This window comes from Rhodococcus sp. IEGM 1341, from assembly GCF_030056895.1.
Taxonomy (GTDB): domain Bacteria; phylum Actinomycetota; class Actinomycetes; order Mycobacteriales; family Mycobacteriaceae; genus Rhodococcoides.
In genome coordinates this window covers 346,029-461,371 of the sequence record NZ_JASHKV010000001.1, presented here as the reverse complement: position 1 = coordinate 461,371, position 115,343 = coordinate 346,029, and the positions used below count along the sequence as shown (strand labels likewise).

General features: G+C 65.9%; 105 protein-coding genes and 4 tRNA genes (2 of these 109 cut by a window edge). 77 read left to right on the top strand and 32 right to left on the bottom strand.

All coding sequences use genetic code 11. The features are described 5' to 3' along the window. Both QM615_RS01905 and QM615_RS01900 read left to right on the top strand, forming a co-directional pair. Window positions 1-63 carry the 3' portion of a sigma-70 family RNA polymerase sigma factor gene (locus tag QM615_RS01905; RefSeq protein WP_149405888.1) on the top strand. The gene continues 693 nt to the left of window position 1, outside the view, so 63 of the gene's 756 nt are visible here — the last part of the coding sequence; its start codon lies off the left edge, out of view; the stop codon is at window positions 61-63. Further along, a complete protein-coding gene (locus QM615_RS01900; protein WP_149405887.1) occupies window positions 60-818 on the top strand; it encodes an anti-sigma factor in 759 nt (252 codons plus the stop codon). Before QM615_RS01905 ends, QM615_RS01900 begins: the two co-directional genes overlap by 4 nt. Window positions 819-860: 42 nt before the next feature. Here QM615_RS01900 and glsA read toward each other — a convergent pair whose 3' ends face one another. After that, entirely contained in the window at window positions 861-2,687 is a 1,827-nt protein-coding gene (gene glsA, locus QM615_RS01895) for a glutaminase A (RefSeq protein ID WP_149405886.1), read from the bottom strand. Window positions 2,688-2,866: 179 nt separating this feature from the next. Here glsA and dxs point away from each other — a divergent pair, with 179 nt between their 5' ends. Beyond that, entirely contained in the window at window positions 2,867-4,747 is a 1,881-nt protein-coding gene (dxs, locus tag QM615_RS01890) for a 1-deoxy-D-xylulose-5-phosphate synthase (RefSeq protein WP_149405885.1), read from the top strand. Window positions 4,748-4,955: 208 nt separating this feature from the next. Further along, window positions 4,956-6,323 (top strand): glycosyltransferase 87 family protein, encoded by a 1,368-nt coding sequence (locus QM615_RS01885; RefSeq protein ID WP_149405884.1) that lies wholly within the window; start codon window positions 4,956-4,958, stop codon window positions 6,321-6,323. Here the strand turns inward: QM615_RS01885 and QM615_RS01880 are convergent. The 8 genes from QM615_RS01880 to QM615_RS01845 form a co-directional block, all read right to left on the bottom strand. Next, on the bottom strand, window positions 6,293-6,562 hold the full coding sequence (locus QM615_RS01880; RefSeq protein ID WP_149405883.1) for a YciI family protein: 270 nt from the start codon (window positions 6,560-6,562) through the stop codon (window positions 6,293-6,295). The two genes, QM615_RS01885 and QM615_RS01880, sit on opposite strands and share 31 nt — an antisense overlap. Window position 6,563: 1 nt before the next feature. After that, on the bottom strand, window positions 6,564-7,961 hold the full coding sequence (locus QM615_RS01875) for a sugar porter family MFS transporter (protein ID WP_149405882.1): 1,398 nt from the start codon (window positions 7,959-7,961) through the stop codon (window positions 6,564-6,566). A gap of 222 nt (window positions 7,962-8,183) precedes the next feature. Beyond that, window positions 8,184-8,930, bottom strand: a complete 747-nt coding sequence (locus QM615_RS01870; protein ID WP_149405881.1) for an SDR family oxidoreductase — start codon at window positions 8,928-8,930, stop codon at window positions 8,184-8,186. Window positions 8,931-9,023: 93 nt separating this feature from the next. Then, complete coding sequence (gene sigJ / locus QM615_RS01865) at window positions 9,024-9,884, bottom strand: RNA polymerase sigma factor SigJ (protein WP_149405880.1); 861 nt, start codon at window positions 9,882-9,884, stop codon at window positions 9,024-9,026. Between the two features lie 97 nt (window positions 9,885-9,981). Beyond that, entirely contained in the window at window positions 9,982-12,087 is a 2,106-nt protein-coding gene (locus QM615_RS01860) for a 3-hydroxyacyl-CoA dehydrogenase NAD-binding domain-containing protein (RefSeq protein WP_149405879.1), read from the bottom strand. Then, on the bottom strand, window positions 12,084-13,310 hold the full coding sequence (locus tag QM615_RS01855; protein ID WP_068050622.1) for a thiolase family protein: 1,227 nt from the start codon (window positions 13,308-13,310) through the stop codon (window positions 12,084-12,086). The genes QM615_RS01860 and QM615_RS01855 overlap by 4 nt, the downstream gene beginning before the upstream one ends. A 72-nt stretch (window positions 13,311-13,382) precedes the next feature. Beyond that, the gene (locus QM615_RS01850) at window positions 13,383-14,663 is read right to left on the bottom strand and encodes an HRDC domain-containing protein (RefSeq protein WP_094688727.1); all 1,281 of its coding nucleotides are present in this window, start codon (window positions 14,661-14,663) and stop codon (window positions 13,383-13,385) included. 40 nt (window positions 14,664-14,703) lie between these two features. Then, window positions 14,704-15,303: a DUF3000 domain-containing protein gene (locus QM615_RS01845; RefSeq protein ID WP_149405878.1), complete on the bottom strand. Its 600-nt coding sequence runs from the start codon at window positions 15,301-15,303 to the stop codon at window positions 14,704-14,706. Between the two features lie 125 nt (window positions 15,304-15,428). On the opposite strand from QM615_RS01845, the gene hemE reads away from it, so the two are divergent. Genes hemE through QM615_RS01820 form a run of 5 tightly spaced genes read left to right on the top strand, consistent with a single transcriptional unit; the run spans window position 15,429 to window position 21,607 of the window. Further along, window positions 15,429-16,502 carry a uroporphyrinogen decarboxylase gene (hemE, locus tag QM615_RS01840; RefSeq protein ID WP_149406040.1) on the top strand — a complete coding sequence of 358 codons (1,074 nt, stop codon included), beginning with the start codon at window positions 15,429-15,431 and terminating at the stop codon, window positions 16,500-16,502. Then, window positions 16,499-17,854 (top strand): protoporphyrinogen oxidase, encoded by a 1,356-nt coding sequence (locus QM615_RS01835; protein ID WP_149405877.1) that lies wholly within the window; start codon window positions 16,499-16,501, stop codon window positions 17,852-17,854. Before hemE ends, QM615_RS01835 begins: the two co-directional genes overlap by 4 nt. Before the next feature lie 4 nt (window positions 17,855-17,858). Beyond that, a complete protein-coding gene (gene hemQ, locus QM615_RS01830) occupies window positions 17,859-18,554 on the top strand; it encodes a hydrogen peroxide-dependent heme synthase (protein WP_068050615.1) in 696 nt (231 codons plus the stop codon). After that, on the top strand, window positions 18,551-19,255 hold the full coding sequence (locus tag QM615_RS01825; protein WP_188078624.1) for an HAD family hydrolase: 705 nt from the start codon (window positions 18,551-18,553) through the stop codon (window positions 19,253-19,255). The genes hemQ and QM615_RS01825 overlap by 4 nt, the downstream gene beginning before the upstream one ends. A gap of 30 nt (window positions 19,256-19,285) precedes the next feature. Continuing rightward, window positions 19,286-21,607, top strand: a complete 2,322-nt coding sequence (locus QM615_RS01820) for a molybdopterin-dependent oxidoreductase (RefSeq protein ID WP_188078623.1) — start codon at window positions 19,286-19,288, stop codon at window positions 21,605-21,607. On the opposite strand, the gene QM615_RS01815 is transcribed toward QM615_RS01820, so the two are convergent. From QM615_RS01815 to QM615_RS01790, 6 genes are all read right to left on the bottom strand, one after another. Further along, window positions 21,585-22,043 (bottom strand): MaoC family dehydratase, encoded by a 459-nt coding sequence (locus tag QM615_RS01815; RefSeq protein ID WP_045195371.1) that lies wholly within the window; start codon window positions 22,041-22,043, stop codon window positions 21,585-21,587. The genes QM615_RS01820 and QM615_RS01815 overlap by 23 nt on opposite strands. Window positions 22,044-22,130: 87 nt before the next feature. Further along, a complete protein-coding gene (locus QM615_RS01810) occupies window positions 22,131-22,943 on the bottom strand; it encodes a polysaccharide pyruvyl transferase family protein (RefSeq protein WP_149405876.1) in 813 nt (270 codons plus the stop codon). A gap of 120 nt (window positions 22,944-23,063) precedes the next feature. Beyond that, a complete protein-coding gene (msrB, locus tag QM615_RS01805; protein WP_149405875.1) occupies window positions 23,064-23,492 on the bottom strand; it encodes a peptide-methionine (R)-S-oxide reductase MsrB in 429 nt (142 codons plus the stop codon). A 27-nt stretch (window positions 23,493-23,519) separates the two neighbouring features. After that, entirely contained in the window at window positions 23,520-24,758 is a 1,239-nt protein-coding gene (locus QM615_RS01800) for a glycosyltransferase family 87 protein (protein WP_068050607.1), read from the bottom strand. Window positions 24,759-24,821: 63 nt separating this feature from the next. Beyond that, the gene (locus QM615_RS01795) at window positions 24,822-26,384 is read right to left on the bottom strand and encodes an alpha/beta hydrolase (protein ID WP_149405874.1); all 1,563 of its coding nucleotides are present in this window, start codon (window positions 26,382-26,384) and stop codon (window positions 24,822-24,824) included. 46 nt (window positions 26,385-26,430) lie between these two features. Then, a complete protein-coding gene (locus tag QM615_RS01790; protein ID WP_149405873.1) occupies window positions 26,431-27,219 on the bottom strand; it encodes a pyrimidine reductase family protein in 789 nt (262 codons plus the stop codon). A 34-nt stretch (window positions 27,220-27,253) separates the two neighbouring features. On the opposite strand from QM615_RS01790, the gene zapE reads away from it, so the two are divergent. After that, window positions 27,254-28,267 carry a cell division protein ZapE gene (gene zapE / locus QM615_RS01785; protein ID WP_094641984.1) on the top strand — a complete coding sequence of 338 codons (1,014 nt, stop codon included), beginning with the start codon at window positions 27,254-27,256 and terminating at the stop codon, window positions 28,265-28,267. Window positions 28,268-28,274: 7 nt separating this feature from the next. Here the strand turns inward: zapE and QM615_RS01780 are convergent, their stop codons facing one another. The 7 genes from QM615_RS01780 to QM615_RS01750 form a co-directional block, all read right to left on the bottom strand. Then, a complete protein-coding gene (locus tag QM615_RS01780) occupies window positions 28,275-28,802 on the bottom strand; it encodes a GNAT family N-acetyltransferase (RefSeq protein WP_283346944.1) in 528 nt (175 codons plus the stop codon). Beyond that, entirely contained in the window at window positions 28,799-29,251 is a 453-nt protein-coding gene (locus tag QM615_RS01775; protein WP_269594202.1) for a hypothetical protein, read from the bottom strand. The genes QM615_RS01780 and QM615_RS01775 overlap by 4 nt, the downstream gene beginning before the upstream one ends. A gap of 16 nt (window positions 29,252-29,267) precedes the next feature. Next, window positions 29,268-29,975, bottom strand: a complete 708-nt coding sequence (locus QM615_RS01770; protein ID WP_269594201.1) for an alpha/beta hydrolase family protein — start codon at window positions 29,973-29,975, stop codon at window positions 29,268-29,270. Beyond that, window positions 29,968-30,261, bottom strand: coding sequence for a hypothetical protein (locus tag QM615_RS01765; RefSeq protein ID WP_269594199.1), 294 nt, complete (start codon window positions 30,259-30,261; stop codon window positions 29,968-29,970). Before QM615_RS01765 ends, QM615_RS01770 begins: the two co-directional genes overlap by 8 nt. A 126-nt stretch (window positions 30,262-30,387) precedes the next feature. After that, window positions 30,388-30,462 (bottom strand) — tRNA-Val (locus QM615_RS01760). A 37-nt stretch (window positions 30,463-30,499) separates the two neighbouring features. Further along, window positions 30,500-30,570 (bottom strand) — tRNA-Cys (locus tag QM615_RS01755). Window positions 30,571-30,587: 17 nt separating this feature from the next. After that, window positions 30,588-30,659: transfer RNA gene (locus QM615_RS01750), tRNA-Gly, on the bottom strand. 242 nt (window positions 30,660-30,901) lie between these two features. Here QM615_RS01750 and QM615_RS01745 point away from each other — a divergent pair. From QM615_RS01745 to pdxS, 9 genes are all read left to right on the top strand, one after another. After that, window positions 30,902-30,973 (top strand) — tRNA-Val (locus QM615_RS01745). Window positions 30,974-31,089: 116 nt separating this feature from the next. Continuing rightward, a complete protein-coding gene (locus QM615_RS01740; RefSeq protein ID WP_269594246.1) occupies window positions 31,090-31,491 on the top strand; it encodes a TIGR02611 family protein in 402 nt (133 codons plus the stop codon). Between the two features lie 102 nt (window positions 31,492-31,593). Then, window positions 31,594-33,654 carry a threonine--tRNA ligase gene (gene thrS / locus QM615_RS01735; protein ID WP_149406036.1) on the top strand — a complete coding sequence of 687 codons (2,061 nt, stop codon included), beginning with the start codon at window positions 31,594-31,596 and terminating at the stop codon, window positions 33,652-33,654. A 2-nt stretch (window positions 33,655-33,656) separates the two neighbouring features. Further along, complete coding sequence (locus tag QM615_RS01730) at window positions 33,657-34,199, top strand: ATP adenylyltransferase (RefSeq protein WP_032397953.1); 543 nt, start codon at window positions 33,657-33,659, stop codon at window positions 34,197-34,199. A 25-nt stretch (window positions 34,200-34,224) separates the two neighbouring features. Next, window positions 34,225-34,908 (top strand): phosphatidylinositol phosphate synthase, encoded by a 684-nt coding sequence (pgsA, locus tag QM615_RS01725; protein ID WP_068050599.1) that lies wholly within the window; start codon window positions 34,225-34,227, stop codon window positions 34,906-34,908. Next, entirely contained in the window at window positions 34,905-35,810 is a 906-nt protein-coding gene (locus QM615_RS01720; RefSeq protein WP_068050598.1) for a phosphatidylinositol mannoside acyltransferase, read from the top strand. The genes pgsA and QM615_RS01720 overlap by 4 nt, the downstream gene beginning before the upstream one ends. Continuing rightward, window positions 35,807-36,931 carry a glycosyltransferase family 4 protein gene (locus tag QM615_RS01715; protein WP_269594198.1) on the top strand — a complete coding sequence of 375 codons (1,125 nt, stop codon included), beginning with the start codon at window positions 35,807-35,809 and terminating at the stop codon, window positions 36,929-36,931. The genes QM615_RS01720 and QM615_RS01715 overlap by 4 nt, the downstream gene beginning before the upstream one ends. Then, window positions 36,931-37,956 (top strand): NUDIX hydrolase, encoded by a 1,026-nt coding sequence (locus tag QM615_RS01710; protein WP_269594197.1) that lies wholly within the window; start codon window positions 36,931-36,933, stop codon window positions 37,954-37,956. Before QM615_RS01715 ends, QM615_RS01710 begins: the two co-directional genes overlap by 1 nt. Before the next feature lie 178 nt (window positions 37,957-38,134). Further along, window positions 38,135-39,076 carry a pyridoxal 5'-phosphate synthase lyase subunit PdxS gene (gene pdxS / locus QM615_RS01705; protein ID WP_082899040.1) on the top strand — a complete coding sequence of 314 codons (942 nt, stop codon included), beginning with the start codon at window positions 38,135-38,137 and terminating at the stop codon, window positions 39,074-39,076. Between the two features lie 10 nt (window positions 39,077-39,086). Here the strand turns inward: pdxS and QM615_RS01700 are convergent, their stop codons facing one another. After that, on the bottom strand, window positions 39,087-39,737 hold the full coding sequence (locus QM615_RS01700) for a nucleoside/nucleotide kinase family protein (RefSeq protein WP_283346943.1): 651 nt from the start codon (window positions 39,735-39,737) through the stop codon (window positions 39,087-39,089). A gap of 41 nt (window positions 39,738-39,778) precedes the next feature. Between QM615_RS01700 and QM615_RS01695 the strand changes: the two genes are divergently transcribed. From QM615_RS01695 to QM615_RS01640, 12 genes are all read left to right on the top strand, one after another. Continuing rightward, window positions 39,779-40,630: an acyl-CoA thioesterase gene (locus tag QM615_RS01695; protein ID WP_094669040.1), complete on the top strand. Its 852-nt coding sequence runs from the start codon at window positions 39,779-39,781 to the stop codon at window positions 40,628-40,630. After that, window positions 40,627-41,229, top strand: a complete 603-nt coding sequence (pdxT, locus tag QM615_RS01690; RefSeq protein WP_094641946.1) for a pyridoxal 5'-phosphate synthase glutaminase subunit PdxT — start codon at window positions 40,627-40,629, stop codon at window positions 41,227-41,229. The genes QM615_RS01695 and pdxT overlap by 4 nt, the downstream gene beginning before the upstream one ends. An 87-nt stretch (window positions 41,230-41,316) precedes the next feature. Beyond that, window positions 41,317-42,075: a YebC/PmpR family DNA-binding transcriptional regulator gene (locus QM615_RS01685; RefSeq protein ID WP_094641944.1), complete on the top strand. Its 759-nt coding sequence runs from the start codon at window positions 41,317-41,319 to the stop codon at window positions 42,073-42,075. A 107-nt stretch (window positions 42,076-42,182) separates the two neighbouring features. Continuing rightward, window positions 42,183-42,800, top strand: coding sequence for a crossover junction endodeoxyribonuclease RuvC (ruvC, locus tag QM615_RS01680; RefSeq protein WP_037189428.1), 618 nt, complete (start codon window positions 42,183-42,185; stop codon window positions 42,798-42,800). Continuing rightward, the gene (gene ruvA / locus QM615_RS01675; protein WP_068050592.1) at window positions 42,797-43,402 is read left to right on the top strand and encodes a Holliday junction branch migration protein RuvA; all 606 of its coding nucleotides are present in this window, start codon (window positions 42,797-42,799) and stop codon (window positions 43,400-43,402) included. Before ruvC ends, ruvA begins: the two co-directional genes overlap by 4 nt. A 54-nt stretch (window positions 43,403-43,456) precedes the next feature. Further along, window positions 43,457-44,485: a Holliday junction branch migration DNA helicase RuvB gene (gene ruvB, locus QM615_RS01670; RefSeq protein ID WP_052047563.1), complete on the top strand. Its 1,029-nt coding sequence runs from the start codon at window positions 43,457-43,459 to the stop codon at window positions 44,483-44,485. A gap of 138 nt (window positions 44,486-44,623) precedes the next feature. Continuing rightward, the gene (gene yajC, locus QM615_RS01665; RefSeq protein WP_269594195.1) at window positions 44,624-45,034 is read left to right on the top strand and encodes a preprotein translocase subunit YajC; all 411 of its coding nucleotides are present in this window, start codon (window positions 44,624-44,626) and stop codon (window positions 45,032-45,034) included. 163 nt (window positions 45,035-45,197) lie between these two features. After that, window positions 45,198-46,985, top strand: coding sequence for a protein translocase subunit SecD (secD, locus tag QM615_RS01660; protein ID WP_269594194.1), 1,788 nt, complete (start codon window positions 45,198-45,200; stop codon window positions 46,983-46,985). Between the two features lies 1 nt (window position 46,986). Continuing rightward, window positions 46,987-48,168 carry a protein translocase subunit SecF gene (secF, locus tag QM615_RS01655; protein WP_269594193.1) on the top strand — a complete coding sequence of 394 codons (1,182 nt, stop codon included), beginning with the start codon at window positions 46,987-46,989 and terminating at the stop codon, window positions 48,166-48,168. Window positions 48,169-48,191: 23 nt separating this feature from the next. Beyond that, window positions 48,192-49,895, top strand: coding sequence for an ABC transporter substrate-binding protein (locus tag QM615_RS01650; protein WP_283346942.1), 1,704 nt, complete (start codon window positions 48,192-48,194; stop codon window positions 49,893-49,895). After that, window positions 49,892-50,431, top strand: coding sequence for an adenine phosphoribosyltransferase (locus tag QM615_RS01645; RefSeq protein WP_149405864.1), 540 nt, complete (start codon window positions 49,892-49,894; stop codon window positions 50,429-50,431). The genes QM615_RS01650 and QM615_RS01645 overlap by 4 nt, the downstream gene beginning before the upstream one ends. 249 nt (window positions 50,432-50,680) lie before the next feature. Further along, the gene (locus QM615_RS01640; RefSeq protein WP_269594245.1) at window positions 50,681-52,984 is read left to right on the top strand and encodes a RelA/SpoT family protein; all 2,304 of its coding nucleotides are present in this window, start codon (window positions 50,681-50,683) and stop codon (window positions 52,982-52,984) included. A gap of 70 nt (window positions 52,985-53,054) precedes the next feature. Here the strand turns inward: QM615_RS01640 and QM615_RS01635 are convergent, their stop codons facing one another. Together QM615_RS01635 and QM615_RS01630 are read right to left on the bottom strand one after the other, a co-directional pair. Beyond that, complete coding sequence (locus tag QM615_RS01635) at window positions 53,055-53,849, bottom strand: peptidylprolyl isomerase (protein ID WP_269594191.1); 795 nt, start codon at window positions 53,847-53,849, stop codon at window positions 53,055-53,057. Beyond that, window positions 53,846-54,709, bottom strand: coding sequence for a peptidylprolyl isomerase (locus QM615_RS01630; RefSeq protein ID WP_094670240.1), 864 nt, complete (start codon window positions 54,707-54,709; stop codon window positions 53,846-53,848). Before QM615_RS01630 ends, QM615_RS01635 begins: the two co-directional genes overlap by 4 nt. Before the next feature lie 191 nt (window positions 54,710-54,900). On the opposite strand from QM615_RS01630, the gene QM615_RS01625 reads away from it, so the two are divergent. Genes QM615_RS01625 through QM615_RS01615 form a run of 3 tightly spaced genes read left to right on the top strand, consistent with a single transcriptional unit; the run spans window position 54,901 to window position 57,510 of the window. Continuing rightward, on the top strand, window positions 54,901-55,593 hold the full coding sequence (locus QM615_RS01625) for an MBL fold metallo-hydrolase (RefSeq protein ID WP_094641933.1): 693 nt from the start codon (window positions 54,901-54,903) through the stop codon (window positions 55,591-55,593). 2 nt (window positions 55,594-55,595) lie between these two features. Continuing rightward, window positions 55,596-56,867 (top strand): histidine--tRNA ligase, encoded by a 1,272-nt coding sequence (gene hisS, locus QM615_RS01620; protein WP_269594190.1) that lies wholly within the window; start codon window positions 55,596-55,598, stop codon window positions 56,865-56,867. After that, entirely contained in the window at window positions 56,857-57,510 is a 654-nt protein-coding gene (locus tag QM615_RS01615; protein WP_269594189.1) for a hypothetical protein, read from the top strand. The genes hisS and QM615_RS01615 overlap by 11 nt, the downstream gene beginning before the upstream one ends. Window positions 57,511-57,517: 7 nt before the next feature. Here the strand turns inward: QM615_RS01615 and QM615_RS01610 are convergent, their stop codons facing one another. Next, window positions 57,518-57,988, bottom strand: coding sequence for a DUF3237 domain-containing protein (locus QM615_RS01610; RefSeq protein ID WP_269594188.1), 471 nt, complete (start codon window positions 57,986-57,988; stop codon window positions 57,518-57,520). A gap of 124 nt (window positions 57,989-58,112) precedes the next feature. Between QM615_RS01610 and QM615_RS01605 the strand changes: the two genes are divergently transcribed. Then, the gene (locus tag QM615_RS01605; protein WP_269594187.1) at window positions 58,113-59,141 is read left to right on the top strand and encodes an Rv2578c family radical SAM protein; all 1,029 of its coding nucleotides are present in this window, start codon (window positions 58,113-58,115) and stop codon (window positions 59,139-59,141) included. A gap of 25 nt (window positions 59,142-59,166) precedes the next feature. On the opposite strand, the gene ypfJ is transcribed toward QM615_RS01605, so the two are convergent. Beyond that, entirely contained in the window at window positions 59,167-60,090 is a 924-nt protein-coding gene (gene ypfJ, locus QM615_RS01600; RefSeq protein WP_269594185.1) for a KPN_02809 family neutral zinc metallopeptidase, read from the bottom strand. A gap of 170 nt (window positions 60,091-60,260) precedes the next feature. On the opposite strand from ypfJ, the gene aspS reads away from it, so the two are divergent. Beyond that, on the top strand, window positions 60,261-62,045 hold the full coding sequence (aspS, locus tag QM615_RS01595) for an aspartate--tRNA ligase (RefSeq protein WP_283347156.1): 1,785 nt from the start codon (window positions 60,261-60,263) through the stop codon (window positions 62,043-62,045). 82 nt (window positions 62,046-62,127) lie between these two features. Here the strand turns inward: aspS and QM615_RS01590 are convergent, their stop codons facing one another. Beyond that, window positions 62,128-63,162 (bottom strand): DUF2189 domain-containing protein, encoded by a 1,035-nt coding sequence (locus QM615_RS01590; RefSeq protein WP_283346941.1) that lies wholly within the window; start codon window positions 63,160-63,162, stop codon window positions 62,128-62,130. 127 nt (window positions 63,163-63,289) lie between these two features. Further along, entirely contained in the window at window positions 63,290-63,910 is a 621-nt protein-coding gene (locus tag QM615_RS01585) for an RDD family protein (RefSeq protein ID WP_283346940.1), read from the bottom strand. 206 nt (window positions 63,911-64,116) lie between these two features. On the opposite strand from QM615_RS01585, the gene QM615_RS01580 reads away from it, so the two are divergent. The 13 genes from QM615_RS01580 to aroB all read left to right on the top strand — a co-directional run bounded on the left by QM615_RS01580 (window position 64,117) and on the right by aroB (window position 83,063). Beyond that, window positions 64,117-67,506, top strand: coding sequence for a transglutaminase family protein (locus QM615_RS01580; protein ID WP_269594243.1), 3,390 nt, complete (start codon window positions 64,117-64,119; stop codon window positions 67,504-67,506). A 128-nt stretch (window positions 67,507-67,634) separates the two neighbouring features. After that, window positions 67,635-70,328 (top strand): circularly permuted type 2 ATP-grasp protein, encoded by a 2,694-nt coding sequence (locus QM615_RS01575; protein WP_502941857.1) that lies wholly within the window; start codon window positions 67,635-67,637, stop codon window positions 70,326-70,328. Then, window positions 70,328-71,227, top strand: coding sequence for a transglutaminase family protein (locus QM615_RS01570; RefSeq protein ID WP_149405854.1), 900 nt, complete (start codon window positions 70,328-70,330; stop codon window positions 71,225-71,227). Before QM615_RS01575 ends, QM615_RS01570 begins: the two co-directional genes overlap by 1 nt. Before the next feature lie 155 nt (window positions 71,228-71,382). Further along, window positions 71,383-72,552 carry a protein kinase family protein gene (locus QM615_RS01565; protein ID WP_269594180.1) on the top strand — a complete coding sequence of 390 codons (1,170 nt, stop codon included), beginning with the start codon at window positions 71,383-71,385 and terminating at the stop codon, window positions 72,550-72,552. A 49-nt stretch (window positions 72,553-72,601) separates the two neighbouring features. Then, window positions 72,602-74,011 carry a replication-associated recombination protein A gene (locus QM615_RS01560; RefSeq protein ID WP_502941856.1) on the top strand — a complete coding sequence of 470 codons (1,410 nt, stop codon included), beginning with the start codon at window positions 72,602-72,604 and terminating at the stop codon, window positions 74,009-74,011. 43 nt (window positions 74,012-74,054) lie between these two features. Next, a complete protein-coding gene (gene alaS / locus QM615_RS01555; protein ID WP_269594179.1) occupies window positions 74,055-76,724 on the top strand; it encodes an alanine--tRNA ligase in 2,670 nt (889 codons plus the stop codon). A gap of 5 nt (window positions 76,725-76,729) precedes the next feature. Then, window positions 76,730-77,260, top strand: a complete 531-nt coding sequence (gene ruvX / locus QM615_RS01550; protein ID WP_269594178.1) for a Holliday junction resolvase RuvX — start codon at window positions 76,730-76,732, stop codon at window positions 77,258-77,260. Continuing rightward, complete coding sequence (locus QM615_RS01545; protein WP_149405851.1) at window positions 77,257-78,663, top strand: endolytic transglycosylase MltG; 1,407 nt, start codon at window positions 77,257-77,259, stop codon at window positions 78,661-78,663. Before ruvX ends, QM615_RS01545 begins: the two co-directional genes overlap by 4 nt. Then, window positions 78,638-79,477 (top strand): shikimate dehydrogenase, encoded by an 840-nt coding sequence (locus QM615_RS01540; RefSeq protein ID WP_410482230.1) that lies wholly within the window; start codon window positions 78,638-78,640, stop codon window positions 79,475-79,477. The genes QM615_RS01545 and QM615_RS01540 overlap by 26 nt, the downstream gene beginning before the upstream one ends. Before the next feature lie 138 nt (window positions 79,478-79,615). Continuing rightward, window positions 79,616-80,188 (top strand): prepilin peptidase, encoded by a 573-nt coding sequence (locus QM615_RS01535; protein ID WP_262498336.1) that lies wholly within the window; start codon window positions 79,616-79,618, stop codon window positions 80,186-80,188. 12 nt (window positions 80,189-80,200) lie between these two features. Continuing rightward, entirely contained in the window at window positions 80,201-81,388 is a 1,188-nt protein-coding gene (aroC, locus tag QM615_RS01530; protein WP_149405850.1) for a chorismate synthase, read from the top strand. Beyond that, on the top strand, window positions 81,385-81,936 hold the full coding sequence (locus QM615_RS01525) for a shikimate kinase (protein ID WP_068050563.1): 552 nt from the start codon (window positions 81,385-81,387) through the stop codon (window positions 81,934-81,936). Before aroC ends, QM615_RS01525 begins: the two co-directional genes overlap by 4 nt. A 14-nt stretch (window positions 81,937-81,950) precedes the next feature. Further along, the gene (gene aroB / locus QM615_RS01520) at window positions 81,951-83,063 is read left to right on the top strand and encodes a 3-dehydroquinate synthase (protein ID WP_149405849.1); all 1,113 of its coding nucleotides are present in this window, start codon (window positions 81,951-81,953) and stop codon (window positions 83,061-83,063) included. A gap of 89 nt (window positions 83,064-83,152) precedes the next feature. On the opposite strand, the gene QM615_RS01515 is transcribed toward aroB, so the two are convergent. Next, window positions 83,153-83,812 carry a B-4DMT family transporter gene (locus tag QM615_RS01515; protein ID WP_149405848.1) on the bottom strand — a complete coding sequence of 220 codons (660 nt, stop codon included), beginning with the start codon at window positions 83,810-83,812 and terminating at the stop codon, window positions 83,153-83,155. Window positions 83,813-83,918: 106 nt separating this feature from the next. On the opposite strand from QM615_RS01515, the gene QM615_RS01510 reads away from it, so the two are divergent. From QM615_RS01510 to QM615_RS01430, 17 genes are all read left to right on the top strand, one after another. After that, a complete protein-coding gene (locus tag QM615_RS01510) occupies window positions 83,919-85,022 on the top strand; it encodes a M24 family metallopeptidase (RefSeq protein ID WP_149405847.1) in 1,104 nt (367 codons plus the stop codon). A gap of 76 nt (window positions 85,023-85,098) precedes the next feature. Beyond that, window positions 85,099-85,662 carry an elongation factor P gene (gene efp, locus QM615_RS01505; protein WP_027496978.1) on the top strand — a complete coding sequence of 188 codons (564 nt, stop codon included), beginning with the start codon at window positions 85,099-85,101 and terminating at the stop codon, window positions 85,660-85,662. Between the two features lies 1 nt (window position 85,663). Continuing rightward, complete coding sequence (gene nusB, locus QM615_RS01500) at window positions 85,664-86,218, top strand: transcription antitermination factor NusB (RefSeq protein WP_149405846.1); 555 nt, start codon at window positions 85,664-85,666, stop codon at window positions 86,216-86,218. A gap of 139 nt (window positions 86,219-86,357) precedes the next feature. After that, window positions 86,358-86,945, top strand: coding sequence for a bifunctional pyr operon transcriptional regulator/uracil phosphoribosyltransferase PyrR (gene pyrR / locus QM615_RS01495; protein WP_094641904.1), 588 nt, complete (start codon window positions 86,358-86,360; stop codon window positions 86,943-86,945). Then, window positions 86,942-87,955 (top strand): aspartate carbamoyltransferase catalytic subunit, encoded by a 1,014-nt coding sequence (locus tag QM615_RS01490; RefSeq protein WP_149405845.1) that lies wholly within the window; start codon window positions 86,942-86,944, stop codon window positions 87,953-87,955. Before pyrR ends, QM615_RS01490 begins: the two co-directional genes overlap by 4 nt. Next, window positions 87,952-89,286 (top strand): dihydroorotase, encoded by a 1,335-nt coding sequence (locus tag QM615_RS01485; protein WP_269594170.1) that lies wholly within the window; start codon window positions 87,952-87,954, stop codon window positions 89,284-89,286. Before QM615_RS01490 ends, QM615_RS01485 begins: the two co-directional genes overlap by 4 nt. A 4-nt stretch (window positions 89,287-89,290) precedes the next feature. Continuing rightward, on the top strand, window positions 89,291-89,797 hold the full coding sequence (locus QM615_RS01480; protein ID WP_269594169.1) for a PH-like domain-containing protein: 507 nt from the start codon (window positions 89,291-89,293) through the stop codon (window positions 89,795-89,797). Next, window positions 89,794-90,924: a glutamine-hydrolyzing carbamoyl-phosphate synthase small subunit gene (gene carA, locus QM615_RS01475; RefSeq protein WP_269594168.1), complete on the top strand. Its 1,131-nt coding sequence runs from the start codon at window positions 89,794-89,796 to the stop codon at window positions 90,922-90,924. Before QM615_RS01480 ends, carA begins: the two co-directional genes overlap by 4 nt. After that, the gene (gene carB, locus QM615_RS01470) at window positions 90,924-94,265 is read left to right on the top strand and encodes a carbamoyl-phosphate synthase large subunit (RefSeq protein ID WP_269594167.1); all 3,342 of its coding nucleotides are present in this window, start codon (window positions 90,924-90,926) and stop codon (window positions 94,263-94,265) included. The genes carA and carB overlap by 1 nt, the downstream gene beginning before the upstream one ends. After that, window positions 94,262-95,089 (top strand): orotidine-5'-phosphate decarboxylase, encoded by an 828-nt coding sequence (pyrF, locus tag QM615_RS01465; protein ID WP_269594166.1) that lies wholly within the window; start codon window positions 94,262-94,264, stop codon window positions 95,087-95,089. The genes carB and pyrF overlap by 4 nt, the downstream gene beginning before the upstream one ends. 209 nt (window positions 95,090-95,298) lie before the next feature. Next, complete coding sequence (gene mihF / locus QM615_RS01460) at window positions 95,299-95,619, top strand: integration host factor, actinobacterial type (protein ID WP_008716579.1); 321 nt, start codon at window positions 95,299-95,301, stop codon at window positions 95,617-95,619. Between the two features lie 5 nt (window positions 95,620-95,624). Further along, window positions 95,625-96,236 (top strand): guanylate kinase, encoded by a 612-nt coding sequence (gene gmk, locus QM615_RS01455; RefSeq protein WP_269594165.1) that lies wholly within the window; start codon window positions 95,625-95,627, stop codon window positions 96,234-96,236. 72 nt (window positions 96,237-96,308) lie between these two features. Then, window positions 96,309-96,614, top strand: a complete 306-nt coding sequence (gene rpoZ / locus QM615_RS01450) for a DNA-directed RNA polymerase subunit omega (protein ID WP_032377808.1) — start codon at window positions 96,309-96,311, stop codon at window positions 96,612-96,614. Continuing rightward, on the top strand, window positions 96,611-97,888 hold the full coding sequence (gene coaBC / locus QM615_RS01445) for a bifunctional phosphopantothenoylcysteine decarboxylase/phosphopantothenate--cysteine ligase CoaBC (protein ID WP_502941866.1): 1,278 nt from the start codon (window positions 96,611-96,613) through the stop codon (window positions 97,886-97,888). Before rpoZ ends, coaBC begins: the two co-directional genes overlap by 4 nt. Before the next feature lie 181 nt (window positions 97,889-98,069). Next, entirely contained in the window at window positions 98,070-99,284 is a 1,215-nt protein-coding gene (gene metK / locus QM615_RS01440; protein WP_037189390.1) for a methionine adenosyltransferase, read from the top strand. Window positions 99,285-99,431: 147 nt separating this feature from the next. Further along, a complete protein-coding gene (locus QM615_RS01435) occupies window positions 99,432-101,399 on the top strand; it encodes a primosomal protein N' (RefSeq protein WP_283347154.1) in 1,968 nt (655 codons plus the stop codon). Between the two features lie 79 nt (window positions 101,400-101,478). Continuing rightward, complete coding sequence (locus tag QM615_RS01430; RefSeq protein ID WP_283346938.1) at window positions 101,479-102,330, top strand: cyclase family protein; 852 nt, start codon at window positions 101,479-101,481, stop codon at window positions 102,328-102,330. On the opposite strand, the gene QM615_RS01425 is transcribed toward QM615_RS01430, so the two are convergent. Next, entirely contained in the window at window positions 102,246-104,078 is a 1,833-nt protein-coding gene (locus QM615_RS01425) for a diguanylate cyclase domain-containing protein (protein ID WP_283346937.1), read from the bottom strand. The two genes, QM615_RS01430 and QM615_RS01425, sit on opposite strands and share 85 nt — an antisense overlap. A gap of 191 nt (window positions 104,079-104,269) precedes the next feature. Here QM615_RS01425 and QM615_RS01420 point away from each other — a divergent pair, with 191 nt between their 5' ends. The 3 genes from QM615_RS01420 (at window position 104,270) to QM615_RS01410 (ending at window position 107,469) form a co-directional block, all read left to right on the top strand. Then, on the top strand, window positions 104,270-104,992 hold the full coding sequence (locus QM615_RS01420) for a PadR family transcriptional regulator (RefSeq protein ID WP_269594239.1): 723 nt from the start codon (window positions 104,270-104,272) through the stop codon (window positions 104,990-104,992). An 87-nt stretch (window positions 104,993-105,079) separates the two neighbouring features. Then, on the top strand, window positions 105,080-106,003 hold the full coding sequence (gene fmt, locus QM615_RS01415; protein ID WP_269594161.1) for a methionyl-tRNA formyltransferase: 924 nt from the start codon (window positions 105,080-105,082) through the stop codon (window positions 106,001-106,003). Beyond that, on the top strand, window positions 106,000-107,469 hold the full coding sequence (locus QM615_RS01410; protein WP_269594160.1) for an RsmB/NOP family class I SAM-dependent RNA methyltransferase: 1,470 nt from the start codon (window positions 106,000-106,002) through the stop codon (window positions 107,467-107,469). Before fmt ends, QM615_RS01410 begins: the two co-directional genes overlap by 4 nt. A 34-nt stretch (window positions 107,470-107,503) precedes the next feature. On the opposite strand, the gene QM615_RS01405 is transcribed toward QM615_RS01410, so the two are convergent. Further along, window positions 107,504-107,893, bottom strand: coding sequence for an MmcQ/YjbR family DNA-binding protein (locus QM615_RS01405; RefSeq protein ID WP_283346936.1), 390 nt, complete (start codon window positions 107,891-107,893; stop codon window positions 107,504-107,506). Window positions 107,894-107,929: 36 nt separating this feature from the next. On the opposite strand from QM615_RS01405, the gene rpe reads away from it, so the two are divergent. The 8 genes from rpe to rapZ all read left to right on the top strand — a co-directional run. Next, window positions 107,930-108,604 carry a ribulose-phosphate 3-epimerase gene (rpe, locus tag QM615_RS01400; RefSeq protein ID WP_068050536.1) on the top strand — a complete coding sequence of 225 codons (675 nt, stop codon included), beginning with the start codon at window positions 107,930-107,932 and terminating at the stop codon, window positions 108,602-108,604. Then, the gene (gene ribD / locus QM615_RS01395) at window positions 108,604-109,635 is read left to right on the top strand and encodes a bifunctional diaminohydroxyphosphoribosylaminopyrimidine deaminase/5-amino-6-(5-phosphoribosylamino)uracil reductase RibD (protein WP_269594158.1); all 1,032 of its coding nucleotides are present in this window, start codon (window positions 108,604-108,606) and stop codon (window positions 109,633-109,635) included. The genes rpe and ribD overlap by 1 nt, the downstream gene beginning before the upstream one ends. Continuing rightward, window positions 109,636-110,247: a riboflavin synthase gene (locus QM615_RS01390; RefSeq protein WP_094670225.1), complete on the top strand. Its 612-nt coding sequence runs from the start codon at window positions 109,636-109,638 to the stop codon at window positions 110,245-110,247. A gap of 86 nt (window positions 110,248-110,333) precedes the next feature. After that, a complete protein-coding gene (locus QM615_RS01385) occupies window positions 110,334-111,587 on the top strand; it encodes a bifunctional 3,4-dihydroxy-2-butanone-4-phosphate synthase/GTP cyclohydrolase II (protein ID WP_149405834.1) in 1,254 nt (417 codons plus the stop codon). Beyond that, window positions 111,584-112,081, top strand: a complete 498-nt coding sequence (gene ribH / locus QM615_RS01380; protein WP_032398003.1) for a 6,7-dimethyl-8-ribityllumazine synthase — start codon at window positions 111,584-111,586, stop codon at window positions 112,079-112,081. Before QM615_RS01385 ends, ribH begins: the two co-directional genes overlap by 4 nt. Before the next feature lie 29 nt (window positions 112,082-112,110). Continuing rightward, window positions 112,111-112,569, top strand: coding sequence for a PH domain-containing protein (locus tag QM615_RS01375; protein ID WP_068050542.1), 459 nt, complete (start codon window positions 112,111-112,113; stop codon window positions 112,567-112,569). A gap of 71 nt (window positions 112,570-112,640) precedes the next feature. Further along, window positions 112,641-114,731, top strand: coding sequence for an excinuclease ABC subunit UvrC (uvrC, locus tag QM615_RS01370; protein WP_269594157.1), 2,091 nt, complete (start codon window positions 112,641-112,643; stop codon window positions 114,729-114,731). Between the two features lie 56 nt (window positions 114,732-114,787). After that, window positions 114,788-115,343, top strand: the 5' portion of a protein-coding gene (gene rapZ, locus QM615_RS01365) for an RNase adapter RapZ (protein ID WP_094642373.1). The gene runs 338 nt beyond the window's last position; only the first 556 of its 894 coding nucleotides appear in the window; the start codon lies at window positions 114,788-114,790; its stop codon lies beyond the right edge, outside the window.

Here is a 115,343-nt window from a genome sequence, read left to right as displayed (position 1 = left end):
AAGTCGCGCATACGAGACGGATTGATCAAATTGAAGACATGCCTGGGGGTGATCCCGCAATGAACGAATCGTCACGACAACGACTGCTCGACGACGCGGTGGTCTATGCCCTGCACGCGACCACCGAAGCCGAACGACGCGACATCGAGACCGAACGGCTGCGCGTCGACGAGACCGCACGCGCCCAGTTCGACGTCCTCGTGGGCGAGATCCACGAGACGCTGGCCTTGGCAGCGGCGGCCGACGCCGCTCCTGCACCCGAGCGCCTCCGGCAACGGGTGCTCGATCAGGTCGCCGTCAGCGATCAGGAGCCCACGGTCCACAAGCTGCCACCGAACGTCACGCCACTGCACCGGCATCGGCGGGAACGCTCGAAGGCCTGGCGGTACTCGATGGTCTCGGCTGCGGCCGCGGTGGTCGTCGCCGTCGGCGGCGTAGTGGTGGTCAGCCAGACCATGGGCAACGATGCGCAGTCGACTCAGGCGGATCAGATCGTGGCCGCGCCCGATTCACGACAGGTGACGGCGGAGTTCCCCGGTGGCGGCTCGGCGACCGTGGCGTACTCGCTGTCCCAGAACGCGGTCGTCGTCGATCTCGACGGAGTCCCGCAGCCACCACCCGGCCGCGTCTACCAAATGTGGTTCGTGGACGGTTCACCTCGCTCTGCCGGCGTGGTGACCGAGGATCAGCTCACCTCCGAGGACGGCACGGTGGTCGACGGTCTCGGGTCGTCGACGAACTTCGCGTTCTCGCTCGAACCCGCGGGCGGGTCTGCGCAGCCCACCGAGGTGCTCACGATGCTGACGCTGGGTGCCTGAGCACGGCACACGCACAGTCGCCTCGGGCGGTTCGACGTTCGGTCAGAGGCCGATGTCGAACCGCCCGAGCGTTCTGATCACCGCTGCCATCTGGCCGTAGGCTCCGGTGGCGAGATTTTCCAGCAGCGCCAACTTGACCTCCGGTGCGTCGCGTGTGAGAGCCCGGAAGTGCGCCGCCGACACCACCACGAGATCGACCGGTGTGTCGGCGACCATGTCGAGCAGGAACGGTACCGACATCAGCAGAGGCATCTCACCGAAGCTCATCCCGGGGGAGAGTGTGGTGATGCGGTGCTTGCCACCGTCGGCGGCGACGGCCGTGGACGTCACCTCACCACGCAGCATCAGGAACAGGCCCGCAGCCGCATCTCCCTGGCGAACGATCACATCTCCGCGCGCGTAGTGCCGCTTCTCCAGATACGGAGTCACCGCGTCGAACTGCGCGGCGGACAGCCCGGCCAGCAACGGATGCTCGGCCGTGGTGACCACGGTCGGTTGTCGCACACCCGCGCAATGACGATCGAGCAATAGATTCTCGGCCCACTGGATGGCCGCACCCAGGCTCGAGTAGGTTCGGCCCGCGGGGTCCGCCGGGTCGAGACTCGACGTCGTGTGACCCATGATCGCCCTGGGATCCACCAGACCCACCACACAGCCGTGCTCTGCGAGATCCTGACGTAGATCCTCGAACATCGCCCGGGCGATGTCACTGACCTCGTCGACGCCCCGCACATCGATGACGAGGGCATCGAGTTCCCGATCGAGGTCGCCGATCTCACGGACGGCAGTCTCGGCACCGGAGAACAGTAGATCCCCGTGCAGTTCGTAGACGCGGGCGCGATCGCCCACGGCAGCCAAGGTGGCCTGTTCCACCTCCGATCGCCGTTTGCGTGAGGGTGCCTCGGTGACCACGTATCGGCGCCGTATCGAGGATTTCGCCGCTCGGGTGACGTGCAGAAAGTGCAGTTCGAGCCGTGTCGAGAGTTCTCGGCAGGCGGCGACTCCGCGCACGCTGTTCCCGTGCGAGTCGAGCCGCGGAGAGTAGACGGCTATGCCCATCTGTCCCGGGAGTACCGCCAGGATCCCGCCTCCCACCCCACTCTTGGCCGGCAGGCCTACCCTCGCGACCCAGTCGCCTGCGCCGTCGTACATCCCACATGTGGTCATGACCGACAGCACTCGTTCGACCAGGGCAGGTGCCAGTGCGCGTTCACGCGTACGCGGATTGACGCCGTTGTTGGCCATCGTTGCCGCCATCATGGCGAGGTCCGCGGCGGTGACGTCGATCGAGCATTGGCGGAAGTACAGATCGACAGCGGCGTCGGGATCGTGGTCGATGATGTCGAACGAACGGAGCATGTACCCGATTGCGCGGTTGCGATTGCCGGTGCGGGCCTCCGACCGGTAGACGGCGTCGTTGAACGTCAGAGACCGTCCCGCATACCGCGAGTACGAGGCTCGAATGCGCTCGAATCGATCCTCGGCACTTCGCCCGACGATCAGCGACGCCGACGTGATGGCACCGGCGTTGATCATCGGGTTGCGTGGTCGCTCGGTGACGGGGTCGAGACTGATCTCGTTGAACGGTTCACCGGACGGCTCGACGTCGATCTTGCTCGCCACGACGTCCAGGCCCCGGTCGGCCAACGCCAACGCGTAGGTGAACGGCTTGGAGATCGATTGGATCGTGAAAGGGAGTCGAGTGTCGCCGACCTCGTAGACGTAACCGTCCGTGGTCGTCAGCGCGATACCGAACCCGTCCGGCGTGACGGCAGCGAGCTCGGGAATGTAGTCCGCCACCTGCCCGGACGTATCGTCGCGACACAGTTCGTGAACTCGGCGCAGGATGGCATCGACCACGTTGCTCATAGGCCACACTGTATGTGTGATGTCCGTTTCGTCACTGCCCAGGTTAGGGGCGGCTGACCCAGGGCATCTCGACGTTCGACGGTACTGTCGGCGTCACGATGCTGGGCGGAGCAGCAGTGCTCGATAACTCCGTAGACTGAAATTTCCATTGTGTTTTCCGGCCGGAGGGAGCGATCTCGTTGGGTGTCCTAGCTCGAATTCAGACGCCCGAGGACTTGCGCGACCTCGGCAGTGCGGAGCTGGCCGAACTGGCCCGCGAGATCCGTGCGTTCCTCGTCGAGAAGGTGTCCGCTACCGGTGGCCACCTCGGTCCCAATCTCGGTGTGGTGGAACTGACACTGGCGATTCATCGCATCTTCGACTCCCCGCGTGATCCCGTCATCTTCGACACCGGTCATCAGGCATACGTGCACAAGATGCTGACCGGGCGCACCGGTCTGTTCGACACGCTTCGTAAGCAGGGCGGCCTGTCCGGCTACCCGTCACGGGTCGAGAGCGAACACGACTGGGTCGAGTCCTCGCACGCGTCGGCCTCTCTCTCCTACGCCGACGGCCTGGCCAAAGCGTTCGCTCTGAAGGGCGAGACCGACCGGCACGTCGTCGCCGTGGTCGGCGACGGTGCGCTCACCGGCGGAATGTGTTGGGAGGCCCTCAACAACATCGCCGCAGGCCGCGACCGATCCCTGGTGATCGTCGTCAACGACAACGGTCGCTCCTATGCCCCGACCATCGGGGGCCTGGCCGATCATCTGGCGGCTCTACGGCTCCAGCCCGGGTACGAGAAGGTGCTGGACAACGGTCGTCGTATCGTTCGTCGCATTCCGATCGTCGGGCCCACGGCCTATGCGATGTTGCACGGCATGAAGGCCGGGGTGAAGGACGCCATCAGCCCGCAGGTGATGTTCACCGATCTCGGCATCAAATACCTGGGTCCTGTCGACGGCCACGACCAGCACGCGATGGAATCGGCACTGCGCCGAGCCAAGGCGTACGGCGGTCCGGTCATCGTCCACGCGGTGACACGTAAAGGCATGGGCTACGTGCACGCCGAGAACGACGTCGCAGATCAGATGCACGCCACCGGGATCATCGATCCGTTGACCGGACTGGCGCGATCCAAGTCGGCACCGGACTGGACCTCGGTGTTCTCGGCGGCATTGATCGAGCAGGGCGAGCAGAACGAAGACGTCGTGGCGATCACCGCAGCGATGGCCGCGCCCACCGGTCTCGCCGCGTTCGGAGTTCGCTTCCCCGACCGATTGTTCGACGTCGGAATCGCCGAGCAGCACGCGATGACGTCGGCTGCCGGGCTGGCGCTGGGTGGCATGCATCCGGTGGTCGCGATCTACTCCACCTTCCTCAATCGAGCGTTCGACCAGTTGCTGATGGACGTGGCGCTGCTCGGACTGCCGGTCACCGTGGTGCTGGACCGCGCCGGTGTCACCGGGGCCGACGGTGCCAGCCACAACGGCATGTGGGACATGTCTCTGCTCGGCATCGTTCCCGGCATGAAGGTGGCGGCACCGCGCGATGCCGAGACTCTGCGAGAAGAGTTGGCCGAGGCGATCGCCACGTCCGACGGACCCACTGCTCTGCGCTTTCCGAAGGGCGCAGTGACCGAGACCGTGCCGGCAGTACGCAGACTGGACGGAATCGTCGACGTACTGAGCGAGCCGTCGGGTGCCACGGGCGATGTGCTGATCGTGGCCGTCGGAGTGTTCGGTCCGCTGGCCGTGCACGCCGCGGAGAAACTCCGACAGGACGGCATCTCGGCGGCCGTGGTCGACCCCAGATGGGTGCTGCCCATCCCGCAGGCGCTGCTGAAATTGGCGGAGGACTACCGGATGGTGGTCACCCTCGAAGACAGTGGCCTGCACGGTGGTATCGGTTCGACTCTGTCCGCGGCTCTTCGCGCGGCAGGCGTCGACACCCCGTGTCGTGATCTCGGTGTGCCACAACGATTCCTGGACCATGCATCGCGCGAGCAGCTTCACCACGAACTCGGTCTCACCTGCGAGGACGTCGTGCAGCGGGTTTCGCACTGGGTCAAGAGCCTCTGACGCAGGCTTTTCGTCGGACGTCGACGCCGTAGAACGCGCGGCGTCCGGCGACCGCGACTGCCATGGGTACCGTCATCACGAGTAGGAAGAGCACCGACGGTTCCCACCGTTGCGTTGCCGAGTGACGATAATTTTCTTTGCGAATATGTGACCTGTGTGACTGGTGTGTCGTTGCTGCACAAACCGGGACGACTGGCATGTTTTGTCCATGACCCTCGTCTTCGACGGTAGAACCGACGTCTCGGACAGCCGAGTCGATCCGGCTCTCGGTGCCGGTGATTCCGACTGGGCGGCCGTCGAATGCGTGGATGACGCTCCTGCTCTGGATTCCCGGAACGACGGGGTGGAGCGACGACATTCGCGTTGGTTCGTGGCGATGTCGGCAGTGATCGGTGTGGTGGCGTTCGCCGCTCACGATCGTTTGCTGTCGTTCGACTCGTTGTACGGATTGTTCGGCAACGGTGTCGACGCTCTCGTCTACCGGCACGGCGGCGCAACCGTGCTCAGTGGCGAAGGGCTGTACTCGTTCTCGTTGTTCGGCACGCTGCCGTTCACGTATCCGCCGTTCGCCGCGGTGCTGTTCGCGCCTCTGGGCTTGCTGTCCGATACCGCCACCGGATTGCTGGTGAACATATCCAACGTCGTATTGCTCTACGGAGTGGTCCATCTCAGTTGGCGTCGACTCGGTTACGAGAACAGCACGCGGACCAAGGTGGTGAGTGTGGCTCTTGCAGTGGGCTGCTCGTGGCTAGAGCCGGTGCGCATGTCGCTGTGGTTGGGCCAGATCAATCTGCTGTTGCTCGCGTTGGTGCTGTGGGATCTCGGTCGGCCCGAGGGCAGTAGGTTCCGAGGGTTCGGTGTCGGAATTGCGGCCGGTCTGAAGCTGACGCCGGGCCTGTTCGTCGTCATGTCGATCGTGCAGAAGCAGTGGCGAACGGCATGGACCGCGGCCGTCACCGGTCTTGTCACGGTGCTGATCGGGTTCGTGGTCGTGTTTTCCGACGCGTGGCGCTACTGGACCTCCGCGATCCTCGCCTCGGACCGGGTTGGGTCGACCACGTCTCCCGCGAATCAGTCGGTTCGGGGGATGGTTGCGCGGGCGTGGGGAACCGAGCATCCGCCTGTGTTGGTGTGGTTGCCGGTGGCGGTGGTCGTCCTTGCCGCGGGGATGTGGGTCTCGTATCGAGCTCACCGGGCGGGTAGAACACTGCTGGCGATGACGCTGTGCGGTCTCACGGCCCCGATGGTTTCGCCGTTCTCCTGGGGCCATCACTGGGTGTGGTGCGTTCCGCTGCTGGTGATCGGACTCGACGCGTGTTCGCGGTCGAGCACACGACACCGCATCCTCCGTGTTCTCGGAATACTCGCCGCCACAGCGCCTTTCGTGGCCTGGTATCGCACTCAGGCCGATGTGGTGGTGATCGGCACGTTCATGCAGTCCGTATCGCCGATTCTCGACGGAGGACTGCGGAACGCGTATTGCGTTGTCTACGTGATCGTTCTGGCGGTAGCGGCGACAGGATTGCACAAGGACTCGACGATCCGTTACGTCCCAGCGACCAATTCTTCGATCTGAACGCGATCTATCAGATGGGCCAGGGCGAAGGGGTCGTGTGCGAACATCCGCTCGACACTTGCTTTGTCGGTGCCTTCGACGATCATCGTGGTACCACTGTGATCGGCGAGCGGGCTCGACGATCGGAGGATCTTGCGGCGCTCGAGTTCTCGCAACCAGGCGCGGTGATCGGTGCGGTGATCGTCACGGCCCGAGGAGGTCTCGGGGGTGTACGCGTATTCGACGACGAACATCGGCATGTCAGATCTCCATGTCCTCGAGCTCCATTCCTTTGGTTTCCTTGATCTTGTACTTGACAAAGAAGAAGGACACGATCGCGAAGAACGCAAAGAACGAATAGATGAATCCGAGTCCGATTGTGTCGGACAACGGCGGAAACGCGAGTGTGATGGCGAAGTTGGCAATCCAGTTCGCGGCAGTACTGATACCGAGTGCGACTGCTCGCATTCGGTTGGGGAACATCTCTCCGAGCATCACCCACATGATCGGGCCCCAGGTTGCGGCGAAGAACACGACGAAAAGGTTGGCACCGACGAGAGCCACAGGGCCCCAGGGCGACGGCAATTCGAGTTGGTCCCCGCTACCCACTGCCTGGCTGAACGAGACGGCCGCGAGTACGAGGCCGACGAACATTCCGATCGAGCCGATCATGAGCAGATTTCGTCGGCCGAATCGGTCGACGAACAAGATGGCGACGAATGTCATCGTGACATTGATGACCGAAGTGATGACCGAGGTGACGAACGATTGATTCTCGCTGAAGCCGACGGACTTCCACAGAGTCGTCGAATAGTAGAAAATCGCGTTGATTCCGACGAACTGCTGCAGGATGGCCATGGTGATACCGACCCAGACGATCGGTTGCAGCCCGAACTTCGGTCCACGGATATCGGCGAAAGATGATTTCGATTCCCGACGCAAGGTCAGTCGGATCTGTTTCACCCTCTCGTTCGGGTTCACCTCCCCGGTGATGTCTCCCAGAATGCGGGCCGCTTCCTCGTCGAGATGTTTTCCGACGAGGTATCTGGGCGACTCGGGAATCAGCGTGGCGAGAAAACCGTAGACGAGTGCCGGTGCGACGCCGACCAGGAACATCCACCGCCAGGCCTCGAGTCCGAACCACAGGTCGTTCGACGGCCCACCTGCCGCGTTCTGCAGCACCGCGTCCGACAGCAGAGCAGCGAAGATTCCGATGGTGATGGCGAGCTGCTGCAGCGAGGCCAATCCACCTCGATAGCGGGCCGGGGCTATCTCCGAAATGTATGCGGGCGCGATCACCGATGCGATGCCGATGCCGAGGCCGCCGAGTACACGCCAGAGCATGAGATCCGGGACGCTGAACGCGAACCCGGATCCCACCGACGAGATGGTGAACAGTGCGGAACCGAGCAGCATCACCTTCTTTCGGCCCCAGCTGTCGGCGAGTCGGCCGGCGAACCAGGCACCGACCGCGCAACCGAGAAGTGCGATGGCCACCGCGAAGCCGGTGACGAACGACGACAGTGCGAAGTTCTCCTGGATGGAGTCCACCGCGCCGTTGACGACGGACGAATCGAACCCGAACAGGAAACCGCCGACAGCGGCGGCAATCGTGACTCCGATGACTTTGGCAGTGTGCCGATCGGTGGATTGCGTCATCACGTGACCCAGCTTTCGAGGTGAACCAGCATCCTTGGTGGTCGATCGCCATCATCGTCCTCGCACCGACGGAATGGGAGCGAAATCGACTCGATATTCGTGGCGTACAGGAATCGGCTCGCCGAAAAAGGTGAATTGTCCGATATCCCGGCTGTCGAACTCGAAGTTGCGGACGGAAAACTGCCTAAAGTCGTCCGTAGCTTCGAGTTCGGCGGCAGGTGGCTAGCGCGCCTGGGTGGCCGACCATTGATCGAAGGTCTGGAGACCGTGATCCGACTCGGTCGTGGTGACCAGCGTTCCGTCTCGCATCGCGCGACCGTATGCGCCGGGGATCGGGACTTCGAGCACCAGGCCGCGAGCACCGATGGCTCGTGCGTAGCGCCGAACCATCTCGGCCATGCGTTCTTCACGTGGTCCACCGAGATCGGCGACCCGACCTGCCGGGGACCGCTCCGCGAGGTCGATCAGTCGTTCGGCGACCTCGCGGGCGGCGATCGGTTGCGAGACCATCTTCGGGATGATGCTCACCGGACCGAACGACGCCTGCGCGCGGATCTGGCCGGCGAACTCGTGGAACTGGGTGGCTCGAAGGATCGTCCAGGGCACTGCTCCAGCACGAACGAGGCTCTCCTGCTCCACCTTTCCGGCGTAGTAGCCGTGCGGTGCCTCGTCTATCCCCACGATCGACAGCGCCAGGTGATGGCCGACACCGGCCGCGCTCTCCGCCTCGAGCAGGTGTCGCGTGACGGCGGCGAAGAACGCCGTCGACTCTTTCGCCGAGACTGTCCGCGTCGACGCGACGTCCACGACCGCCTCGACTCCGGCCATGGCGTCGGACAGTCCTGACCCGGCGACGAGATCTACACCCGCAGATCGCGACAGAACGACCACGTCGTGGCCGCGTTCACGCGCAACCTCGACCACGTGCACTCCGACTGTTCCGGTTCCCCCGGCTACGGCTAGCTTCATCGCGTATCCACCTGTTTCTCGAGAGTTGATCGGACCGCGTGTGGCGGGCCTCTACTCTCTGACGACACAGCCGCGACGAATGTATGGCGTGCATCAGACCCAGTTGCGGAGTTTGTCCGGATTGAGCACGATCCAGACGTTCGAGACAACGCCGTCGGCGACGTCGAACCCGATGACGCCGAACACCACGCTGCCGCGCCGCATCGCGATGCCCGACAGGCCGTTGACGGGTTCGATGGACCACTCGAGGTCGGTCGACTTGGCGGTGATGCCGCGAACGAACCGAGCGACTCGATCGGATCCGAGGACGGCGTTGCGGGCCGCGGAGACGTGGCCGCCGCCGTCACTGACGAGGGCGACGTCGGGCGCGAGCACCGAGACGAGGGATGCGAGATCTCCGCCCGCCGAGGCCGACGCGAAAGCCCGCACGACGCGGTCGTGGTCGATGGGGTCGGCGACGGAGCGGTGACGGGAATGCACGTGAGCTCGTGCGGCAGAGGCGAGTTGGCGGCAGGCGGCCGGTGATCGATCCAGGACGGTGGCGATCTCGTCGAACGGGACGGCGAACGCGTCGTGCAGTACGAAGGCGACTCGCTGCGCCGGACCGAGCGACTCGAGCACGACGAGCAGCGCGAGGGTCACCGAATCCTGTTGCACTACTCGGTCGGCCGGGTCCATCGTGGTCGCGTCGCGGGAATCGGCGCCGGGGACCGGTTCCGGCAACCACTGACCGACGTAGTTCTCGCGTCGAGCGCGAGCGGAACTCAGTACGTCGAGGCAGATGCGACCTACCACTCGGGTGAGCCACGCCGCCGGGACGTCGATGGCGTCACGTTCGGCGTCGGTGAGTCGGTACCAGCGAACGAGAGCCTCGGAGGCGGCGTCTTCGGCGTCGCTGTAGGAACCCAGCATGCGGTAGCCGATTCCGATCAACCGACTGCGTTCGCTGTTCATCGGGTCAGACCCTATCTCGGCACCAAAAAGCCGAGTTCGAGGTCATGGACGAAAATCCGGAGAAATCCGTCCACGACCTCGAACTCGGCGGGCAGTGCTAGACGCTGGCTACGCCCGGTGCGAGGAAGCGCTGACCGGTGGCGGCCTCGGAGGCCCCACTACGGTCGAGGTACGGAGTGATGCCGCCGTTCCAGAAGCCGAATCCGCCGCCGAGGAGCAGGCAGAGGTCGATGTCCTCGGCTGCTGCCACGACGCCCTCGTCGAGCATGATCTTGATCTCGTCGGCGATCGCGTTGCGGGTGCGCTCGAGCACCTGCTCGGCGGTCGACGGCGAATCGCCCTGCGGCCAGAGTGCGGCGACCTCGGGATCGACGACCTGGCCCTCGGGTCCGTAGGTCCACACACCCGGCTTCTTCGCCTCGACGAGTGCACGGAATCCGGCGGAGTCCTTGAATCGCTCCGGGTATGCCTCGGCGAGGGTTTCGGCAGTGTGCAGTGCCACGGCCGGTCCGACGAGTGCCAGCAACGTGAGCGGGCTCATCGGCATGCCGAGTTCGCCCACAGCGCCGTCGGCAACATCGAACGGGGTGCCCTCGTCGATGGCGCTGATGATCTCGTTCGACGCGCGAGTGACGAGACGGTTGAAGACGAATCCGGGGAGATCCGCCGACAGTACGGCCGACTTCTTGAGGGTCTTGGCCGTCGCGAATGCCGTTGCGAGAGTGGCATCGTCGGTCTTCTCACCCTTGACGACCTCGAGCAGTGGCAGGACCGCAACGGGGTTGAAGAAGTGGAAGCCCACGACGCGCTCGGGGTGCTTCAGGTCTGCAGCCATCTTGGTGATCGACAGCGAAGACGTGTTGGTCGCGAGGATCGTGTCGGCAGAGACGAATTCCTCGACCTCGGCGAACACCTTCTTCTTCACGTCCAGGTTCTCGAACACGGCCTCGATGACGAAATCCGTGTTCGCGAACGCGGACTTGTCGATCGAGCCGGACACCAACGCCTTCAACCGATTTGCGGCATCGGGGGACAGGCGCTTCTTGCCGAGCAGCTTGTCGATCTCGCCGTGGACGTAGCCGACGCCCTTGTCGATGCGCTCCTGATCGATGTCGGTGAGGATCACCGGCACCTTCAGCTGCCGAACGACCAGCAGTGCCAGCTGGCTGGCCATCAGGCCGGCACCGACGATGCCGACGCCGGAGATCTTGCGCGCCAACGACTTGTCGGGTGCACCGGCGGGACGCTTGGCGCGCTTCTGCACCAGATCGAAGGCGTACAGCCCGGCGCGAAGCTCGTCCTTGACCAACAACGTGGACAGGGCCTCGTCCTCGGCCGCGAAGGCCTTGTCGAGTGAGGCCGAGTCGGTGATGTCGGTGCTCTTGGCGAGCTCGAGCAGCTCCACCGCGGCGACGGGGCCGGGGGCGAAGTTGTTGGTCTTGCCCGCGACGATGCCCTTGGCGCGGGCGATGGCGTCGTCCCAGGCCTGCCCGCGGTCGATCTCGGGTCGGGCAGGGGTGATCTCGCCCTTGACGACCTGAGCAGCCCACGCGAGGGACTGCTCGAGGAAGTCGGCTCCGCCGAAGAGCGCGTCGGCGATACCGAGGTCGAGTGCCTGCTGCGGCTTGAGGACGCGGTTCTGGTTCAGTGCGTTCTCGATGACGACGGTGACGGCGTTGGAGGCTCCGATGATGTTGGGCAGCAACTGAGTTCCACCCCATCCCGGCACCAGGCCGAGGAAAGCCTCGGGAAGACCGAGTGCGGCAGCGTTCTCCGCGACGGTCCGGTAGTGCGAGTGCAGTCCCACTTCGAGGCCACCACCGAGTGCGGCACCGTTGATGAAGGCGAACGTCGGAACGGTCGACTCGCGCAGGCGTCGGAAGACCTTGTGACCGAGCTGCCCGATCTGCAGCGCCTCGTCCTTGGTCTTGATGTTCGGCACACCGTTGAGGTCGGCACCGACGGCGAAGATGAATGGCTTACCGGTGACGGCGATGGCAACCGGGTTCGCTGCGAATGCCTCGTCGAGGGCGGCGTCGAACTTGGCCAGTCCACCGGGACCGAAGGTCGACGGCTTGGTGTGATCGAAGCCGTTGTCCAAGGTCACCAGGGCGATGGAGCCGTCGAGCCCCGGTACGGAGACAAGCTTCGTGAACGCGTTCGTGACTACCTCGTCGCTGAACGCTGTGGTGATGTCGCTCATGCCTTCGCTCCTGAATAGTCAGCGTGGTTGGGGTTCTCCCAGATGACGGTGCCGCCCATACCGAGACCGATGCACATGGTCGTCAGGCCGTAGCGGACGTCGGGCTGCTGAGCGAACTGGCGGCTCAGCTGCGTCATCAGGCGGACGCCCGAGGATGCGAGGGGGTGGCCACACGCGATGGCCCCGCCCCACTGGTTGACGCGTGGGTCGTCGTCGGCGATGCCGTAATGCTCGAGGAAGGCGAGCACCTGGATGGCGAAGGCCTCGTTGATCTCGAACAGGCCGATGTCGTCGATGCTCAATCCCGTTCGACCGAGGAGCTTTTCGGTCGCGGGGACCGGTCCGATGCCCATGACGGCCGGGTCGACGCCGGCGAAGCTGAAGCCGACCATGCGCATGCCGATGTTCAGGCCGAGTTCGTGCGCGGTGTCCTCGCCGGCCAGGATCGCGGCGGTGGCGCCGTCGTTGAGTCCTGCCGCGTTGCCTGCGGTCACGCGACCGGCGGGCCGGAACGGCGTCTTGAGCTTGGCGAGGTCCTCGACGGTGGTGCCGGGGCGAGGCGGCTCGTCCTCGGTGGCCAGGCCCCATCCTGCGGCGGACTTGGTGGCGACGGGCACAAGGGTGTCGGCGATGAAGCCGGCCTTCTTGGCGGCGTCGTACTTGTTCTGGCTGGCGACGGCGTACGCGTCGGTGCGGTCCTTGGTGATGCTCGGGAACCGGTCGTGCAGATTCTCGGCGGTGTTGCCCATCACCAGCGCGCTGGGATCGACGAGCTTGTCGGCGAGGAAACGCGGGTTGGGGTCTACGCCCTCACCCATCGGGTGGCGGCCCATGTGCTCGACGCCACCGGCGATCACCACGTCGTACTGGCCGAAGCCGATGCCCGACCCGGTGGTGGTCACCGAGGTCATCGCGCCTGCGCACATGCGGTCGATGGCGAATCCGGGGACGCTGCGGGGGAGGCCGGCGAGCAGTGCGGACGTACGGCCGATGGTCAGGCCCTGGTCACCGGTCTGCGTGGTCGCGGCGATCGCGACCTCGTCGATGCGCTCGGGAGGGAGGTTGGGGTTCTTGCGAAGGAGTTCGCGGATTGCCTTGACGACGAGGTCGTCTGCGCGAGTGTCGGCGTACATGCCCTTGGGGCCTGCTTTGCCGAACGGGGTACGGATGCCGTCGACGAAGACAACATTCCTCTGTGAGCTGGTGGACGCGGGTACAGACACGCTTTTCGATCCTCCCGACAGATGCGGACGACTCGCCCGGGTGCCCGGACGCGACCCCTACTGTAGCGGGTATTACCCGTCGGTAACTTGGGAAGGGTGCAGTGCCTTCGTCAGTACCGGCACCACCAGCGTTCGCTGCCAGGGCCGGGCCCCGCCGTCGGCCAGTCGGGCCTCGATCAGCTCGGCCGGGTCGACGTCGGGATCGACCGGACTCTGCCAATCCCACACCAGGCGGCGCAGCAGATCCGGCATCAACAGATTCTCGACCGGCACCGACACCGATTCGCTGAGCTCGGTCATCGCGGCTCGTACGTCGGCGAGTCGCGCTGCTGCATCGGGATCGCGGCGAGCCCACCGATTGACCGGGGGTGGACCGTCGAAAGACGCTGCCATCGAGGGCAGTTCGGATGTCGGGAGCGCCCGCGCACGGGTCAGGGCCGAGGCCCACAATCGGGACGATCTGCGCTGACGTGGACCGCCGAAGACCGGTAGCTGCTCGAGCTCGCGCGCGGATTTCGGGTCCGCCGTTGCGGCCGCCACGATGGCCGAGTCGGGCAACACCCGGCTCGGTGCCACGTCACGCTTGGCCGCCAGTTCGTCTCGTGTGCTCCACAATTCGCGAACGGCAGCAAGAGTGCGGGGAGACTTGATCGCATGGATCCCCGATGTCCGACGCCACCTGTCGGTCTTGGGTTTGGGTGGCCCGAGGGTGAGGATGTGGGCGAATTCCTGTGCGGCCCATTCGGTTTTGCCCTGCTGTTCGAGCTCTTCGGCCATTGCGTCGCGCAGTTCGAGCAGAACCTCTACGTCGAGTGCTGCGTAGTTGAGCCAGGTGTCGGGTAGCGGCCGGGTGGACCAATCGGCCGCTCCGTGGCCTTTCTGCAAGGCCAGTCCGAGGGTGCGTTCGACGATGGCTCCGAGCCCCACCCGATCGAATCCGGCGAGGCGGCCTGCGAGTTCGGTGTCGTAGAGCGTGGCGGGTACCAGGCCGAGTTCGGCGAGTCCCGGCAGGTCCTGATCTGCGGAGTGCAGTACCCACTCGAGCGGGTTGATCACCTCGGCGAGCGGAGCGAGGTCGCCGGTGACCGGGATCGGATCGAGCAGAACCGTGCCTGCGCCGCGGCGACGGAACTGCAGGAGGTAGGCGCGCTGGGAGTAGCGGAAGCCCGACGCACGTTCGGCGTCGACGGCGAGCGGGCCGTGACCCGATGCGAGAAGGGCGGCAGCCGCGCGCACGGCGTCCGGCGTGTCGACCACGTCGGGTACGCCGTCAGCCGGGGCCAGTAGCGGAACGGCGACAGGCTCGTTCGCCTCGTCGTCCGGCGTGGTCTCGGGAGAACTCTCGGCTGACATGAGATGTGACTCTAAGCCCTGCGGGTGGAAGGACCGCCCACTATGTCCGGCTGGAACTGCGCTGGCCGAGGGTGGTGATGCCCGCGGGCGGCAAACCGGCGGCGTAGGCGAGCACCTCGCAGAACGCCTCGACGTGCGTCGAGAGGTCCTCGGACGTGGCCGTCCACGAGGCGCGTAGTTCGAGCTGGTGGGCCTTGGGTGGCCCGGCGATGTCGCCGTAGCGCACCGAGCTGGTCGAGGTGACCGTGCCGCCCAGCGCGTTGAGCGGTTCCGACCGCGACTCCAGTGCGTCGACCAGCCAACTCCAGCCGACCTCGGGGAGCAGAGGATCGTCGGCGAGGGATTCGTCCACGTCCGCTTGGATGTACGCGACCAGTCGGAGGGTGCCGTTCCAGGCTTCGGCACCGTCGGGGTCGTACAGCAGGATCAGGCGGCCGAAGGCGTCGCCGTCGCTCTGTTCGTCGATCTGGTCGGATTCCGGATGCTTGACCTCGGCCCCGATCGCGTAACTGTAGGGGGCGAGTCGCTGCGGCGGCCGGATCGGACCGATTTCGATCGCCGGGTGTACCTGAGCCCGATGCATCGCGTCGATGGCGGCGCGGAACGGCGCAGGTTCGGCGGTGGATTGGGGTTCGGTCACGTCACCGGACGTTAGACGCGTCACGTTGCCTGGACGCGGAGGCGCGCCGGGCCGTGATGCAACCGAAGTCGGTGTGTCGCCCTTGGTGGCAGGAGCTTTCCTCGCGCGTGGCAGCATGGAACCCGATGAACGCCGAACCGCACGCCACAGCCCCCGCCCGTCGAGAACTCCCGGACGCGCCGTTCCTGGCCGCGATCGCAGGTCGAGCTCCCTCGCGTCGGCCGGTGTGGTTCATGCGCCAGGCCGGTAGATCGCTCCCGGAGTACCGCAAGATTCGCGCCGGCATCGGCATGTTGGACTCGTGCTTCCGACCCGACCTCGTGGCCGAGATCACCCTGCAACCTGTGCGTCGGCACGACGTGGATGCGGCAATCCTGTTCTCGGACATCGTCGTTCCGCTCAAGGCCGCCGGTATCGATCTCGACATCGTCGCAGGCACCGGGCCGGTCGTCGCGCAGCCGGTGCGGTCGGCTGCCGATGTGGCCGCACTGCCGATCCTGACTTCGGATCAGGTGGAGCCGGTGGCGGATGCGGTGCGGATCCTCACCCGTGAGCTCGCCGGTACACCGCTCATCGGTTTCGCGGGCGCACCGTTCACTCTCGCGTCGTATCTGGTCGAGGGCGGCCCGAGTCGTAATCACGAGAAGACCAAGGCGCTCATGCGGTCCGATCCGGCGACCTGGCACGCCCTGCTCGACGCACTGGCCACCACGACGATCACCTTCCTGCAGGCTCAGCTCGCCGCAGGCGTCGACGCAGTGCAGGTGTTCGACTCCTGGGCGGGTGCGCTGTCGCTCGCCGACTACCGCGAGTACGTGCTGCCGCATTCGACGCGCGTGTTCGACGCCGTGTCATCGGCCGGTGTACCCAAGATCCACTTCGGCGTCGGAACCGGCGAGTTGCTCGGGGCGATGGGTGAAGCCGGTGCCGACGTCGTCGGTGTCGACTGGCGAATCCCACTCGACGACGCCGTGCACCGGGTCGGGGGCGGCAAGGTGCTGCAGGGAAATCTCGATCCCGCGGTGCTGTTCGCCGGCTGGGATGCCGTCGAGGCCGAAGTTCGTCGCATCGCCGCCGAAGCGGACCGCGCGGTGGCGGCCGGTGCGCGCGGACATGTGTTCAACCTCGGACACGGAGTGCTCCCCGATACCGATCCCGAGATTCTGACCCGGGTGGTCTCCCTGGTGCATTCGTTGTGACGGTGCGGCGGTACGCCGTGGTCGGCGGCGGAATCTCCGGCCTCGTCGCGGCGTATCGCCTTCGACAGTCCTGCGGGCCGGGTGCCGAGATCACTGTCGTCGAGGCCTCGTCGCGGATCGGCGGCACGCTGCGCACCACCGCAGTCGGCACGGACTCGCTCGACGTCGGTGCGGAGGCATTCATCGGTCGACGTCCGGAAGTGCCGGCTCTGCTCGCCGAGCTCGGTCTGTCGGATCAGCTGGTCTACCCGGCGCCGGTCCGTCCGCTCGTCTATTCCGGCGGTCGAACTCACGCGCTCCCGGTCGGCACTCTGATGGGCATCCCGTCGTCCGCCGATTCGGTACGGGATCTGGTGGACCCCGAGGACCTGCACCTCATCGAGACCGAGACCTCTCGGCCCTTCGCCTGGACCGCGGGTTCGGACGTCAGTGTGGCCGATCTCGTGGGCACCAGGTTCGGCTCCCAGGTGGTCAGCCGTTCGGTCGATCCGCTGCTCGGCGGCGTGTACTCCGGTTCGTCGAGCTCCATCGGCATCCGTGCGGCACTGCCCACGTTGGCTGCCGCGTTGGACGGTGGAGCAGCCAACCTGACCGAGGCAGTGCTGGCAGCGCTGCCCACCCCGTCGCCGGGGCCGGTGTTCGGCGGGCTGCGCGACGGTTACGCGGTGTTGCTCGATGCCCTCGTCGCTGCAACCGATGCCCGGACGGTGGTCGGTGCAGGCGTCGGTGAGATCCGCCGCGAGTCCGGCGGATGGTTCGTCGAAGGAGTCGGACGCGTCGACGGCGTGGTGTTGGCGGTCCCTGCGCCGATTCTCGGTCGGCTCATCGCCGAGGTGGCGCCCGCGGCGTCGCAGGCCGCGCGGAACATCGATCTCGCGTCCTCGGTCGTCGTCGCGCTCGCTTTTCCCAAGACGACCGAGCTGCCGCAGAATTCGGGAATCCTGGTGGCCACCGACGCGGGCTTGGACGTGAAGGCATTCACCCTGTCGAGCCGCAAGTGGCCGCATCTGGAGGAGCGTGACGCGGTACTGCTGCGGGCCTCGCTCGGCCGCTTCGGTGACACGACGGCGTCGGACCGATCCGACGCGGAGTCGATCCAGATCGCACTCGCGGATCTCGCGACGGTGGCGAATATCGATGCGCAGCCGCTCGCTGCGACCGTGCAGCGCTGGCCGGGAGGCCTGCCGCAGTACGCGCCGGGGCACCTCGATCGCGTCGCCGCCATCGAGGCAGGAGTCGCCGACCTACCCGGTCTCGAGGTCACCGGTGCCTGGCAGCGCGGTGTCGGGGTGCCCGCGTGTATTGCGTCCGCCACCACCGCTGCCGCCCGTCTGATCGAAGTGGCACGATAGGGCCATGGCACGCCTCGATTACTCAGCGCTCAACTCGACTCTTCGCTACTTGATGTTCTCGGTCTACAAGGTCACGCCCGGCGTTCTCGGCGAGGATCGGGCCGCGGCCGCCAAAGAGGCGAAGGTGTTCTTCGAAAGTCGTGAAGACAAGGGTGTCGCGGTGCGCGGGGTGTACGACATCGCCGGTATGCGCGCCGACGCCGACTTCATGGTGTGGACGCACGCCGAGCGCATCGAGGACCTCCAGGCGACGTACTCCGATTTCCGTCGCACCACCGCGCTGGGCAAGGCGAGTACTCCGGTGTGGAGCAACACCGCGCTGCATCGCCCCGCCGAATTCAACAAGAGCCATGTCCCGGCCTTCATCGCCGGCGAGGATCCGGGCGCGTACATCTGCGTCTACCCGTTCGTCCGCTCGATCGATTGGTACCTGCTGCCCGACGACGAGCGTCGCACGATGCTCGCCGATCACGGCAAGGCCGCACGCGACTACAAGGACGTGCGTGCGAACACCGTGCCGTCGTTCGCACTCGGCGACTACGAGTGGATCCTGGCCTTCGAAGCTCCCGAACTCGATCGCATCGTGGACCTGATGCGCGACCTGCGGGCCACCGAGGCGAGGCGACACGTGCGCGAGGAGACCCCGTTCTTCACCGGCCCTCGGGTCGAGGTGGACGCGCTCGTCGAATCCCTGCCGTGACGACGACGGGCGCACCCGCGATCGAGGCCGTTCTGTTCGACTTCTCGGGCACGTTGTTCAGGCTCGAGGAACATCCCTCCTGGTTCGACGGGATCCACGACGCCGACGGCACCCCCGTCGACGGTGCGGGAGCGGCGGAACTGATGCGCCGTATGACGGCACCGGTGGGGGAGACGGTCGAGTTCGACGATGCGACGCGTCATGCGTGGCGAAACCGAGACCTCGATCCGGCCCTGCACCGGCAGGCCTATCTGCATGTGCTCGCGCAGTCCGGTGTCACCGATCCGGTGCACGCAGAATCCGTCTACGGTCGCGTGATCGACGCAGATTCTTGGACGCCGTACCCGGATACCGAAGGAGTGCTGAAAAAGCTTGCTGCCGAATCGATTCGGATCGGCGTCCTGAGCAACATCGCATTCGACATCCGTCCCGCGTTCGTCGATCGCGGTCTCGACAGGTTCGTCGACGAATTCGTGCTCTCGTTCGAGGTCGGTCACGTCAAGCCGCAGCCCGAGATCTTCCGGCACGCAGTGACGGCGTTGGGTGTGGACCCCGCGGTGACGCTGATGGTGGGCGACAGCGACGAGGCCGACGGTGCGGCACGAGAGATCGGATGCCACTTCGCTCTCGTCGATCCGGTGCCGACGTCGCAGCGTCCCGATGCACTACTGAAGGCGCTGCGCGAGTTCGGAATTCGATGACCGGAGTGGTTCGATGACCGGGGTTGTTCGATGACTGGCGTGGCCGGCGTTCAGCACATGGGCCACTGGGGCATGTTCCGCGCCGAGTCGGACGGACGCGATGTCACTGCAGTCCATCCCCAGTCGACCGACAGCAATCCCTCCCCGGTGTTGGGCAACCTCGTCGGTTCGGTGACTCATCGGTCCCGTGTCACGTCACCGGCGGTGCGCCGGGGCTGGCTCGAGCACGGGCCGGGGCCGACCGACACCCGTGGCAGCGACGAGTTCGTCGACGTCTCGTGGGACGAGCTCACCGATCTGCTGGCAGCCGAATTACGCAGGGTCGTCGACGCATTCGGCAACAAGGCCATCTACGGCGGGTCGTACGGGTGGGCGAGTGCCGGACGCTTCCATCACGCGCAGAGTCAGGTGCATCGCTTTCTCAACTGCATCGGCGGTTACACGCGATCGGTCCACAGCTACTCACTGGGCGCGACCGGGGTCATCATGCCGCACGTCCTCGGTGCGCATTGGAAGATGTTCTCGCGCTCCACCTCTTGGAACGTGATCGCCGCCCACACCGAGTTGTTGGTGGCGTTCGGCGGAGTTCCGGTGAAGAACACCGGCATCAATCACGGCGGTACGTCGGATCATCCGACCGTCGATTCGCTCGACGCGATGCGCGCCCGCGGTGGGCAGATCGTCACCGTGAGTCCGCTCCGCAACGACATGAACGGCGACGCGCGCTGGATCGCCCCGCGGCCCGGTACCGACGTGGCGATAATGCTGGCTCTGGCTCACGTGCTTGCCGACGAAAAGCTACACGACACAGAGTTTCTGGAGAAGTACTGCCAGGGCTACCCCGAGTTCGAGCGATATCTGCTCGGCATCACGGACGGAATTCCCAAGACACCGCAGTGGGCGTCGGCGATCTGCGGCATCGAGGCCGCCGTGATCGCGGAACTCGCCCGGGAGATGGCGTCGAAACGCACGATGGTGACGGTCACCTGGTCACTGCAGCGGACGCGACACGGTGAGCAGGCCCCGTGGATGGGCGTGACACTCGCGGCGATGCTGGGCCGAATCGGCGTTCCGGGTGGGGGATTCGGGCACGGGTACGGGTCGATGAACGAGCCGGGTCTGGCACCGGTTCCGTATCCGTTGCCGACCTTGCCGCAGGGTGTCAATCCCGTTCCCGACCTGATTCCGGTCGCCGCGGTCTCGGACATGCTGCTGAATCCCGGTGCCGAATTCGACTACGACGGTAGGCGATTGACCTATCCCGATATCAAGATCGTCTATTGGGCCGGCGGAAATCCGTTCCACCACCACCAGGATCTGGGGCGCCTGCGTCGCGCTCTCGGTAGGCCCGACACCGTCGTTGTGCACGACCCGTATTGGACACCGATGGCCAAGCACGCCGACATCGTCGTCCCGTCGACGACGTCGTTGGAACGATCGGATCTGAGCTGCACACGCAACGATCCCTTGCTCGTCGCGATGGAGCCGGCCGCCCCGCGGTACGCGGACTCCCGCGACGACTACGACACGTTCGCGGAGTTGGCTACGAAACTCGGTGTGGGGCAACAGTTCACCGAGGGGCGTAGCTCGCAACAGTGGCTCGAGCATCTGTACGAGCAGTGGCGCGGATATCTACGCGCCGGGGGTGTCGCTACGCCGGAGTACGACAATTTCCGTCGCGAGGGTTCGTTTCGGATGAAGACCGAGGACGATCTGACGTTCTTCGAGGATTTTCGACGCGACCCGGTGGGCAACGCGCTGCGCACCCCCAGTGGAAAGATCGAAATCTTCTCGGCGACCGTGGCGGGGTTCGACTACGAGGACTGCCGTGGGCATCCGATGTGGTTCGAGCCGCAGGAATGGCTCGGTGGACCCCGGGCGCAGCAGTTCCCGTTGCATCTGATCGCCAACCAGCCGCACACCAGGCTGCACAGTCAGCTCGATCACGGTGCGGTGAGCCGTAACTCGAAGATCAAGGGTAGAGAGCCGATACGAATGCACTCGTCGGCGGCCGGGGCCAGGGGAGTGTCGGACGGCGACGTCGTACGGGTGTTCAACGACCGCGGCTCGTGCTTGGCCGGTGTGGTTGTCGACGACGCCATGCTGGAATCGGTCGTGCAGTTGTCCACCGGGGCCTGGTACGACCCGCTCGATCCGGCAGATCCCGATTCGATGTGCGTACACGGCAGCGTGAACGTTCTCACCGCGGACGAGGGCTCGTCGGCGCTCGCGCGCGGCTGCACCGGCCAGCACGTGCTGGTGGAGATCGAACGCTACGACGAGCCGTTGCCGCCGATCACCGCGTTCGATCCACCTGCTCGGTCCGAGTTCAGAACACGACCCGAGAGATGATCTCGGCGACCAGCGCCGGCTTGTCCTCGCCCTCGATCTGCAACGTTCCTGCCGTCACCATCTGTAGCGCCCCGCCCGATACCTCTTCGACGGAGACAAGGGTGGTCTGCAGGCGCACGTGCGCGCCCACCTTCACCGGGTTGATGAAGCGAACCTTGTTGGAGCCGTAGTTGATTCCGAGCTTGGTGTTCTCGATGGTGTAGATCTGCCAGTTGAGCATCGATACCAGGGACAGGCTCAGAAATCCGTGGGCGATGGGTGCGCCGAAAGGGCTCTCCTTCTTCGCCCGCTCGACGTCGACGTGGATCCACTGGTGATCGCCCGTGGCGTCGGCAAAGGTGTTGACCCGTTCCTGGGTGATCTGCAGCCAGTCACTGGTGCCGAGGTCTTCCCCGACGGCTGCTTTGATCTGCTCTGGTGAGGTGAAAGTGCGCATACTCACAGTATGCACCGTCGTAGTAGGACGCTCGACGGTGAACGAGCGCGGCGCGCGATGTTCGGCGTCGTTGTCGGTCTGCTGAATTCAGGCCGTACAGCGCGGCGCAAACGGAAAAGCGGCGATCAGATTGTCCTGGATTTCCGTCAGATTCGGGACCGGTCGATATTCGCTGCGAAGCTGCGCGATCTTGTCGTGATCGCGCGCGAGGTCCGACGAATGCTGAACTGCTTCTCGGTCGAAAACGGAGTAGTAGTCGTCGAATTTGTATCCGTTGCCGCCGATATCCTGCGTCAGCTCTATCCACGCGTTGGGGATGCCGAAGGAGTCAGCGACGATCAAGCCGTGCAGACTCGTGGACATCACGAAGTCACATGCGGTGATGTCGGCGATGACCTTGGCCGGCTTTCGGGACGGGTCGATCAACGTCACGTTCTTTTCTCGCGCGAGCGCGAGCACTACGGGATCCTTCTTGTGCACCCAGTGGTAGACGAGACCGATTCGACCAGGTACCCGCGGGGAGCGTGAATAGACCCTGTTCGCCAACAGCCCGGGGTCCCCGACCGCGACCTCGCGCTCGGACTCGATGCGATTCGATGACAGATGCCCGCGCACAGCGTAGAAGTCGAAGTCGGGGTAGCTGAAGTCTTTTTCGTGGGCAGTCTCGCTGAGCATGAATCCCGAACCCCAGACCTTGAGATCCTTTCGCGCCTGCATGAGCTGGACCATTTCGAGAGTGGAACCTGCCCCGATCATGTCGCTTCGCTTCGCACGACGCCAGGAACATTTCTGCCCGAACAGTGATTTCACCAGTTCGGGCGTCAATTCATCGCCGAAATTGGGTCTGACGCCGGTGAGTTTTACCTGACGCCACCAGAATGTTTTGATCGAAGTGGCCATGACGGCAAATTTACCTTATGTATAGGTAATCAAAGGTAAATTTACCGGTCTGGGCTCCATGTCGACGAATCTGTAGCTCGTGGCGCGTTCAGCGCGGCGACATCCGAGTGTCCTGTCCGATCAGGGTGCGGGCTTGAGCGTCAACGAGATCGAGTTGATGCAGTACCGCTGATCGGTCGGGGTGGGGTAACCCTCACCCTCGAAGACGTGCCCGAGGTGGCTGTGGCAGCTGCGGCAGACGACCTCGACGCGGCGCATTCCCAGCGTGGTGTCTTCCTTCAGGATGACGGCGTCGCTGTCGGCCGGGTCGAAGAAGGACGGCCAGCCGCAGTGGGACTCGAACTTCTCGGTGCTGCGGAACAATTCGGCTCCGCAGGCGCGGCACTCGTAGATACCTTCGGTGGTGGTGTCGGTGTATTCGCCTACGCCGGGGCGTTCGGTGCCTGCCTGCCGCAGCACCGCGTACTCCTCGGGGGTCAGCTTCTCGCGCCACTGTGCGTCGGTGAGCTGGACGGCCGGGGCAGAATTGTTGTCGGTTGCTGAACTCATGCTCACACGCTAATACGATTTGTCGGGCTATGCCGTTTTCGCAGGTGGAGCGCTCGGCAGCAGGTAGCTCGGTTCGATTCCGTCGTCGAGTCGTCCTTCGCTTCGGGCGGCGAAATAGCGTCCGACGAGCACGCCGAAGATGACGACGATGAGCAGGGCCCAGCCGAAAGTGGTGCGCAGGTAGTCCAAGGCGCGCCCGGTTTCGATCCAGCGACCCGACAGCCATCGGTCGTAGTTCATGAACCCGTAGATCGCGAGCCAGGCGGGCCAGTTGCGCAGCAGCGAGTTCTTCAGCACGACGGTCATCAGCAGCGGGAACAGCATCATGGAGTAGTACATCTGACCCAGCGAGCCCAACAGCCAATGTGCGGTGAGGATCAAGCCCGAGGTGGTCGCGAAGAAGAAGAGGCGGTCCTCGCGGCAGTATCGGTAGAGCAGCCACAGTGAGATCAGGACCATGATTCCGAGGACTGCTCGGATTCCGAGGGTGAGGAGTTCGGGAACACCGTAGTACCGGCCGTTACCGACGACGGCGCTGTTGAAGTAGTCGCGGGTCTGCAGCAGATACGGCAGTGTCCGGTCGATGAAGTTCATCGGATCCACCGACAGCGGCCAGGCGATGGCCATCATCACGACGGGGATGGCGATCGAGGTGATGAAGACCTTCCATTGACGCGTCATCAGCGGAAGCAACAGCAGCGGGGCGAGCATCGGCTTGATCGCCAGAGTCAGACCCATGGCGACACCGGCCGACAGGTCCTTGCGCTGGAGGAGGAACCCGAGGAAGGCGACCTCGCCGAGGAGTACGAAGCCGTTGAAGTTGGTGAACACCAACGTGTTGGTCACTGTTTCGCTGACGAAGGCGGCCAGCAGGAGTGCGGGGGCCGCCACCGAATCGAGGCGGAATCCGAAGATGCGCAACAGGATGTACAGGGCCAGCAGTATCGCGACGGTGCTCGCGATGATGAACAGCCAACGGGATCGCTCGGGGTCGATGACGGCGATGGGGGAAAGCAGCATCGTCGCGCTCGGTTGATAGAGGTAGTGCGGATCGACCGAGTCGAAGTTCGCCGTGTACACCGGCTGGCGGTTGAGGAAGGCCAGGGCGGCGCTGTACACCGGGTTGAAATCGTTGGTGATGTCTCCGTTGACCGCTTTGATCACCACGCGCTGGATGACGGTCATGATGGCGATGGGCCACAGGGCGTACTTGATTACCTCGGCGGTCGTCCGCCCTGACCGCGGCTCCAGAAAGCTAAGTGACACCCGGGAACGGTACCCGAGGCGCTGACCGTACCGGCGAAGGACACCCCGCGATGTGTACCCGACTCAGGCGGGGCAGACGGTGCCGTCGGTCGGAAGCGCGGTGTCGCGTGCGTAGTTCACCGCGGCGCCCTGCAGACACTGAGATCCGCCCAGACTCGGATGCCCGCTGCCCTGCCACGCGGCCGAGGCGACGGCCGCTCCGGTTGCCCCGACCAACCCGGTGACCGAGGACAGCCCGCCGTTGCCGACGATCGGGTCGCCTGCGTTGGCCAGCACCAACACCGGGACGTCCAGAGAGGTGGGCAGCGGAGTCGACGGAGCAGTCGGCCAGGACGAGCACAGTAGAGCCGTCAGGGCAGCGTCGGTGCCGTAGATCGGATAGCGGTCGTTCCACTGCGACGACAGGTCGCGAACGCCCTGCGGCGACGGCCACTGTTGGCCGTCCGTGCACCGGGACACGAACTGACCGTCGGTGCCGTAGGCGTTCCGACCCCGCTCGGCGAGCGCTGCCAGCGCGGTGGTGTCGGACCCGGCGGCCGAGGACAGGGCGGTGGAGAGCCCGGTGGCGCGGGACGACGCGTCGCCTGCGGTGGATGCCAGGGCGAAGGTGATGCCGTCGAGAATCTCGTGCGTGGACAGCGGCGAGAATTCGCCACCGGCGGCGCGTAGGAGCAGCTGGGTGACGGTCGCCGTCGGATCGCTGCCGAGGGAGCAGTTCAGCGCGACGCATCGCTGCGCGAACGCTGCGAAGGCTGCTTCCTTGCCCTGTGTCCGTTGCTCGGCCAACGTGATCTGGTCGGCGCCGACTCCGGTCGGTGAATCGAGGATCAGACGCGAGATGTTGGCCGGAAACTTCGCTGCGTAGGCCAACGCGGTGAGCGCGCCGTTGCCCGATCCGATCAGGCCTATCTGTTCCACACCCCAGAGTTGCCGCAGGCGGTCCAGATCGTCCGCCGCGTAGGTGGTTCCGAACGCGAGTTCCTGCGGTTGCAACGTGTCGGTGCACTCGATCGTGGCGTCACGACCGGCGTCGACGGCGCGGTCGACCGTGTCGGCATCGGACCTGGTGAACTGCCCCAGCGCGTCGACCTCCGTTTTTGTCTCTGCGTCGATGCAGTCCACGGCAGTGGATCGGCCGATGCCGCGTCGATCCACCGCGACGATGGGATGAGCCTCGAGCAGCGTCGCGAGCGGACCGGCGGCCATCGTGGCCAACGTGGCCGTCGAGGACCGATCGGAGCCGGAGGTGAACACCAGCGGGCCCGCATCGGCCGGCGTCCGATCGAGGCGGGCACGCAATGCACCGACGGCGAAGGTGCCGAACATCTGTCCACTCGCATCGACGTCGGCTTCGTATTCTGCGCATTCGAGTGTCAGGCCGGGAGTGGTGGCGGTGAGCCCGAACGTCCCGAGTGTGGCTGCGGTGCAGTCGGCCCAGGCGAGATCGGTGGCCGGAACGGCAAGTGCGACCGGTTCCGGTGGCGCTTCTGCCGAGGACTCGGCGGGCTGACCGGGGGAGCGTTGTTCCACCGCGACGTCGGGTCGGATCGACGGGCCGGCACCACAGGCCGCGCACATCGTGGCGAGGACGAGGACCGCGGCGAGCAACGTTGATTTCTGCGTCACCGTGCGAGGCTATCGACTTTTCGATCGATGCCGGGCCGCGCAGTGCTCATGGCCGACGCACCCAGCGCGTGAGCAGCGTTCCGTCGGCATCGCCCAGAACGTGTACCCGGTGCATCGGCGCGTCGGCGGCGTCGGATGCGTGGGCGATACGACCCGCCTCGCCGGCGACCAACATCGGCGAGATCGTCAGACACAGATCGTCCGCCGCCCCGTCGGACACGAGCTGTCCGAACAGTCCCGGTCCGCCCTCGCACAGGATGCGGCGAAATCCGAGGTCGCTCAGTGTCGCGACGATGTCGCCGGTCGAGACCGATTCGCCGGTCACCTCGATCACCGTCGCTCCTGCTGCCCGAAGCGCGGCCACCTTCGAGCCGTCCGCCGCCGCCGAGGTCAGCACCACCGGCTGCACTTCGGTGTCGGTGATCAATCGAGAGTCCGCGTCGATCGAACCGGAGGCGGTGACCACGACGATCGTCGGAACCGGTGCCAGCCCGGCCGCTACTCGACGTGCCTTCGCTTCGGTGGACAGCGAGACGCCGCCGTAGTTCTCGGCGCGCGCGGTTCCGGCACCGACCAGGACGGCGTCGCACAGTTCTCGCAGGATGCCGAACAGGCGGGCGTCGGCGGGGGTTCCCAGGCCCGCCGACTTACCGTTCGCGGTCACCGATCCGTCGATGCTGGCGACGAAGTTCGTGCGAATCCACGGTCGGTCCACGTCGGTGGGATACGCGTGCAGGGCGCGGACGGCATCGTCGTCGAGTGCCGATCCGACGCTGGGCACGGACTCGGGTGCCTGCACCGATGTGAAGTAGGTCCCAATATGGAGAAGCTGCATGAGAGAGATCAGACCACGTCGTTACGCTCGGCAAATGCCCGCACGCCTTGTCGACCGAAATCCCGTGGTTCCATCCGATCAGCTGATCGCGCAGATGGTCCCGCCGGCGATGTTCGACGACGTCAGTTTCTCGTCGTACATTCCCGACCCCAAGGAGCCGACGCAGGCTGCTGCGGTTGCGAAGGCCGAGGAGTTCGCGAGCAAGGTGCAGAAGATCCGCGGCAAGGGCAAGCGCGGTCTCTTCGGTAAGAAGACCCCGGCCATCGGTGCAGGCCTGTACCTCGACGGCGGCTTCGGTGTCGGCAAGACTCACTTGCTTGCGTCGATCTATCACAGCGTTCCCGAGCCCAAGGCGTTCGGCACGTTCGTCGAACTCACCCACGTGGTCGGTGCTCTCGGCTTCAACAAGGCACTCGAGGAACTCTCGAGCCACAGCGTGCTGTGCATCGACGAGTTCGAGCTCGACGATCCCGGCGACACGATGTTGGTCTCGCGGTTGCTCTCCGAGCTCTCGCAGCGCGGGGTATCCATCGTCGCGACGTCCAACACCCTGCCCGGGCAGCTCGGTGAGGGGCGTTTCGCCGCCGAGGACTTCATGCGGGAGATCAAGAAACTCGGCTCCATCTTCGAGTCCATCCGGGTCGACGGTCCCGACTACCGCCACCGCGATCTACCTCCGGCTCCCGAGCCCACCTCGGAGTCCGAGCTGATCGACCGCGCCGATACCGTCGAGGGTGCAACCCTGGACGATTTCGACGAGCTGCTGGCGCATCTGAGCACGTTGCACCCCTCCCGCTACGGCAAGTTGCTCGACGGCATTCCGGCAGTGTTCCTGAAGAACGTGCACCCGGCATCGGATCAGGCCATCGCTCTGCGCCTGGTGGTCCTCGCCGACCGCCTGTACGACGCGGGCATCCCGGTGACGGCCTCGGGCGGCAAGCTCGACGAGATCTTCACCGAGGAGATGCTGGCCGGCGGTTACCGCAAGAAGTACCTGCGCGCCACCTCGCGTCTGCTGGCACTGTCTCGTTTCGCTGCAGTCGGCTGAGCGGTCGTCACAGCCTCACCTGCATGACGTAATCGTCGTGCGTCTGGACGCCGACGACGAACGTCTTGGTGCCCACGATCTCGAATCCGTGTTTGGCGTAGAACTTCTGCGCCCGCACGTTCTGCTGGTTGACGCCCAACCATGCTGTCGCACAACCGGAGTGGCGTGCATGGTCGAGTGACGACGTCATCAATCGCCCCGCGGCCCCGCTGCCGTGCTGGGTCGGCTGCACGTAGAGCTTGCTGACTTCCATGGTGGGCTCGGGCGAGAGTGTCGCGCGAATTCCGGGGTCCGCAGGCGGCCCGGATACGAGCATCGCGTAGCCCACGACGTCGGCATCGGCTGTCTCGTCGATCAGCACCGTTCTGGTTGCGTCGGCGATGTAGTTCTCGAAGTGCTCGGCCGACAACACGTTCGAGACGAACTGCTCGATGTCCTCGGGCCGGGTTCCCGGCGGGCAGGCGAGGGGAAAGGTCGACGCGGCCACTTCGGCGACGCGACGTGCATCGGCACGTGCTGCCACGCGCACGGTCACAGCAGATCGACCGCGTTCTTGGCATCGCGCAACGACAGCCCGGTTCGGTCGCGCAGCAGTTTGATGGCAGAGATCGCTTTACCCTCGGATTTCAGTGACTGCAATCGCGGGATCAGATCGTCCCAGGGTGTCGGACCGGATTGTGCGGCGTCGACGATGGTGGCGGAGGACGGAAACGGCTCGCCGCGTTGGACGCTCTCGATCGCGCTCTTCGCGTCGGCGAGTCCGGCACCCGTTCGTTCACGAAAGACCTTGATGGCCTGAACCTTCTTGTTCGCGGCCAGTAGCGAATGAATGTCTGCGCGGGCGCTCTCGTCGAGACCGATGAGCCTGATGTTGCGCGAGGTCTCCGGGGACGAGCCTGGCTTCTTGCGGGCCAACAGCCACGCCGCGAGCACTGCAGCATCGACGAGGACCAACGCCACGATGAACCATCCCCAGGTCGGCATGCCTTAGTAGACCACTTCAGCGCGACGGGTCGAAGAGCGGGACGACAACCGACGAATCGGACGTCGGGGCACCGAACAGCGAGGCGGCTCCGGCAAGGGTTTTCGTCGCTGCGTCGTACTTCATCGGAGCAAGATCGTGGCCCGCGCCCTCGATGTCGACGAGCTCGGTGGGGGCCGGCACGAGCGCGAGCGCAGCGCTCAATTCGGTCGTGGTGCCGAAAGGATCCTTCGTGCCGTGCACCACCACCGTCGGTGTTCGAAGTTCGGGAAGGTGTTGTGTACGAGCCTTGTCCGGCTTGCCCGGCGGGTGTAGGGGATAGGAGGTCAGGACGAGTCCGTCGACGAGACCCGGTCGCTCGGCCGCGATCATCGAGCCCTGCCTGCCACCGTAGGAATGCCCACCGAATGCGATGAATCCAGAGGTCTCGGCGCGGAGGCGGTCGACGGCCGACGCGATTCCGAGCCGATCCTCGGCCGCCCTCGACGGGTGCGGCGGCCCCTTGGGTTTGCGTACTCGAAACGGAAGGTCGAAACGCAGGACCGTGAATCCGGCTGCCGCCCATGCCGACGCGATGCGCTGCAGCAGCGGCGACTCGCAGTTGCCGCCCGCACCGTGCGTGAGAGCGAGGCCGCCTCGTGACGGTATGGAGGGTGTGTGCAGAAATGCGACGCCCCCGCCGAGATCGATGTCGGCGGGGGCGTCGGGACCATCGAGTTCAGGCATCGTTCGAGGACGTTACCTTTTCCTGGGTGTCGGCGTGATCGGTGTCAGCAGAGCCGTCTGAGCCGTCGGAGTCGGTGGACTCCCGGTCATCGGCGTCCACCATCTCGCCGTTGTCGTCGACCATGTCCGCGAAGGCGGTCCCGGCGACGGTGCCGTTGGTTCCCGGCAGTGCGACGGTGGGCCGGGCACCGGGTCGATAGCGATCGTCGAGGCCCTCCACGGACTTCTTCGCCTCCTCCAGGGTGGCGTCGTCGACTGTGGGTTCGCTCTGAGCATCGTCCGACACGTGTGTGTCCTTCCATCGAAGTGTGTGCGTCGTCTCCACTGTGCACTTCTATGGCGCGAATCACCACAATTGATTCGTGAAGCACAAAAAAGACCCCCTCGAAAGGGGGCCTGATTTGTCTTGCTGTGGTGCGCGATACTGGGATTGAACCAGTGACCTCTTCCGTGTCAGGGAAGCGCTCTCCCGCTGAGCTAATCGCGCGTGTCCTCGCAACGGTCTTGCGACCGATGCACTAGCGAGGTGGAGACGGGAATCGAACCCGTGTGCACGGCTTTGCAGGCCGTTGCCTCACCACTCGGCCACTCCACCATGGGTCGAGACCCTCGAGCGGATGACGGGATTCGAACCCGCGACCCTCACCTTGGCAAGGTGATGCGCTACCACTGCGCCACATCCGCATACCCCGGAGGCGCTCACTGCTGGGCAGTTGTTGTCTCCGTGGTGCGGGGAAAACATTAACCCAACGGGAGTGAAACTCACAAATCTCGTGGTCAGCCCCGGAATTCGAACGATCGGCGCTGTGAAAGATGTGAAAGCAGAGGCGATGGGAGCCCTGCGGAGGCAGTCCGTGGACGAATTCGGTGATCGGGCAGGCGATTCGGTTCGTCGCGGCACCTCGTGTTAATGTTTTGCCTCGTTCGGTCCCGTGGCTCAGTGGGAGAGCGTCCGCTTCACACGCGGAAGGTCGCTGGTTCGATCCCAGCCGGGACCACAGAAAAGAAGGCCCGCACCGCCCGTCGGTGCGGGCCTTCTTGCGTTCGAGGCCGGTAACCTGAGCCGGTGAGCACCGAAGAATCGAAGCCGCAGGCCGTCGCCGACCAGGGTCCGATGGACACAGCAAAGGTGAACCACCGTCGCTTCCGGGCGCGCATCGCCGAGAACAAGTCCCTCGATCTCGCGTACCGAATCACGGTCGGTGTCGTCGGAACAGTGGTGTTGGTGCTGGGTGTACTCGCCATTCCCTACCCGGGGCCCGGCTGGTTGATCGTGTTTGCCGGCCTGGGCATCCTGGCGTCGGAATTCGCCTGGGCCAAGAGTGCGCTGCGGTTCGTCCGCAAGAGATACGACGCGTTCATGGCGTGGTTCTCGAAGCAATCGATGTTCGTCAAGGGTCTCGGAGTTCTGTTCACCACGGTCGTCGTGCTGGCAACGCTGTGGCTGCTCGGCACGTTCGCGTTGGTCGGGGGCTGGATCGGACTCGAGTGGACGTGGCTCGAGAGCCCGATCTGACGTCACCCGTCGCGCTGAGGCCAATCGAGTGGACCGTTGCCGATAGGCTGTCGGAGGCCTTCCTGGCCAGAAGAACCGATCGAGGAGTACATCGCTGTGAGCATGCCCGTTGTCGCCGCCGTTTCGCCCGCCCGCATCATGGTGCCGGCCGGAACCACGGCAGGTACGGCGCTCCGCGAGACCGGCCTGCCCAACAAGGGACCCGACGCTGTGGTCGTGGTACGCGATCCCGACGGCAAGCTCCGTGACCTGTCGTGGGCACCGGAGGGCGACACCGAGGTCGAACCCGTTCCGGCGAACACCGAGGACGGACGAAGCGTCATCAGGCATTCGGCCGCGCACGTGTTGGCGCAGGCCGTTCAAGAGCTTTTTCCCGACGCCAAGCTGGGCATCGGACCGTTCATCAAGGACGGCTTCTATTACGACTTCGACGTGAAGCAGCCGTTCACTCCCGAGGATCTGACGGCACTCGAGAAGAAGATGAAGCAGATCGTCAAAGCCGGACAGCGCTTTTCGCGTCGGGTGTACGAGTCGGTGGAGCAGGCCCGCGAGGAGTTGGCCGGCGAGCCGTACAAGCTCGAGCTGATCGACGACAAGTCCGGCATCGACGATCCCGAGGTCATGGAGGTCGGTGGGGGAGAGCTGACCGCCTACGACAACCTCAATCCCCGGACCGGCGAGCGGATCTGGGGCGATCTGTGCCGCGGACCGCACATCCCCACCACCAAGTACGTGCCCGCGTTCAAGCTCACCCGTAGTTCGGCTGCGTACTGGCGCGGCAATCAGGACAACGCCGGACTGCAGCGCATCTACGGAACTGCGTGGGAATCCACCGAAGCGCTCGACGCGCATCTCGAACTGCTGGCCGAGGCGGAGCGTCGCGATCACCGCAAGCTCGGCTCCGAGCTGGACCTGTTCAGCTTTCCCGACGAACTGGGCTCCGGTCTGCCGGTGTTCCACCCCAAGGGTGGCATCATCCGGAACGAGCTGGAGAACTACTCGCGGCAGCGGCACATCGAAGAGGGCTACGAGTTCGTCAACACCCCGCACATCACCAAGGGCCATCTCTACGAGGTCTCGGGTCACCTCGACTGGTACCGGGACGGCATGTTCCCGGCGATGCACCTGGACGCCGAGCTCGACGAGAACGGTGACGTGCGCAAGCCCGGCCAGGACTACTACCTCAAGCCGATGAACTGCCCGATGCACAACCTGATCTTCCGTTCCCGCGGCCGCTCGTACCGAGAACTGCCGTTGCGTTTGTTCGAGTTCGGCTCGGTCTACCGCTACGAGAAGTCCGGCGTCATCCACGGTCTCACCCGTGTGCGCGGCATGACCCAGGACGACGCGCACATCTTCTGCACCCGCGAGCAGATGCGCGGCGAGCTCACCAGCACCCTCGAATTCGTGCTCGGGCTGCTCAAGGACTACGGCCTCGACGATTTCTACCTCGAACTCTCCACTCGCAACCCGGAGAAGTCGGTCGGCAGCGACGAGGTCTGGGAAGAGGCAACCAACACCCTCGCCGAGGTGGCGGCGGCGTCGGGCCTGAACCTGGTGCCCGATCCGGGTGGTGCCGCGTTCTACGGACCGAAGATCTCGGTGCAGGCCAAGGATGCGCTGGGGCGTACCTGGCAGATGTCGACCATTCAGCTCGACTTCAACCTGCCCGAGCGCTTCGAGCTCGAATACACCGGCTCGGGCGGAACCAAGGAACGCCCGGTGATGATTCACCGGGCTCTGTTCGGTTCCATCGAGCGCTTCTTCGGGGTGCTCACCGAGCATTACGCAGGCGCGTTCCCGGCCTGGCTCGCACCGGTCCAGGTCGTCGGTATCCCGGTTGCCGAGGTCTACCAGGATCACTTGTTCGCGGTCGTGAACGAGCTGAAGAAGCGGGGAGTGCGCGCCGAGGTCGATGCCAGCGACGACCGGATGCAGAAGAAGATCTTCAACCAGACGGCGCAGAAGGTCCCCTTCATGCTTCTCGCCGGCGAACGCGACGTCGAAGCCGGAGCCGTGAGCTTCCGATTCCGGGACGGCACCCAGGTCAACGGCGTCCCGGTGGCGCAGGCGATCACGGTCGTGACCGACTGGATCTCTCAGCGCAACAACGCATCACCGACCGCCGAGCTCGTGCAGACCGACCCCGCAGGAGTGAGCTGATCATGTCGGAACAGGACGAGTCGATCGTCGTCACCGGGGCCGGTGAGCCCGATCGGCTGCAGCGACTGTGGACACCGCACCGGATGTCCTACATCGCCGAGGCTCCGCAGGGCTCGGCGAAGTCGAACGAGCCGTTCTCCGACATTCCCAAGATGAGCGACGAGGACGGACTCGTCGTCGCACGAGGCGAATCGGTGTACGCGGTACTCAACCTGTACCCCTACAACCCCGGCCACGCGATGATCGTGCCGTACCGCCGCGTCGCGGCACTGGAAGACCTCACACCTGCGGAGAGCGCCGAGTTGATGGCATTCACGCAGCAGATGATTCGCGTCATCAAGCGAGTGTCACGTCCGCACGGCTTCAATGTCGGACTCAATCTCGGTGCTGCCGCGGGCGGATCGCTGGCCGAGCACCTGCATCAGCACATCGTGCCCCGGTGGGGCGGCGACGCGAACTTCATCACCGTGATCAGCGGTGCGAAGGTGATGCCGCAGTTGCTCCGTGACACTCGGGCCCTGCTCGCGTCGGCCTGGAACGAATGAACCACAGGCGAGAGGAGCACGCGCCGTGCTGAGCATTTTCGGCCGTGCGCCGGTGTCGAAGGTGACCGCCCCGCTCGGGCGTGCCCTCAACAGCACCGGGCTGACCCCCAACTCCGTGACGATCATCGGCACCGTCGTCACCGTGACGGCCGCGGTCACGATGTACCCCGCCGGCTACCTGTGGTGGGGTTCGGTCGTCATCACCCTGTTCGTGTTGTTCGACATGCTCGACGGGGCCATGGCGCGGGCACGGGGCGGTGGCACCAAATACGGTGCCGTCCTCGACGCGACGTGCGATCGAGTGGCCGACGGTGCGATCTTCGGCGGCTTGGCCTGGTGGGCGGTGTACTCCGAGCAGGACAAACTACTGCTCGTTGCCACCCTGATCTGTCTGGTCACCTCCCAGGTGATCTCGTACGCCAAGGCACGCGCCGAGGCCAGCGGACTCTCGGCCGACGGGGGGTGGATCGAACGTCCCGATCGCCTGGTCATCGTGCTCGTCGGCGCCGGATTCACCGGCGTCGGACGGCATTTCGACATTCCGTGGTTGGACAGCGTGATCTACCCGGCGATGTGGATTCTCGCCGTGCTCAGTGTCGTGACCGTGTTCCAGCGCGTTCTCGCGGTCCGCGGATCCGAGGGTGCTCGCGACATCATCGTGCCTCCGGTGGCACCGGCATCCGGCGACGGCGACGTGGCCGCGTCGTGAATCTCTCCGACAGGGCGAGCGACGCGGGCTACGCGGCCGGTTGGCGACTCGTCCGTTCTCTACCCGAGCCGGTGGCGCGACGCCTGTTCGATCGCGGTGCCGACTTCGCAGCGACGCGAGGCGGTGGCCCGGACCAGTTGCGTCGCAATCTCGCTCGAGTCCTGGGGACCACTCCCGCCGAGGTGCCCGACGAGCTGATCCGCGACAGCGTTCGCTCCTACGCCCGTTACTGGCGCGAGGCGTTTCGGTTGCCGTCGATGGATCTGGCTGCGCAGGCCGCCGTCATCGATCGGTGCGTGAACGGCAAGGAACATCTCGAGGGTGCACTCGCCGCCGGTAAGGGAGTGGTGCTGGCGTTGCCGCACAGCGGCAATTGGGACATGGCCGGAATGTGGCTGGTGCGCACGCACGGTGGGCTCTCGACCGTCGCCGAACGGCTGAAGCCGGAATCTCTGTACCAGCGATTCGTCGCCTATCGGGAGAGCCTGGGCTTCGAGATCTTTCCGCTCAGCGGCGGCGAGCAACCGCCGCTTCTCGCATTGTCCGAGAGACTGCGCCAGAACAAGGTGGTCTGCCTGCTCGGCGAGAGAGATCTCGCCAAGCACGGAGTGCCGGTCACCTTCTTCGGTGAACCGACCCGGATGCCCGCCGGTGCCGCAAAACTCGCGATCGACACCGGAGCGACGCTGTTGCCGGTACACGGCTATTTCGACGGCGACGGCTGGGGCTTCGACATTTCGCCTGCAGTGGACGTCTCGGCCGGAGTCGGTCCTGCCACCCAGACGTTGGCCGATCATTTCGCTGCCGGCATCCGAGCGCATCCGGCGGATTGGCACATGCTGCAACCGTTGTGGATGAGCGACTGGTCGGCCGAGCGACGTGCCCGAATCGAGGGCGCGTGAAGATCGGTATGGTGTGCCCGTACTCGTTCGACGTTCCCGGTGGAGTGCAGGCGCACGTTCAGCAGCTGGCCGAGGTGTTCATCGAACGCGGTCATCGCGTCAGTGTCCTGGCTCCGGCGTCGGACGACGTCGAGTTGCCGGATTTCGTGGTGTCGGCGGGCGAGGCGCTCGCCATTCCCTACAACGGATCCGTCGCGCGGCTTCGATTCGGGCCGATCACGTATTCCCGAATCCGTAAGTGGATCTCCGACAACGATTTCGACGTGCTGCACATCCACGAACCGAACGCGCCCAGCCTGTCGATGTTGGCGCTCAAGGCCGCGGACGGACCGATCGTGGCAACCTTCCACACCTCGACGACGAAGTCCTTGGTGCTCAGCACCTTTCAGGGTGTGCTGCGGCCGTATCACGAGAAGATCAGCGGACGTATAGCTGTCTCGGAACTCGCCCGACGCTGGCAGGTCGAGGCCCTCGGCTCCGACGCCGTCGAGATCCCCAACGGAGTCGACGTTCCTGCCTTCGCCGACGCCCCTGTGCTGGAAGGCTATCCACGTGCCGGTCGCACGGTGCTCTTCCTCGGCCGCTTCGACGAACCACGCAAGGGAATGGCGGTCCTGCTCGGGGCACTGCCCACCCTCGTCGAATCCCATCCCGACATCGAGATCCTCATCGTCGGCCGCGGCGACGAGGACAAGCTCCGCAAGGACGCAGGCGCACTCGCCTCGCACCTGACGTTCCTGGGGCAGGTGGACGATGCGACCAAGGCATCGGCGATGCGCAGCGCCGACGTCTACTGCGCACCCAACCTCGGCGGTGAGAGCTTCGGCATCGTCCTCGTCGAGGCCATGGCCGCCGGAACTCCGGTGGTGGCAAGCGAACTCGACGCATTCCGGCGGGTGCTCAAGGACGGTACCTGCGGACTGCTGGTTCCGATCGACGATTCCGATGCCGTCGCCGCCGCAGTGACCGCGATCCTCTCCGACGACGCCGTTCGTGCTCGACTCGTCGATGCCGCCTCGGTCGCCGTGGCCGCCTACGACTGGCCCGTCGTCGCCGAGCAGATCCTGCGGGTCTACGAAACCGTCACCCTCGGGGGCCAGAAAGTGCGGGCGGCGAACTGATGACCCTCTCGGCGCTCACGATCCTGGTACTCGGTCTGGTCGCGGTACTGATTCTCGTCGTCGGCCTGTGGGCGTACGGCACGGCGAACCGACTGGACCGCTTGCACGTGCGTACCGACCTTGCCTGGCAGGCACTCGATGCAGCACTGGCCCGCCGCGCCGTCGTCGCGCGAGCGGTGTCCGCTGCCACCCGCGACACGGCCTCGGCGAGCAGAGAACTCGCCGCACTGGCCGATCGGGCCGAACGCGCCGACCGGTCGCAGCGGGAAGAGGCCGAGAACGCGGTGTCCATGGCTCTTGCCGTCGTCGAGCCGAATGCCCTGCCCCCGCAACTGGTCGCCGAACTGGCCGACGCCGAGGCCCGCGTCCTGATCGCACGGCGCTTCCACAACGACGCCGTCCGTGACACTCTGGCGCTGCGGGTGAGACGCCCGGTCCGGTGGTTGCATCTGGGCGGTACCGCGGCCCTGCCGTCGTATTTCGAGATCGCCGAGCGGTCTGCTGCCGCGACGTTCGGCAGCGAGAACAGAGCCACTCAGCGAACATCCGCTCGGGTGGTGCTGCTCGACGAACGGGGCCGCGTTCTGCTGTTGCGCGGACACGATCCGACGGTGCCCGACACCTTCTTCTGGTTCACCATCGGTGGGGCAGTGGAGAAGGGCGAGTCGCTCCGCGAAGCAGCGGTGCGCGAGGTGCACGAGGAAACCGGCCTGAACGTCGCGGCGGCAGATCTGCGCGGTCCACTGTGGCGACGGGTTGCGACGTTCCCGTTCAACGGAACCCTGATCCGTTCCGAGGAACTGTTCTTCGCGATCCGAACGCAGGAGTTCGAGCCGCACAGCGCCGGGTTCACCGATTTCGAGCGCCGCACCGTGACCGGCCATCAGTGGTGCACCGAGGCCGACATCCGTGCGCTCAGCGCTGTCGGCGAGAACGTCTATCCCCAGGACCTCGCGGAACTGCTGGACGAGGTGAACGTGGCTCTCGCTCGACGCGGCGACCCGGACGTGCGCGCTATCCGCTAGCAATCTGGACCCTTTTCGAGCAGTCCAGCAATCATGAAGTGGTTATGGGAAACCGTCGCCAGGAGGCCTACAGTTCTGGGCGCGACTTCGCGCCGCGCGTGATCGATTGCGCGGATGGACGTAGTTGCACATATCAGTCCGGTGCGCCACGAACGGTGCCCAGAACACAGGAGTCGGCTTGAGTACCCCACACGCATCCACTACACCCGCTGGATCTGCCGAAGGCGGTTCGGGCGAGAACGGAATCGGCACCGCGCGCGTCAAGCGGGGGATGGCCGAGATGCTCAAGGGCGGCGTCATCATGGACGTGGTCACCGCCGATCAGGCCAAGATCGCCGAAGACGCCGGAGCGGTTGCCGTCATGGCCCTCGAGCGCGTCCCCGCAGACATTCGCGCTCAGGGTGGGGTGTCGCGGATGAGCGATCCCGACATGATCGACAGCATCATCTCCTCGGTCAGCATCCCGGTGATGGCGAAGGCCCGCATCGGCCACTTCGTCGAAGCGCAGATCCTGCAGAGCCTCGGCGTCGACTACATCGACGAGTCCGAGGTGCTCACCCCGGCCGATTACGCCAACCACATCGACAAGTGGAACTTCACCGTTCCCTTCGTCTGTGGTGCCACCAACCTGGGTGAGGCGATGCGTCGAATCACCGAGGGAGCGGCCATGATTCGCTCCAAGGGCGAGGCCGGGACCGGCGACGTCTCGAACGCGACGACGCACATGCGCAAGATTCGCGACGAGATCCGTCGCCTCACCTCACTTCCCGAGGACGAGCTGTACGTGGCGGCGAAGGAACTGCAGGCCCCGTACGACCTCGTCGTCGAGGTCGCCCGGGCCGGCAAACTGCCCGTCACACTGTTCACCGCCGGTGGCATCGCCACTCCCGCGGACGCAGCGATGATGATGCAGCTCGGTGCCGAGGGCGTGTTCGTCGGATCGGGAATCTTCAAGTCCGGCAACCCCAAGGAGCGCGCCGAGGCGATCGTCAAGGCCACCACGTTCTTCGACGACCCCGATGTGCTCGCCAAGGTCTCCCGCGGTCTCGGTGAGGCCATGGTCGGCATCAACGTCGACGACCTCCCCGTCGGACACCGTCTCGCCGAGCGTGGCTGGTGACGGTTCTGCGTCAGTAGCGTTCGAGTGCCGGGCGGTCGGGATGGTCCCATCGGACCAGAAGATCCGGCCGCTCGGCCGAGCCGTCGAGGCTCTCGTAGTACTCGAGCAACGGGGCGCAGGTCCACTGATCGGGGGCGCTCGTTCTGCGGCGTAAAGCGTTCGCGGACAGGCGTAGGTGCACCGACAGGTCGACGGTCAATCCCCGGCCGAGCAGCATGGGGCCCGCGATCAGGACGATCTGATTCGCCGCCGCCGAGGTGGTGCGGGCCCGAGCCGAGCGGTCGGTGGCCTCATCCCACAGTCGCGGTAGAAAGTGACCTCCGCCACCGGGTCCCAGTGGGGCGATGACTTCTCGAACCAAGGCGTCGTAGTCGAACCACAGTGTGCGATAGCTCAATTCGTCGGTTCGCGAGTACTCGAATCGAATGGACGCAGGTCGGACGTAGTCGTGCAGGTCGACGACGGCAGCCGGACGGCCCCGAGAGCGGGCGTGTTCGGCTGTGCGCGTGGCGAAGTCGACCGGTCGCGCGGCATCGGCACCGTCGATCACGACGATCGAGCGGGCACCGTCCGGGCACGAATCGACGATCGACTCCACGAGAAGATCGGGAAATATCGGCATCGGTTGACCCACACCGACCATCTTGCCTGGTCCATCCATTGTTAGCCTGAGCCGTTGTCACAGAAAGGTGGACACCAGCCATGGCCAGCATCGAGGACATTCTCGAATTGGAACGGATCGAGAACGACATCTATCGGGGACGGACTTTCCCTTCTCGGTTGCCCCGTACGTTCGGCGGTCAGGTGGCGGGCCAGGCGCTCGTCGCGGCGGTGCGCACAGTGGCTCCCGAGTTTCGTGTGCACTCGCTGCACGGCTACTTTCTGCGTCCGGGCAATCCGAACGAACCGGCCGTCTTCATGGTCGATCGGATCCGCGACGGCCGGTCGTTCTGCACACGCCGCGTCACCGGAATTCAGCACGGCAAGGCGATCTTCACGATGTCTGCCTCGTTTCACGGCGACGACGACGGCATTTCGCACCAGGACGTCATGCCCGAGGTCGTCGGACCGGACAGCCTGCCCGATCCCACCACCCTCGCCGAATACGACCACTCGTACTACAAGGAGTGGTCGGAATGGGACATCCGTCTCATTCCTGATGACCAGACCGTCAAGCATCCCAGTTTCGCTGCGCAGCAACGTGTGTGGTTCCGCTATCGCGATACGTTGCCCGACGATCAGGTGTTCCACGTCTGCGCCCTCGCATACATGAGCGACATGACGTTGATCGGCTCCGCCAAGGTGCCGCACCCGGACGCCGTCACCCAGACCGCCTCGCTCGATCATGCGCTGTGGTTCCTGCGGCCGTTCCGGGCAGACGAATGGTTGCTCTACGACCAGACGTCGCCCTCGGCCGATTTCGGCCGGGCACTGGCTCAGGGGCGAATTTTCGACACGTCCGGACGTATGGTTGCCGCGGTGGTGCAAGAAGGGCTGATGCGTTACGAGCGGGACCCCGACGCGCCTCATGTCGATCCCTTCGGCCGCAAGTGACCGCTCCGACCATCGGTGTTCTCGCGCTGCAGGGCGACGTTCGCGAACACCTGGCTGCGCTCGAGTCGAGCGGTGCGCGCGGAGTCACAGTGCGGCGTCCCGCCGAACTGGCGCAGATCGACGGATTGATCATCCCCGGCGGGGAATCGACGACGATGAGCAACCTGCTCGGCGTGTTCGAGCTCCTCGACCCGCTGCGCGCGCGGTTGGCGGAGGGACTGCCCGCCTACGGCTCCTGTGCGGGCATGATTCTGCTGGCGTCCGAGATTCTCGACACCAGGCCCGACGCCCGACATCTGGATTGCCTCGATATCACCGTGCGGCGCAACGCTTTCGGTCGTCAGGTCGATTCGTTCGAGACCGACCTCGACGTCACCGGTATCGACGGTGGGCCGGTGCGGGCGGTGTTCATTCGCGCGCCGTGGGTCGAGCGGGTGGGCGAGCACGTCGAGGTGCTCGCCACCGTGCCGCACGGACCGGCCGCCGGACGCGTGGTGGCCGTTCGCCAGAACTCCGTTCTCGCGACGAGTTTTCACCCCGAGGTCACCGGCGACGATCGAGTGCACGCACTCTTCGTCGACATGGTGCGCAGCCGCTAGAACCTTCGACGGTCGGTCGGTGCCGAGCGCGGTACCGGGCGAGTAAAGTCGACAACACTGATTTCGAGCAGGAAGGGGCCCTATCGCATGAGCGGCCACTCAAAATGGGCCACCACCAAGCACAAGAAGGCGGTGATCGACGCCCGACGTGGCAAGTCTTTCGCCAAGCTCATCAAGAACATCGAGGTGGCGGCCCGCACGGGTGGCGGTGACCCCACCGGCAACCCGACGCTCTTCGACGCCATTCAGAAGGCGAAGAAGACTTCGGTGCCCATCGACAACATCGAGCGGGCGCGCAAGCGAGGTGCAGGCGAAGAGACCGGCGGGGCCGATTGGCAGACCATCATGTACGAGGGCTACGGACCCAACGGTGTCGCCATCCTCATCGAGTGCCTCACCGACAACCGCAACCGAGCCGCAGGCGAGGTTCGCGTCGCGATGACCCGTAACGGCGGGAACATGGCCGACCCGGGTTCGGTGTCGTACCTGTTCTCGCGCAAGGGCGTGGTGACCCTGGAGAAGAACGGTCAGAGCGAGGACGACGTCCTGATGGCCGTTCTCGAAGCCGGTGCCGAGGAAGTCAACGACAACGGCGACACGTTCGAGGTCGTCAGCGAGCCGACCGACCTGGTCGCCGTGCGCACCGCTTTGCAGGAGGCCGGAATCGACTACGACTCGGCCGAGGCGAGCTTCCAGGCGTCGGTGAACGTCCCGGTCGACGCGGACGGTGCACGCAAGGTGTTCAAGCTCATCGATGCACTCGAAGACAGCGACGACGTCCAGAACGTGTGGTCCAACGTCGACCTCTCCGACGAGGTCATGGCCGAGCTCGACGCCGAGGACTGATGCCACTCGCATCCGACGACGTGATCGACCGGGTGTCGTATCCCTGATCCGACGGTGGGCTCCGCTACGCTATCGAACAACAGTTCGTAAGCGGAAGGTGTGGTGGCGTGCGGGTGATGGGTGTCGACCCCGGTCTCACCAGGTGTGGGCTCAGTCTGATCGAGGGCGGTGTGGGCCGAACGGTGGTCGCGCTCGATGTCGATGTGGTGCGAACGCCCGCGGACATGGACCTCGCGCAGCGTCTTTTGCGGATTTCCGAGGCCGCGGAATACTGGCTCGATACCCACAAGCCCTCGGTGGTGGCGATCGAGCGAGTGTTCGCTCAACACAACGTTCGTACGGCCATGGGCACGGCCCAGGCCGGTGGCGTCATCGCCCTCGCAGCGGCCAGGCGTGGCGTCGACGTCTGCTTTCACACTCCCAGTGAGGTCAAGGCGGCCGTCACGGGCAACGGTTCGGCCGACAAGGCTCAGGTGACCGCCATGGTCATGCGCATTCTCGGACTGCAGACTGCACCGACTCCCGCCGACGCGGCCGACGCATTGGCCCTCGGTATCTGTCACTGCTGGCGAGCACCCATGATCGCCCGGATGGCGAAAGCCGAAGCCATGGCCGCCGAGCAGAAACGCAAGTACGACGCGCGTCTGGCCGAGGAGCGCAAGGCTCGCGCCGTCGTGGCACGCAGGATCGAGAAAATGGCCAAGAAGGAGGCGGGCGCACGATGATCGCGTCGATCAGGGGTTCGGTGGTGGACATCGCGCTCGATCACGCCGTGCTGGAGGCCGCGGGCGTCGGGTACCGGGTCAACGCCACTCCGGCGACGTTGGCCACGCTGCACCGGGGGAGCGAAGCGACCCTCCTGACGACCATGATCGTGCGCGAGGATTCGCAGACGCTGTACGGGTTCCCCGACAAGGAGTCGCGTGAGCTGTTCGAGTTGCTCCTCACCGTGACCGGCGTCGGCCCGCGAATCGCCATGGCGACTCTTGCCGTACACGAGCCCGATGCGCTGCGAACTGCGTTGGCGGACAGTGATATCGGAGCTCTGACCAGGGTGCCCGGTATCGGCAAGCGCGGCGCGGAGAGGATGGTCGTCGAGTTGCGCGACAAGGTCGACGCGGTGGTCGGACGCGCCGGAAGCGCAGCCGTGCCGGGGTCCGGTGCCGGCAACTCGATGCGAGACCAGATCGTCGAAGCGCTGATCGGTCTCGGATTCCCCACCAAGCAGGCCGAGGAAGCCACCGACGCGGTGCTCGCCCAGCAGCCCGAGGCCACGACCTCGACCGCGTTGAGGTCTGCGCTGGCGTACCTCGGAAAGTCCAGGTAGGCCCGGGTGACCGAGGACGAGCAGTTCGGCGAATCCCAAGTCGGTGCGGACGCGATGTCCGACGATCTGGATGTCGAGACGAGTCTGCGTCCGAAGAATCTCACCGATTTCATCGGTCAACCGCGCGTGCGGGAGCAGCTCCAGCTCGTGTTGTCGGGTGCCAAGATGCGCGGCGGCACCCCCGATCACATCCTGATGTCCGGTCCGCCGGGACTCGGTAAGACCAGCATGGCAATGATCATCGCCGCGGAGCTGGGAACCTCGCTGCGGCTCACGTCGGGTCCGGCGCTCGAGCGGGCGGGCGATCTTGCGGCGATGCTCAGCAACCTGGTCGAGGGGGACGTGCTGTTCATCGACGAAATCCATCGCATCGCTCGTCCGGCCGAGGAGATGCTGTACCTGGCCATGGAGGATTTCCGCGTCGACGTCATCGTCGGCAAGGGGCCGGGAGCGACGTCGATTCCACTCGAGGTGGCACCGTTCACCCTTGTCGGTGCCACCACCAGGTCGGGTGCGCTCACCGGGCCGCTGCGAGATCGCTTCGGATTCGTGGCGCACATGGATTTCTACGAGCCCAGCGAACTCGAGCGCATCCTCATGCGGTCGGCGGGAATTCTGGGCGTACCGATCGACCGGGACGGCTGCGCGGAAATTGCCGGGCGCTCGCGCGGCACCCCCAGAATCGCAAACCGACTGCTTCGGCGAGTTCGCGACTATGCGGACGTGCGCGGCGACGGCACCGTCACCCAGGACACCGCGAAGGCCGCCCTGGTGGTCTACGACGTCGACAAGCTCGGGCTCGACCGACTCGACCGCGCGGTACTCAGCGCGCTCATCCGAAGCTTCGGCGGCGGGCCGGTAGGTGTATCGACATTGGCCGTCGCCGTCGGCGAGGAACCGTCGACGGTCGAGGAAGTGTGCGAGCCGTTTCTGGTGCGTGCCGGAATGATCGCCCGCACCCCCCGCGGGCGCGTGGCGACCGCTGCTGCGTGGCAACACCTCGGTCTGACACCGCCACCGGACCTCGCAGTGGGTGGGATTTCGGTCCGATCCTCGGAGGTCCAGCAGGGATTATTCGAATGAATCGGGCACAACAGGACACGAACGGACCGGACCGGTTCCAGGTAATGGCACACTGGGTAGCTGCGAGGCCCGCACCGGCGGCGTTCTCGCACGAGACAATGACGTATATCGAACCCGACTTCGAGGACTGACCTTCCGATGGATTTGCTGTTTCCGCTGCTGATCGTGGCCCTTCTGGTACCGCTGTTTCTCAATGCGCGTCGACAGAAGAAGGTGTTGGCCAAGACCACGGAAATGCAGGACTCGCTGAAGATCGGCGACGAGGTCGTCACCACCGCCGGTCTGTACGCCCGCGTCGTCCTGGTCGAGGACGACACGATCGACCTCGAGATCGCCGACGGCGTCATCACCACGTGGTCGCGCGCAGTCGTGCGTGAGGTGCTGCCCGACGATTCCGAGTTCGACGACACCGACATCGACGCCACCACCGATGCGGACATCGCGGCCCTCGGCTCGAACAACACCGCGGGACCGTCGCTGAGCAAGACAGACGCGGCCCGGCCGGACGAGACCGTCGAGCAGACGGCGAAGAGGCTCGAAAAAGAGTGAGCTCGATGTGATCGACAACCGCTGTCGGAGACAGTATCCGGCAGCGGTTTTCTCTGCGGTGACCGATGTGGTGCACAATCGCACCGCTCACCGCTGACACAGCGGGCCGCCAGGCCCTGCAGGAACCGACATTTTCCATCGCCTCAGAGGAGAAACACACACCGTGGCACCTTCCAGCGGACCGGTGCAACCCGCCCGCTATCTCGCCGTTTTCGCGGTGCTGATGGCAGCGGTGTACGCCATGGTCTTCTTCACCGGAGACAAAGACCCCTCGCCGAAGTTGGGAATCGACCTGCAGGGCGGCACGCGCGTGACACTCACCGCGCGCACCCCCGACGGCAACGCACCGACGCAGGACAGCTTGCAGCAGGCGCAGCAGATCATCGAGACCCGCGTCAACGGTCTCGGTGTCTCCGGCTCCGAGGTGGTCATCGACGGCGACAACCTCGTCATCACGGTGCCCGGCGACGACAGCTCCCAGGCCCGCACCCTCGGGCAGACCGCGCGACTGTTCATCCGTCCCGTGATCGGATCCGTTGCTCCGTCGACGGGCGAGGGTGCAGGCACGCAGCAGACCCCGGCCGACCCGGCCGCGCCGGTCGATCCTGCTGCACCGGCAGACCCGGCTGCTTCGGCGGACCCGGCTGCACCCGCAGATCCGGCCACTCCGCAGCAACGTGTGTTCCCGGCGCAGGATCCGTCTGCGGTCGATCCGACTCCCGCCCCCGCCACTGATGCACCCGCTAGCGAGGCACCGGCCACCGACGCACCGGCCGAGGACCCCGCCACCGACGCTTCTCTGTCCGACGCCGATCGTGCCGCCCAGGAGATCGCCGACGCGAAGGCGCTGCGGCAGAGCGAGGACCAGCAGGTCCAACAACTCGCGATGCAGTCCCTCGACTGCAACGCCGCCGACCCGCTCGCAGGCAACGACGATCCTGCTCTTCCCCTCGTTGCATGCTCGACCGATGGAACGGCCGTCTATCTACTCGGTCCGACGATCATCGACGGTCAGCAGATATCCGACGCGACCTCCGGGTTCGACAGTCAGCAGGCACAGTTCCAGGTGAGCCTGACGTTCGACACGGAGGGCTCGAACACCTGGGCTCAGTTCACCGCGGCCAACCTGCAGAAGCAGGCTGCGTTCGTATTGGACTCCAAGGTGATCAGTGCGCCGGTCATCCAGGGGGCCACCCCAGCCGGCAGCGCCACCTCGATCACCGGTAACTTCAATGCCCAGACCTCCTCGGAGCTGGCCAACACGCTCAAGTACGGCTCACTGCCACTGTCCTTCGTGTCCTCCGAGGCTGAAACTGTCTCGGCCACACTGGGATTGGCCTCGCTCGAAGCCGGACTGCTCGCAGGTGCCATCGGACTGGCGCTGGTGTTGGTCTACTGCCTGCTCTACTACCGTGCCCTCGGGCTGCTCACCGCGCTGTCGTTGGCGCTGGCCGGTCTCGTCGTCTACGGAATCATCGTTCTGTTGGGCAGATGGATCAGCTTCACGCTGGACCTGGCAGGAATCGCAGGCCTGATCATCGGTATCGGTATGACCGCGGACTCGTTCGTGGTGTTCTTCGAGCGCATCAAGGACGAGATCCGGGAGGGCCGCAGCTTCCGCTCGGCGGTTCCTCGTGGTTGGGCACGCGCACGCAAGACGATCCTGTCCGGCAACGCGGTCAGCTTCATCGCCGCCGCGGTGCTGTACGTGCTCGCTGTGGGTCAGGTCCGTGGCTTCGCGTTCACCCTCGGCCTGACGACGATCCTGGACATCATCGTCGTGGTGCTGGTGACCTGGCCACTGGTGTACCTGGCGTCGAAATCCACGTTCTGGTCCAAGCCGTCGGTCAACGGTCTCGGCGCCGTCCAGCAGATCGCGCTCGAACGCAAGCGCGCAGCCAACAAGGCACTCGCCGTCAAGACCGGCACTGCGCCGTCGAAGGAGGCATGACATGTCGGACACGACCACGTCGACCCCATCGCCCCTCGACGATTCGGGCGTCGATCAATCCACCCAGCCCAAGCACAGCTGGCTGTCCAGGTTGTACACCGGCACCGGTGCCTTCGACATCGTCGGTCGTCGCCGGTTCTACTACATCCTCACCGGCATCATCGTGCTGGTGTGCCTGCTGAGCTTCCTCGTCCGCGGCTTCACCCTCGGTATCGATTTCGAGGGCGGAACCCGGATCGCGCTGCCCGCCGCCGACAACATCTCCACCGAGCAGGTCGAAACCGTCTACGACGACTCGCTCGGCATGCCGCCGGTCTCGGTTCAGACCGTCGGTTCGGGTGCCGCAGCAACGGTGCAGATTCGCTCCGAAGCTCTCGACCCCGCCGAAGTGGACACCCTTCGCCAGGCGTTGTTCGAGGCCTTCCAGCCGCAGGACAACTCGGGTACCGCGACCCCGAACGCCATCAGCGTGTCCGACGTCAGTGAGACCTGGGGCAGCCAGATCACCCAGAAAGCCCTGATCGCACTCGTGGTCTTCCTGGTCATCGTCAGTATCTACATCGCGGTCCGATACGAGCGAGACATGGCGTTGGCGGCTCTGGCCGCCCTGGCCTTCGACCTTCTGGTGACCGCAGGTGTGTACTCGCTCGTCGGATTCGAGGTGACGCCTGCGACGGTCATCGGTCTGCTGACGATCCTCGGCTTCTCCCTGTACGACTCCGTGGTGGTGTTCGACAAGGTCGAGGAGAACACCCGCGGCATCCTCAACCTGCATCGCAAGACCTACGCCGAACAGGCGAACCTGGCCGTCAACCAGACCCTGATGCGCTCGATCAACACCACCGTGATCGGTGTTCTCCCGGTAATCGCACTGATGATCATCGCGGTGTGGCTACTCGGAGTGGGCACGCTCAAGGATCTGGCGCTGGTACAGCTGGTGGGCATGATCGTCGGTGCCTACTCGTCGATCTTCTTCGCCACTCCGTTGCTGGTGACGCTCAAGGAGAAGTGGGGCCCCGTCGCAGTCCACACCCGCAAGGTCCACTCCAAGCGCGCCGAGGCGGCGGCTCGCGCGGCCGGTCTCGCTCCTGAGCCGGTGGCTGTCGGCGTGGCCACTCCGAAGTCTTCTGCTCCCCAGCCGGGCAACCGCCCCACCGGGAAACGAAACAAGAAGCGTCGGTAGACCACCTTCGACAGGGACGGAGAGTGCACGTGAAACGACGGTGGATCGCGGCACTGGTGGCAGCGAGTGTCGGCGCGGTGTCCATCACGGCGTGTTCGTCGCCCGAGGACAAGGTGCCCTCGATCGGCTACTCGTTCGACAACGTGGTGAACACGTACAACGCCAGAACCGTCGACGGCGCGGCGTCGGGAGCCCGACAGGCGTTCACCCGGGTGCAGGTGGGCTTCAGCTACCTCGGGCCCGAGGGAGATGCGTTGTCGGACAACGACATCGGAACAGTGTCGGTGGTACCCGGTGACACCCTGACCGTGCAGTACTCCATCGCCCCGGCCGCGACGTACTCGGACGGTGCGCCGATGGCCTGCGACGACCTGGTGTTGGCCTGGGCGGCGAACAGCGGAAGGTTCGCCACCGACGGCCCCATGTTCGACGCGGCGTCGACGGCCGGGTACTCCGACATCGAGCGCATCGATTGCGTTCCGGGGGCCAAGGAAGCCACCGTCGTCTTCGCATCCGGCCGCAGCTACCAGAACTGGCGAGCCCTGTTCGGTGCCACCGACCTGCTACCGGCGCATGTCGCGGCCCGGGCCGCAGGCGTGCCGAACGTCGTCGATCCCATCCTGGCCGAGGACGACGACGTGGTGCGCCGCATCGCCGACTTCTGGAACACCGGATGGAACCTGACACCGGGTTCGATCGACCTCTCGCTGCTGCCCTCGGCCGGCCCGTACCGGGTCGAGTCCTACTCCGCCGAGGACGGTCTCGTGCTCGTGGCGAACGACGCCTGGTGGGGAAACCCGCCTCAGACCGAACAGGTGGTCGTCTGGCCCAAGGGCACCGACCTGGCGGCGAAGTCCGCGGACGGCTCGCTGGACGTGGTCGACCACGGTGCCGGTGCCGTCGATCTCGGGACCACCGAGGGATTCACGACCACCGAGGAACCGTCGCGAGGCGTCGAGCAGTTGACGTTCTCGACCCAGGGGGTGCTGGGCGAGGCGAGTGCACGTCGAGCAGTGGCCGCGTGCATCCCGAGATCGGATCTGTTCGACACACTGGGTCACCCCGGTTCCGAGGCGGCAGATGCGGGTCTCGGCTCGGGTGTCGTCGACTCTCGCCTCGTCCAGCCCGACACGCTGGTGTACCCGTCGGTCGCGGCGGTGGTGGGTGATCGCTACCAGCGCTCGGACCTGGACCAGGCGAGCCGAGAGCTGGAGGCCGCAGGCGAGAATGCAATGACCGTTCGTGTCGGCTACAAGGGACCGGACGCGCGGCGCGCCCAGGTGGTGAGCCGCATGGCTGCCGATTGTGCCGCCACGGGCATCACCGTCGAGGACGCGAGCTCGCCGGACTTCACACCGTCCGCCCTGCGGGCCGGGGCGGTCGATGCCGTTCTGGGTAGCAGCGGATCGCTTCCTGGACCGTCGGGTTCGGCTGCCGCGGTGACCGCACGGTATTCGCTGCGCACGGGAATCGGTCTGAACGTCGGCGGATACAGCAACGGCAGGATCGATTCCATCGTCGATCAATTGGCGGTGACCGACGATCCCGAGCGCATTCTGGCGCTGGCTACCGAGGGCGAGAACATCCTGTGGAACGACATGCCGTCGCTTCCCCTGTACAACGAGCCGCGGACGACTGTCGTCAGTGACGGCATGCAGGACGTGGTCCCCAACCCGACGGCCGCTGGTGCCGGATGGAACATGGATCGGTGGGTGCTTCTTCGATGAACGATGCAGGCGGTGCAGTGGGTGCGGCCGCTGCCGTGGCCAGGCTGACGCGGTGGGTCGACGATTTTCCCGTCCCCGGTGTGCGCTTCGGCGATCTGACACCGGTGTTCGCGGACGGACCGGCGTTACGCAGCGTCGTATCGGAGTTGGCGCAGGGATTCGAGGACGTCGATCTGGTGGCGGGTATCGACGCACGGGGATTTCTGTTGGGGGCCGGAGTTGCCCTCGAACTCGGGTGCGGTGTGCTGGCGGTGCGCAAGGCGGGAAAGTTGCCGCCTCCGGTGCATTCACGGTCGTACGATCTCGAGTACGGAACCGCCGAATTGCAGATCCCGACTGCGATCGACGTGACCGGGAAGCGAGTGCTGGTGGTCGACGACGTACTGGCGACCGGCGGTACCGTCGATGCGACGGCTCGGTTGTTGGCCGAGCAGGGAGCGGTGATCGCCGGAGCCGCTGTGGTTCTCGAGATCGCTGTTCTGGGTGGGCGCGACAAGTGCAGTGGCTACCCGCTCGGCTGCCTGGTTCGAGTATGAGGACTAAAGTCTCTTTCACGAAGCGTTGACCGAATAATTCCGGCGACAACGCGGAACGTGTGGCAGGAGGTGATGAGAGTGACCCGTTACATCGATCAGCCCTTGCCCGATGGGCCTGCCGTCCCCGAACGGCCCGTTGCCGATCAGACCGGGGTCACCGAGCGGACCGGTGTCGACGTCGTCACGACAGACGAGGCCGCGTCCGGTGATTCCAGCCCGGCCGTCGACACTCCGGTACCCCACGGCCCGGTGGCGAACGATGCGCAGGCTCCGTCGGGAACCCGTAATTCGGCACCTGTCCCCACCTCGGCGTCGCGTCGGGTGCGGGCGCGTCTGGCGCGCCGCATCACCGCTGGACGCAGCGCGGCGGTCAAGCCGGTGCTCGAGCCACTCGTCAGCCTGCACCGCGAGCTCTACCCCAAGGCCGACCTGACGTTGCTGCAGCGGGCCTACGACGTGGCCGACGAGCTGCACGCCTCGCAGATGCGCAAGTCCGGCGATCCCTACATCACGCATCCGCTCGCCGTGGCGAACATTCTGGCCGAACTCGGAATGGACACGACCACCCTGGTTGCGGCGCTGCTGCACGACACCGTCGAGGACACCGGGTATTCGCTGGCCAAGTTGACCGAGGAATTCGGCGACGAGGTGTCTCATCTCGTGGACGGAGTGACCAAGCTCGACAAGGTCGTGCTCGGAACTGCGGCCGAGGGCGAGACCATCCGCAAGATGATCATCGCGATGGCGCGGGATCCGCGGGTGTTGGTCATCAAGGTCGCCGACCGGTTGCACAACATGCGCACCATGCGGTTCCTACCCCCGGAGAAGCAGGCGCGCAAGGCCAAAGAGACGCTGGAAGTCATTGCGCCGCTTGCCCATCGGCTCGGAATGGCCACGGTCAAGTGGGAGCTCGAGGACCTGGCGTTCGCCATACTCCACCCCAAGAAGTACGACGAGATCGTGCGTCTGGTGGCCGATCGTGCGCCGTCCCGCGACACCTACCTCGAAAAGGTTCGGGCCGAGATCAACGCGACACTCGCCGCGTCGCGCATCAGTGCCGTCGTCGAGGGTCGCCCGAAGCACTACTGGTCGATCTACCAGAAGATGATCGTCAAGGGCCGCGACTTCGACGACATCCACGACCTCGTGGGCGTCCGCATCCTGTGCGACGAGATCCGCGACTGCTACGCCGCTGTCGGCGTGGTGCATTCGCTGTGGCAGCCGATGGCGGGCCGTTTCAAGGACTACATCGCGCAGCCGCGCTACGGGGTGTACCAGTCGCTGCACACCACGGTGATCGGACCCGAGGGCAAGCCCCTCGAGGTGCAGATCCGGACGCGGGACATGCACCGTACAGCCGAGTTCGGAATTGCGGCGCACTGGCGCTACAAGGAGACCAAGGGCAAGCATTCGCAGGACAATGCCGAGGTCGACGACATGGCGTGGATGCGTCAGCTACTCGACTGGCAGCGAGAAGCCGCCGATCCGGGGGAGTTCCTCGAGTCGCTGCGCTACGACCTCGCGGTCAAGGAGATCTTCGTCTTCACGCCCAAGGGCGACGTGGTCACCCTGCCCGCCGGATCGTGTCCGGTCGACTTCGCGTACGCGGTGCACACCGAGGTGGGGCATCGCTGTATCGGCGCGCGGGTCAACGGTCGACTCGTGGCACTGGAACGCACTCTCGACAACGGTGAAGTGGTCGAGGTGTTCACCTCGAAAGCCGCCACTGCCGGACCGAGCCGGGACTGGCAGGGTTTCATCGCCTCACCGCGTGCCAAGACCAAGATTCGCCAGTGGTTCGCCAAGGAGCGCCGCGAGGAAGCTCTCGAGGCGGGCAAGGACGGCATCGCCAAGGAGGTCCGTCGAGGCGGACTTCCCTTGCAGCGCTTGATGAATGCCGAGTCCATGTCGGCAATCGCGCACGAGCTACGGTACGTCGACGTCTCTGCGCTCTACACCGCGGTCGGCGAGAATCATGTGTCCGCTCGCCATGTGGTGCAGCGGCTGGTCGCCCATCTCGGCGGCGTCGGCGATGTCGAGGAAGAGCTCGCCGAGCGGTCGACACCGTCGACCATCCCGACTCGACCACGTCAGGTCGGCGACGCGGGCGTACTGGTCACCGGATCCGAGGGCGTCGTCGCGAAACTCGCCAAGTGCTGCACCCCGGTGCCGGGAGACGAGATCCTCGGATTCGTCACCCGTGGCGGATCGGTGAGTGTCCACCGCACCGACTGCACCAACGCACGCTCGCTCGAGGAACAGTCCGAACGTTTCATCGAGGTTCAGTGGGCGCCGTCGGCGTCGTCGGTGTTCCTGGTCGCCATTCAGATCGAGGCACTCGACCGTCATCGACTGCTGTCCGACGTCACCAAGGCGCTCGCCGACGAGAAGGTCAACATTCTCTCGGCGTCCGTCGCTACGTCGGGGGACCGGGTTGCGATCAGCAAGTTCACGTTCGAGATGGGCGACCCGAAGCACCTCGGGCACGTGCTGAACGTCGTGCGCAACGTCGAGGGCGTGTACGACGTGTACCGCCTGACGTCTGCGGCCTGAGCGGCAGTCCACGGAAAGGCGAGAGGGTGAGCAGATACTCTGCTCACCCTCTCGCCTTTCCGACCCGAACTCAGGCTGCGGACTCCACGATCACCGGGTTCGCCGGTGCACCGTCCTCGGAGCCACCGGTGACCCCGCCCGCTGCGATGGCGTCGAGCGTTTGCAGACCGGCGTCCGAGATGGTGCCGAACACCGTGTACTGCGGCGGCAGCACCGAATCGGCGTACACCAGGAAGAACTGGCTGCCGTTGGTATCGGGGCCTGCATTGGCCATGGCCAACGTTCCGCGGGGGTAGACCACCGGGTTCTCGGCCTGCGCCGGATCGTCGGTGTACGCGGTGGTGGGGTACTCGTTGGCGAAGGTGTATCCCGGCCCGCCTCGACCGGACCCGGACGGGTCACCGCACTGCAGCACTTCGAGGCCCGGTGACGTCGTCAGGCGGTGACAGGGCGAGCCGTCGAAATATCCCTGCTGGACGAGGCCGACGACGCTGTTGACCGTGCACGGCGCCTGGGTCCGGTCGAGTGCGATGTCGATCGGACCCTGATTGGTGGACAGCGTCACGTCGACGTTTCCGTACACGTCGATGTTGTCGGTCGCAGGAGCGTCGACCTCCTTGGCGGCCGGCGACTCCGCCGGATACGAGCAGGACACCGTATCGGTCGTCGGCCGCGGCACGGGCGGCAACGCACCGAACCGGGACAGGTCGAGTGCAGGACGCGGCGCGGGTGCTTCGGTCGTCGTGGTCGTCGTCGACGACGATGTCGTGGTCGGTGCGGCCGCCGGTTCGGTCGAACCGGAACACCCTGCGAGTACCAGCGCGGTGGCCGAGACCGCGATCGTCAGCGCCGAGGTGCGGTTCACAGGTCGCTCAGCATGGACGTGATGTCGACCGGTTCGGCGGGCGCTCCGTCGGATGCGCCGCCCTCCACTCCCTTGGCCGCGATGGCGTCGAGAGTGGCGAGTCCGGTCTCGTCGATGGTGCCGAATGCTGTGTAGGCGGGCGGCAGTTCGGAATCGCCGTAGACGAGGAAGAACTGGCTGCCGTTGGTACCCGGGCCTGCGTTGGCCATGGCCAACGTTCCGCGCGGGTATGCGATCGGGGTCTGTGCGGCGGGGTCGCCTTCGGCATACGTATCGGTGGGGAATTCGTCGGCGAACTGGTACCCCGGACCACCGGAGCCGGTGCCCGTGGGATCGCCGCACTGCAACACCTGCAGGCCCGCGCCCGTGGTGAGTCGATGGCAGGTGGTGCCGTCGAAGTAGCCCTGATTGGCGAGCGATACGAAGCTGTTGACCGTGCACGGAGCCTCGGGATTGTTCAGCGTCAGACCGATGTTGCCCGCAGACGTGGTCATGCTGTAGCTCAGCGGCTCGTCGCTGGTGGGGACGTTGTCGGTGCGCGGGGGAGTGTTCTCCTTGGCCGCCGGCTGCGTCGCAGCGGGATAGGAGCAGTTCACCGTCTCCGGCAGCGGCTCGGTGCGTCCCGCTGCGATGATCGAATCGGCAGGTGCCGACGTCGACGATTCCTGCGCGGTGCTCGCATCGTCGTCACCGCGCGTCACCACGAACACGACCGAGACGACGGCCACGACCGCGACGACGCCGAGAACGGAACCGACGATCGTCAATTGCTTACGACGCCGCGCTCGCTCGGCGCGGCGTACGAGTTGGCGTTCGAGCTTTCGTTTGGCAGCCTCGCGCCGTTGCTCGTTGCTGGGCAATTCGTGTTCCTCCCGCTTGTCGAAAAACGACCTCGCCCGCTCGCTGCACGGACCGATCGTGTGGTAACCGGCCGAGAATCGGCCAACGCGAGTTTGCCACTGTTGCCTGAGAGCATGCTGGGGGGACCCGACGCGAGCGGCCACACTAAGCTTGCTCGGTACTTCGGCCTCAGCCTTTAGGAGCGTTTGTCTTGCTCGTCACCGGATTCCCCGCAGGCATGTTTCAGACCAACTGTTACATCCTGGCCCAGGACGACGCGTCCGAGTGTGTCGTCGTCGATCCCGGTCAGGACGCCGCGGATCCGCTGATCGACTTCCTGACGCAGTCCTCGCTCACCCCCACCGCAGTACTGCTCACCCACGGTCATCTGGACCACACGTGGTCGGTGGAGCCGATCTGCGCAAAGTACGGCATCCCGGCGTACATCGCACCCGAGGACCGCTACATGCTGGCCGATCCGATCAAGGGAACGGGCCCGACGTTGGCGGCGGTACTGGGCGACCTCGAGTTCCACGAACCGGCCGAGGTGATCGAGCTCACGGACGGTCACCGGCTCGAGCTCGCCGGAATCGAGTTCACGGTGGTGCACACCCCCGGGCACACCCAGGGATCGGTCGTGTTCCTCGCCCATGCAGACGGGCCCGACGGCTCGGTTCCGTTGGCACTGACCGGGGACACCCTCTTCGCGGGATCGATCGGGCGCAGCGACCTGCCCGGCGGCGATCATGATCAGCTCCTGCGATCGATCGCGAGTCGGCTGCTACCGCTGAGTGACGACACGGTGGTGCTCCCGGGGCACGGCGGACAGAGTTCGATAGGCCAGGAGCGTGAGTCCAATCCGTTCCTCGTTGGACTCACCGACCCCGAGCAAGGGAAGCTGTGAACGTGAGCAAGCCGACCGCCTTTTCTGCGCCCAAGGGCGTCCCCGATTACTTCCCCCCGAACTCGGCCGAGTTCGTCGCCGTCCGCGAGGGGCTGCTCGACGCCGCCCGCAACGCCGGCTACGGCCACATCGAACTGCCGATCTTCGAGGACACCGGGCTGTTCGCCCGCGGAGTCGGGGAGTCGACCGATGTGGTGAGCAAGGAGATGTACACCTTCGCCGACCGCGGAGATCGATCGGTGACGCTGCGTCCCGAAGGCACCGCAGGAGTCATGCGCGCGGTGATCGAGCACGGATTGGATCGGGGAGCGCTGCCGGTCAAGCTCGCCTACGCCGGGCCCTTCTTCCGCTACGAACGCCCGCAGGCCGGCCGGTACCGGCAGCTGCAGCAGGTGGGTGTCGAGGCGATCGGCGTCGACGACCCGGCGCTGGACGCCGAGGTCATCGCGGTGGCCGACGCCGGTTTCCGGACCCTCGGGCTCACCGGATTCCGGCTCGAGATCACCTCGCTCGGCGACGACACCTGTCGCCCGCAGTACCGAGAGCTGTTGCAGCAGTTCCTGTTCGCGCTTCCGCTCGACGAGGACACCCGTCGGCGCGCCGAGATCAACCCGCTGCGCGTGCTCGACGACAAGCGCCCTGAGGTGCGCGCGATGACCGCAGACGCACCGCTGATGCTCGATCACCTCTCCGAATCGGCGAAGGAACACTTCGACGAAGTGCTGGCATACCTGGACGTGATGAACGTTCCGTACCTGGTGAACCCGCGGATGGTGCGGGGCCTGGACTACTACACCAAGACGACGTTCGAGTTCGTGCACGACGGGCTCGGCGCACAATCGGGCATCGGCGGCGGCGGACGCTACGACGGGCTGATGGAACAGCTGGGCGGGCAGGCGCTCTCCGGAATCGGGTTCGGCCTCGGCGTCGATCGCACCGTGCTGGCCCTCGCCGCCGAAGGCAAGACCGCGGGCGCGACGTCACGATGCCAGGTCTTCGGCGTTCCGATGGGTGCCGGCGCCAAGCTGGCGATCGTCGACATCGCGGCTCAGCTACGCGAACGAGGAATAGCCGTGGACATGGCCTACGGCAATCGCGGGATCAAGGGTGCCATGAAGGCCGCCGACCGGTCCGGGGCGCGGTTCGCGTTGATGCTCGGTGACCAGGAACTGGCTGCGGAATCGGTTCTGGTGAAAGACCTTTCGAACGGCGAGCAGGACACCGTTCCGATGGCCGACGTGGTCGACGCCCTCGGAGCGCGCCTTGCCCAGTGAGTCCCGGCCCGGTGACTCTCGGTCCAACGCGGGGCCGGTAGCCCTCGACCTGGTCTCGGTGGAGTTCCTGGCACCGCGCCTGCGCAAGATAATGGTCGGGTCGGCCGTGATCGGGATTCTTCTCGCCGTCGTCCTGGCGCTGTTCGCGCCGGTGTGGGTTGCAGTTCTCGTCGGGGTGATCGTCGGCGGTCCCGCAGTGCTGTCGGGTTGGCTCGGTCTGCGCCGACGGGTGTGGCTCGATGGCCCGCAACTGTGCGCGCGAGGGTTGCGCACGCGCCGGCTGAAGATGCCGGAGGTGGTGACGGCCGAACTGACGATTCGAACGGCCGGAATCGATCAGATCTCGCTGCGGCTCTACGACGGGCGTACGCATATCGTCGTTCCTCTTGCGCTCTACACCAGGGACGGGGGCCGTGAGCTGCCGATTCTCGCGTTACGCAGCCTCGCCGACTCGCTGTGGACCACCGAGCTGGTGCCCGCCGCAGCGATCGCATCGGTGCTGGTGGATCAGCTGCGTGCCGAGGCACGCGATGCCGGACTCGATCAGCGGCCGCTCTATCGCGCCGTCGAACTGGTTCGCAGCAAAGGGCGAACTCCGCAGGCGACGCTGACCGACCGCGAGGTTGCGCAGTTGCTCGACTGAACCGAGATCAGGTGACCAGGAAGGCGTCGAGCACGACGTCTTCGGCCGAGCGGGATCCGGACGTGACGACGAGTGCGCGGTTGAGATAGGTGAACTTCGGCACTGCGGTCGACACGCGGAGGGTGCCGCGGAAGTAGTACGTGGCGGGATCGACTTCACGCTCGGGATCGTTCAGAGCTTCGATGACCTCGGCAGGCCCGAACTGAACCCCTCGGTAGTCCAGCGAGAGGTAGCCTCCGGTCGCCAATTCCAGAACGAGGTCGCTGCTGAACTCGGTGCATCCGTCGGGCCGCGTCACGCTGACGACGGTCGATCCGGCTGCGAGAGTCCCCTCGATGTCGGGGCCGGGAGCTGCGCCGCCGAGCACGGTGGTGACGACCCGCTCGCCCGCGGGTACCGAACCGATGTCGATTCCCGGTCCGAGTGTGAGGCCGAGACGCAGAATGGGTTCGAGGGTCGGTGTGTTCGGGGCGGTCACGGCGGTGCACTCCTAGGATCGACTGGGGGCCTACGGTATCGCCTTCCGATGACCACACCCGAGCGGGGATCGGCCGGGGCGAGCCGGCCTTGACACGACATAGAACAAATGTTCGACTGTGTGCATGCGATGGGCGGGCCAGACTCTCGACGCCGCGGACGACGGGGCGCTACCGGGGCTCGAGCGGTCGGGTTTGGTCCGCAGCGTACAGACGCCGGAGTTCGAGGGCATCACCTTCCACGAGGTGCTGTGCAAGAGCGCCCTGAACGAGGTCCCGAGCGAATCGCAGGTGCCCTTCTCGTGGACCGTCAACCCGATGCGCGGATGCTCGCACGCATGTCGATACTGCTTCGCCCGCCCGACGCACGAGTACCTGGATCTGGACTCCGGCAACGACTTCGACTCGCAGATCGTCGTCAAGACCAATGTCGCGGCCGTTCTGCGCAAGGAGCTTTCGCGGCGATCGTGGAAGCGTGAGCCGGTGGCGCTGGGAACCAACACCGACCCCTACCAACGCGCGGAGGGCCGATATCGGTTGATGCCCGGCATCATTCGGGCACTGACCGAATCCGGCACTCCGTTCTCGATTCTGACCAAGGGCACACTCTTGCGACGCGATCTACCTCTGTTGACGTTGGCCGCCCAGCAAGTCGACGTGCACGTGAGCATCAGCCTCGCTATTCACGACGCCGACCTGCAAAAGCAGCTCGAGCCCGGAACCCCGAGTCCGCGAGCGCGATTGGACCTCGTTCGAGCGGTCCGCGACGCCGGACTGGAGTGCGGAGTTCTGGTGGCACCGGTCATTCCGTTTCTCACCGACGGGGCCAAGCAACTGGACGGCCTCATCGGTGCTCTGGCCGAGGCGGGTGCGACGACCGTGACGGCCCTGCCGATGCATCTGCGTTCGAGCACCAAAGATTGGTACATGAGCTGGCTGGTGAAGGAGCACCCCGCGTTGGTGCGGCGGTACCGTCAGCTCTACGGGCACGGGGCGTACGTGACTCCGGAGTACAAGCAGTGGCTACGTGGCCGCATCGATCCGTTGCTCGACAAGTACGGGTTCGCCCCAGAGCAGACCCGCTCGCTGCCCGTCAACGAGCCTGCCGAACCCCGAGCGTCGGTGACCTCGGGGCCGGCCCTCACCTTGTTCTGACTACGTCGTTCTGACTACCTCGGGTTCAGGGATTGTTCAGGTCGCGTGCCGAGAACGTGTCGCAGGCCGCGACCTGCCCGGTCTCGTAGCCCGCGGTGAACCATGCCTGTCGCTGTGCAGACGAACCGTGCGTCCAGCCCTCGGGGTTGACGCTGCCGGTGGATGCCTGCTGAATCCGGTCGTCGCCCACCGACGACGCGGCAGAGAGAGCGTCGTCGATGTCGGTGGTGGTCAGCGGCTCGAGGAACGGAACCCCGGTGTCCGGATCGACCGTGTCGGCTGCGTAGTGCGCCCAGATTCCCGCGTAGCAGTCGGCCTGCAACTCCACCTTGACGCCACCGGACTCGGGTCCCTGGGGATCGGCCTGCGCGCGGCCGATGTCGCCCAGTTGGTTCTGCAGGTGGTGGCCGACCTCGTGGGCCACCACGTACTCCTGCGCCAGTGGGCCGCCGCTGGAGCCGAACTGGTCGACGAGAACCTGGAAGAAGCTCGTGTCGAAGTAGGCGGTGGAATCGGCGGGGCAGTAGAACGGCCCGACGGCGCTGGTGGCGTTGCCGCAGCCGGTGTTGGTTGCTCCCGAGAACAGATTCACGCCGGGCTGAACGTAGGCGACGCCGGTCTGCGCTTGCAGCTGAGATTCCCAGACGGTGTCCAGGCTCGACACCGTGAATCCGATACGGCAGTCGATCTTGCTGTTCGCGTCCGCCTCGGTCTCGCAGCCCTCGAGGGTCCCCGAGGTGCCGGAGTCGACCTGCCCCGCCGAGCTGTCACCGCCACTGATCTGATTGAGAATCGAACCGGGATCTCCGCCGAAGAGCAGCGCGATGACGATGATGATCAGGCCGCCTGCACCGCCGCCGATGGCGAGTTTGCCACCGCGTCCGCCGCCACCGCTGCCGCCGACGGAGACTCGACCCCGCTCCATCCGCGAACCTTCTCTGAAGGTCATGCCCGAGTTCCTCTCCGCCGAGCTCCCACCCTGTGGCGAGAACGCACATCGCTGCTGTCGGCCATAGCTTCGCATGCCGCGTCGCGATCTCGTTTCCTTCTACGGTCATGTGCTCCGTAGGATCGGTGAGCGAAGAACACGATCAGCGGATTTTTCTCGAAAGGACACCCGTGCTGCGCACCCACCTCGCCGGCTCATTACGCCCCGAGCACGTCGACCGAACCGTGACGCTGACGGGATGGGTGGCCCGCCGACGCGATCACGGCGGCGTCATCTTCATCGATCTGCGCGACGCGTCCGGTGTGTCCCAGGTCGTCTTCCGTGAGGGAGCAGCACTCGAGCAGGCCCATCGCCTGCGCGCCGAATACGTCGTGAAGGTCACCGGCAAGGTCGAGGGCCGCCCCGAGGGCAACGCCAACTACGAGATCCCGACCGGTGCGATCGAGGTCGAGGCCTCCGAGATCGAGGTTCTGTCCGAGGCGGCACCGCTGCCGTTCCAGCTCGACGACCAGCCGGGCGAAGAAGCGCGTCTGAAGTACCGCTACCTCGATCTGCGTCGTGAGGGCCCCGGGCATGCCATTCGCCTGCGCTCTCATGTCAACGCCGCCGCCCGCTCTGTGCTCGCGCACCACGAGTTCGTCGAGGTCGAGACTCCGACGCTCACGCGATCCACCCCTGAAGGTGCCCGCGACTTCCTGGTGCCGGCGCGGTTGCAGCCGGGTAGCTTCTACGCTCTGCCGCAGAGCCCGCAGCTGTTCAAGCAGCTGCTCATGGTCGGCGGTATCGAGCGCTACTACCAGATTGCCCGGTGCTACCGAGACGAGGATTTCCGCGCCGACCGTCAGCCGGAGTTCACTCAGCTCGACGTCGAGATGAGCTTCGTCACTCAGGACGACGTCATCCTGTTGGCCGAGGAGATCCTGGCATCGCTGTGGAAGCTCGTCGGGCATCACTTCACGGCTCCGATTCCTCGGATCACCTACGCCGAGGCTATGGGTCGCTACGGTTCGGACAAGCCCGATCTTCGCTTCGAGATCGAACTGATCGAGTGCACGGACTTTTTCTCCGACACCACCTTCCGAGTGTTCCAGGCCCCATACGTCGGTGCGGTCGTCATGCCCGGTGGCGCGAGCCAGCCCCGGAAGCAGCTCGACCGATGGCAGGAATTCGCCAAGCAGCGTGGCCACAAGGGCCTCGCGTACGTTCTCGTCGGTGAGGACGGCACGCTGGGTGGACCGGTTGCCAAGAACCTGACCGACGCCGAGCGCGACGGCCTCGCCGCACACGTCGGCGCGAACAACGGCGATGCGATCTTCTTCTCCGCCGGCCCTGTCAAGGCATCCCGTGGATTGCTCGGTGCCGTGCGCGGCGAGATCGCTCGTAAGCTCGACCTGATCGACCCGAAGGCGTGGGCGTTCGTGTGGGTCGTCGATGCCCCGCTGTTCGAGCCCACGTCCGACGCCACAGCCAGTGGGGACGTGGCCGTCGGATCCGGTGCGTGGACTGCAGTGCACCACGCGTTCACCTCTCCGAAGCCGGAGTCGATGGATACGTTCGACACCGACCCCGGATCTGCTCTGGCCTACGCCTACGACATCGTCTGCAACGGCAACGAGATCGGCGGCGGCAGTATTCGTATCCACCGCAAGGACATTCAGGAACGGGTGTTCGCGATCATGGGTATCGGCAAGGAAGAGGCACAGGAGAAGTTCGGCTTCCTTCTCGATGCCTTCTCGTACGGCGCACCGCCGCACGGCGGCATCGCGTTCGGCTGGGATCGCATCACCGCGCTGCTCGCCGGAGTCGATTCCATCCGAGAGGTCATCGCGTTCCCCAAGTCCGGTGGCGGCATCGACCCGTTGACCGACGCGCCCGCACCGATCACGCCGCAGCAGCGTAAGGAATCGGGCGTCGACTTCAAGCCGGAGAAGAAGGAAGAACCAGCCGAGGCCTAGAAGGTTCGAAACGAATGTCCCCGTAACGCACTGCGCTACGGGGACATTCGTCTGCAGGGGGAGTTTTTTCAGGAGCGGTGGGTCAGCGTGCGGGGGACAGCGGACCGCCGGTCAGGACGCGGTAGGCGTAGTTGGTCGCGATCACCGAGATCGGGATGGTGAACAGCAGACCGAGGCCACACAGCAGAGCGCCGCCGATGTTGATCGCGGCCAACAGAAGTAGCAGCAGCAGCATCGGGCCGAAGTTCTTGACGGTCAGGTCGACACTCGACTTGATGGATTCGATCGCCGACTGGTTGCGATCGATCAGGAACGTCAAGGCGAAGTTCGCGAGGAAGCCGATCGCGATCAGAAGGACCGTTCCGAGGAACGGGATGAAACCGAGCACCACGCTGACGACGGTCCAGATCAACGCCAGGACGGCGATCTGGCCGACGTTGGTGAGTTGAAAGAACCGCCCGAACGACGGTTTCTCGGGAGCACCGGTCTCGTCCAGGGCTCCGCGAACGTACGCGGCGTTGACGAAATACGACACGAACGTGGCGATGGCCGTGACAACGATGGCCACCCCGGATGTCGTGGTCGTGAACGTCGTGTCACCGCTGTCGGCTGCTGCCATCGCCGCGGTGAACGTCGACGCGAAGATCAGGACGACTCCGATAGCACTGACAGCCCACACGATGGCCGTGATGGCGAGCCACGGGCCGACGTTGTCCTTGAACTTGGCAAAGCCGTAGCTCAGCGCGGCACCGACATCCAGGCGACCGGGATTGGGACCCAACGGCACCTGTCCGTACCCCTGGTTGCCGTAGTTTCCGTAATTGCCGGGCGGCGGCGGGTACGCACCGGGAGGTGGTGGATAGCTGCCGGGTGCGCCGCCCTGGGGCGGGTAGTTTCCGGGCGGGGGTGGGTAGCCACCGGGAGGCGGGTAGCCGCCCTGTGGTCCCTGTGGTGGGTAGTTGCCCTGGGGCGGGTAGTTTCCGGGCGGGTGCGGGTACTGACCGCCGGCAGGCGGCGGGGTGTCTCCCGTGTTCGGCGGGGGAGTGTTCGGCGTTTCGGGTCGGTCGGGATCGGAACCCTGGCCGGGTCGCGGTTCGTCTGTCGGATCGTCGTTCACGTCGTTCTCCTGGTCTGTGGTCGGGACGCGTGGGGTGGTTCGGAGCACCGAGACCCCGTAACACTGTGAACGCAGACGAGCGGGCCTCCGCCTGATGTCGGAGGTCCGCTCGTGCGTGGACGGGTTGTTACGAAATGCTGATGACCTGGGTTCCGCCGGCGATCTCGTCGTGCTTGCCCTGTTTGGTCGGGCTGGAGTTGATGGTCACCGCAATGACGATGTACGCCACGATCACCAGAACGTTGCCCAGCAGCGGTACCACGTTCAGCAGCATGAACGCGTTGCGCTTGGCTGCCTCGGCTTGAGTGGGCAATCCGCCCGCTGCGCCGAGGGTGCGCAATCCGAGGGCCTGCTTGCCCAGGGTCTGGCCGCGGGAGGACTCGAGCAGCGTGAAGTACGCGAAGCCGAGGAGCGCAGTCGCGAGACCCATCAGGAAAGTTCCGAAGAACCCGCTGGGGAGAATCAAGTACAGGATGATCTGGACGATCGCGAGAATGAGCAAGTCCAGGAAGCGCGCCGCGAAACGTGATCCGAGGCTGCCGGGCTGCGCGCCGCCGGGCAACTGCGAGCCCAGTCCGAATCCGGCGTTTCCGCCTACCGGTGGCGGCGGATAGTTGCCCGGGGGCGGGTAATTGCCGGGCGGTGGGTAGTTGCCGGGCGGTGGGTAACCGGACGCTGGATTCGTGGGGTACTGGGGTCGGTTCGGATCGGAGCCGTACTGCGGTCCGTCGGGCGAATTGTCACTCACGAGATTCCCTTTGGTTGCAAAGTGTGGCGTGCGTCGAACGAATACTCGATTCTCGCCGAGCGAACCCCACCACGAAGAGGGTGTCAAGCACTACACACCTGCCCGGTCGGTACATTTCGGACACGATTTCTCGCCGAGCGCACCGGGCCCGGTCCTACTAGGGTTGGGTGTTCTACCCATACCGGGACTATCACGAGGGGCTCGCCGTGGGCATCAAGGTTGCACTCGAACACCGCACCAGCTACCGATTCGACCGCACCGTCAAGATCTTTCCGCACGAAATTCGGCTGCGACCGGCACCGCATTCGCGCACTCCCATCGAGGCGTACTCGCTGAAGATCGAGCCGGCGGAGCATTTCGTCAATTGGCAGCAGGACGTGTTCGGAAACTTCCTCGCTCGGGTGGTCTTCCCCGAGCGAACCGATCACCTGTCGATCACCGTCGGACTGGTCGCAGACATGGCGTCCATCAATCCCCTCGACTTCTTCGTCGAGGAATGGGCCGAGCACTACGGCTTCGCGTACGAAGAGCACGACCTGCCCGACCTCGAGCCGTACCTACGGCCGGTGGACGAGGGCAAGGCCGGATCCGGACCGGGACCGGTTGTCTCGGCCTGGGTGGAGAAGCTGCAGGCGGCTGTCACCGAACGCGGAGAGTCGTTGCGCACCATCGACTTTCTCGTGATGGCAAACCAAGCCGTCATGGGCGACGTCGGGTACTCCGTGCGCATGGAACCCGGAGTGCAGACCCCCGATCTGACCCTGACGTCCGCCGTCGGGTCGTGCCGCGACTCGGCGTGGTTGCTGGTGTCGGTACTGCGTCAGATGGGTCTGGCAGCGCGGTTCGTCTCGGGTTACCTGGTTCAGTTGTCCTCCGACGTCAAGTCGCTGGACGGCCCGTCCGGGCCGGTGGAGGACTTCACCGATCTCCATGCCTGGACCGAGGTCTACCTCCCCGGTGCGGGCTGGGTCGGGATGGATCCGACGTCGGGGCTGTTCGCCGGCGAGGGCCACATTCCGCTGTCGGCCACACCGCACCCGTCGACGGCCGCCGCCATCTCCGGTGCGACGAGCAAGTGCAAGGCCGAACTCGACTTCTCGAACACCGTCGTCCGCGTCCACGAGGATCCGCGAACGACGTTGCCGTACACCGCCGAGCAGTGGGAATCGATCAAGGCCACAGCCGAGAAGATCGACGAGCGGATGCTCGATCAGGACATTCGGTTGACCGTCGGCGGCGAGCCCACGTTCGTCGCGATCGAGAATCAGGAAGCGCCCGAGTGGAACACCACGGCCGACGGCCCGCACAAGCGCAAGCTGGCAAGCGTGCTCGCCGAACGGCTTCGCACCATCTACGCACCGGACGGTCTGGTGCAGCGCAGCCAGGGCAAGTGGTACCCCGGCGAACCTCTGCCGCGGTGGCAGGTGGGACTGTTCTGGCGCACCGACGGTCAAGCTCTGTGGCACGACTCCGATCTGATCGCCGATCCCTGGTTGGCGGAGGACCTGCGCCCGGAGCCGGTGGACAATTCGGCGTCGCAGGCATTGATCGACGAGTTGGTCAAGGCGCTCGGACTGCCCGCCTCACAGGCGCGTCCCGCCTACGAGGACCCGTTGGTGAAACTGTTGGACCTGGTTCGCCAGCCGTACGGTGATCCGCCCGCCGACGACGAGGATCTCGAACCGGGAGCCGATTCCGCTGATGCCAGAAAGAAACTGCTCGAACGGCTCGATGCGAGTACCGACGAGCCTGCGGCATTCGTGCTGCCCATCTCGCGCACCGAGGACGGCTCCGGCTGGGAGAGCTCGGACTGGAAGTTGCGCCGCGGCCGAATAGTGTTGCTGGAGGGCGATTCTCCCGCGGGCCTGCGGCTGCCACTTCGCGCGATCTCCTGGGACGGCGGTCCCGTCGAGAACCCGGCAGACCCCACCGCGCCCAAGCCGGATCTGCCCACACCGCAGCTGACCCAGCAACCGCCGCGTGCGGTGAACCCGGCCGAGTCGCGTTACGCGCAGTTGGTGAACGAGACGTCCGGGGTGGGTGGCACCGCCGTCACCGCACTGGTCGCCGAGGTTCGCGACGGCGTCCTGCACGTGTTCATGCCGCCGATGGATCGGTTGGACGATTTCGTCGATCTCGTCTCGCGGGTCGAGCAGGCGGCGTCGACCATCGACACGCCCGTCGTGATCGAGGGCTACGGTCCGCCGTCCGATCCGCGTATCCAAACCCTCACCGTCACACCGGATCCCGGTGTGATCGAGGTCAACGTGCAACCGACCTCCTCGTGGGCGGAACAGAACGATCTGATGGAGCGTCTCTACCTAGAGGCGCGTCAGTCCCGTTTGAGCACAGAGGGATTCGACAACGACGGCACCACTCGTGGAACGGGCGGTGGAAACCACATCACCCTCGGCGGCGTGACGCCGGTGGATTCACCCGTTCTGCGTCGGCCGGACCTGTTGGTCTCGCTGCTGACGCACTGGCAGCGGCACCCGTCGCTGTCGTACCTGTTCTCGGGCCGCTTCATCGGCACCACGTCGCAGGCTCCCCGCGCCGACGAGGGACGCGAGGAATCGCTCTACGAGCTCGAGGTCGCATTCAGCGAGATCGAGCGACTGACCGGGGCCGACCGATCGGCGTCGCCCTGGGTCGTCGACCGAGCGCTGCGGCACCTGCTCACCGACATCACCGGCAACACGCACCGCGCCGAGTTCTGCATCGACAAGCTCTACAGTCCCGATTCCACTCGCGGACGACTGGGACTGCTCGAACTGCGCGGGTTCGAGATGCCGCCGCACCATCAGATGGCGATGGTGCAGTCGCTGCTCGTGCGATCGATGGTCTCGCGGTTCTGGGACACCCCGCTGAAGGCACCTCTCATCCGGCACGGTGCCAATCTGCACGGTCGGTACATGTTGCCGCACTTCGTCATCAACGATATCGGTCGTGTCGTCGAGGACCTCCGCGAGCACGGCATCGATTTCGACACCAGCTGGCTCGATCCGTTCACCGAGTTCAGATTCCCTCGAATCGGTACCACCGTGGTCGGTGACGCCGAGATCGAGCTGCGGGGTGCGATCGAGCCATGGAACACCCTCGGCGAAGAATCGACATCCTCGGGCACCGCCCGGTACGTGGACTCTTCGGTGGAACGAATCCAAGTTCAGGTCGCCGGAGCCGACGCGGGCCGCTACATGGTGACGTGCAACGGGGTGCCGGTGCCGATGTTGCGGACCGAGCGTCAGGACGTGCAGGTCGCCGGCGTGCGTTATCGCGCTTGGCAGCCGCCGAGCGCTCTGCACCCGACGATCGAGGTGCAGAGTCCACTGCGTTTCGATCTGGTGGAAATGCAGACCGGACGTGCGGTCGGCGGGTGCTCGTACCACGTCGTGCACCCGGGCGGTCGCTCGTACGAGGGGCCTCCGGTCAACTCGGTGGAAGCCGAAGCACGCCGCAACGGCCGCTTCGAGGAGGGCGGGTTCACCTCGGGCAAGGTGGACGTAGCAAGATTGCTCGAGATGCACGCTCGCCAAGCGATCGATGTGTCCGCGCCCGGCATGCTCGACCTGCGCCGGACCGGAGTCATCACGTCCTGACGCGCGATTGCACAGGAGAACGAGTCGACCGGTAGCGATCTCGGTCCGACGCGTATCGGGTGGTTCCGCAGGCAGCGGAGTCACCCGGCGGCGGAGTGTGATCGACCGACGGAAGGAACAACGGCTCGATGGTGCCCGTGGATACCACCCTGAGTGGAGCCGGCAGGAACGACGATGTTTCGGGTGGAGCCGGCAGGAACGAAGACGTTTCGAGTGGTGCTGGGTCGCCGTGGCTCGCGTATCGCGGTCGGCGTGAGGCCGTGACCGGTCGTGCCGATCGGTTCGACGAGATGCTCGATTCCGACGACTCCGTCCGTCCGCACTGGGCGGAGTTGGTCGACGGTATGCGCGAGGCCGGCTCGGGTGCCATGCAGACGTTGCAGTCGCGGGTGAGCCGTTTGGTCGACGACCACGGCATCACCTACAACCCGATTCCGTCGGGTGGCAGCGAGGCGTTGCCCAGTGCTGTTCGGTGGGGGTTGGACAGTGTTCCGTTGGTCGTCGCGGCCGACGAGTGGGACCGTCTGGAAGCAGGTTTGGTTCAGCGGTCGATGTTGCTCGATGCGATGCTCACCGACATCTACGGTGCTCAGGAAACCGTTCGTCGGGGGTTGATTCCGCCGGAGTTGGTCTTCGGCAACCCGGGTTATCTGCGGACGGCGCATGCGATCACCGTTCCGGGGCCGCATCAGCTGTTCATGCATGCCGCCGATGTCGCCCGAGGTTCCGACGGCGAATTCCGGGTCGTCGCCGACCGCACGCAGGCACCGTCGGGAGTGGGCTACGCGCTCGCCGATCGGCGGGTGATGTCGCGCGCGATGCCGGAGTTGTTCCAGGCCAGCAATCCCAGGCCGCTGTCCACGTTCGCTCGGGCGGTTCGTCTGGCGCTTCGCGATGCGGCACCCGCATCGGCGGAGAATCCGGTCGTGGTGGTGCTCAGTCCCGGTTCGCATTCCGAGACGGCATTCGATCAGGCCTATCTCGCAACGGTTCTCGGCTTTCCGCTCGTGGAGAATGCCGATCTCGTGGTCCGCGACGGCTGTCTGTGGATGCGGTCGCTCGGCAAGCTGCGGCGGGTCGATGTGGTGCTGCGCCGGGTCGACGCCGAGTTCGCCGACCCACTCGATCTGCGCCCGGATTCGCATCTGGGAGTCGTCGGTCTGGTCGAAGTGCTGCGGCGCGGGGCCGTGAGCGTGGTGAACACGCTCGGTAGCGGTGTGCTCGAGAACCCGGCTCTGCTTCCGTTGCTTCCGGCGTTGAGCCGTGCCCTGCTGGACGAGGATCTGATTCTCGGTTCGGTACAGACCTACTGGGGTGGCGACCCGGATCAGCTCTCGCACCTCGGAAGCCGGATGCGTTCGCTGGTGCTGCGCTCGACCACCTCACGTCGCACGGTGGTGGGGCACGATCTCACCGACGTCGCCGCGGAGGAGCTGTGGAAGCGAATTCTCGCCGAGCCGTGGAAGTGGACAGGGCAGGAAGTCCCCGAGTTCTCGTTGGCTCCGGTCGGTTCGTCGATCGACGGTGGCTCGGGTTCGCAGTTGTCGGTGGCGCCGGCGCAGGTGGGAATGCGGCTGTTCACGGTTGCGCAGCGGGGCGGGTACACGCCGATGCGCGGCGGCCTGGGGCAGGTGGTGCTCACCGCACCGGTCACCGAACCGCTCATCACGGTGGCGTCGAAGGACGTGTGGGTCAAGTCGGTGGAACGGGTCACCCCGGCGGACTCCGCTCCGCACACCCCGCCCGCCACGGTGGAGGAGTTGCCGCAGTACGCCGCGTCCAACGTCGATGTCGTCAGTTCCCCGCGTGTGCTCGGCGACCTGTTCTGGTTCGGCCGCTACAGCGAGCGTGCCGAGGACATGACTCGATTGCTCATCGCCGCGCGCGAACGCAATCAGGACTATCGCTCGATGCCGTGGCTCGAAGGCAGCGAGAGTCTGCCGATCCTTCTCGAAGCGGTCACGAAGGTCTCGCGGACCTGGCCGGGGTTCCTCGACGAGAAGAACCGCAGTGATGCGAGCGTGGAAATGCGCTCGCTGATGCTCTCGACGGGACGTCTGGGTTCGCTGGCCCAATCGGTGGATCGGATGCAGCAAGCGGCGCGCGCGGTGCGCGACCAGCTCTCGAACGACACCTGGGCGGTGCTGAACCGCATCGACACCGCGCTCGAGGAGCTGGCCGAGTCGCCGGTTCACAACGGTGCGCAATTGGCGTCGTCGCAGTCGAGTGTGTTGCGCGGCTTGCTTGCGCTGGCCGGCCTGGCATCGGAATCGATGGTGCGAGATGCGGGCTGGTACCTGATGGATGCTGGCAAACGGATCGAGCGTGGTCTGCAGCTGACTGCGCTGCTCTCGGCCACGCTGAGCCACGCTCTCACGCCCTCCACCGAACAAGCGGTCATCGATTCGGTGCTTTCCGCGGCCGAGTCCTCGGTGATCTACCGCAGACGCAACAGCGGGCGCGCACGTCCGGCGGCCGTCGCGCAACTGTTGTTGTTCGACGAGGGCAACCCGCGAGCGTTGGTCTACCAGCTCGATCGGCTTCGGGACGACCTGGGTTCGTTGCCCGATGCCTCGGGTACGTCGCGGCCCGAGCAGCTCGTCGAGCAGATGCGGGTGCGGTTGCGGCGCGTTGACCCGGGCGATCTGGAATCGGTCGATGCGAACGGCAGGCGGGTGGAGTTGCTCGAGCTGGTGGACGGCATCCACGACTCGCTCGAGGAATTGTCCCGCGTCGTCCTCGCCACGCACATGTCGTTGCCCGGTGGCACGCAGCCGCTGTGGGGCAGCGCGAACATCCGAACTGCGAACGGGGTGCGGTGATGAGTCGTCGGTACCGAATCAAGCACATCACCACCTACACGTATTCCGACCGGGTCACCTCGTCCTACGGGCGCGGATTCCTCGCGCCGCGCGACATGGACGGGCAGCACTGTCTGGAGAAGTCGGTCACGGTGGAGCCGGCTCCCACCGATCAATCCTTCGGCGTGGACGTCTACGGCAACGAGGACGTGTACTTCCACGTCACGCACGACCACGAGAAGCTGGTGGTCACGGCGGATTCGCTGGTGGAGGTCTATCCCCGTCCGGCGGACGAGACGACCTCGTGGCCGGCGACGGCATCCTGGGAGTCGGCTCGGATGGCGCTGTTCGGTGCGAACGTGCCTGCGGATCCGGCCCGTGCGTCGGCCGTGGAGTTCGCTCTCGATCTGCCGACTCCGGAGATCACCGACGAGGTGCGCGCCTACGCGGCCCCCAGCTTCTGGCCCGGTCGTCCCCTCGCGGACGTCGTCGTGGATCTGACACATCGGATCTTCACCGATTTTCGCTATCTCTCCGGCTCGACGACGGTCTCGACCACCGTTGTCGACGTCCTCGCCGCGAGATCGGGAGTGTGCCAGGACTTCGCTCGCCTTGCGATCGCGTGCTTGCGGTCCCAGGGTCTGGCGGCCCGGTACGTGTCGGGATACCTCGCAACCGAGCCTCCGCCCGGCAAGGAGCGGATGATCGGTGTCGACGCGACCCACGCGTGGGCTGCGGTGTGGATGCCGAACGATCGGTGGCTCGCCTTCGATCCCACCAACGATCAGCTGGTCGACGAGCGATACGCGACCGTGGCGTGGGGACGCGACTACGCCGACGTGCCTCCCCTGCGCGGAGTGATCTACACCGAAGCGGAGGAGAGCACCATCGCCGTATCGGTGGACGTTGCACCGCAGTAGCGAACCCGGCATACTTCGGTGGCTCGGGGGTAACCGACCATCTGGTCGAATCTACGAATGCAACGTGCGAAAAGCCGCAAAACGGACAATCGTTTTCCATTCGTAGTCACCGAGACGGCACAGCAGAACACACCGAACGGGTAGCTTGGATATCGATGACCGCAACACTGGCAGACCCTGTATCAGAGGTAGTAGCAGCAGCCCAGCGACTCCTCACCAAACGCACCGGAGCTCCGGTGACGTTGATCGACCCGGTGAATCTGGGGGGTAGCGGCCAAGCGATCGTGTTGCGAGTCCGAGTGTCCGAGAACCCGTTTCAGCTGCCCCGCACCCTGGTGATCAAGCAGGTCCGGGACCTGCCCGCCGAATCGGAACTGCATGCCGAGCTCGCCGACATCTCCGGTTCCAGCGCCTTCCTGCGCGAGGCAGCGTCGTATCAGTTCGCCAACGCTCTGGCCACGGACAGCAGGCCCGGACCCGAGCTGCATGCGTACGACCTCGACGCGAGACTGCTGGTGCTCAGCGATCTCGGCGACGCCAGTCCCATCACCACTCTGCTGCGCAACTCGGACGAAGCCGCGGTGACCAATTCCTTGATGGCCATGGCGCAGGCGCTCGGCCGCATGCACGCCGCCACCGTCGGCCGTGAGGACGACTTCGCCGCTCTGCTGCGACGGGTGGGACAACCCGACTCCACCGACGGGATCTCCGCCCAGTTACCCGACGCTCTCGCCGAGGTCCCCGGGCTGCTGACCGATCTTCTGGACGTCGGAACGACCCCGGATGCAATTCTCGATCGCGTCTCTCGCAGCGGACGGCTGTTCGCGCATGGCGCCTTCCGCGCCTTCAGCCCGTCCGACCTGTGTCCCGACAACATCATCGTCAACGACGAAGGCGTGCGGTTCCTCGATTACGAGTGGGGCGGATTTCGTGACGCCACCCTCGACATCACCTACGCGTTGGCGTCGTTCCCCGGTTGCCTGTGCAGCTTCGACCTCTCGCATGCTCGCGAGCAGGCGATGATCGACGCGTGGCGCTCGGAAGTGGTGGGCATATGGCCCGCGTTGGCCGACGACACCACGCTGGCGAGCAAGATTCTCGACGCACGTCTGATCTGGGTGTGGCTCAGCACCTACTGGTTCCTGCCCGACGACCACACTCGCATCGCCGCGGCGCGTGCTCACCACCTGTCGGTTCCGCGGTCGCAGGCACTGATCTCGCGGTGGACGGCGCTGGCAGACAGTGCCGCGCGCGTCGGTGAGACCGATATCGCCGACTACGCGACGTCGGTCGCCACCGCTCTGCGCACCAAGTGGGAGCGCTGAGGAAGACGTCGTTCGCGCATCCGCCGGTCGCATCGGTAGCGTTCGACGGGTGAGCGGCGGCATCGGTAGTGACTTATCCGGCGGGGACATCTCGGGAAGCGACGAGTTGGGCGACGACGGACTGTTCGACGCGCCCGCGCCCCCGGAGGCGATGATCGCCGAGTCCCGTCCGGCGTCCACCTACGTCAGGCCCGACGCACCTCTGGCGGTGCGTATGCGTCCGACGAGCCTCGACGAGGTGGTGGGGCAGTCTCATCTGTTGGCTCCGGGCGCACCGCTGCGCCGGCTCGTAGAGGGCTCCGGTGCGTCCTCGGTGATGCTCTACGGTCCACCGGGAACCGGCAAGACGACGCTGGCGTCGCTGATCTCGGGAGCGACCGGACGCAAGTTCGAGGCGCTGTCGGCCCTCTCGGCCGGTGTCAAGGAAGTACGCAACGTCATCGAACTCGCGCGTCGCCGACTGCTCTCGGGCGAGCAGACGGTGTTGTTCATCGACGAGGTGCACCGATTCTCCAAGACGCAGCAGGATGCACTGCTCGCTGCCGTCGAGAATCGGATCGTGTTGTTGGTGGCTGCGACCACGGAGAACCCGTCGTTCTCGGTGGTGTCGCCGCTGCTGTCCCGGTCGTTGGTTCTGCAGTTGCAGCCGCTGGGATCCGAGGACATCGAGTTGTTGCTCAGTCGCGCCGCCAACGATCCGCGCGGACTGGACGGTGCGGTAACCATCGCCGAGGACGCGATGGATCACCTGGTGCGTCTCGCGGCCGGCGACGCCCGACGGGCGTTGACGGCACTCGAGGCGGCAGCGGGCGCTGCAACCGACGGGATGCTCGACCTCGCGACGGTCGAGGCCAGTGTCGACAAGGCCGCCGTGCGTTACGACCGCGACGGAGATCAGCACTACGACGTCATCAGCGCGTTCATCAAGTCGATCAGAGGGTCCGACGTCGACGCCGCCCTGCACTATCTGGCGCGGATGATCACGGCAGGCGAGGACGCGCGGTTCATCGCGAGACGTCTCGTGGTCCACGCCAGCGAGGACATCGGGATGGCCGACCCCACGGCTTTGCAGACCGCGACGGCCGCTGCCAGCGCCGTGCAGATGATCGGGATGCCCGAGGCGCGGTTGGCGCTGGCGCAGGCGACGATTCATCTGGCGACCGCGCCCAAGTCCGGTGCCGTGATCGGCGCACTCGGCGCCGCCATGGCCGACGTGGCTGCAGGCAAGTCGGGATCGGTGCCGCCGCATCTACGCGACGGCCACTACAAGGGAGCGCAAGGGCTGGGGAACGCCGTCGGATATCGGTACCCGCACAGCAGTCCTGGCGGCGTACTGGGGCAGCAGTATCCACCGGACGAACTGGTGGGCGTGAACTACTACGAGCCCACCGAGCACGGTGCCGAGCGGGAAATCGCGACCAGGGTCGGGAAACTGCGCCGGATCATCCGAGGCCGATAGGCCCTCGAGTCGGTGCGGGGTCCGACGACGCTAACCTGTATCCGTGCAGACCCATGAGATCCGCAGGCGTTTCCTCGACCATTTCGTGAAGGCAGGACACACCGAAGTACCCAGTGCGTCGTTGATCCTCGACGACCCCAATCTGCTGTTCGTCAATGCGGGCATGGTTCCGTTCGTGCCGTTCTTCCTCGGTCAGCAGACACCGCCGTACAAGACGGCGACGAGCGTCCAGAAGTGCGTGCGCACCCTCGACATCGAGAACGTCGGTATCACCACCCGCCACAACACGTTCTTCCAGATGGCAGGAAACTTCTCGTTCGGCGACTACTTCAAGCGGGACGCCATTCGGCATGCCTGGTCTCTGTTGACCGACAGCGTCGAGGACGGCGGCTACGGGTTCGATCCCGAGCGGATCTGGGCCACCGCGTATCTCGACGACGACGAGGCGATCGAGCTCTGGAAGGAGATCGCAGGTCTGCCCGACGAGCGAATTCAGCGTCGAGGAATGGCCGACAACTACTGGTCCATGGGCATTCCCGGACCCTGTGGCCCGTGCTCGGAGATCTACTACGACCGAGGACCCGAGTTCGGTGCCGAGGGCGGTCCCGAAGCCGACGAGGATCGGTACATCGAAATCTGGAACCTCGTGTTCATGCAGAACGAACGCGGCAAGGGAATCAGCAAGGACGACTTCGAGATCCTCGGTCCGCTGCCGAAGCAGAACATCGACACCGGCATGGGCGTCGAGCGTGTCGCCTTCCTGCTGCAGGGCGTGGACAACGTCTACGAGACCGACCTCGTCCGACCGGTGATCGCCAAGGCCGAGGAACTTTCGGGACGTGCCTACGGTGCCAACCACGACGACGACGTGCGTTTCCGAGTCATCGCCGATCACGCCCGCACCGCCGCGCTGCTGATCTCCGACGGAGTCAATCCCGGCAACGACGGTCGCGGCTACGTGCTGCGCCGATTGCTGCGCCGCATCGTCCGATCGGCACGCCTGCTCGGCGCACCCGACGAGACCATGGCGCAGTTCGTCACCGTCGTACGAGACACGATGGCCGAGTCGTACCCGAATCTGGTCACCGACTTCGATCGCATTCTGACCGTCGCAGTGGGGGAGGAAACGGCGTTCCTCAAGACCCTCACCTCGGGTTCGCGGCTGTTCGAGGGAGCGGCGGAGGCAGTCAAGGCGTCGGGTGCGAAGAAGATCGGCGGTGCCGAGGCATTCGCGCTGCACGACACCTACGGTTTCCCGATCGATCTGACGCTCGAGATGGCCGCCGAGGCCGGCCTGTCGGTGGACGAGGACGGTTTCCGCTCGCTGATGGCCGAGCAGCGCAACCGGGCCAAGGACGACGCCCGTGCCCGCAAGCACGCACACGCAGACCTCACGGTCTACAAGGATTTCGTCGACGGTTCGCCGACCGAGTTCACCGGATTCGACGAACTCGGTTCCGAGGCAACGGTATTGGCCCTGATCTCCAACGGCGTCCGCGTTCCGACCGCGGTTGCGGGAGACTCGGTGGAGATCATCCTCGACCGCAGCCCGCTCTACGCCGAGTCCGGTGGCCAGATCGCCGACATCGGCACGATCACCGCACCCGGCCTCGGCGTCAAGGTCAACGACGTGCAGAAGATCGCCAAGAAGCTCTGGACGCACAAGTCGGTGGTCGAGTCGGGTCAGATCACCGAGGGCGACACCGTGCACGTCGACGTCGACCACGCGTGGCGCAAGGGCGCGACTCAAGGCCACTCGGGTACCCACATGGTGCACGCGGCACTGCGACAGGTGCTAGGGCCCAACGCGACACAGGCCGGATCGCTCAACAAGCCCGGTTACCTGCGCTTCGATTTCTCGTGGCAGGGTGCGCTGTCCGACGCGCAGCGCGACGACATCGAGAACGTCGCCAACGACGCGGTGGGCTCGGACTTCGCGGTCAACACCATGGTCACCGACCTCGACAGTGCCAAGAAGATGGGCGCCATGGCCCTGTTCGGTGAGAACTACGGCGACGAAGTGCGCGTCGTCGAGATCGGCGGACCGTTCTCGATGGAACTGTGCGGTGGTACACACGTGCAGCACTCGTCGCAGATCGGCCCGGTCACCATTCTCGGTGAATCGTCCGTGGGCTCGGGAGTGCGCCGAGTCGAAGCCTTCGTCGGCCTCGACTCGTACCGCTATCTCGCCAAGGAACGCGCGCTGCTGGCCGGCATCGCGTCCTCGCTCAAGGTGCCGTCCGAGGAGGTTCCGGCCCGCATCGAGACCCTGGTCGAGCGTCTGCGCGCCGCGGAGAAGGAACTCGACGCCGTCAAGGCCGCCGCAGTGCTGGCCTCGGCAGGGGAGTTCGTCGGCAAGGCCGAGCGATTCGGCGACGTGCGAGCGGTCATCGCGCAGGCACCGGACGGCGTCGGCGGCAACGACTTGCGCACCTTGGTCACAGACATCCGAGGACGGCTGGGCGCGGATCCGGCCGTGGTGGTGCTGTTCGGCACCGTGAGCGGCAAGGTCCCGTTCGTGGTCTCGACCAACAAGGCAGCTCAGGACGCCGGTATTGCCGCAGGCGATCTGGTGGGGGCCTTCGGTCCGAGCATCGGTGGGCGGGGCGGCGGCAAGCCCGAGCTGGCTCAGGGGTCGGGATCGGACGTCGCCGGGATTCCAGCCGGTATCGACGCAGCCCGGGCTCGATTGACCGAACTCACCACCCACTGACGATCGTGGTAGCTCAGGGGCGCGGCCCCGATCGGCCAGGAGTCGACGATCCCGGCCGCGGCCGTCGTATCGGCATCGACGTCGGCAGTGTGCGCATCGGTATCGCCTCGAGTGATCCCGACGGTGTACTCGCCACGCCGGTCGAGACCGTGCCGCGATCGAAGATCAAGGGTCCCGACGCCCCGGACGTGGCGCGGGTGGCGGAGATCGTCGCCGAATACGAGGCCGTCGAGATCGTCATCGGGCTTCCTCGGACGCTGCGCGGAGAGCGCGGCAATGCCGTCGACGCAGCCGAGAAATTCGGCCGCTCCCTGCACCGGCGATTGGGTGATGTGCCGATTCGGATGGCCGACGAGCGACTGACTACCGTGAGTGCATCGCGCGCGCTACGGGAGAGTGGAGTGCGGGCCAAGAACCAACGATCGGTGATCGATCAGGCTGCGGCGGTCGCGATACTGCAGGGCTGGCTCGACGAGCGCCGTGCCGTATCGGATCGTGCAGCGAACAATTCAGGATCGACGGAGGTCGACGAGTGAACTACGAAGGGTCCGATCGGGACCGGCGAGATGCGCGCTCGGACGAGGCGCACACCGACCCGATCGGCTATCGCGTGGACGAGGGCAGCGAGTTCCACCGCACTGTGCACGGCCCGCCGCAGCGTCAGGAGCCGCATCCCCGGTCCTCTCGTGACGCAGATCGGGAGCACGAGGCCGAGCGCGGAGCGTTGCCACAGGAGGTCGGCCGCAGCCGTGCCGCGACCCGGAAGGACCGAGCTGCCTCCAGCCGCAAGCGCCGCGGCCGCCTGGTCGCTCTGGTGCTCGGTCTCGTACTGGTCGTGGCCGTTGCGGGAGGAGCGTATTTCGCAGTGAACAAGTTCGGCAATCGCACGACACCGAACGCCGACTTCACCGCGGGCTCACCGGGCGACGGCGTGGTGATTCAGGTTCATCCCAACGACACCGCGCAACAGATCGGTACCCAGGCAGCGGACAAGGGTGTGGTCGCCAGTTCGGGAGCATTCCTCGAAGCGGCGCTCCTGAACAACGCCATCACCTCGGTTCAACCCGGTTTCTATCTGCTCGCCAGCAACGTGCCTGCCTCGCAGGCCGTGAACGAACTCGTCGACCCCGCGTCCCGGGTGGGCAACATGGTGATCTCGGAAGGCCGTCAGCTGCACGACGCGCGCGACGTGAACACCGGTGCCGTCAAGAAGGGCATCTACACCCTGATCTCCGAGGCCAGCTGCGTGGACCGAACCGGCAGTGGAACCCCCACCTGCGTGAGCTACGACGACCTCAACGTGGCCGGAGCCGTGGACGACCCGGCCGCCTTGGGCGTGCCCGACTGGGCCACCGATCGCGTCGAGGGAGTCCCGGACCGCGACCGCCAGCTCGAAGGCCTGATCGCCGCAGGAACCTGGGACTTCGATCCCAGCGCGGCTCCGACCGACATTCTGAAGCAGCTGGTGTCCGAGAGCGCGACCCGCTACGAGGACACCGGAATCCTCACCGCGGGCACCAACTCCGGGCTGACTCCGTACGACACCCTCGTCGCCGCGTCGCTCGTCGAGCGGGAGTCGCTGCCGCAGGACTTCAGCAAGGTGGCCCGGGTGATCCTCAATCGGCTCGCGGTGCCGCAGAAGCTCGAGTTCGACTCGACGGTCAACTACTCGCTCGACACGACCGAGGTGGCCACCACCGACGCCGACCGCGCCCGCGTCACACCGTGGAACACCTATGCCAGCGAAGGGCTGCCGGCAACCCCGATCTCCTCGCCGAGTATCGGAGCGGTGCAGGCGGTCGAGATGCCCGCCGACGGTGACTGGCTGTACTTCGTGACCATCAACCAGGCGGGCGAAACCCTGTTCACCCGCAGCTACGAGGAACACCTGGCCAACATCACCAAGGTCGAGGGTGGCTTCCTCGACAGCGGCCGCTGACGTGCGCGCCGCTGTACTCGGAAGCCCTGTCGAACACTCGAAGTCGCCGGTGCTGCACTGTGCCGCGTACCGCGCGCTCGGCCTCGCCGACTGGACCTACGAGCGCATCGACTGCACCGGTGAGCAGCTGCCCGGCCTGCTCGACGGTTTCGGCCCCGAATGGGTCGGCGTGTCGGTCACCATGCCGGGCAAGGTTGCGGCTCTGGCGTACGCGACCGAGCGCACCGCGCGGGCAGTTCTGGCCGGCTCGGCGAACACCCTGGTCCGCACCGAGTCGGGCTGGCGCGCCGATTGCACGGACGTCGACGGAATCGTGGGCGCACTGCGCGACGCCGGAATCGAGGACCTGTCCGGTCGCACCGTGACGGTGGTCGGCGCAGGAGGAACGTCGAGGCCGGCGATCGTGGCGCTGGCCGGACTCGGAGCGACTGCGGTCACTGTCGTCGCGCGATCGGCCGACCGCGCCCGAGACACACTGGACTGCGCCGTCGCCGCGGGGATGCGCGCGGAGTTCGTGGACATGACCGACCCTCGGCTCGCCACCGTCGCAGCGGAGTCCGCTGTGCTCGTCAGCACCGTGCCCGCGACCGGGGCCGCCGACATCGCGTCGGATCTCGCCCAGGCACCCCTGGTCCTCGACGCCATCTACGATCCCTGGCCGACGCCCCTGGCAACTGCCGTGGACGCGGCCGGTGGAACCGTCATCAGCGGATTGTCGATGCTGCTCAATCAGGCGTACGGGCAGGTGGAGCAGTTCACCGGCAGGCCCGCGCCGCGAGGGGTAATGCGGGACGCACTGTTCGCTGCTTTGTGAGTTCGAGCCGGCGGTAGTCCACCGGCCGGAGTAGTCCACGGGCCGCGAGTTGTCCACAGGTTTCGAGTTGTGCACAGGGCAATCTTCCACCTGGGCTTTCGTCACAGTCGATCGCTGCCGTGGTGCCACCCTTCGCTCATGATTGTCGTGTGTGGTGCGGTCGTGGTCGGTGCCGTTGTGGGGCTGGCGATGCGCCGATGTTTGGTCCGATGGAGTCCTCGGCTCCTGCCGCTGCTGTCTGCGATCGGTACCGGATGGGTCTGGTGGCGATTCGGCGGTACCGAATACGCGGTTCCGTTGTGCGTGACGACGTGGTGGTTCGCCGCACTCAGCGCGGTCGACCTGCAGCGACGCCGGTTGCCGAACGCCTTGACCGTCCCCGGGGCGCTCGTGGTGACGATCGCGCTCGTTCTCACCGGCTCGCCGGGGGCACTGCTGGGCGGTGCTCTGTTGTTCGCGATCTACCTCGTCGTTCACCTTCTCGCGCCCGCGGCGTTCGGCGCGGGGGACGTCAAACTCGCCTGGTCGGTCGGCTCGATCGCGTGCGTCGGCGGCGGGGGAGGATGGGCGATCGCCGCGCTGTCGGCACCGGTGGCAACTGCCGTGGTGGGGTCGATCACCGCGGCGTTGGGGCACAGGCGAGCCCGCATCCCGCACGGCCCGTCCATGTGCGCGGCCACCCTGCTGGCATCCGCGGCGTCCCTGGCGTGAAAAGATGTTCGAGTGCTGCGCTGGATAACTGCCGGAGAATCCCACGGACCCGCTCTCGTCGCCATTCTCGAAGGAATGGTCGCGGGAGTAGAGGTGACCTCGGACGACATTGCCTCTCAACTCGCTCGCCGTCGCCTCGGTTACGGCCGAGGTGCCCGCATGAAGTTCGAGGCCGACAAAGTGACCCTCACCGGTGGAGTCCGACACGGACGCACGATGGGTGGTCCGGTCGCGATCGAGGTCGGCAACACCGAGTGGCCCAAGTGGGAGCAGGTGATGTCGGCCGATCCCGTCGACGAGGCAGTGCTCGCGGATCTCGCGCGCAACTCCCCGTTGACGCGGCCGCGGCCCGGCCACGCCGACTACTCCGGGATGCTCAAGTACGGCTTCGACGACGCTCGCCCGGTGCTCGAACGCGCCAGCGCGCGTGAGACAGCCGCCCGAGTCGCCATCGGCACCGTCGCCCGCCTGTTCCTGAAGCAGGCGTTCGGAGTGGATGTCGTGTCCCACGTGATCTCCATCGGGGCATCCGACCCCTATGTCGGACCGCCGCCCGCTGGCGCGGACCTCGACGCCATCGACGCATCTCCGGTGCGCGCCTTCGACAAGGCCGCCGAAGAATCGATGATCGCCGAGATCGAAGCAGCGAAGAAGGACGGTGACACCCTCGGCGGCGTCGTCGAGGTCGTGGTGCACGGTCTGCCCGTCGGCCTCGGGTCCTTCGTCTCCGGAGAACGCAAGCTCGACGCAAGACTCGCCGCGGCACTGATGGGAATCCAGGCCATCAAGGGAGTCGAGATCGGGGACGGCTTCGAGACCGCGCGTCGACGCGGAAGCGTCGCTCACGACGAGATCAAGCCCGGTCCGGACGGTGTGTTGCGCTCGACCAACCGGGCAGGCGGCATCGAGGGCGGTATGACCAATGGTGAGGCCCTGCGAGTGCGGGCGGCGATGAAGCCCATCTCGACGGTTCCGCGCGCGTTGGCAACGGTCGACATGACGACCGGCGACGAGGCCGTGGCCATTCATCAGCGCTCGGACGTCTGCGCTGTTCCGGCTGCCGGTGTCGTGGCCGAGACGATGGTCGCCCTGGTCGTCGCGCAGGCAGCGTTGGAGAAGTTCGGTGGGGACTCGCTGGCGGAGACGACGAGCAACGTCGACCACTACGTGAAGGGCACCGCCGCCCGACCTCCACGATGACCCCGTACGCGGTCCTCGTCGGACCGCCGGGAGCAGGCAAGTCGACGATCGGTCGGCGGCTGGCACAGGCTCTCGACCTGGACCTGTTCGACACCGATGTGGCCATCGAGCGAGACACCGGTCGTACGATCGCCGATATCTTCTCGCACGACGGGGAACCGGCCTTTCGGCAGATCGAGGAGCGGATAGTCGCGGGTGCTCTGGCCTCGCACGACGGGATCGTCTCCCTCGGTGGTGGTGCTGTGCTGTCGCCCGCCACCCGCGCCCTGCTGTCCGGTCACACCGTGGTGTACCTGGAAATCAGTGTGGCCGAAGGGCTTCGGCGTACCGGCGCGAACACGGTTCGGCCGTTGCTCGCCGGTCCTGATCCGCGTGCGAAGTACCAGGAACTGATGCGCCATCGGCGACCTCTCTATCGATCGGTGGCCACGGTGCGCGTGCGTACCGACAGTCGCAGCCCCGCTAGGGTCGTGGGCCAGTTGGTGTCCAAGCTGACCGCCATCGCCCCTGTTCCCGGGCGCGATGCGAACGAGAAAAACCCCCAGTAGATGAAGGTGATTCGATGACAGAGCCAGTGCGCGTCCAGGTCGAGACTGCCAACCCGTATCCGGTGATCATCGGCCGAGGTCTGTTGACGGATCTCGTCGACCAGCTCGCCGGAACGGCCACCGTGGCGATCTTCCACCAGCCTCCGCTGGCAGAGACCGCGGAAGCGGTGCGAGCGGCGTTGGCGGACAAGGGAATCGACGCTCATCGCATCGAGATTCTGGACGCCGAGGACGGCAAGGATCTGGCCGTGGCCGGGTTCTGCTGGGAGGTTCTCGGCCGAATCGGTCTCACTCGCAGCGACGCCATCGTCAGTCTGGGCGGCGGCGCGGCGACGGACCTGGCCGGATTCGTGGCCGCGACCTGGATGCGCGGAGTTCGTATCGTCCACGTTCCGACGACGCTGCTGGCCATGGTCGACGCGGCCGTGGGCGGCAAGACCGGCATCAACACCGATGCCGGCAAGAATCTCGTCGGCTCCTTCCACGAACCGGCCGCCGTGTTGATCGATCTGGCGACCCTGGAGACCGTGCCGAAGAACGAGATCGTCTCGGGCCTGGCCGAGGTGATCAAGACCGGATTCATCGCCGATCCGAAGATTCTGGACATCATCGAAGCCGATCCTGCCGCGGCGCTGGATCCGACCGGCGACGTGCTCCCGGAGTTGATTCGGCGCTCGGTCGAGGTCAAGGCGAAGGTCGTGGCGGCAGATCTGCGTGAGTCGAACCTGCGCGAGATTCTCAACTACGGGCACACGCTCGCGCACGCCATCGAGCGGCGGGAGCAGTACCGGTGGCGTCACGGCGCCGCGGTGTCGGTCGGTCTGGTGTTCGCGGCCGAGCTGGGACGTCTGGCCGGACGCCTGGACGACGCCACTGCCGACCGCCACCGTTCGATTCTCGAATCGGTCGGATTGCCGGTCACCTACGACGAGCACGCGTTCTCGGATCTGCTGAAGGGCATGCAGACGGACAAGAAGAACCGTGCCGGGTTGCTGCGGTTCGTGGTTCTGGACGGTCTGGCCAAGCCCGGCCGTCTCGAGGGGCCGGATCCGGCACTGCTCGTCGCCGCATTCTCCGCGGTCGGCCGCGAGGCCCCGGCCGCAGGTGGGTCGGCCATCATGTTGTGACGCCGTCGGCCCGTCTCGGGGCCTGACGACAACGGGCGGTGATCGACGCGTACAGCGTCGATCACCGCCCGTAGGTCGATGTAGGGGAGTCAGGAACCGTCGGCGCTGCCGTGGCGGCCGCGCTTGTCCAGCCGCGGCTTGCCGTCCGCTTCCACTGCCGAGAACACCTCGGTGTCGGCGTCGCCGTGCTCGGGAGCCCACTGCGTGTCGGTCCGCGTGGGTTCGGTCCGCGTCGCCTCTGCTTGACCCGAACGGTTCTCCTGGCCGGCGTTGACCAGCTGGCGGTCGTGCGCGCGTTCGGCGTCCGAGGTGGCCAACTTCTTCTTGGCCTCGCGGTTGACGATCTGTCGTCCCACGAACACCGCGACGCTGGCACCGATGAAGATGGTGAGAATTGTGAACGCGGCTCCGGACGTGAGCTCGAAGACCAGACCGTTCTGGCCCAGGCTGAAGTCGACGAAGAAGTCGACGATCCAGCTCAGGAGACCACCGAGGAGTCCACCGACCACAGCGGCTTTGAGCCAGACCATGGTGAGGTCCTCGCCGTCCTCGGGGTCGGGATGCTTGCGCCGGTCGCGGATTCCATCGATGCCGGCCCACACGATGATGACGAGCAGCACGAGGGCGTATGCCACCCAGCGCAGTGCCGATCCGCTCAGCGGCCACATCGACACTGCTGCCCCCAGCAGCAGTCGAACGACGACGTTGACCAATCCCATACTTATGCCACGCACTGCCCACCCAGTCATGCGGCACAGCATATCCGCACGTCGAAGTTTGTGTGTCGGGGCCCACAAGTTCGACGAGCCGGTCGGGGGAGGGTGAGCCTGTGGGGCGATCGGTAATGTCGGGCTCATGCCTGCCGATTTCGGTGCCCGTCGTGGTGCCCTGCGAGAACTGTTGGTCGCCGACGGACTCGATTCGATGCTGATCACCGATCTTCTCAACGTGCGATATCTGACTGGATTCACCGGGTCCAACGCCGCGCTACTGGTCTCGGTGGCCGATTCGGCCGGTGACGAGGATCGGACGGTGATCTGCACCGACGGTCGGTACGTCACCCAGGTGGCCGAGCAGGTGCCGGATCTTCGGGCCGAGATCGACCGGGCGTCGGCGATACACCTGCTTCGATCGGGCGTGTCGGGTAGCGGCGGCCGAATCGGTTTCGAGAGTCATGTGGTGACCGTCGACGCCCATCGCGCGTGGTCCGAGCTCGACGATGCTGCGGAGTTGGTGCGTGCACCGGGTGTCGTGGAGTCGTTGCGCATGGTCAAGGACGAGTTCGAGGTGGCGTTGCTCCGGGACGCCTGCCGCGCCGCCGACGAGGCCCTGGCTCGATTGATCGGTGGGGGCGGTATCCGAGCAGGCCGGACCGAGCGTGAGGTGGCCCGGGAGCTGGAATCGGCGATGCTCGACCACGGTGCCGATGCGATCTCGTTCGAGACCATCGTTGCTGCGGGAGCCAACTCGGCGGTCCCGCACCACCGGCCCACCGATGCGGTGTTGGCCGACGGCGACTTCGTCAAGCTCGACTTCGGCGCACTCGTCGGCGGCTACCACTCGGACATGACTCGAACCTTCGTCATCGGTACTCCCGCGCAGTGGCAGCGCGATCTGTACGAGCTGGTGCAGCGGTCGCAGACTGCCGGTCGCGAAGCCCTGGCACCGGGAGTGACCACCGCCTCGGTCGACGCCGCGTCACGCTCGGTGATCGAGGACGCAGGGTACGGGGAGTACTTCCTCCACGGGCTCGGCCATGGCGTCGGCCTGGAAATCCACGAAGCGCCGGGAATCGCGAAGACGAGCACCGGTACACTGCTGAGCGGTGCAGCGGTCACCGTCGAGCCGGGTGTCTACTTCTCCGGTCGCGGCGGCGTTCGGATCGAGGACACACTCGTCGTTCGCGACGGGGGTCCGGAACTGCTCACCCTGACAAGCAAGGAACTCACGTCCGTCTAGCGCACGGGCGGGAGCGAATCCCGCACGTGACCGACGGCGCGTCACGCGCACAAACGATTGAGGAGACGCGAAGCAAGTGGCTTCCACCAGCGATTTCAAGAACGGACTGGTTCTCAACCTGGAGAACCAGCTGTGGTCGATCATCGAATTCCAGCACGTCAAGCCCGGTAAGGGACCCGCATTCGTGCGGACCAAGCTCAAGAACGTGCTTTCGGGCAAGGTCGTCGACAAGACGTTCAACGCCGGTGTGAAGGTCGAGACCGCAACGGTCGACCGCCGCGACATGACGTACCTCTACCACGACGGTAGCGACTACGTGTTCATGGACGCCGACACATACGACCAGCTCTCGATCGGTGAGGCCACCGTCGGTGACGGCGCACGCTTCCTGCTCGAGAACCTGCGCGTTCAGGTCGCCATGCACGAGGGCGTTCCGCTGTACGTCGAGCTCCCCGTCACCGTCGAGCTCGAGGTCAAGCACACCGATCCCGGCCTGCAGGGCGATCGCTCCACCGGCGGCACCAAGCCGGCGACCCTCGAGACCGGAGCCGAGATCTCGGTGCCGCTGTTCATCAACACCGGCGACAAGCTCAAGGTCGACTCACGTGACGGAAACTACCTCGGGCGTGTGAACTCCTAACGTGTCATCGAAGAAGTCGACATCCTCCGCCTCGCAGAACGGTGCCCCCGGTGCGAAGAAGCTGGGTGCGCGTCACAAGGCCCGCAAGCGGGCGGTGGACTTTCTGTTCGAGGCGGAGGCGCGCAACGTCGACCCGGTGAACCTGACCACCGAGCGCATCGAACTCGCACGCGGCGACGACACGATTGCTCCCGTCAGTGAATACACCTCGACCTTGGTCGAGGGCGTAGCCGAGAATCTCGATCGCCTCGACGGCGTGATCGCCGATCACCTCAAGGACTGGACGCTCACTCGTCTGCCTGCAGTGGACAGGGCCATCCTGCGCGTTGCGGTGTGGGAGTTGTTCCACGCCACCGACGTCCCACCGGTCGTCGCCGTCGACGAAGCCGTCGAGCTGGCCAAACAGCTGTCCACCGACGATTCGCCCGGCTTCGTCAACGGCGTGCTGGGTCAGATCGTCCTGGTCGCGCCGCAGGTACGCGCCGCGGCCGCGGCCGTCTCGAGTCGTACGCAGTCCGATGCGTCCGGTGAAGCGTCGGTCGACGCCGAGCAGTGAGCGCACGGTCGACGCACGTGTGACCGAACGCTCTGCGAGCCTGCTGGTCTCGGTTCGCAGAGCGTTGCTAGGCTCTACGCAGTTGTTGTCAGACATCCTTTAACGATCCGTCCAGAGAGGCGGAGAAGGAGGTCGTAGTTTGCCTGCGCCCGAAAGCTCGTCCGCGAACCCCGCCGTTCGCGAATTGCTGTCCTCGGCCGATGTGGGACGCACCATCTCCCGCATGGCCCATCAGATCATCGAGAAGACGGCCCTCGACGCCGCGGACTCGCCGCGCGTGGTGCTACTGGGCATCCCCACGCGTGGGACCACGCTGGCGGAACGACTCGCAGAACGTATCGAGGCATTTTCGGGCGTGCGGCCTCCGCTCGGGTCCCTCGACATCACTCTCTACCGCGACGATCTGCGGAACAAGCCGCACCGACCACTCGAGCGCACCTCGGTGCCCACAGGCGGCGTCGACGACGCACTGGTCGTACTCGTCGACGACGTACTGTTCTCCGGGCGAACCGTACGGTCCGCGCTCGACGCACTGCGTGACCTCGGTCGCCCCCGTGCGGTGCAGCTGGCGGTCCTCATCGACCGCGGCCATCGCGAACTTCCGCTTCGTGCGGACTACGTCGGCAAGAACGTCCCCACAGCGCGCACCGAGGACGTGTCGGTGCTGCTCTCCGAACACGACGGCCGTGACGGCGTCAGCCTGTCCGAGGGAGGATCCGCTCGATGAAGCACTTGCTCTCGGTCGCCGACCTGACGGCCGAATCGGCCACCGAGATACTCGACGAAGCCGAACGGTTCGAGCAGGCGCTTCTCGGCCGCGAGGTCAAGAAACTACCGACACTGCGCGGGCGCACCATCATGACGGTGTTCTTCGAGAACTCGACGCGCACCCGCGTGTCGTTCGAGGTCGCAGGCAAGTGGATGAGCGCCGATGTCATCAACGTCAGCGCCAGCAGCTCGTCGGTGTCGAAGGGGGAGTCGCTCCGCGACACCGCGATGACGTTGCGCGCCGCCGGTGCCGACGCCCTCATCGTCCGACACCCGGCATCGGGTGCTGCACACCAGATCGCACAATGGACCGCCGATCAGGGAACTGGCCTCGACGGTCGTTCCGCAGGCTCCACTCCTGGCCTCGATGGTCGTTCCGCAGGCTCCACTCCTGGTGGCGGCCCGGCGGTGATCAACGCAGGCGACGGTACGCACGAACACCCCACCCAGGCCCTGCTCGACGCGCTGACGGTTCGTCAACGACTCGGGGACATCGCCGGCCGTCGAGTGGCGATCGTCGGCGACATCCTGCACAGCCGGGTGGCGCGCTCGAATGCGATCCTGCTGGCCACGCTCGGTGCCGAAGTGGTGCTGATCGCGCCACCGACCCTGCTGCCCGTCGGAGTGACCGGCTGGCCGGTGCGGGTCTCGCACGACATCGACGCCGAACTGCCCGGTCTGGACGCGGTGCTGATGCTCAGAGTGCAGGCCGAGCGAATGAACGGCGGGTTCTTCCCCTCCGCTCGTGAGTACTCGATCACATACGGGCTCTCGCAGCGCCGGCTCGACCTGCTGCCCGAGCACGCCGTCGTCCTGCACCCGGGCCCGATGCTTCGCGGTATGGAGATCGCGTCCTCGGTGGCCGATTCTCCGAAAACTGCAGTCCTGCAACAGGTTACGAATGGAGTTCACGTGCGGATGGCGGTGCTGTTCCGATTGCTGGTCGGTTCGGACGGGGGTGCGTCGTGAACGCACCTGCGACCTCCGTCCTACTCCGCGGCGTGCTGCTGTTCGGCGAGGGCCCCGAAACCGACGTTCTGATCACCGGCGAAGAGATCGCCGGAATCGGTTCGGACCTCGACGCCGACGGTGCCGAAGTGGTCGATGCCCGCGGCCAGATTCTGCTGCCCGGATTCGTCGACATGCACACGCACCTGCGCGAGCCCGGCCGCGAGGACACCGAAACGATCGAATCCGGTTCGGCAGCAGCGGCTCTCGGCGGCTACACCGCGGTGTTCGCGATGGCGAACACCGATCCGGTTGCCGACTCGGTGGTGGTCACCGATCACGTCTGGCGTCGGGGACAGGAAGTCGGCCTCGTCGACGTCCACCCGGTCGGTGCGATCACCGTCGGTCTGAAGGGCAAGCAGCTCGCCGAGATGGCCACGATGGCAGCGGGAATCGGCCGGGTGAAGATGTTCTCGGACGACGGCCACTGCGTCGACGATCCACTGATCATGCGTCGGGCGTTGGAGTATTCCAGTTCGCTCGGTGTTCTCATCGCTCAGCACGCCGAGGAGCCCAGGCTCACCGTCGGTGCCGTCGCACACGAGGGGCCCACCGCGGCGCGGCTCGGACTGGCCGGTTGGCCACGCGCGGCCGAGGAATCGATCGTCGCTCGCGACGCCCTGCTCGCCCGAGACGCGGGTGCACGGGTGCACATCTGCCATGCGTCCACCGCGGGCACCGTCGAGTTGATGAAGTGGGCTCGTGGACAGGGCATTTCGATCACTGCCGAGGTCACCCCGCATCATCTGTTGCTGGACGATTCGCGTCTGGAAACGTACGACGCGATCAACAAAGTGAATCCACCACTGCGCGAGAAGTCCGATGTCGACGCCCTCCGTCGAGGGCTCGCGGACGGTGTGATCGATTGTGTGGCAACCGATCATGCTCCGCATGCCGAACAGGACAAGTGCTGTGAGTTCTCGATAGCCCGTCCCGGGATGCTCGGGCTGGAAACCGCACTGTCCATCGTCGTCGACACGATGGTGACTCCTGGACTGCTCGATTGGCGCGGCGTGGCGCGGGTGATGAGCGAGCGTCCCGCCCAGATCGTCGGATTGGCCGATCAGGGACGGCCCATCGAGGTCGGCGAGATCGCCAACCTCACGCTGGTGGACCCGAATGCGAGTTGGACCGTCTCGGGCAAGAAGCTGGCCAGCGTCGCGCACAACACGCCGTTCGAGGACATGACCTTCTCCTCGAGGGTGACCACGACCGTGTTGCGCGGACGAATCACCGTCCGCGACGGCGCAGTAGCAAACAGAGGTTCAGTGGCGAACAGGGCAGGGGAGTAGAGCCGTGGACAGAGTTCTCATCGTCATCGGGTTCATCCTGTTCTGGGCGCTGATGATCGCGCTGATCTTCTGGGGTTGGCGAGGACGGCAGAAGCGCCAGGAAGAGCGAATCGGTGACTTCCCCGCCGTGCCCGAGAACCTGGGTGCCACTCACATCGAGCCCAGCACCGGCCTGTACGTCGGCAGCACCATCGCGCCGAGCTGGCAGGACCGCATCGCCGTCGGCGACATCGGCCACCGCGCCACCGGTGAACTGTCGCGATACGAGAAGGGCATTCTGCTCGATCGAGACGGTGAATCTCCCATCTGGATTCCGGCGGAATCGATCCGCGCGATTCGCACCGAACGCGGGTTGGCGGGCAAGGTCATGACCAAGGACGGGCTCCTGGTCATTCGCTGGGAGCTCCCGACGGGGACCGAGATAGACACCGGCTTCCGGGCCGACGACAAGCAGATCTACCCGGTGTGGACAGCGAGTTCCACCGGAGAAACCAAGGAGGAAACCGCGTGAGCAGCGCAGTTCTTGTTCTGGAGGACGGCCGGACATTCCGCGGCACCACTTTCGGCGCACAGGGGCGCACCCTCGGGGAGGCCGTGTTCTGCACCGGAATGACCGGGTACCAGGAGACCCTCACCGACCCGAGCTATCACCGACAGATCGTCGTCGCGACCGCGCCGCAGATCGGTAACACCGGCTGGAACCAAGAGGACGGTGAAGCCGCCAGCGCCCAGGATCCGAACAAGATCTGGGTCGCCGGCTACGTCGTGCGAGATCCGGCGCGCCGCACCTCGAGTTGGCGCTCGACCGGAACTCTGCAGGATCAGCTCGAGGCCCAGAACGTGGTGGGCATCGCCGGAATCGACACACGCGCCCTGGTACGGCACCTGCGCACCCGCGGCTCGATGCGAGCGGGAGTGTTCTCCGGCGACGCGCTCGGCACCTCGGAGGAGATGCTAGAGCAGGTGGTCGGTCAGCCGTCCATGCTCGGTGCCGACCTCGCCGGTGAAGTGACCACCGGAGCCGGCTACACCATCGAGCCGTCCGGTGATGCTCGGTTCACCGTCGTCGCAGTCGATCTCGGTATCAAGACCAACACTCCGCGGATGTTCGCCGAGCGCGGTATCCGCGTGCACGTGGTGCCGTCGAACACCACCATCGAGCAGGTTCTGGAACTGAACCCGGACGGTGTCTTCCTCTCCAACGGACCGGGCGACCCGGCCACGGCGGACACCAGCGTCGCGTTGACCAGGCAGGTACTCGAACGTGAGCTGCCGCTGTTCGGTATCTGCTTCGGAAATCAGATCTTCGGGCGGGCACTGGGCCGTGGCACCTACAAGATGAAGTTCGGACACCGCGGCATCAACATCCCGGTCATCGAGCACACCACCGGACGCATCGCGATCACCGCGCAGAACCACGGATTCGCACTCGAGGGCGAAGCGGGCGAGGAGTTCGACACCGACTTCGGCCGCGCCCGGATCAGCCACACCTGCGCCAACGACGGCACCGTCGAAGGCGTCGAACTGATCAGTGGAAGCGCCTTCTCCGTGCAGTACCACCCCGAGGCCGCGGCCGGTCCACACGACGCCGCCTACCTCTTCGACCGTTTCACCAGCGTCCTTCAGGAGAAGAAGTAATGCCACGCCGCACAGACCTGAACCACGTCCTGGTCATCGGATCCGGCCCGATCGTCATCGGTCAGGCCTGTGAGTTCGACTACTCCGGCACCCAGGCCTGCCGAGTGCTGCGCGAGGAGGGACTGCGCGTCAGCCTCGTCAACTCCAACCCCGCGACGATCATGACCGACCCCGAGTTCGCCGACGCCACCTACGTCGAGCCGATCACCGCGGAATTCATCGAGAAGATCTTCGCCCGCGAGGCCGATCAGGGTCACCCCATCCAGGCCGTGCTCGCCACGCTCGGTGGGCAGACAGCACTCAATGCCGCTGTCGCACTGCACGATCAGGGCATTCTCACCAAGTACGGCGTCGAGCTGATCGGTGCCGACTTCGACGCCATCCAGCGCGGCGAGGATCGCCAGAAGTTCAAGGACATCGTGGCCAAGGTCGGTGGCGAATCCGCCAAGTCGGCCGTCTGCTACACGATGGACGAGGTCCGTGCGACCGTTGCCGAGCTCGGCTTCCCGGTTGTCGTCCGGCCGTCGTTCACGATGGGTGGTCTGGGTTCGGGACTGGCATACAACGACGAGGATCTGACCCGGATCGCCGGCGGCGGGCTGGCCGCCTCGCCCACGGCGAACGTCCTCATCGAGGAGTCCATCCTCGGCTGGAAGGAATACGAGCTCGAGCTCATGCGCGACGGCCGCGACAATGTGGTCATCGTGTGCTCCATCGAGAACGTGGACCCAGTTGGCGTGCACACCGGCGACTCGGTGACCGTCGCCCCGGCCATGACGCTGACCGACCGCGAGTACCAGAAGATGCGCGACCTCTCCATCGACATCCTGCGTGAGGTGGGCGTCGACACCGGTGGCTGCAACATCCAGTTCGCGATGGATCCTGCGGACGGCCGCCTCGTCGTCATCGAGATGAACCCCCGCGTGTCGCGCTCGTCGGCACTGGCATCGAAGGCAACCGGTTACCCGATCGCGAAGATGGCCGCCAAGCTGGCCATCGGCTACACCCTCGACGAGATCGTCAACGACATCACCCGCGAGACCCCGGCCTGCTTCGAGCCGACCCTGGACTACGTGGTCGTCAAGGCACCGCGGTTCGCGTTCGAGAAGTTCCCCGGTGCCGACGGCACGCTGACCACGACGATGAAGTCCGTCGGTGAGGCGATGTCCATCGGCCGCAACTTCACCGAGGCATTCGGCAAGGTGATGCGCTCGCTCGAAACCAAGCGCGCGGGGTACTGGACCGGCCCCGAGGTCGAGGCCGAGAGCCTCGACGCTCTGCTGAAGGACCTGTCCGTTCCTCAGGACGGTCGGATGTACGGGATCGAGAAGGCCTTCGCGATGGGCGCCACCCTCGAGCAGCTCTTCGAGGCCACCAAGATCGACCCCTGGTTCCTCGATCAGTTCCAGCAGATCCACGAACTCGGCGTCCAGGTCCGCGAGGCGGCCGAATTCGACGAGGCGCTGCTGCGTCAGGCGAAGTACCACGGACTGTCCGACCGCCAGATCGCCGCTCTGCGTCCCGAACTCGGCGGTGAGGACGGTGTGCGTGCGCTGCGTACCGAGCTCGGTGTGCATCCGGTCTACAAGACGGTCGACACCTGCGCCGCAGAGTTCGAGGCCAAGACGCCTTACCACTACGGCACCTACGAACTCGACCCCGACGCCGAATCCGAGGTGGCCCCGCAGCCGGACCGCCCCAAGGTGCTCATCCTGGGCTCGGGTCCCAACCGCATCGGTCAGGGCATCGAATTCGACTACAGCTGTGTGCACGCGGCGCAGACACTGTCTGAGGCCGGGTACGAGACGGTGATGGTCAACTGCAACCCGGAAACCGTCTCCACCGACTACGACACCGCCGACCGCCTGTACTTCGAGCCACTGACCTTCGAGGACGTCCTCGAGGTGTACCGGGCCGAGGCCGCGTCGGGCACGGTGCGGGGCGTCATCGTCCAGCTCGGCGGTCAGACCCCGCTCGGACTGGCCAAGCGACTGAAGGCCGCGGGTGTCCCGATCGTCGGAACGTCGCCCGAGGCCATCGATCTCGCCGAGGACCGGGGCGAGTTCGGCAAGGTGCTCGACGCAGCCGGATTGCCGGCAGCGAAGTACGGCACAGCAACGACGTTCGACGGAGCCCGTGAGATCGCCGCCGGAATCGGTTACCCGGTGCTGGTGCGCCCGTCCTACGTGCTCGGCGGACGCGGCATGGAGATCGTGTACGACGAGGCATCGCTGGCCACGTACATCTCCAACGCGACGGAGATCTCGGACGACCGTCCGGTGCTGGTCGACCGGTTCCTCGAAGACGCAGTCGAAATCGACGTCGACGCACTGTGCGACGGCACCGAGGTCTACATCGGCGGCATCATGGAACACATCGAGGAGGCCGGTATCCACTCCGGCGACTCGGCCTGTGCGTTGCCGCCGATCACGCTGGGCAAGACCGACATCGAGAACGTCCGACGGTCCACCGAGGCGCTCGCGAAGGGCATCGGCGTACGCGGTCTGCTCAACGTGCAGTACGCACTCAAGGACGACATCCTGTACGTCCTCGAAGCCAATCCTCGCGCGAGCCGCACGGTTCCGTTCGTGTCCAAGGCGACGGCAGTGCAGCTCGCGAAGGCCTGCGCTCGCGTCATGCTCGGGGAGAGCATCGCCGAACTCCGGACCGCGGGAATCCTGCCCGAGACCGGAGACGGTGGCACCGTCCCGGCCGGATCCCCGATCGCCGTCAAGGAAGCGGTGTTGCCCTTCAACCGGTTCCGCCGCGCGGACGGGACCGGAGTGGACACCTTGCTGAGCCCGGAGATGAAGTCCACCGGTGAGGTGATGGGAATCGACTTCGATTTCGGTACCGCGTTCGCCAAGAGTCAGACTGCCGCGTACGGCTCGTTGCCTGCGGGTGGCGCGGTGTTCGTATCGGTGGCCAACAAGGACAAGCGATCACTGATCTTCCCGGTGAAGCGACTGGCGGATCTGGGCTTCACGATCTTGGCGACCGAAGGAACCGCAGATGTGTTGCGGCGCAACGGAATCAAATGCGAGCAGGTCTACAAGCAGTCCGGTGAGGACGTGCCCGCAGGGGAGCGGACCATCGTCGACCGGATTCTCGCCGGTGACATCGCCATGGTGATCAACACCCCGTACGGCAACTCCGGCCCCCGCGTCGACGGGTACGAGATCCGCAGCGCGGCAGTGGCGCAGAACATTCCGTGCATCACCACGGTGCAGGGTGCATCGGCAGCGGTGCAGGGCATCGAAGCCGGCATCGCCGGAGGAATCGGTGTTCGCTCGTTGCAGGACCTGCACGCCGGTCTGAAGCAGGGGCTGGGAGTGGAGTGAGCCATCACACCTGGTCGGATCGGTTGCGCGCCGCGGTTGCGGCCCGTGGTCGACTGTGCGTCGGAATCGATCCGCACCCGGCGCTGCTCGCGGCGTGGGACCTGCCTCGCTCGGCGGACGGTCTCGAGGTGTTCGCCGAGCTGTGCGTCGAGGCGTACGTCGGCGAGGTGGCCATCGTCAAGCCTCAGGTGGCGTTCTTCGAGGCGTACGGATCTGCCGGGTATGCGGTGCTCGAACGCACTGTGAGTGTTCTTCGGGATGCGGGCACCCTGGTGATCTCCGATGCGAAGCGCGGCGACATCGGAACCACGATGGATGCGTACGCGCAGGCCTGGCTGGAACCCGATTCTCCGTTGTCCTCGGATGCAGTGACGGTGTCGCCGTACCTGGGCTTCGATTCACTGGGGGATACCGTCGATCGAGCGGTGCGACACCGGCGCGGTCTGTTCGTGCTGGCTCGGACCTCGAATGCGGAGGGCTCGGCCCTGCAGCAGGCGGCGACCTCGGACGGCGAGTCGGTGGCTCAGTCGATCGTCGACGCGGCGGGGAAGCGCAACCGCGTCGACGCCGACACGGTGGGCTTGGTCGTCGGTGCCACTCGTGATCACGGTCTCGACCTGTCGAACTACACCGGACCCATCCTCGCGCCGGGTCTGGGAGCGCAGGGAGCAACGGTTGCAGATCTTGCGGAGATCTTCCGCGATTCGCGTGAGCTGTTGCTTCCCAACTCCTCTCGGGGTGTCCTGGCGGCAGGCCCGTCGGTGACGGCATTGCGCGACGCAGCGACGCGGTTGCGCGACGAGATCGAAGCCGGTCTCGCATAGTCGACGCTGCCGCGCTCCGGCATTCGGGGGCGGGTTAGCGGTGAGCGGCAGTCGTCGGTACGGTCGCTAGCGCTGCCGACGAACAGTGCGGATCGCCGGTGCGGAGCGCCGATGAACGTCGTCCGTGGCAGTGGAACATCGATGGTCGACGTGCCGACAGTGATCGTGCACGTCGTATCGCCCAGAACGAGAAGACGGAGGAACCGACAGTGGCCCTTCCCCAGTTGACGCCCGAGCAGCGTGCCGCTGCCCTCGAGAAGGCAGCGATCGCCAGGAAGGCGCGCGCCGAGCTCAAGGAGCGCCTCAAGCGCGGCGGCACCGATCTCAAGCAGGTGCTCACAGATGCCGAGACGGACGAGATTCTCGGAAAGATGAAGGTCTCCGCGTTGCTCGAGGCCCTGCCGAAGGTGGGCAAGGTCAAGGCCGCGGAGCTGATGACGGAATTGGAGATCGCGCCCACCCGTCGACTGCGCGGTCTCGGAGATCGGCAGCGCAAGGCGCTGTTGACGAAGTTCGATTTCGAGGCCTGACGACGGTGAGTGACACTGCGGCGACATCGGTCCCGGAGATCGAGCGCGGCCGGTTGGTGGTGTTGTCCGGCCCCTCCGGCGTCGGCAAGTCCAGTGTCGTTCGGCTCGTGCGTGCTGCGCTGCCCGAGTTGGTGTTCAGCGTGTCGGTCACGACGCGAGCACCGCGGCCCGGTGAGGTGGACGGTCAGGATTACCACTTCGTGTCGGCCGATGAGTTCGATCGGATGATCGCCGACGACGAGTTGCTCGAGTGGGCGAGCATTCACGGAGGTCTGCAGCGGTCGGGGACTCCGGCCGCACCGGTGGAGGCCGCGCTGGAGGCGGGTAGCCCAGTGTTGCTCGAGCTCGATCTGGCCGGTGCCCGTGCCGTGCGGGTGTCCAAGCCCGAGGCGATGCTGGTGTTCATGGCTCCACCGACGTGGGACGACCTCGTCTCTCGTCTGGTCGGGCGCGCGACCGAGGAGAGCGCGGCCACCGCCCGGAGATTGGAGACCGCACGGGTGGAACTGGCCGCACAGGACGAGTTCGACACGGTGGTTGTCAATACCGATGTCGACCATTCGTGCGAACAGTTGGTATCCTTGTTGGTCGGTAGGTCGTCGGTCGGCAACAGCTGACCATTTTCACGGCGCACGAGGCCCCGACCAGCTAGTTCGTAGCACCAACGATGCAATTTCAGGAGATCATCAGTGAGCAGCATTTCAGCGGCCGTTTCCGACTTCGACGGACGCAGCGCTCTGCCGGCCTACGACACGCCGCTCGGCATCACCAATCCGCCCATCGACGAGCTGCTCGCCCGCACCTCGTCCAAGTACGCCCTCGTGATCTACGCAGCCAAGCGTGCCCGCCAGATCAACGACTACTACAACCAGCTCGGTGACGGCATCCTCGAGTACGTGGGACCGCTGGTCGAGCCGGGTCTGCAGGAGAAGCCGCTGTCGATCGCTCTCCGCGAGATCCACGCAGACCTGCTCGAGCACACCGAAGGCGAATAAGAACCTCACAGAGGACATCTGACTTGCACGTTGTCGTCGGAGTCGGCGGAGGTATCGCCGCCTACAAGAGTTGTTCGCTCATCCGCAGTTTCACCGAGAGCGGGCACCAGGTCCGGGTGATCCCGACCGCATCCGCCCTGGAGTTCGTCGGGCGCGCGACATTCGAGGCGTTGTCCGGCCAACCGGTACACACCGGCGTCTTCGCGGACGTGCCAGAGGTCCCGCATGTGCGACTGGGTCAGGAGGCAGACCTCGTCGTCGTCGCCCCCGCCACCGCGGACCTCATGGCCCGCATCGCCGGGGGACGTGCGGACGATCTTCTGACGGCCACCCTGCTCACGGCGCGGTGCCCGGTGGTCCTGGCCCCGGCGATGCACACCGAGATGTGGGAGCACCCCGCGACGGTCGCCAACGTCGGGACCCTTCGTTCTCGCGGAACACACGTGATCGAACCGGCATCGGGGCGTCTGACCGGGCGAGACACCGGGTCGGGTCGGCTACCGGAGCCGGACGAGATCTTCGCGCTCTCCATGCTGGTGACCGAGCGAGGGGATGCGCTCCCTCGAGATCTCGAAGGACGCCGTGTTCTGGTCTCTGCCGGGGGCACTCGCGAGCCTCTCGATCCGGTTCGTTTTCTGGGCAACCGAAGCTCGGGCAAGCAGGGATATGCGCTTGCGCGAGTGGCAGCGCAACGCGGAGCCCAGGTGACGTTGGTCGCCGGGTACACCAGCGACCTCGACGCCCCGGCCGCGGTCGAGGTGGTGCACGTCAAGACGGCGTCGGACATGCAGGAGGCCGTTCGCAAACTTGCCGTCGGTGTCGACGCCGTGGTGATGGCGGCCGCGGTCGCCGACTTCCGCCCCGAATCCATCGCGGGCAGCAAGATCAAGAAGGGGGCCGACGAACCGTCGTCGATCCCGCTGGTCCGCAACGACGACATACTCGCCGGCCTCGTATCGGCTCGCCGCGACGGTGAGCTCGAACCGTCGACGGTCATCGTCGGATTCGCCGCCGAGACCGGGGACGCGAACGGAGACGTGCTGACGTACGCGCGGGCCAAGCTCGAACGCAAGGGCTGCGACCTGCTCGTGGTCAACGCCGTCGGGGACGGCAAGGCGTTCGAGGTCGACCACAACGACGGCTGGCTGCTCGGTTCCGACGGTTCCGAAGCGGCGCTCGGCGAGGGCTCGAAAGCACTCCTCGCGAGCCGCGTGCTGGATTCTGTGGCGCAGATGCTCGATGCGCGGAGTACTCGACCGAGGTCGAATTCGTGACGATGCCGAGAGTGCACGATCGATGTCGTACCGGCTACCGTGCTGGGCACCACGTGTAGTGCCGTAGAGGTTTGCGCGGCTCCGGCAGGGGCGATAACACCGAAGGAACGTCAATTTTCGTGGAGTGCCCGACCGGCGCGAGGCGTCGGGTCGGGCAGGAACATGCGTCGAGAGGAAGTCCGTGAGCAAGTCCGGTAGTCGGCTTTTCACCAGCGAGTCCGTCACAGAGGGTCACCCCGACAAGATCTGTGACGCCATCAGCGATTCCATTCTCGATGCTCTGCTGACGGAGGATCCGCGTGCCCGTGTGGCCGTGGAGACTCTGGTCACGACCGGCCAGGTGCATGTCGCGGGTGAGGTCAACACCACCGCATACGCCGACATCCCCAAGATCGTGCGCGAGAAGGTGCTCGAGATCGGGTACGACTCGTCGGCCAAGGGGTTCGACGGAAATTCGTGCGGTGTCAACGTCGCGATCGGCGCGCAGTCTCCCGAGATCGCTCAGGGCGTCGATCACTCGCACGAGGCCCGAGTCGAGGGACTGTCCGACGACGAGATCGACCGTCAGGGCGCGGGGGATCAGGGGTTGATGTTCGGCTACGCCAACACCGACACCCCCGAGCTGATGCCGCTGCCGATCGCGTTGGCGCACCGGCTCTCTCGGCGACTGACCGAGGTCCGCAAGAGCGGAGTGCTGCCGTACCTGCGTCCGGACGGCAAGACGCAGGTGACGATCGAATACGACGGTGACAATGCCGTTCGCCTCGACACCGTCGTGATCTCGACTCAGCACGCAGCCGACATCGATCTCGACAACCTGCTCACCCCCGACATTCGGGAGAAGGTGCTGGGCTCGGTGCTCGCCGAGTTGGACGTGCCGACACTGGACACGTCCAACGTGCGTCTGTTGGTCAATCCCACCGGAAAGTTCGTCCTCGGTGGACCGATGGGCGACGCCGGACTGACCGGCCGCAAGATCATCGTCGACACCTACGGCGGCATGGCACGGCACGGTGGCGGTGCGTTCTCCGGCAAGGACCCGTCCAAGGTGGACCGCAGTGCTGCGTACGCGATGCGCTGGGTCGCGAAGAACGCTGTTGCTGCCGGTCTCGCCGATCGCATCGAGGTCCAGGTGGCGTACGCCATCGGCAAGGCGGCACCGGTCGGGTTGTTCGTCGAGACGTTCGGCACCGAGAAGACCGATCCCGCGCGCATTCAGGCGGCGATCAGCGAGGTGTTCGACCTGCGTCCCGGTGCCATCATTCGTGATCTGGACCTGCTGCGACCGATCTACGCGCCCACCGCGGCGTACGGTCACTTCGGCCGCACCGACATCGATCTTCCGTGGGAGTCCACCGACCGCGCCGGCAAGCTCCGGGAGGCTGCCGGACTCTGAGTTCGGTTTCGACCGTTCTGCACGTACCCTGCTCGCACCGACTCGGTGCTCCGACATCGAGTGTGGGGTGAGAATCGAGGAGGAGGTGCGGTGGCGGGCGTAGCGCGGGTGGCGGCGTCGGATCTCCCGATCGCGCGCATTCTTCCGATGTTGCCGCTGCCGCATCTCGACCGCGAGTTCGACTACCTCGTGCCCGAAGAGGTGAGCAATGATGCTCAGCCGGGTGTCCGAGTTCGGGTGCGGTTCGCGGGCCGGCTGGTCGACGGTTTCGTGCTGGCCAGACTGGCCGAGACCGAGCATTCCGGCAAGCTCGGCTGGCTCGATCGGGTGGTGTCCGCGGAGCAGGTTCTGACTCCGGAGATCGCTGAACTGGCCGCGGCGGTGGCCGATCGATACGCCGGGACCAGGGCGGACGTGCTGCGGCTGGCGATCCCGGCTCGCCACGCCCGAGTCGAGGCGGAACAGACACCCGCCGTCGAGCCCCCGGCCGAGCCGGACATCGACCGGGCAGCCTGGTCGGCCTACACCCACGGCTCGAACTTCCTCGAGGCGTTGGCGTCGGGACGCGTACCGCGCGCGGTATGGCAGGCGTTGCCCGGTGAGCTGTGGCCGATGCGGTTGGCGGAGGCCGCCGCCGTGACCGTGGCCGGCGGTCGGTCTGCGGTGGTCGTGGTGCCCGATCAGCGAGACCTCGATCGTCTGGAGACGGCCTGTACGGCTCTGCTCGGTGCCGACCGGGTGGTGGCGCTGTCGGCCGGTTTGGGCCCGGCGAAGCGGTATCGGCAATGGTTGCGTGGTCTGCGATCGGGCCCGGTCGTCGTGGTGGGGACACGAAGCGCCGTGTTCGCTCCGGTGTTTACTCTCGGCATGATCGCCATCTGGGACGACGGTGACGACAGTTTCGCCGAGCCCCGTTCGCCGTATCCGCATGCCCGAGAAGTGGCGTTGCTGCGAGCGCACGTCTCCGCAGCCGCGGTGGTCATCGGCGGACATGCGCGGACTGCGGAGGCGGAAGCTCTCGTGGATTCCGGTTGGGCACACGACCTGGTGGCTCCACGTGAGCTTGTCCGTGAGCGTCAACCCCACGTGGTGGCCTTGGCCGACTCGGACCATGCGCTCGCGCGGGATCCGGCAGCCCGTGTCGCCCGGTTGCCCGCGATCGCGTTCGAGGCGGCGCGGGCCGCGCTGAAGGCCGATTCGCCTGTGCTGGTTCAGGTTCCGCGCGGGGGCTATGTGCCGTCACTGGCGTGCGCGAAGTGTCGACATCCGGCTCGGTGTCGCCGGTGCAACGGTCCGTTGGCGCTGCCGTCGGCCCCGGGGAGCGACGGAGCAGGGAGTCCGACGTGCTCGTGGTGCGGCATCGCAGACACCGCGCATCGGTGCACGGTATGCGGATCGCGCAACCTGCGTGCGGTCGTGATCGGCGCGGGCCGCACCGCCGAGGAACTCGGACGGGCATTTCCCGGTGTACCGGTTCACAACTCGGGAGGCGCCGCCGTGCTCGACGCCGTCCGACCCGGTGCCGGTCTCGTCGTGTCCACCGTCGGTGCCGAGCCGACGGTCGACGGTGGATACGGTGCGGCTCTCTTGCTGGACGGCTGGGCCCTGCTCGGCCGGGCAGACCTGCGCGCGGCCGAGGAGACACTGCGTCGGTGGATGACCGCCGCCGCTTTGGTTCGGCCGGGCACGGCAGGCGGCCGAGTGGTCGTCGTCGCCGAGTCCGAGATACCCACTGTGCAGGCACTGGTTCGCTGGGACCCGCTGTGGCACGCCAGAAGTCAGTTGGACGAACGAGTGGAGGTACGGTTCCCGCCCGCCGTGCACGTTGCGGCCGTCGACGGAACCACCGATGCGATCTCCGCGCTGGTCGAGAGCGCAGATCTGCCCGAGTCGGTGGAAATACTCGGTCCGGTCGATCTGCCGGACGGCCAACGGGCACCGGCGGGCGGTGGTGAGGACGCACTTCCCGGTGATGTGCAGCGGTTGTTGATACGCGTGCCGCGCAGCACCGGGGCGGCGTTGGCGCGGGCACTGGCCACCGCGCAGGCATCGCGCAGTGCCAAGAAACTCGGCGGCGGAGTGCGGGTCCAGATAGACCCGATTCGAATCGGCTGATTCCGCCGTCCCGGCTCGACGTGGCCTAGGGTTGCCTCGGGGCGGCGCACGGGGCGCCGATGAAAGGTGGGTCGGGGACATGAAGAGAAGGCAGCTCTTTCGCCGTGCGACAACAGGTTTGGCAGTGGTGATCGGTGCCCGTCTGGCCGCACCTGCCACCGCCGACGCCCTGCCCGGTACCGGCTCGGCGCAGCCACCGACACCGGTCGTTCCGTTGGATCGACTGCTACGAATCGTGTCCCTGTCGCACATCAACGATCCGGCGCTCACCCCTATCTTTCCCGGCGATCCCGAATTCTCGCTAGAGACGGCGTTCACCGTCGCAGACGACGGCTTCTACCTCCAGTACGTCAAGGAGGGCGAGCACACCGGCACGCACTGGGGCGCACCCGCGCACTTCCAGGAAGGTGGCCTGACCGCCGACCAGCTCGATCCGGAGGATCTGTTTCTGCCCGCGGTGAAGATCGACATTCGTGATCGGGCGGCGGCCGACGCCGACTACGCCGTAACCGTGGCCGACCTGCAGAACTGGGAAGCAGTCAACGGTGCCATTCCACCAGGGGCGGCTGTCGTTCTGTGGACCGGATGGGCGTCACGCTGGGGGACCGATGCGTACGCCAACGCGGACGCGGACGGTGTGACGCACCAACCCGGGTTCTCTCCGGAGGCAGCACAGTGGTTGATCGACACGGGCAGGCTAGCCGAAAGAGGTGCCCTCGGCACCGACACCTTCGGGCCCGATCTGGGCAACGACGACACCTATCCGGTGTCGGTCAAGCTCTACGACCGGCGTCGGATCAGCCTGGAGAACCTGACCAATCTGGAGTCGATTCCGACCACGGGTGCCTACGTTCTGGTCGGCGGCCCGATCAACCGAGCCGGATCCGGTTCACCTGCAACCATTTTCGGCCTGGTCCCCAGGGTCGCCTGATCGGAGGTGCTCGGCACCGCGGTGAGTGCACCCGCGGTGTCGTAGGCGTAGATGCCGGCCTTGCCCTCGCGTTTGGCCTCGTACATCGCTCGATCGGCCAGCCGCATCAGCTCGTCCTCGTCGGCGGTGTCGGAGCCGGCCACGGTCGTGGTGTCGTGGGGTGTGCGGTCGAGCTGACCGATCTGCACCACGCCCACGCACACGCCGACCGACACCGAATGGCCGTCGATCTCGTGGGCGGTCCGCATCGTCTCGGCGATGCGGACCGCCGTCGCGCGACCGGCATCGAGGTCGGCGTACACCAGGGCGGTGAACTCGTCGCCGCCGAAGCGCGCCACTACTCCGTCCACGACGCATCGGTCGAGGCGGCGTGCAAGTTCGATCAGTAGTCGGTCGCCGCCACCATGTCCGAATCTGTCGTTGACGCTCTTGAAGTCGTCGAGGTCGATCAGGAGCAGGACGGCGCGGCCCCGGCCCGCTCGGGCGTCGTGCACCGCCGCTCGAAGGTGCTCGTCGAACGACGACCGGTTGAGCAATCCGGTCAGCCCGTCGTGATGCGCGCGGTACGTCAACTCGGCCTGCGCCCGAGTCAGGCTGCGCAGCAGATTGTCGTTCTGAACCAGGGTGATCACCTGGCGAACGAGTGAGAGCAACACCACTGCAACCCCGAGTACCACCACGGTCGAGTCCAGCTCCCCGGTCTGCACACGCAGTATCGCCAACACGATCCCGATCGCACCCATGAGTGCGTACGGCAACAGCAATTGCGTTCTCGCGCCGGTGACGGCCTCGGTGCAGTCCGACTCGGTGGGCTGCGATCCGTACAGCGACGAGCCGTGTGTCGACGAGTCACGCGGTGCCGGGTTGTCGTCCACGGTCCTCGGGGCAGCGGCCGCGAGGGCGATGAGCGCTGTGCCTGCGATGAATCCGCCGTCGGTCAGAACCGGCATGAAGTCCGCACCGGTGGCGACGAGATACGCATAGATGCTGTCGGATATCGCCATCATCAGGATTCCGGCGCCGAGCAGGGTGAGCTGCGTCCGATATCGCGCGGCGATCCTCGGGATCACGGCGAGCAGCACGATCATGGCCACGAGTACCAGGTCGGTGATGGGGTACATGATCGCCACCAGGAACTCGATCGATTCGGATTCCGACGAATGCACGACCGCGCCGAGCACGGTTGCCCAGGAGAGAACGAAGAGCGACCCGACGACGACGGCCCCGTCGAGCAACGACATCACCCAGACATGGCGTGCACTCGAGGCAGCCCGCCAGGGCGACGGGCCGACGAAGGCCAGCAGGGCAGGCACGGCGAGGATCGGGAAGAGAAAGAATCCGACGTCGGCGACGGACGCGGTCGGCAGCGGCATGCCGAGAACGGATCGATAGAAGGCCCAGACCGCCATGCCTGCACTCCAGCAGGCCATTCCGGCGGCCATCAGAACGCGCCACTGCCGTTCGGTGCCCGTTCTTCTCGACGCCGTCCGCCAGCAGACGATCGTCGCCGTGATACCTCCCGCGAGCTGTGCGATGTCGTCGATCAGTACGGAGGTTCGTTGGCCGAGAACGTTGGAGCCGGCGAGCAGGACGATGACGAGGACGCATCCGAGCACGACGGTCACGCGTCGCCTCGTCGATCCGGCCACACGGCCTCCCTCGTTGGTGCGCGAGCGCGGTTGCGCGAGCGCGGTAGAGCCGGCCGCTGTTTCGGTCTGTTGGACGAGAGCTCGTACCGACCGCGTCATCCTAGCGAGCGTGAGCCGTCCGGGGCGCGTTCCTCGCAGTCGGGAAACGTGGAGGTTGCCTCTGGACCTTGCCAAAGATCTATTGTCGATATATCGTCGACATGTCAATCGATACGAAGGAGCAAGACATGAATTACGCAATCGAAGGATTCGCACACGAATTCGGACGTCGCGCAGGAGCACGTCGACACATGCGTGGCGCGCCGTTCCAGATGTGGGTCGCGCAGAGTGAGGACCGCGGCCCGTCGGACGATCACGGTCCACGAGAGCGCGGCCGCGGCAGGAGAGGTCACGGTGAACGGAGCAGGCACGGTGCCGGTGGGCCGTTCGGACGGGGACCGGAAGGCATGCGCCCCGGTTTCGGTCCCGGTGGTTTCGGGCCGAACGCAGATTTCGGTCGAGGTCGCGGTCGGGGAGGGCGAGGGCGTCGCGGGGACGTGCGCGCTGCAATCCTCCTGCTGCTCGAGGAACGTCCGATGCACGGATACGAACTGATCCAGCAGATCGCCGAGAAGAGCAACGGCACCTGGAAGCCGAGTCCTGGCTCCATCTACCCGGCCCTGTCGCAACTCGAAGACGAGGGCCTGGTTCTCATCGACAAGGTGGCCGGCCGCAAGACCGCTGCACTGACCGACGAGGGTCGAACGCACATCGAGGCCCATCGTGCCGACCTGGGCAGCCCGTGGGACGACGTGGCAGAGTCCGTCGGAGTCGACGCCCGGGATCTGCGGGCGCTGATCGGCCAGTTGATGGGCGCAGCCGGTCAGGTTGCCGGAGTGGGCACACCGAAACAGGTGGAGCAGGCCGCCGAGATTCTCACTCAAGCCCGCAGGGCGCTGTATCGGATACTTGCCGAGGACGGTTCGACCGATCGAGATCCCGACGACACGGTCGACGCCCCCGACGCGCCGTGACCGGCAGGTGCGGAATCGTCCGCAGTGCTCGCGACTCCCTAGGATGGACACCCGAGATCCTTTCGTCCATCCCAGGGAGTTGCTCGAGTGCGCGTCGTCTTTGCCGGTACACCGGAGCCCGCGGTCCCGTCGCTGCGGGCACTGCTCGAGTCCGAACGCCACGAGGTGATCGCCGTGGTGACTCGGCCCGACGCCGCTGCCGGTAGAGGTCGCAAGACGATGCGGTCACCGGTCGGGCAGCTGGCCGACGAGCACGAAATCCCTGTGTTCACGCCCGCGAAGCCCTCGGATCCGGATTTCGTCTCACAGCTCACCGAACTCGCACCCGACGTGTGTCCGGTGGTCGCTTACGGGGCACTGCTGCCGCAGCCGGTGCTGGACATCCCTCGCTTCGGCTGGATCAATCTGCACTTCTCGTTGCTGCCCGCATGGCGAGGTGCCGCGCCGGTACAGGCCGCCATCGCCGCAGGCGACGAGATCACCGGTGCCTCCACCTTCCTGCTCGACGCGGGAATGGACACCGGCCCGGTACTCGGCGTCGTCACCGAGCGGGTACGCGCAACCGACACGACAGGGGACCTGCTCACCCGGCTGGCGTCGAGCGGAGCGGACCTACTCGCTGCCACCCTCGACGCGATCGAGGACGGGACGGCATCGGCGCATCCGCAGCCCGAGGACGGGATCTCCTACGCGAGCAAGGTCAGCGTCGACGCCGCACGCATCGACTGGACGCGGTCTGCTGCATTCGTCGATCGGCACATCAGATCGGTCACCCCCGCACCTGGCGCATGGACGACGATCGGTGAACTCCGCGTCAAGATCTCACCGGTTCAGCACTCCGAGGACACGCTCGCGCCAGGTTCGATCGAGGTGCGCAAGTCCGGCGTGCACGTCGGAACAGGTACGACGGCAGTGGTTCTCGGCGAAGTTCAACCGCAGGGCAAGAAGCTCATGAAGGCACTCGACTGGGCGCGCGGCGCTCGGCTGGACGATACGGCGGTAGCGCGATGACAGAACCCGACAGGCCTCGAAAGCGCGAGTCGAGTCCGGCCCGAAAGACCACCAAGAAGTCGCCCGGTGCGCGTGGTCCGAAGGGAAACCGGCCCCCGCAGGGCGGGGGACCTCGTGCCGTCGACGCGATAGATCCGGCCCGTCGCGCGGCCAGGGACGTGCTGAAGGCCGTTCGCGAGCGGGATGCCTACGCCAACCTCGTGCTGCCCGGTTTGCTGCGAGAGCGCAAGCTGGACTCACGCGACGCGGCACTGGCCACCGAACTCGCGTACGGCGCGTCCCGAGCGCGTGGTGTGCTCGACGCCGTGATCGCCCACGCCGCCGGTCGGCCCGCCGCCGAGATCGACGGACCACTACTCGACATTCTGCGGCTCGGCTCGTACCAACTGCTGCGTACCCGGGTGGCTCCTCACGCCGCCGTCGCCACGTCGGTCGACCTGGCTCGGTCCGAATTCGGTTCCGGCAAAGCAGGTTTCGTCAACGCCGTATTGCGGCGCGTGTCCGAACGCACGGCGGCGCAGTGGGTCGACGAACTTGCGCCCGAGGCGGGGGCCGATCCCGTCGGTCACCTGGCGTTCGAGTACGCGCATCCCAAGTGGATCGCGCAGGCCTTCGCCGATGCACTCGGTGCCGACGCCGGTGAACTCGCCGCTGTCCTCGAGGCCGACGACGCGCGCCCCTCGGTGCATCTGGTCGCCCGGCCCGGTGAGATCTCCGCCGAAGAACTGGCGCTGATCACCGGGGGAGAAGAGGGGCCCTATTCGCCGTACGCCGTGCACCTCGACGGCGGTGATCCCGGCAAGATCGACGCCGTCCGTGACGGGTTGGCCGGAGTGCAGGACGAAGGCAGTCAACTCGTCGGCCGGGCGCTCACTCTGGCGCCGCTCGTCGGCGAGGACGGTGGCCGGTGGCTGGACCTGTGCGCCGGACCGGGCGGTAAAGCTGCCCTGATCGGTGCCATCGCCGAGATCGACGGTGCCATAGTCGACGCGGTCGAACCGACCCCGCACCGAGCCGATCTGGTGTCGAAGACGACGAAGGATCTCCCGGTGACGGTGCACACCGTCGACGGTCGAGCGTCCGGACTCGACGGCGGCTACGACCGAGTGCTCGTCGATGCGCCGTGCACCGGACTCGGTGCCCTGCGCCGCAGGCCCGAAGCACGCTGGCGTCGACAACCTTCCGACGTGGCGGCGCTCGTGACGCTGCAGAAAGAACTGCTGGCAGCGGCAATAGAGCTGGTTCGCCCCGGTGGAGTGGTGCTGTACTCGACCTGCTCGCCGCATCTGTCCGAAACCACGGCCGTCGTCGCCGACGCGATCCGCCGCTACGGCGTCGAGCCGCTCGATACCCGTGAGCTGGTGCCGGGCGTGCCACAACTCGGTGACGGTACGTCCGTGCAACTGTGGCCGCACCGACACGGCACGGACGCGATGTTCATGGCGGCGCTGCGTAAACCGATGTGACCAGCAAACCGATGTGACCGGAAAGCCGATGTCATCAGTCGCCGGCCAGGAACGTCTCGGCCACGGTTCTCGGGGCGTAGACGAGCCACCCGTCGACGATCAGTTCTCGCAGTTCGTCGTCGCCGGTGTTGTCGATGTCGACCAGAACGGCGGCGAACCCGTCGAAGTGCGGGATGGTGAAGCACGTCCGCGGGTGGGCTGCGAGGATGGCTTCCTTTTCGTTCGGATCAGCGGTGCGGACGGCGAGGATCGGCCCGCTGGGCGGGATCTGGCTGCCGAATCGCTTCAGATCGGCCTTGCTGAACGGCCGAATCCATGCGAACACGTTCTTGCCCACCGACCACGCCGGATGGCCGTACCGAACACCCTCGGTGACCTCGGGCAACTCGGCGATCACCGTCGCCGCGTAATCCATGGTGGTCATGGGCGAACGATACCGGCTGGGCTAGGCTCGTCAATCGTGGTTTCCCCGATGATTGCCCCCTCGATCCTGTCCGCTGATTTCGCTCGTCTGGCTGCCGAAGCCGAGGCGGTGGCCGGAGCCGACTGGCTGCACGTCGACGTCATGGACGCGCACTTCGTGCCGAACCTCACCCTGGGTCTGCCGGTAGTGGAGAGCTTGCTGAAGGCGACGAACATCCCCCTCGACTGCCACCTGATGATCGAGGACCCGGCCCGCTGGGCTCCGCCCTACGCCGAGGCCGGGGCGTACAACGTCACTTTTCACGCCGAGGCAACCGACGACCCGTCAGCCGTGGCACGCGATATCCGCGCCGCGGGTGCGAAAGCGGGCCTGTCCGTCAAGCCCGGAACACCCATCGAGCCGTACCTCGAGATCCTGCGCGACTTCGACACCCTGCTGGTGATGAGCGTGGAGCCGGGCTTCGGCGGACAGTCGTTCATGCCCGAGGTGCTCTCCAAAGCAAAAGCTGTTCGGGCACTTGTCGATTCCGGTGATCTCCGTCTGATAGTGGAAATCGACGGCGGCATCAACTCCGACACGATCGAGCAGGCCGCGGAGGCCGGAATCGACTGTTTCGTGGCCGGATCTGCCGTCTACAACACCGCCGACCCCGCGGTCGCCGTGCGCGACCTCCGTGCCCGCGCCGCCCGCGCATCACACCACCTGTCGTAATGAACGGCCGGGGCGCAGCACTGTCCGTCGCGGACGCCATGGCCCTCGCCGTCGAGGCATCCGAAGCCGCCCGGGGCATCAGCAGTCCCAACCCCCCGGTCGGCGCGGTGATCCTCGATGCCGACGGCATCGTCGTCGGCATCGGTTCGACTCGCCCGCCCGGCGGACCACACGCCGAGATCGTCGCGTTGGCCGAGGCCGGGGACCGAGCTCGCGGCGGTACCGCGGTGGTGACCCTCGAACCCTGCAACCACACCGGCCGCACCGGACCGTGCTCACAGGCCCTGATCGATGCAGGCATCGCGGCGGTCGTGCACGCCGTGGCCGATCCGAATCCGCTCGCATCGGGCGGCGGGGCAGCTCTGCGAGGGGCGGGCATTCGCGTCGAACAGGGGACCGGCGAGACCGAGGTGCGGCAGGGTCCGCTGCGAGCCTGGTTGCACAAGCAACGCACCGGGCGGCCGCACGTGACGTGGAAGTATGCCGCCACCCTGGACGGCCGTAGCGCGGCGGCGGACGGCACGAGCCAGTGGATCACCGGACCGCAGTCCCGGGCGCACGTCCACGCCGAACGGGCCAAGCTCGACGCCATCGTGGTGGGAACCGGCACCGTACTGGCCGACGACCCGCGCCTGACCGCACGACGTCCCGACGGGACCCTTGCACCCCACCAACCGGTGCGCGTCGTCGTCGGATCGCGGCCGACACCCCCGACCGCGGCAATCCGTGGATCCGACGCACCCACGGTGTTCCTCGACACACACGATCCCGCCGCCGTCATCGATGCTCTGCACGAGCACACCGACATCCAGCTCGAAGGCGGTCCGACGTTGGCCGGAGCGTTCCTCGCCGCCGGGCTCGTGGACCGCGTCGTGGCGTACGTCGCGCCGGCCGTGTTGGGCAGCGGGCCCGCAGCGGTGGAGAATGCGGGTATCGGAACAATTGCCGACGCAATTCGGTTCCGCACGGAGACAGTCACCATGATCGGCAACGACATTCTGATCGGCGTCGTGCCCGAAGGAGCGAAGTAGATGTTCACCGGAATTGTCGAAGAGCTCGGCGAGATCGTGGCCAAGGACGAACTTCCCGACGCCGCGCGGTTCACCGTCCGCGGACCGGTGGTGACCTCGGATGCAGGCCACGGCGACTCCATCGCCGTGAACGGCGTCTGCCTGACCGTCGTCGAGGTACTGCCCGACGGCGGATTCACCGCCGACGTCATGCAGGAAACTCTGAACCGCTCGAGCCTCGGTGCCCTCGATGTGGGCAGCCGCGTCAACCTCGAGCGGGCAGCCGCGCTCGGCAGCCGCCTCGGTGGGCACCTGGTGCAGGGCCATGTGGACGGCACCGGGACCATCATCGGCCGGTCCCCGTCGGAGAACTGGACGGTCGTGCGCATCGCACTGCCCACCTCGGTCGCACGCTACGTCGTCGAGAAGGGCTCGATCACCGTCGACGGCGTCTCGCTCACCGTCTCCGGGCTCGGTGCCGACGACGGTGCGCACTGGTTCGAGATCTCCCTGATCCCCACCACCCTCGACCTGACCACTCTCGGCACGGCCGAGGTCGGAACGCCGGTCAACCTCGAAGTCGACGTCATCGCCAAGTACGTGGAGCGGCTGCAGACGATCGACGCACAGTAAGTACTGTTGACGTGCACGCAATCGATGGTGCATCGGAGAATTTCCAGGGCGCTGAGCCAGGCCCGAGACGTATGGAGCACACCGTGGTGACCAGGTTCGACAGTATCGAGCGCGCAGTTGCGGACATCGCTGCGGGCAAAGCAGTGGTGGTCGTCGACGACGAGGACCGCGAGAACGAAGGCGACCTCATCTTCGCCGCCGAGAAGGCCACCCCCGAACTGGTCGCCTTCATGGTCCGCTACACCTCCGGTTACCTCTGCGTTCCGCTCTCCGGTGAGGACTGCGACCGGCTCGGCCTGCCACCGATGTTCGCCACCAATCAGGACAAGCACGGCACCGCGTACACCGTCACCGTCGACGCCCGCGAAGGCATCGGCACCGGAATCTCGGCATCCGACCGGGCGGCCACGATGCGACTGCTCGCCGATCCCGACACCGGAGCCAACGACTTCACCCGGCCGGGCCACGTCGTACCCCTGCGCGCCAAGGACGGCGGAGTGCTGCGTCGCCCCGGCCACACCGAGGCGGCCGTCGACCTCGCCCGCATGGCAGACCTGAGGCCTGCAGGCGTCATCTGCGAAATCGTCAGCCAGAAGGACGAGGGCGCGATGGCACAGACCGACGAACTGCGCGTCTTCGCCGACGAACACGACCTCGCTCTCATCTCCATCGCCGACCTCATCGCCTGGCGTCGCAAGCACGAGAAGCACGTCGTCCGCGTCGCCGACGCCCGAATCCCCACCAGCCACGGCACCTTCCGCGCCGTCGGCTACCAGAGCATCTACGACGAGGTCGAACACGTCGCGCTCGTCCGCGGCGACATCGCGGGCCCCGACGGAGACGGCAACGACGTGCTCGTTCGAGTGCACTCCGAATGCCTCACCGGCGACGTGTTCGGATCACTGCGCTGCGACTGCGGACCACAGCTCGACGCGGCGCTGGAAATGGTCGCCGCCGAGGACCGCGGCATCGTGCTGTACATGCGCGGACACGAAGGTCGCGGCATCGGTCTGCTGCACAAGCTCCAGGCCTACCAACTCCAGGACGCAGGCTCCGACACCGTCGACGCCAACCTGCAGCTCGGACTCCCCGCCGACTCGCGCGACTACGGAATCGGTGCCCAGATCCTCGTCGACCTCGGCGTGTCCTCGATGCGGCTGCTGACCAACAACCCCGCCAAACGAGTGGGACTCGACGGCTACGGGCTGCACGTGACCGAGCGAGTGCCGATGCCGTTGCGCGCCAACGCCGAGAACCTCACCTACCTGCGCACCAAGCGCGACCGCATGGGCCACGACCTCACCGGGCTCGACGACTTCGAAAATGGGACCACCTCATGAGCGGCGAAGGCGAACCCACCCTGCAGTTGGCAGGCGCGAGTGATCTCAAGCTGGCGATCGTGGCCGGTCAATGGCACCAGAAGATCTCCCAGGCGCTGCTCGACGGTGCACTTCGCAAAGCCGAGTCGGCGGGGATCGAGGACGTCACGGTCATCCGTGTCGCCGGAGCCATCGAACTGCCCGTCGTCGCGCAGGCGCTGGCCCGCAACCACGACGCCGTCGTCGCCCTCGGTGTCGTTATCCGTGGCGGCACACCACATTTCGAGTACGTGTGCGACGCCGTGACGGCCGGGCTGACGCGTGTCTCGCTCGACGAGGGCACTCCGGTCACCAACGGTGTGCTCACCACCAACGACGAGCAGCAGGCGCTCGATCGCGCCGGACTGCCCGGTTCGTTCGAGGACAAGGGCGCTCAGGCCACGGCGGCCGCGATCGACACCGCGCTGACTCTCAAGCACCTTCGCCAACCCTGGACGAATCAGGAGTTCACGTGACCGGCAGCGCACCGTCCGCCGAGTGGGACATGGTGGTGAAGTCGCGTAAGTCGGCCCGCTACGCCATCGCGACCGCGGTACTGCTCGTGGTGGCGCACTCGACCGTCGCCGTCCTGCTGCGAGTGTCGCCGACCGGGGTGTACTTCAGGACCGCCGACCAGCTCGCGATGGCGGGAATCGGAGTCCTTCTGGGAGGTCTGGCGCTCGTGCTGACGCGCCCGCGCATTCGCGTCGGGCCGGCCGGTGTCGCGGTACGGAACCTGTTGTCGGAGCGTCTCATCGAATGGGATCTGGTGCGTGGCCTGTCTTTCCCGGACGGCGCTATGTGGGCCAGAGTCGACATTCCCGACGACGAATTCATCAATGTGATGGCCATCCAGTCCAACGATCGTGACCACGCGGTCGCGGCGGTGAGACAGTTCCGCACCCTCGAACGCAAGTACGCGCCCGCCGCCTCCGTTCCGGACATCGAGGTCGATCGGGACTGACGTCGGACCTCCGCACCACAGCTGAGCTGCGGATGCGGAGAACGTCGGACCCGACGGCTAACGTGGTTGCCGTGTCCGACCCCGCTACCTACCGCCCGGCCACCGGAACCATCCCGGTGGAGCCGGGGGTGTACAAATTCCGCGATCCGCACGGTCGCGTCGTCTACGTAGGAAAGGCCAAAAGCCTCCGCAGTCGGCTCAATTCCTACTTCGCCGACATCGCCTCGCTGCATCCTCGCACCCGCCAGATGGTGACCACCGCGGCTTCGGTGGAGTGGACCGTGGTGACCACCGAAGTCGAGGCCCTGCAGCTCGAGTACAACTGGATCAAGGAATTCGATCCGCGGTTCAACGTCCGCTACCGCGACGACAAGAGCTATCCGATGCTCGCGGTGACGATGAACGAGGAATACCCGCGGTTGTTCGTCTACCGCGGACCGAGGCGCAAGGGCGTGCGGTATTTCGGCCCCTACGCGCACGCGTGGGCCATTCGGGAGACGCTGGATCTTCTGTTGCGGGTGTTCCCCGCGCGCACGTGCTCGACCGGAGTGTTGAAGCGCCACAATCAGATCGGCAGGCCCTGCCTGCTGGGTTACATCGACAAGTGCTCGGCACCGTGTGTCGGCCGAGTCAGCGCCGACGAGCATCGGCGCACCGTCGAGGACTTCTGTGACTTCCTGGCCGGTAAGACGGACAAGCTCGTTCGTCAGCTCGAGAAGAAGATGCAGGCTGCGTCCGAGGACCTCGATTTCGAGACCGCCGCGCGTCTGCGAGACGACGTCGGTGCGCTGCGTCGAGCATTGGAGAAGCAGGCGGTTGTGCTCGGCGACGGCACCGACGCCGATCTCGTCGCCTTCGCCACCGATGCCCTGGAAGCGGCAGTTCAGGTATTCCACGTCCGCGGCGGCCGTGTGCGAGGGCAACGCGGCTGGGTGGTGGAGAAGGCAGGCGAGGTGATCGAACGCCAGGACGAGGCCGATCTGCCCGCTCTGGTCGAACAGTTCCTGACGCAGTTCTACGGCGAGCAGGCCGCCCTGTCCGCACAGGCACCGGGCGGCGACGACGGCGGATCCAATGCCGTCCCGAGGGAAGTACTGGTTCCGGTCCTGCCGGACAACGCCGACGAGGTTCAGGTCTGGCTCAGTGAACTCCGGGGCTCGAACGTGACCCTGCGCGTTCCGCAACGCGGCGACAAGAAGGCGTTGGCCGAGACCGTCGAGCGCAACGCCAAGGAGGCCCTGCAGCAGCACAAGCTCAAGCGTGCAGGCGACTTCACGTCCAGATCGGCTGCGCTGCAGGGTATTCAGGAGGCGCTGGATCTGGATTCCGCACCACTGCGTATCGAGTGCATCGACATCTCCCACGTGCAGGGAACCGACGTGGTGGCCTCGCTCGTCGTCTTCGAGGACGGACTGCCCCGCAAGAGCGACTACCGCCACTACGCGATCAAGGAAGCGGCAGGCGACGGGCATTCCGACGACGTGGCGAGCATCGCCGAGGTGACTCGTCGCCGATTCCTGCGACACTCGGCCGACGGCTCGGCCGAGGGAACAGGGGGCGATCTGGCCCCCGAAGCGGCCTTGGATCCGCAGACCGGCAGACCACGAAAGTTCGCGTATCCACCCAACCTCTTCGTCGTCGACGGCGGTGCCCCTCAGGTGGCCGCCGCCGCAGCGGTACTGGACGAGCTCGGCGTGACCGACGTCGCTGTGGTCGGTCTGGCGAAGCGTCTCGAGGAAGTATGGGTTCCGGGGGAGGAGGATCCGGTCATCCTGCCGCGCACGAGCGAATCGCTCTATCTGCTGCAACGGGTCCGAGACGAAGCGCACCGGTTTGCGATCACGTTCCATCGCAGCAAGCGATCACGGCGGATGACGGCGTCGGCCCTCGATTCGGTTCGCGGACTCGGTGAGTCGCGTCGAACAGCGTTGGTGGCACACTTCGGTTCGGTCGCCAACCTCAAGCGTGCGACGGTCGCGGAGATTGTCGAGGTTCCGGGAATCGGAGAGACCACGGCCAAGTCGGTGCTGGCCGCGCTGGGTTCCGACACGGACGACGCCGATGTAGGCGATGATGGCAACGCAAGTGCAACGACATCGGGCGAGAACACGGCGGAACATGCGATCGCACCGCGTGTGGAATCGGCGGGACAGGCTTCGTAGTGAGCGAACACCAGACACAGAGACATCCACCGTCCGAAGAACACCTCGAGCAGTCCATCGAGGGGGAGTCGCAGCACGACGAGATCGAAGTGGCGTTGGTCACCGGGGTGTCCGGTGCAGGATTGCGCACTGCGGCCAAGATTCTCGAGGATCTCGGCTGGTACGTCGCCGACAACCTACCGCCGGAGCTCATCTCCAAGATGGTGGATCTCGGACGCGAGTCCAAGCCCAGAATCGAGCGTCTGGCACTGGTGATGGACGTTCGAAGCCGCCTGTTCACCGGCGATCTGGGCTGGGTGGTGAAAGAACTCGACTCCAAGGGCGTGCGCAACAGAGTGCTCTTCCTGGACGCGTCCGACGCAGTGCTGATCCGTCGATTCGAGTCCAACCGGCGTAGCCATCCCCTGCAGAACGACGGTCAGGACGGAACACTGACCGAGGGCATCACCGCCGAACGGTTGCGACTCGCTCAGGTGAAGGCAGCTGCGGATCTCACGGTGGACACCACGTCCCTGTCCGTGCATCAACTCCGGCGCAAGATCGAGACGGTGTTCGGTGCGGCCGAGACCACAGGAGTGGGCGTCACCGTGCAGTCTTTCGGCTTCAAGTACG

Coding starts and splice junctions, on each gene's coding strand:
- QM615_RS01900 (WP_149405887.1), top strand. CDS start 60: ATGAACGAATCGTCACGACAACGACTGCTCGACGACGCGGTGGTCTAT.
- glsA (WP_149405886.1), bottom strand. CDS start 2,687: ATGAGCAACGTGGTCGATGCCATCCTGCGCCGAGTTCACGAACTGTGT.
- QM615_RS01885 (WP_149405884.1), top strand. CDS start 4,956: ATGACCCTCGTCTTCGACGGTAGAACCGACGTCTCGGACAGCCGAGTC.
- QM615_RS01880 (WP_149405883.1), bottom strand. CDS start 6,562: ATGCCGATGTTCGTCGTCGAATACGCGTACACCCCCGAGACCTCCTCG.
- QM615_RS01875 (WP_149405882.1), bottom strand. CDS start 7,961: ATGACGCAATCCACCGATCGGCACACTGCCAAAGTCATCGGAGTCACG.
- QM615_RS01870 (WP_149405881.1), bottom strand. CDS start 8,930: ATGAAGCTAGCCGTAGCCGGGGGAACCGGAACAGTCGGAGTGCACGTG.
- sigJ (WP_149405880.1), bottom strand. CDS start 9,884: ATGAACAGCGAACGCAGTCGGTTGATCGGAATCGGCTACCGCATGCTG.
- QM615_RS01860 (WP_149405879.1), bottom strand. CDS start 12,087: ATGAGCGACATCACCACAGCGTTCAGCGACGAGGTAGTCACGAACGCG.
- QM615_RS01850 (WP_094688727.1), bottom strand. CDS start 14,663: ATGTCAGCCGAGAGTTCTCCCGAGACCACGCCGGACGACGAGGCGAAC.
- hemE (WP_149406040.1), top strand. CDS start 15,429: ATGAACGCCGAACCGCACGCCACAGCCCCCGCCCGTCGAGAACTCCCG.
- hemQ (WP_068050615.1), top strand. CDS start 17,859: ATGGCACGCCTCGATTACTCAGCGCTCAACTCGACTCTTCGCTACTTG.
- QM615_RS01820 (WP_188078623.1), top strand. CDS start 19,286: ATGACTGGCGTGGCCGGCGTTCAGCACATGGGCCACTGGGGCATGTTC.
- QM615_RS01815 (WP_045195371.1), bottom strand. CDS start 22,043: ATGCGCACTTTCACCTCACCAGAGCAGATCAAAGCAGCCGTCGGGGAA.
- QM615_RS01810 (WP_149405876.1), bottom strand. CDS start 22,943: ATGGCCACTTCGATCAAAACATTCTGGTGGCGTCAGGTAAAACTCACC.
- msrB (WP_149405875.1), bottom strand. CDS start 23,492: ATGAGTTCAGCAACCGACAACAATTCTGCCCCGGCCGTCCAGCTCACC.
- QM615_RS01790 (WP_149405873.1), bottom strand. CDS start 27,219: ATGCAGCTTCTCCATATTGGGACCTACTTCACATCGGTGCAGGCACCC.
- zapE (WP_094641984.1), top strand. CDS start 27,254: ATGCCCGCACGCCTTGTCGACCGAAATCCCGTGGTTCCATCCGATCAG.
- QM615_RS01775 (WP_269594202.1), bottom strand. CDS start 29,251: ATGCCGACCTGGGGATGGTTCATCGTGGCGTTGGTCCTCGTCGATGCT.
- QM615_RS01770 (WP_269594201.1), bottom strand. CDS start 29,975: ATGCCTGAACTCGATGGTCCCGACGCCCCCGCCGACATCGATCTCGGC.
- QM615_RS01740 (WP_269594246.1), top strand. CDS start 31,090: ATGGACACAGCAAAGGTGAACCACCGTCGCTTCCGGGCGCGCATCGCC.
- thrS (WP_149406036.1), top strand. CDS start 31,594: ATGCCCGTTGTCGCCGCCGTTTCGCCCGCCCGCATCATGGTGCCGGCC.
- QM615_RS01730 (WP_032397953.1), top strand. CDS start 33,657: ATGTCGGAACAGGACGAGTCGATCGTCGTCACCGGGGCCGGTGAGCCC.
- QM615_RS01710 (WP_269594197.1), top strand. CDS start 36,931: ATGACCCTCTCGGCGCTCACGATCCTGGTACTCGGTCTGGTCGCGGTA.
- QM615_RS01700 (WP_283346943.1), bottom strand. CDS start 39,737: ATGGATGGACCAGGCAAGATGGTCGGTGTGGGTCAACCGATGCCGATA.
- QM615_RS01695 (WP_094669040.1), top strand. CDS start 39,779: ATGGCCAGCATCGAGGACATTCTCGAATTGGAACGGATCGAGAACGAC.
- QM615_RS01685 (WP_094641944.1), top strand. CDS start 41,317: ATGAGCGGCCACTCAAAATGGGCCACCACCAAGCACAAGAAGGCGGTG.
- ruvA (WP_068050592.1), top strand. CDS start 42,797: ATGATCGCGTCGATCAGGGGTTCGGTGGTGGACATCGCGCTCGATCAC.
- ruvB (WP_052047563.1), top strand. CDS start 43,457: ATGTCCGACGATCTGGATGTCGAGACGAGTCTGCGTCCGAAGAATCTC.
- yajC (WP_269594195.1), top strand. CDS start 44,624: ATGGATTTGCTGTTTCCGCTGCTGATCGTGGCCCTTCTGGTACCGCTG.
- secF (WP_269594193.1), top strand. CDS start 46,987: ATGTCGGACACGACCACGTCGACCCCATCGCCCCTCGACGATTCGGGC.
- QM615_RS01645 (WP_149405864.1), top strand. CDS start 49,892: ATGAACGATGCAGGCGGTGCAGTGGGTGCGGCCGCTGCCGTGGCCAGG.
- QM615_RS01605 (WP_269594187.1), top strand. CDS start 58,113: ATGCGATGGGCGGGCCAGACTCTCGACGCCGCGGACGACGGGGCGCTA.
- ypfJ (WP_269594185.1), bottom strand. CDS start 60,090: ATGACCTTCAGAGAAGGTTCGCGGATGGAGCGGGGTCGAGTCTCCGTC.
- QM615_RS01575 (WP_502941857.1), top strand. CDS start 67,635: ATGGTGCCCGTGGATACCACCCTGAGTGGAGCCGGCAGGAACGACGAT.
- QM615_RS01570 (WP_149405854.1), top strand. CDS start 70,328: ATGAGTCGTCGGTACCGAATCAAGCACATCACCACCTACACGTATTCC.
- QM615_RS01565 (WP_269594180.1), top strand. CDS start 71,383: ATGACCGCAACACTGGCAGACCCTGTATCAGAGGTAGTAGCAGCAGCC.
- QM615_RS01535 (WP_262498336.1), top strand. CDS start 79,616: ATGATTGTCGTGTGTGGTGCGGTCGTGGTCGGTGCCGTTGTGGGGCTG.
- QM615_RS01525 (WP_068050563.1), top strand. CDS start 81,385: ATGACCCCGTACGCGGTCCTCGTCGGACCGCCGGGAGCAGGCAAGTCG.
- aroB (WP_149405849.1), top strand. CDS start 81,951: ATGACAGAGCCAGTGCGCGTCCAGGTCGAGACTGCCAACCCGTATCCG.
- QM615_RS01515 (WP_149405848.1), bottom strand. CDS start 83,812: ATGACTGGGTGGGCAGTGCGTGGCATAAGTATGGGATTGGTCAACGTC.
- QM615_RS01510 (WP_149405847.1), top strand. CDS start 83,919: ATGCCTGCCGATTTCGGTGCCCGTCGTGGTGCCCTGCGAGAACTGTTG.
- QM615_RS01490 (WP_149405845.1), top strand. CDS start 86,942: ATGAAGCACTTGCTCTCGGTCGCCGACCTGACGGCCGAATCGGCCACC.
- carB (WP_269594167.1), top strand. CDS start 90,924: ATGCCACGCCGCACAGACCTGAACCACGTCCTGGTCATCGGATCCGGC.
- QM615_RS01435 (WP_283347154.1), top strand. CDS start 99,432: ATGTTGCCGCTGCCGCATCTCGACCGCGAGTTCGACTACCTCGTGCCC.
- QM615_RS01430 (WP_283346938.1), top strand. CDS start 101,479: ATGAAGAGAAGGCAGCTCTTTCGCCGTGCGACAACAGGTTTGGCAGTG.
- QM615_RS01425 (WP_283346937.1), bottom strand. CDS start 104,078: ATGACGCGGTCGGTACGAGCTCTCGTCCAACAGACCGAAACAGCGGCC.
- QM615_RS01420 (WP_269594239.1), top strand. CDS start 104,270: ATGCGTGGCGCGCCGTTCCAGATGTGGGTCGCGCAGAGTGAGGACCGC.
- QM615_RS01410 (WP_269594160.1), top strand. CDS start 106,000: ATGACAGAACCCGACAGGCCTCGAAAGCGCGAGTCGAGTCCGGCCCGA.
- QM615_RS01405 (WP_283346936.1), bottom strand. CDS start 107,893: ATGACCACCATGGATTACGCGGCGACGGTGATCGCCGAGTTGCCCGAG.
- ribD (WP_269594158.1), top strand. CDS start 108,604: ATGAACGGCCGGGGCGCAGCACTGTCCGTCGCGGACGCCATGGCCCTC.
- QM615_RS01390 (WP_094670225.1), top strand. CDS start 109,636: ATGTTCACCGGAATTGTCGAAGAGCTCGGCGAGATCGTGGCCAAGGAC.
- ribH (WP_032398003.1), top strand. CDS start 111,584: ATGAGCGGCGAAGGCGAACCCACCCTGCAGTTGGCAGGCGCGAGTGAT.
- QM615_RS01375 (WP_068050542.1), top strand. CDS start 112,111: ATGGTGGTGAAGTCGCGTAAGTCGGCCCGCTACGCCATCGCGACCGCG.